Here is a 96,780-nt window from a genome sequence, read left to right as displayed (position 1 = left end):
CGAGGAAGCTCACCGTTCCCCCATAGGAAAGCGAGTTATTTCCCCACCAGCCCTTTTCCACATAAAGTAACGGACCCGTTTATCTCGAAACTGAGTCTTCAACAAACGGGAGCTTTACCATAATATTATCACGGAAGTTTAACTGAGCTTATTATTTAATCATCCCCGATACCTTATCGCCTTCCATCCTGCTATACTAGAAGGATCAATACCAATCCTGATAAGGGAGCTGATGAGCATGAAAGATGTCCTTATCCAGTATATGAAACGTTTTTCCGATCTCAACGAGTCTGAATTAAAAAAACTGACCGTAGATGTTCCGGTCGCTGCTTTTAAGAAAGGAACGATCCTTTTACATCAAGGTGAAATCCCGGACAAATGCTATTTTGTTTTACAAGGATGTGTGCGGCAGTATGCCGTTGATGAACATGGAAATGAGAATACGTACAACTTCTTTACAGAAGAACAGAGTGTGACGATTTTTAATCAGCATAAAACGGATAAATCTTCTCCATACTCTCTTAGCTGTTTGGAAGACTGTACGCTTGTGGTAGGGGATTTATCTACCGAACAGGAAAGTTACGACACGCATCCCGTATTAGAGACCATGACTCGCAAAATGATGGAAGAGGACATGGGTGCTATGAGGGATGAATTCTCCGCTTTTATCTCTTCGACCCCAGAAGAACGGTATCGTGCTCTACTGGAAAAAAGACCAGGTTTAGTGGACCGGGTTCCCCAGTACCAATTAGCCAGCTACTTAGGGATCAAGCCGGAATCGCTAAGCCGTATTAAGAAACGCTCAGAAGCGAATCACCTCAGGATTGTGGAGTGAATAGGATTCATCTATCGTTAACTTTGTTCCTCTCCACAATAACCATATACCAAAGCCCAATTCTCCAATGAACATAGGTGCCATAAGAATGAACTCCAGTGTCCCTGTAAAACGTTCCATTTGCGGTAGGAAACCATACATGAAATGAACAAGGAAGTAGCTGAAGCCAGCTAGAATGACTAGAATACTAATGAATTTTGGAATTTTACTGGTATCCAGTGCAATCAGGCCGACAGCGATTAGATGAAGCCCGAAAATAATTAGCCCAAATGACCAGATGGCTTCAAATGCTGTGATGGACGCCATAGCTTGCTGTGCTAAGTTATCTGATGGAGTACCGGACACTGGTTCTTGAACCATATGACTTGCTATAACCAGATGGGAAACCGCAATGGCCAGAACGGCTGTGTAAAGTAACCGGAGCCAGCCGGCTAGTAGTGCGAATCCTGAATGGAAAGGTTTCAGAAACATATAAAATCCCCAGGCAACGATTAAATCCATCATCACAATAATGAGCCATCCAAGGACCTCAAGACGAAACATGGATTGAGAAGCCTGGATGTTTTTTAATGTAGTGAGCGCATCTCCATCTATGACCAATGAACTGTGAACATACCCCTGCGCAAAAAATGCAGCCAAAGTCATGACGAGTAAGGCTGCACCTGATAAGAAAGCTGCCTTCTGCTGCATGTTCTGATTCGTTATTCTTGTTTTCACATAAAATCCTCCTCGAATTTGATTTCATACCTATTGTATTTGGTTTGAGGAAGACTTTCCTTGACTTAAATCAAGGACACGATGTTTTTTAAAAAATTGGAGCTTGATTCAGTTGTAGCAGGGGGAATAGACAGCTTTTCCTGAAAGGTAAAAACCCCGCTCTCGAAGAGGCCGGCACCTCCCGAGAGCGGGGCTTATTATATCTCTACTTGAATGTTGTATTCTTTCATCCATTCATTGATCTGAATCAGGTAATCAAATAACGACTTTGCCTGAGATGGATGAACGTCATCCACTTCTCCCAGAGCAATCTTGTACACCCGTTCTGTATTAATATAGGCTAGAAGCGGAGAGGAGGGATCATTTAATATGGAAATCATCCAATTTTTAACCGCTTCGAAATATTCCTTATCTTTCGTGCTTGGATAGGCACTCTTCTTCCGGTACAGCACGTCTTCTGGCAGATAATCCGATAAGGCCCGGCGCAGAATTCCTTTTTCAATTCCGTCTACATTTTTCATATCGATCGGCACATTCCATAAATATTCTACCAGTCGATAGTCGCAGAAGGGAACCCTTACTTCAAAACCTGTCATCATACTGGCACGGTCTTTCCGGTCGAGCATAAACGGCAGGAAGCGGGTGATGAACATGTAGGACATACGCCGTTGTTTCGCTTGCAGTTCATTTTCTCCTTCGAGAACCGGGACTTCTTTGCGTGCTTCTTCGTAGCGTGCTTTCTGATAAGCAGGAAGATTCAGCTTCTCCTTCATGGAATCGGATAGAATGGCTGAAATGCCCGTCATATTCAGAAGCCACGGAAAGGTTTCGGCATCCAGGAATTCCTGTTTATGAAACCAGGGATAGCCGGAAAATACTTCATCTGCGGATTCACCGGACAAAGCAACGGTCGCGTTCTTTTTCATTTCCGTGAACAACAGGTAAAGAGAGCTTTCAATCTCTCCGACGCCGGGAAGGTCTCTTGCCCTCATCGGCACGAGCAGGTGATCCACCAGCTGCTGAGCATTCAGAATAACCGATTCGTGCTCGGTGCCGGCATACTGGGATACTTTTTCAACCCAGGGCTCATCCCGGTCAACACGGAGGAAATCTTCTTCAAAACTATCATCACTGTTCTCAAAGTCCATAGAGTAAGTGTTCAGCGTTTCCCCTGAAGCCTCAAGCTGCTTCGAGGCAATAGCTGTAAGTCCGCTGGAGTCAAGTCCGCCGGATAGCATGGAGACGACGGGACGATCCGCAAAAAGCTGGCGGTTAACCGTGTCTTCTAAATACGAGCGGATCGTTGAAACTGTAGTATCGAGATCATCTGTATGCTGCTTGCTTTCAAGTGTCCAGTATTGTTCTGTTTTACGTTGGTTATGTTGAAAGAGCACATAATGCCCGGCACGCACTTCTTCTATATCCTTAAAGACTCCCTGGCCAGGCGTGCGGATCGGTCCGAGTCCGAAAATTTCAGCCAGCCCATCTGCATCGAGGACAGGTTTCACGGAAGGGTGCGCGAATAACGTCTTCAATTCTGAACCAAAAAGAATCTCTCCGTTCCGTTCGGCAAAATATAAAGGTTTCACGCCAAGATGATCGCGTCCAAGCATCAGCTGCTCCTTACCTTCGTCCCATACACTAAAGGCAAAAATACCATTTAAGTGATGAACGCAGTCTTCCTCCCATTCTAAATAGGCGTGAAGAAGCACTTCGGTATCAGAGGAACTCTGGAACGTATGTCCCTTCGCCTCAAGCTCTTCGCGTAATTCTTTAAAGTTGTAAATCTCGCCATTATACGTAAGAACGATCGAATGGTCTCCCTTTTGATAGACCATCGGCTGAAGCCCGCCCTCTGGATCAATGACGATCAACCGACGCTGACCGAATGCAGCCTGACCCTTGAGCCAGGTATTGCCTGTGTCCGGACCGCGGTGAGTGATTGAGCTGGTCATATTGTCTATAATGGGTTCCTGATGTTCCAAATGACGAGTCCACGAAACCCATCCTGTAATACCACACATACTGTAACCTTCTTTCTTCATGTTTGTAGCTTAGCGGGTCTTAAGCAGATGCCAAGCGGACCCAGACCTGGAGATAGGGTGGACCTGTTAATGAGCTTCCGCCTGGTCCACGTGGCGGATATGTTTCTGATTCAGCCATACATAAATGACCGAAATGAATACACAGAATCCGCCCACGTAGAAGGGTACGCTGGAATTAAAATGTTCGGCCAGCTGCCCGGCTAAAAATGGAGCAAGAGCTCCTCCTAAAAAGCGCAGGAAGCTGTAGGCAGCTGAAGCGGTGGAACGTTCGACCGGACTTGCATTCATCACCGCTGTTGTAATAAGAGTATTATTATTTCCAAGCAAGGCGCCGGCGACGATGACAGCAGCAATGACCACCCACTGCGTGGACGTCCAGATTCCCATGGCCAGCAGAACTAGAGCAAATAATAACAGCATGAGACACATGGATCCGACTGTGCCGAACAGCCGCTGCAGTTTTGGTGCCATAAAGACGGAAGTAATTGCAAGCAGCACGCCCCATCCAAGGAATACGAACCCAAGGCCATGCTCGTCCAGTCCTAACACAAATGGGGAATAGGCAAGCAGCGTAAAAAAGCCGAAATTATAAAGAGCTGCTGTTATACCAAGAACGAGCAGGGAGCGGTGTTTTAATGCACGAAAAGGATCAAGCAGTGAGCTTTTTTTCTTCACGACCTGAACGGAACTTGCTTTAGGCATGAGAGTAGTCAGTCCAATAAAAGCAATCACCATCAGCGTGGCGACTCCAAGAAAAGGTCCTCTCCAGGAGATCGCCCCAAGCCAGCCGCCGATCAGCGGACCAACCGAGATTCCTAACCCAATCGCTGCTTCATAAAGAATGATCGCTTTAGCATTGCCGCTGTTCGACAGGGTTACAATAGCGGTCAGGGCGGTGGCAACAAACAGGGCATTCCCAAGTCCCCAGCCTCCGCGCAGAGCAACCAGTTCCCAGATGCCGTTAGATAACCCGCCCAAAGCGGAAAATAAAGCTATAATGACAATCCCGGATAAAAGTGTCTTTTTCATTCCGATTCTGGAGGTAATCACCCCGGTTACAAGCATGGCAACGGCCATGACGGCATTGTAGCTGGTAAATAGAAGGGTCACTTGACTTGGAGAAGCATCAAGCTGTTTGGCAATGGCCGGTAAAATCGGATCCACAAGACCGAGACCCATAAATGCGATGATACAAGCAAAAAATACAGCCCATACGGATTTGGGCTGTTTTAAAATACCCGGCTCTTCAGCGACCGTCACGCTGGGCACGGGTTTTCTCTGTGTAGCCATAATTAAAAACTCCTTTCCTGTAGGGAGGAGGAAGTATAAACTTCATCCATCCATATAGTTGTATAATACAAATATATAGTTGTATATTACAATTAAATTGGAAGAAGTGTCAATATCGAGATTTGATGGTATCATCAAAAGATAATCTTTGGATTTGAGGTGTAAGGAATGAGTGACGAGTCTTTGGACTTAATCGAGCGCCAGGTCACGGATTTCATTCGTCGGATCGTCCTGACCGAGAAGACGTACAGCAATTTAGACCGCTCCGCTTATATTCTTCTGCGTCAGTTGTCGACCTACGGACCCGCGGGTGTGAAAACGCTGGCTCAGGATTTACATTTGGATATCTCAACGGTAAGCCGGCAGGCCTCCGTGCTTGTAAATAAGAAGTACGTGGAGAAGATTCCGAATCCGGATGATCGCAGAGCCTATTATTATCAAATTACGGATGTAGGATCTCATGAATTGGAAGAGAATAAACAGAAGCGGTTTGATCGGCTTTCCAGTATATTGGAGGACTGGTCGGACGAAGACAAAAAGAGATTCGGAGAGCTTTTGAAAAAATATAATGATACAGTTAATGAAAAGCTCAACCCTTAATTTGATGCGCACACGTTTTATAGAAAAGATGCTATTTCAGTTTGGGAAAGCTGGAGGTTTCCTGATGGTAAGCAAGCTAAAAGGGCTGGAGCATCTAAGTGGATAACAGGGTGCAGAGATGTTACATTTGAAGTCATCTTCGAAAGAGGGAGATAAAATACGCTTAAAGAGGTGTTCCTATGTTCAAGTGGATTTTATCCAAATTTACGAAAAAAAGTAATACCCCTATACAAAGTAGAACTACCATTCATTCTTTACCTCCGAAGAGTGGCAAGAATAGATCGGAACAGGAAGAAGGTTATGTGAAGGACTGTGATTTAGGCTGGTGCTAAACGGTTCTATTTGTTGCCTTCCGCTTCTTGAGCCGGGAATGATTAAACAATTATGATCCAACCTGCACACGATGGAATCGTGCAAAGATCATTTCATAGTATTTCTAAAGCAAAAGCACCTATCTTCTGTTATCATGATAGGTGCTTTTGGTATGGGAGAGATGAGTCCTGCGCATAGTAAAGTTTAAGCAAAATAATCCACAGTGCGATTTTGTATAAACAAACAGGCTGCTCTACCATATCGTCCGGAAAACAGAACAATAAAACGTAAAGCGCCTCTTCCACCTTTGTAGTTAAAGCTTCCTTAATGAATAAAAAGGTGTGATAAGGCGATCGTATTTGGAGGTTTTTATATGGATAATAACGATATCGTCATCCGATTAAGGTATGCTCTTGATATTAAAGATCAGGATATGGCAGAAATCTTTAAACTGGGCGGAGAGGATCTTACCATTGAAGAAGTGCGTAAGGTTCTTACCAAATCAGAGGATGCAGACGAGGAAGAAGAAAATGAAGATCACATTAAATGCACCAATAGTATGCTGGAGTCCTTCCTGAATGGCTTAATCACCTTTAAACGTGGCCCCCAGGAGCCAAAACCCGGTCAGTCGAATAAGCCGGATCGTTCGATTAAGAATCAGTCCAGTGTGAATAACGTCATGCTGAAAAAAGTGAAAATAGCACTGAAATTAACGGCCGAGGATATTATCGATATTCTCGATGAAGTGAATGTGAAGATTACGAAAGGGGAAGTCAGTGCGCTGCTTAGAAAAGAGGGGCATAAGAATTATCGTCAGTTCGGTGATCAGTATGCGCGGAATTTCCTGCAGGGATTGACGATTAGATATAGAGGTTAGTCTTAAGTGCGGCAATAGAGTATTTAATAATTAACTCATTAATATCGTTGAAGACACGGTTTCTAATTCAATGGAGACCGTGTTTTTTATATTTCAATTGGTTCATATCTTCCGCTCATTTCCAGAGAAATTAGTGGACTGATTCTCCGCACTTGGTCCGAATGTTTAAGTGACTTTCGTGCTATTTCCTTTTCATAACCAATAGAAACCCGCGTTCTCTTTTGAACACGCCGACATTCTACCGAATGCTTTGGTACTATCGAAAGAGTGAGGTGGAAGTTTACTGTCCACCTCAAGATGATTAGATGTTCCTGGTTTATCTATGAACAGAAAAAATTTAAAAGCACGGTGTATAGTGGAGGTTATGGGCGATCATGCTTTTCGAATTAATTGGCCTGGAAGGATCTATTCACATTGAAATGGATAGTCTATTCTAAACTTAAATATTCAGAATATTTAAACATTATATGCCAAAATGTGCTAGAATTTAATAAAAGGAGGTGAATAATACCAATCGAAGCTGAACCATTAGTAGATTTAATAAATAAGGAGGCATAAGAGATAATGGCTAATTTAAAGCAAGTAAAAAACTGGACTGCCGCCTCATTAAGAAGAAAAGATGCCGTAGATTTTGCAGGTTTTTTAACAGATGAAAATGAAGAGTCCATTTACGTGGCGGACAGGCAGGGAACTTGGATCATTCCAAAGACAGACGTGACCTTTATGTAAGAATGGAATAATCCACCGATGAATTTTACGAAGTTTGGGAAACCAGTTCATGTAGGTATTAAAGAAAACGCAACCATTTATGAACTGCGTCCCTGGACGATTAAAAAAGTGCCGGGTGGACTGGGAGGTTCTGAGGTTAAGCAGAATATGGATAAGATCTTCAGCCTTGGAGGAGCCCCTCTGCCTGTGAGTGAACAAACGTACATTGGCGAAAGTCAGGTGGCTGAACTGGAGCGAATGTTTTCGAGAAGGATAGGCTGGGTTCCGGAGGATTTAGCGGATGATCCCCGTCTTAATCCGGTCGGCCAAGTCATGCAGACGGTTTCGAAAACACTTGTGCTAAACGACGGCTTTTGTGATACGGATTAGGGGATTAATGGAATGAATCAAACCATTTTAATCGTTGCTGACAAAAGAGATTTTCATGCAGCAGCCGTATCCGAAGCTTTGAAAAAACGCGGAGAAAAAGTGGAGTGGGTTGATTTTACAGACCTCACGGAATCCTGTCACATGTCCATGTCCATTGAACAGCAGCCGAATGCCAAAATTATTTCTTCCTCCGGACACCCTGTTGAATTATCTGAAGTGAAAACGATTTGGTGGAGACGTCCGAAATCCCCGCAGGATAACAGTGAACTTGATGAAGACACAAGGAATTTTGTACACGGTGAATGGGAACATTTTCTCGATAGCTTTGAAGCATTCGTACCCGGAGTGAAATGGGTAAATCGACCATACGCTAATCGAATGGCTAATCGTAAAGGATTTCAACTCACTGCTGCAAGAGAAGCTGGCTTACGCATACCGAATACACTGATGACCAATGATCCTTCAGCCGTAAGGTCATTAGCTGAAAAAGGACACCCTCTTGTTTACAAAAGGATTGGCGGGGCCTCTCGTCCAATCACAGCCACTAAAGAATTATTACCTTCCGACCTTAACCGCCTTGATTCTCTTACTCAGTGTCCAGCTATTTTTCAAGAACGAATCGAAGCTTCCATGGATATTCGGGTGACAGCTATTGGTCATGACCTCTATGCTGCTGAAATCGATTCCCAATCGGGTTCGTCACAGCTGGACTGGCGATTTGACCATTCTGTTCCTTTTAGGCCTCACTTGCTTGATAAAGAAACAAGTCAGTCAATTCGAAAAGTTATGGAAAAACTTGGAATTCACTATGGCGCATTTGATTTTCGTCTTACTCCTGAAGGAGAGTATGTATTTCTGGAAGTCAATCCGAGCGGCCAGTTTCTCTTTATAGAGTTATTGACTGACATTCCCTTAACCGAACACATGGCTGCCTATTTATCCTTTTAAAAATGATCATTACGTGCCTAGTTAATTAAAAAACTAAATTCAAAGTTTCATATTTTTTCAGGAAGCTTATGCCTATTTGAGTATCAGACAGCAGTATATAAAACTACGGGTAAAATCATTAGTTGGTCCAAGAATTAAAAAGGCCCGTCCTTATTGTAGAGGACGGGCTTTGCAGTGCATACTTAGTTAGCTTTTCATTCCCTGTCAACAGGTATATATCCTTTTTGGTAATATATCTTTCAGCTCCTCATACCCATCCGAGTGGTTCGTGTGAAGAGCGACCTCCTCTAAATTTCTGACGATATAATAGCAATCTACCTCGTAAAGAGTAAACTGCTGATAGCCTTTTATCGTTTGCTCAGCAAATTTCCATATTTCATCGTGGACTTTGGAATCCATTGACTGGGCTAAGAGGCTCAGCATTTCAAATATGGTGATAATAACGGTGGAGTTCTTACCGGCATATTCCCGAATGTAACCAAAGCTCTTAAATAAAAAGTAGTCAAAGCCATCGTATTTTAATTTCAGTCTGACGTGGTTTTCATCATCCACGAGAAAAGGAGAAAAAGAAGTGGCATTTCCTATTTCTTTTAAAAGATCCGTTATTTGGTACAACGTATTATTAACGGTTAACGGATCATTATTCCCAATGGCTTTAACAGCGACTTCCACCAGTTTCTCAAGCCCGAACTCTAAATCCTGAATTTCTGTCTTTTTCGCATCCACACGCACAAGCTTATTATATTTGGATTCATCAACTGGACCACTGCCTTGCCAGTAATCAAATAGCGGGGTGTTATCGAGAATGAATTCACCTATGGAAGCTCTTAATTCAATAACAACATCGTCTGCCTTAGCCTGATCGATTATCTTTTTGAAATCAGCCGATTGTATATGTCCAGAGTCCTTTGACATAATCGTTGTGGCCTCACTATTATTAGTGATTCTATCTATGAATTGTTCATCACGGACTCGATAGGGTTCTGTTTCTTTCAGGAGGGATTCTCTTAACGTATTCTTGGTCGTATTTTTCATATTGGACGTTATATTATGCACCTGCAACCAGGTAGACGTATGGTTAACAAAGTAAATAAACGTCACTGCAGCGGCAAATGTAATGAATACGGATAGCACAGGAATAACGAAATAGGTTTCCTTGCTGCTGTTACTTAAAAACAAAATATTTAACAATACGTAAATGAAGCTTCCGTTAAATATTCCAAGAACGTGCTGCGTGGGGGGTTCACTGATGAAATTTAACACCATACGTGAGGAAAATTGGCCGCTTAACGTGGTAAGAGCGACCAGCAAGGAGTTAATTGTGAAGGCACTAAGAGTCAGCACTCCGCCAATTAACGTAGTGATCAGTAATCGGGCTGTGGTTCCTTCAAACGTGATTGAATCCGGTATATATGTATCAATCTCCAGGTAAAGATCCAGGAATGCGCTGATACATGATAGTACAATGGCTACACCGATGTAACGAATAGGCATCAGCCATAAGGTCTGGTTCAGCTCATTCCTCCGTTCTCTTTTTGTCATAGAAAAATATCTGCTGATGTCTGGTTTTTTCATTCATTTTCTCCTATCTTATAAAATACTTCGATGAGATCCAGGTGCTTTATCCTTAATACCCTGACTTTTGGTCATTTAATCTGTAGTATGTTTGGGGCCAAAGTGGAGGGGGTGTTCAAAGTTTATTATTTTAATCAGCCAGGGACGCTTTCTATTCGATAATGACTATTAATTTATTAGGCGAATTCTTCTTCCTGAAGTAAGATAGGAAAAAACCTCTTCGATCCGCAATGGACTCTATTAATTTTGTTTCATGGAACATGGCATTTGATAACTGACCGTCGAAGATATTGTAAAGTAGTGAGAAATACAATCCGACTAATTCAGTATTGTTCAGTTTTTCATAGGATGTGTGATTAGTCAGAAATAGTCCTCCTTAAATTAATAAAAAGTGTAATGGGCTTTTACCTGTGTATTAAATATTTAAACAATTATTTTTTGAATATTGGAATTTTGATTCTCAATGGAGATAAATGAGAAGAGTGGAGCCGTTCATATGACTTATTTAGATTGATAGAGTTGAAGTCGTGGAGAAAAGGAAGGAGAAGGGAGTTCTTAAGGGTGCGTCGAAAGATACCGCTTCCTGAAAGTAAACATTCTAACTAGTAGTATATCGAATATTACAAAATACTTCCACCTCAGGTCATCCAGATTATGGATGACCTGAGGTGGAAGTTTATTCCTTTATTCTTTATTTATAGAGGAGGTATTGCTCTCTGATCTTTTTGAAGCCTTTTAGTTCTTTCTCCCAAATCTTCTGCATGCTAGAAACCGATTGGCCATTTTCAATTCCTTCACGGACCCAGCCGTTACCGATCAAGTAATCGAAGAAAGAGATGCCGGAGCTGTTTTCTTCGCGGAACTGGAAGTCCGTCGGATACATATCATGAATGGTTTTCACGAGGTGAACGCCTGTTACAACAGGGTTGAACTCGTCACGGTCCAGCACATGCAGCTGAACTCCGTGGGTTAATTCACCAGCATGCTTCGAGAATGCCGGGGTGAACGAGGCTGCTCGGAACCTGACGCCAGGTAAGTCCAGTTTATTCATTGCAGCTGCCAGTTCTGTACTATTAATGTAAGGAGCGCCAATTAATTCAAATGGCCGCGTAGTGCCGCGTCCTTCTGAAACATTGGTTCCTTCAATTAAAGCAGCGCCTGGATAAACATAAGCTGTATCGACGGTCGGCATGTTAGGGGAGGGAGCGACAAACGACATATCGGTGTCGTTGTAGTCCATGCTGCGCTCATACCCGTCCATTTCCACGACCGTTAAATCTGCCCCAATGTCATATTCATTATTGAAAAGTTTAGCAAGCTCACCAACGGTCATCCCGTGGCGTAAGGGGATAGGATAATTCCCGACAAACGACTTGTAATCTGTATCCAATACCGGCCCTTGAACTTTATCGCCGCCAATTGGATTAGGACTGTCGAGGACGATAAATGGAATGTCGTTCTCCTCAGCGGCTTCCATAGCATAGGCCATCGTGTAAATATACGTATAGAAACGTGTTCCAACATCCTGAATGTCGAACATTAACACATCAATATCCTCAAGCATTTCAGGGGTCGGTTTACGGGTTTTGCCATACAAACTGTACACAGGCAGTCCCGTCTGCTCATCTGTATAGAAATCTACGTATTCACCCGCCTGTGCACTTCCCCGCACTCCGTGTTCCGGTCCGTATAGAGCTGTCAAGTCTACATCCTCATCATTATAAAGAATGTCGACAATGCTGTTCAGTTCCTGATCAACACCGGTCGGATTTGTAATTAAGCCCACCTTTTTGCCTTCAATCAGTGCTTTTTCTTCATCTAATAGTTCTTCCACGCCAAGCTGAAAAGAACCATCTTGTTCATCTTTATTCTCTTCCTCGTCTTCGTCATTGTGATCGCCATAGCTTAAGCCTGTACCATACGGGAATAATGTCCCGCCATCCTCACTTGGAATGGCAACGGGCAATTTACCGGTTGGATTGTTTGCACCAAAAATGGTTTCGGCTGTGGCCTCGAAGCTGGCAGCTCTGAAGCCATATTGAGCGATAAAGGCGTCCACTTCCGGATACGCCATAACGTCATATGGATTACGGATGCCGACACCGATTACGTCGCCATCAGTCGTATTCATCACTTCATGCATGAGCTGCATTTGCGGATGATCTTCCGAACGAGTGGATACATTGTAGGTGTAGGTACCAACAATGACTTGATCTGCGTTTTTCACCTGTTCTTTTTGCTCATCAGACAAGGCACTCGAACTGCTCTTAATGAGAGTGGTGTTTTCGTGGTGTTTCTTCACCTGCTCGGCCAATTCCTCACTGAATGAGTTTCCAACCACCACTACCTCTTCATCTTCGTCCAATTCAAGAGGGAGGACGTTGTCGTTTTGAACTAATGTGATGGACTGTTCAGCTGCTTTTTCTTCGACTTGTTTATGAGCTTCAGATCCAACCACCTGTTCGGCTGCTGCGATTTTTTCATCGATAGACGTTGGATTTTCTGATTTGATGATGCCGTGATTTAATTTTAACGTTAAAATTCGCTCCACAGATTTGTTGATGGTGTCCATCTCAATCTCTCCGGAATCAATCGCTTCATAAATGCCATTCGCCACTTTTTCCAAACCGACTGGCATAAGCACGATATCTGTACCTGCTTTAATGGATCGAATTACGGCATCAACAGGTCCGAAATGATCCTGGATGGCGTTCATGTTCAGTGCGTCTGTAATGACCACACCATCATAGCCCATTTCCTCTCTCATCAGCCCGGTCAGGACTTTCTTCGATAAGGTTGCCGGTAGGGCAATTTCCGTGCCGTCTTTTTTCGAGATTACTTTCGTGTCGTCAATCTTAGGGAAGGTAACATGTGCGGTCATAACAGCATCAATTCCTGCATCCATGGCTTTTTGGAAAGGATACAGTTCCACTTCTTTCAAACGTTCTTTATCATGTGGAACTTCCGGAAGCCCTAAGTGGGAGTCAACTGCAGTATCTCCGTGACCCGGGAAGTGTTTAGCGGTCGCGGCTACACCTGTTTCCTGCAGGCCTTTTGTATAAGCTACGCCCATTTGAGCAACAAGCTCAGGGTTTCCGCCGAAGGACCGCACGCCAATGACCGGATTATCCGGATTGTTATTCACGTCCATAACGGGTGCAAGGTTCATATTAATGCCTAGAGAAGAGAGCTCTTCTCCGATTGCTTGTCCAACATTTTGTGTGATTTCCTCAGAACGTGTAGCTCCCAAGGCCATGTTCCCAGGGAAATCCGTCCCTGATTGTAAACGCGTCACGATGCCGCCTTCCTGATCAATGGTCATCAGTAAACCATATTTTTCAGCGGCTGTTTGGTAATCGGACACGAGTTCTGCGGTCTGTTCGGTTGTCACGACATTTTCACGAAATAAAATGACGCCGCCGAGGTGATATTTCTTCACTTGCTCTTCAATCTCAGGCAGCATTTTCGTTACATTTTCGCCGTCCCATTTTCTAAAGTCCGGCATCAGCATCTGGCCGACTTTTTCTTCCATTGTCATGTTTTCCAGTGCATGAGCTACCAGGTCATAACGGTCGCCTTTTTCTTTAACCATGTTCTTACTAATATAAGTATCTCCACCATCACGCTTCGGTTTGACGTGTGCGGCGATCCGGTCTTTATGATCACCGTTCGTAACCGTGATCCACGCTCGGCCCGGCTTTCCGCTAAAAGTAACGGTCCCGTTCTGATCTACCTTTGCGACTCTTGGATTTTTCGAAGACCAATGCAGTCCTTCGTTCACCTTTTTGAAATAACCGTCCTCGTAGACATTTAACGCGCTGAGGTCAAAGCTGTCTCCTTCTACCGTTACATCCGACTGCGGAACATTCTGAAGGATGATCAGATCAGACTTGTTTCCCTCATCTGATGCTGTCGCCGTTGAATTTGAAAACATCGACGGAAGCAGCATACAAATGGTAAGCGTCACGATGAACATCCATTTTCCCATTTTTCTCATTCATCATTCCTCCTTAATTTTATCTATTTGAAAAAGGTGGACCAGCCTAGTGAATGATCCAGCTTTTGCAAAACATGAAAGACTATGTGCGAGATCATGGTGCGTTTTATAGCGGATAATAGGGAAGGGAGAGGAGTGTATTTATTGTAAGCGTTTTCATTTATTACCAAAAGCGTATCGTATATATGATATAGTCGTCTATACCACTTTTGGCCCTGTATGCCTCTTTTGGTCCATTTTTCCATATCTAAATTCCTGCGACATAAGAACCGTTTTGAAATATCATGTCGATTATTTATTAATTCAGTAAAATATTAAATTATAAATATCCAAATATTGTATGACCTGAGGTGGAATAATTTGGTTGTTTATTACCAAACGAAAGAGAAGCAGGGGGTTTTTCCTGCTTCTTTGAACCGTTTTGGTTTCGCTGCTTATACTTCTTTAAAGTTAATGGAATTGATTCGGTCCGTATTCGGATTATAGACAACCGACCCCTGGATAGTGGTTGTTTCCTGAGGAGACTGCATAACGAATTTATAGACTTCTCGAATTCCCCCGCCGTTCACCTGGTTTTGACTAACTTTACTATAATCGGTGACATTATAGTTCGGATAGGCAGCCTGGATGATCTCAAGCAGATATTTTCCCCACTTTTCCTCTTCCAGTTCGGGAGAGGCGATAATGTCGACGTTAATAACGCCTAAATCGATATTGGCGCCGAGAGCCTCAAAAGCTTTTCTATGAAGATTTATCTTGTTCGCCGGGTAATTTGACACTTTGTCGACGACCGTTACAATCACGACTCTTCCGTTCGTAACATTACGAACCTTGATGGCCTGACCGCACTGATATGGTGAATTGCTTCCTACAGCTGCCGTCATATATTGATTGTTCGACCATGGAATGCCGCATTGGGTTACGGCTCCGCCTTCCGTCCAAGTGGCCTGACCTCTTACAGGCTGCCTGAAGTCATAATAGCTTTGCCGATTTGCGAAGTAATGTGGATAAGAATAACGTGAATAAGATGGCTCTTGATAGGGGGCAGGTACATGCGGATAGCCATAGGGAACGTGATAATAGTGAGAATACATCCGTTTTCCTCCTGTTTTTTCATTTATATCCCCATTAGCCTATGCATATAGGAGGGAAGCGGTGAAAGAGGAGAGACTTCTTCGTTCTGGTTCCGTTAAACTGTTCAGGGTAAAAAATAGAAAAACACCTCCATGTAAGTGCATGCATGGAGGTGTTCAGTAGAGGCTATACATTTTGCAGTTCTGATTCGTCTAAAAGTACTTCCGATTTATCGGGATATGTGTTTTCAATGTGCTTTTCACCCCAGGCACAAAGCATATCCAAAGCTGGTTTCACAGACCAGCCGTAGTCCGTGAGCTTATATATAACTTTAGGAGGTACCTGGTTGAAAACCACTCGATCTACCACTCCGTCTTCTTCTAATTCCCTTAACTGCTGAGTGAGCATTTTCTGAGTTATTCCCGGCATTAACCGTTTAAGTTCGCTTGTTCTTAGTTCCTGTTTGATCAGATGGCATAATATAACCACCTTCCACTTTCCGCCTATTACTTCAAGAGCTGCTTCTACTGGGATATTATATTTTTTCATTATAATTCCTTCTTTCAATTTCCATAAAATGATTATTCATTATCGTTTAAAGTAACACAGGGATAAGTATTTATCCAAGCTTAATGCTGCGTATCGGTCCAATCTTTCAAATTGTTCACGACTTCCATTGAGAAGCCATTACATATTTGTACATAAATTCACCTGTGCTCAAGCCTATAACGATACAAATGTTACTTTTTAGTACCTACGTGACTTTAAAGTGCGTACTTCCATAAATCTTTCTACCTTCTATAATGGGGATTACTGAGAAAACGAAAGGCGCCTTCGTGAGTATCACTCAATTAATATGTATAGGAAAGAAGGAGGCTTTTTTAATGAGTTCTCAAACAGCAGCCGTAAATCACAATCAGTCTGAAACCAAAGGAGGCACTCCCGCTTTAATTGCCTTAGCGATTAGTGCCTTCGGAATTGGAACGACAGAGTTTGTGCCCGTTGGTTTATTGTCATCAATTGCTGACGATTTATCTATTTCCATTACTCTCGCGGGTTTATTGATATCAGGGTATGCAATCGGTGTTGCGATAGGGGCACCGGTTTTAACAGCCTTAACAAGTAAAATGAGTCGTAAGTCGTTGCTCATGTCTTTGATGGTTCTATTCATTGTAGGGAATTCGGTGGCCGCGTTATCCACCAGTTTTGGGTTATTGCTCGTGGCACGATTTATTACCGCTTTCTCGCACGGAATCTTTTTTTCCATAGGCTCAACCATTGCGGCAGACTTAGTACCCGCGCATAAGCGGGCAAGCGCCATAGCCTTTATGTTTACAGGATTAACCGTTGCGACGGTTACAGGGGTTCCGCTTGGTACATTCATCGGCCAGGCCTTTGGATGGAGAGCCACATTCTGGGGCGTTGCCTTATTAGGAGTCATTGGAATTATCGCAAGTGCGATCCTAGTTCCCAAAAATTTAAAAGAAGCTCCACCAGCGAAGTTTAGTGAGCAATTAAAGATTCTACGTAATAGCCGCTTAATTCTAGCCTTTGTCATTACCGCATTAGGGTACGGCGGTACCTTTGTTGCTTTCACATATCTGACTCCTTTATTACAGGAGGTTACAGGATTCAGTGCCAAATGGGTGAGTGCTATTCTGCTATTGTACGGAGCGGCTGTAGCAATTGGTAACGTAATTGGAGGTAAAGCTTCAGATAAAAACACCCTAAAAGCCTTATCAACTATGTTCCTGCTGCAGGCGGTGACTTTATTCCTGTTAGCGTTCGCAGCTCCATTTAAAGTCTTCGGCCTGATCATGATTTTCCTTATGGGCTTATTTGCATTTATGAATGTGCCGGGCTTACAGATTCTCGTGGTGAATCTAGCAGAGAAATATGTGCCTTCCGCGGTTAATGTAGCCTCTGCTCTTAACATTGCTGCTTTTAATGTAGGGATTGCTATTGGTTCGTTTGTCGGAGGTTTGATCGTGGATAACTTAGGTTTGATACACACCCCTTGGATTGGCGGTGTCATGGTAGTAGGAGCTGTGTTCTTAACGAGCTGGCTCCGTGGTATGGAACGGAACGCTGCTTAAACACGATATAGCGAGTGTTAATCCCCATAAAATGAATAGAAAAGATTGTCCACCAGGAGAGCAAATCTCACAAAAATAAACTTACAACCAATTAAGAATATTTGTAGTAGATTCATAATAAGATAAAAGAAATACCTATTGGGGCATAGATCCAACAGGTATTTTTTTATGACCATATCCAACCCTTACAATCGGAAAACTATGTAATTCTATATAAATTTAAATGAAATATTTAGAATAATTTGAATTATAATGTAAATTAATTTACAGTTGGTTGTATGAAAGGTTACATATTCGTTTTAATCAAAAAGGAGGGAGCATGATGAAAAAAAGACCAATAAGACAGGGGATTCTATCGGGAATCATGGTGAGTCTCCTGCTTGTTGCAGGGTGCAGTTCAGATGAAGCCGCTGGCGACAGTGATGAAGTTACGCTCGTTTATGCGAGAGGTGTCGACACAACAGAAGGAAATGCGAAGCTGATCGAGGCTTTTGAAGAAGAGCATCCGAACATTAACATCAAGTACCGGGAAATGCCGTCGGACAGTGGGCAGCAGCATGATCAGTATGTTACGACCCTGAGCGGCCGAAGTGCAGAAATAGATGTATTCGATGCGGATGTGGTGTGGCCGGCGGAATTCGCTCAAGCCGGTTACGTTATGGGATTGGACCGGTTTATCGAAGAGGATAACATCGATATGAACAAATATTTCGAAGGAACCGTTGATTCCGTAACCTTCAATGGACGGACGTGGGCGATGCCGAAGTTTACCGACGCCGGTTTATTATATTACCGAAGCGATATCGTAGACGAGCCGCCTGAGACCTGGGATGAACTGAGTGAAATGGCAGGGAATCTTAAAGGGGAAGCAGGGACCAATTTCGGCTATGTTATGCAGGCCAACCAGTATGAAGGGATTGTCGTTAACGCGATTGAATTCATACATGCTTATGGCGGAGAGGTTATTAACGATGTTGGAGAAGTGGTTGTTGATAACCCGGAAGCGATTGAAGGGATTCGTAAAATGACCGAAATCGCCCAGTCTGACTACGTTCCAAACAACATTTTAAATTTTACGGAGCTTGAAACTGAAACCGCTTTTATTCAAGGGAATACGGTCTTTGCCCGGAACTGGCCTTATATGCAAGCTTCTTCAGCGAATGAAGATAAGTCTCAGGTTGCAGGGGATGTCGGTTTCTCCTTGCTGCCTAAAGGTGATGAGCAGTCCGCATCTACGCTGGGTGGCTGGGTCACGATGATCAATAAGTACACGGAACATCCAGAAGCTGCCTGGGAGTTTGTTAAGTTTATGACAGGTAAAGAAGGGCAGAAGATCAGCGCTACCGTAGGAGGCACAGCTCCGACGATCAAATCACTTTATGACAATGAAGCGGTAAAAGAAGCTTCTCCAGTATTTGCGAACGAGGCGTTTGTGGAAACTTTACAGAATGCTGTGCCTCGTCCGGTTACACCGAATTATCCAAAGATTACGGATATTATTCAGATTGAGATCTCAAAAGCCCTGGCTGGAGATGTCTCGCCAGAACAAGCTGCGCAGAATATGCAGAGAGAAATTGAAAACGTTGTTAACGAATAAAAGCGAGAAGGAGGATGAAATATGAGTAAGCGTCGATTCTCGCTTAGCGAGAAGCAGCTAGGGTACGCGATGGTAGCGCCATCCTTAATCCTAATCGCGGTTATAGTATTGTGGCCGATTATGCTGTCGTTTTGGAACAGCTTATTTGATTACCGCCTTAATGATCCGTCTCTTTCCCAGCGTACACTTGGGAGTGAGATTAACATGGAGCGGTATGCGGACAACTATGATTTCGTGAATAAGACCATAGAGGAAATTCTTGCAGAGTCCAGTGCAGAAGAAGTGACGAACGAAGTAGAAACGATTCAGCAGGGAATTAACGAACGGCACAACACCTTCCTGTCTGAAGGAGATCACGAAGAGAAGTTCAATGAAGTATTGGAAACGGTTCGTTCTCACTATGCTGTAAAAGATCAATCACTGAAATACGTATCCATAGATGAGTCCTTTAAGAAAGATTATTCGACGTACTTAACCGAACAATCAGAATCGCTGGCTTCGCTTTCAAGCGAACAAGAGGGGGCGATGGCGACCAGGTTAAGCGACTTATCCGGTCAGATCAAACTAATGGATTCAAGCTTTATGAAGGAGAACTTCGTAGGCTTTGGGAATTATGCTCAGTATCTCCAGGAGTCGAGACTATGGCAGTCCATCGGGGTCACCACGCTGTTCACCGTCGTCTCCGTATTTTTTGAGCTGGTCTTAGGACTGGCCATCGCTCTTTTAATTAACCGGGCATTTTTTGGACGAGGAGCGGTGCGTGCGTCGGTTCTAGTACCGTGGGCAATCCCGACTGCGGTGTCTGCGATGATTTGGAAATTCCTGTATGATGGTCAATCAGGAGTAGTCGCTCACTATTTCGAGCAGCTCGGAATCATTCAGGATGCCGGTCAGCTTCTAACGACAAGTGCAGGAGCGATTTTCTCCATTATTTTCACAGATGTGTGGAAAACCACACCTTACATGGCGTTACTGTTACTGGCGGGTTTACAGACGATTCCGCATCAACTCTATGAATCTGCACAAGTGGACGGGGCGAATGCGTGGAACCGGTTTTACAAAATTACGCTACCTATGCTTCGGTCTACGATTCTGGTTGCGCTATTATTCCGAACGCTGGACGCGTTCCGGGTATTCGACTTGATCTACGTATTAACAGGAGGCGGGCCAGCCAACGCGACAGAGGCGGTTTCCGTTTACGCCTACAAAGTGTTATTCGCCCAGCAGAACTTCGGGGCAGGATCGGCTCTTTCCGTCATCGTCTTTATCTGCGTCGCGATTATCAGTACCCTGTTTATCCGGTTTATCGGTTCTGACCTTATGGCAGGAAAACAAAAAGGTTAAGATACTAAACTTACCCAGTTAGGAGGCGCATTATGCAGCGAAAAGCAGGACCGTGGTTTTACTTATTTTTAATCGTATTTGTCTTTCTTGTCATGTTTCCATTCCTATGGATATTCTTGACATCAATTAAGCCCCTCGGGGATATATTCGGGTCACCTTTTGCGTGGTTCGGCTCTGGGATTTCGTTTCAATCCTATGAATCAGCTTTAACGACGCGCCCGTTGCTTCGTTATATGCTGAACAGTTTTATCGTGTCGGGGGCAACGACGATTTTGGCTATAGGCTGTGCGGCCTTTACAGCTTATGCCGTGACTCGTCTGCCCATCCGGTTTAAGAGTGTGATTCTTGGGGTGGTGCTTGCATCATCTATGTTCCCGCCCATTGCGATTATTTCGCCAATCTACGACTTTGTGACGGATTTCGGGCTGCGGAACACGTACCCGGGGCTTGTGATTCCTTACATCACCATCAGTCTCCCGCTTGCGATCTGGATCCTGGCTACATTTTTCCAGAACATTCCTTATTCGCTTGAGGAATCAGCTAAGCTCGATGGAGCCACTCCATTTCAGACGTTTAGAAAAATCATTTTACCGTTAGCTGCTCCGGGCGTTTTTACAACAGCTATCCTTGTGTTTATTGCTGCCTGGAATGAGTATTTATTCGCTCTCACGATTAATACAAAAGATGCGATGAAAACTGTGCCTGTGGGTATCTCGCTATACCAAAGTCAATATTCCATTCCATGGGGAGATATTACAGCTGCAACGGTTCTCGTGACAATTCCGATTGTGATTATCGTTCTGATTTTCCAGAGAAGAATTGTAGCTGGACTCACGTCTGGTTCTGTTAAAGGATAGTTCAAGGCACAACAATCTAATTAAAAAATTACAGGAGGTCGATCTAATGGAAAGAAAATGGTGGAAAGAAGGCGTTGTTTATCAAGTCTATCCAAGAAGTTTTAATGATTCGAACGGGGACGGCATCGGAGATCTGCGCGGAATTACGCAGAAACTGGATTACTTAAAAGACTTAGGCGTAGATATCTTATGGCTGTCTCCAGTCTATCAATCTCCTAACGATGACAATGGCTACGACATCAGCAATTACCGGGCGATTATGGATGAGTTCGGAACGATGGAAGATTGGGAGAACATGCTGGAAGAGATCCATAAGCGGGACATGCGTCTAGTCATGGACTTAGTGGTCAACCATTCATCTGATGAGCATGCGTGGTTTCAAGAATCCCGTAAGTCGAAAGACAACCCTTGCCGTGATTACTATATTTGGCGTGATGGAAAAGATGGGGCCGAACCTAATAACTGGGTATCCTTCTTTAGCGGTTCAGCGTGGGACTATGATGAAGCGACCGGCCAGTATTACCTCCACCTTTTTACAGACAAGCAGCCGGATTTAAACTGGGAGAATGAACAGGTCAGGCAGGAAGTGTATGACATGATGAACTTCTGGATGGACAAAGGCATTGATGGATTCCGGATGGATGTAATCAATTTAATCTCGAAAACTCCTGGTCTTCCGGATGCGGAGGTTACCAATAAAGATAACAAGTATCAATGGGGAGGAGAGCACTTCGTCAATGGTCCTCGTTTTATGGAGTTCATGAACGAAATGAACGAAAAGGCTCTTAAGCATTATGATGTGATGACCGTAGGGGAAACCCCGATGGTGAAACCCAAGGATGGAGCTGAATTTACCGATAAAGATTCAGGCGTTCTGAGCATGGTTTTCCAATTTGATCACATGGAAATCGATGGTGATCCTGGGAGTCAGGAAGGAAAATGGTCCGTGAAACCGTGGAAGCTTTCCCGAATGAAAGAAATTATGACGGATTGGCAGACTACTTTGAACGGCAAGGGATGGAATAGTCTGTATCTGGAAAACCATGACCAGCCCCGCTCAGTTTCCAGGTTTGGTGATGCGGAGGAGTACCACCAGGAGTCAGCGAAGATGCTTGCGACCTTCTACCAGTTGATGCAGGGGACGCCTTATATTTACCAGGGCCAGGAAATCGGAATGACCAACGTCCAGTTTGATTCGATCGAAGACTATCGAGATGTCGAGATCCATAACTGGTATAACGAGCAGGTCACGGAGAAAGGGAAAGACAAGCAGGAAATTATGCATTCCATCTTTGTAAAAGGAAGAGACAACGCTCGAACACCTATGCAATGGAGCGGCGAGAAGTACGCCGGCTTTTCTGATGCAGAACCGTGGATCAAGGTAAACCCGAATTATACGTCAATCAACGTAGAGCAGCAGCAGGAAGACGAGCAATCTATCCTGAATTACTATAAAGAGCTCATTCAGGTGAGAAAAAATAACCATGTGCTTATTTATGGTTCGTACCAGCTTCTCGACCCAGAAGATGAGCAGGTGTATGCTTATACAAGAGAGCTCGACGGAGAAAAAGCGCTCGTCGTAGCGAACTTTACGAACGAAGCGATTGACTACTCGGTAAGCGAAACTTTTCCTGTAGAGCAGGCCGATTGGCTGATCGGCAATTATCCGGAGGAGAAAGAAGAAGGGGGAACGCTTCAGCTGAAGCCTTATGAGGCTCGGGTGTATCGCGTGCAAACGTCATAGAGAATAAATGTGAAAAACAAGCTGTCCAGGAAACGGGCAGCTTGTCTTTTTAAAGTTGAGTGTTGATAATTAAACAATATTCTCTATCTAGGAATATTTAAGGACCTTCCTAGACAACTCTAGATGTATCACCAATTTGAGAGGTATGTTTTCTTCTGGTCCAATTTACCAGAAAGATACCCACAAGAATAAAAAATCCACCTACAAGCGTAGTGAAATACAGTTCTTCCCCTAACAACAACCACCCGAAAAGTACACCGAAGAATGGTGCGAGGAATAAGAAAGCACTCGTCTTTCCGGGATCTCCTTTCTGAAGAAGGTAAAACCAAATAGTAAATTGAACGACGGAAGCCATAATGGCTAACCATAATGTAAGACTGACGGATTCTAGCGTAACAACTATCTCTTGTTTTTCAAATAGAAAGCTGAAAAGTAGCAAGAAGAGCCCGCCGAATAACATTTGATAGCCTGTTAGAACCCACACATCGAACCTTTTACCATGAACGTTAATAAGAAGAGTAGCAATTGCCCACGATATGGCTGCCAGTAAACTAAGTAGTGTTCCAATTTGGAAGTTTAGTTGGCCGCCTAACGTGATGAAGACGCCTGCGAAACCCAAACTTACGCCGAACCAATGCCTCCTGTTATATCTTGTTTTTAGAAAAATGGTACTAAAAACAATGACGAGAAGTGGATTAATAAACGTTAAGATAGAAGACTGGCTGGCAGGAATAGTGCGTAAACTAATAAAAATAAACCCCATAACACCCGTGGTTTGAAAGAGACCAATCAGTCCAATTATCAACCAGTTCTTCATTAAACGAGGCTGAGGTTTTTTTAAGTATATAACAACACTTACCATGATCATGCCTGCTATGATGAATCTAAGTGCGTTTAATAATAATGGAGAAATATAAGTAATAGCGATTTTCCCTAAAGCGAAGGAAGAGCCCATCAGTGCAGTGGTAATCACAACTAGAATGCCAAAAACGTATTTGTTCATTGGTTTGCTCCTTCTAGGATACATAAAAACAGAAAAAGGATACATAATTCCTTTTTCTGTTTTTATAATTTATTTTGAGCTTTTTAGATGCATTAAAACTTCTCTAGGTTCAGCTCGATACATATAATCAATATTTGCGCTCGACATTAAAATAGTTCCATCCTGGCCGATAACAACCGTTCCGGCTACAGGAAGTCTCCAAGGATTCTCTGAACTATTGTACTCATTCAAGTTGATATTAAAATCATTCTTATAAGTCTCCACGAGATAATCGGGCATTTCAAATAGCAAATTGTAATCCTTTATAACTTCTTGTGCAGGATCACTGACAACTTCATAAGAAAGGTTGTTTTTCTCACGAGTAGTCAAAGATTGATCTGGAGTTTGAGGAGAGATAGCAATCAATTGAGCTCCTTCAGCTTTGATATCATCTAGAATTGCTTCATAAGCCCTTAACTCAAGGTTGCAGTAAGGGCACCAACCTCCTCTATAGAAATTCAAAATAACAGGTCCTTTACTTAGTTCTTTAGATAAAGTTATAGAATCTCCTGTTGCATTTTCCAATGTGAAATCAGGAGCTTTATCTCCTTCTGCCAATCCAGTCGCTGTTCCTGAATCTATAAGCTGATTCGTTGCATGGGTGACATTGTTTGTCACACGTTCTGGAGCTTTTGAAAAAAACTTCTCCCGTACAGCTTTTAGTTCATCTTTTAACATGTTCTCACCTCATGGCTAATGATAATGTTTTTATTTCCAGACTAAAGTTATACGTCGAATACTTCTTTCAAGTGAGCACGAAGTTCTGTGAGATATTTATCAATATCAGGGTTTTTCATGACATCGTGAGCACCGAAGCTTTTCAGTGGCTCAAGACCCACGAATTTGTTCATGTTGTGTAAGTGATCAAGCGCACCTTCAAGGTCCTGACCTTTAAAGAATTTGTCTTGATCATTGAACGCGTATTCCGGAGCGTTCCATGTGGTGGAAAGCATATATTTTCTTCCGCTAATCATGCCGTTGTGACCATACTCAGCATCTCCCCCGAAGAAAACTCCAGGTTCATATACTGCATCGATATAAGATTTAAAAGCCCCCGGTAAGCTGAACCAATTAATAGGAGTTTGGAAGACGATTGTATCCGCCCACATGAATTTTTCCTGTTCTTCTTTCACATCGTATCCATCCTGAACAATGGTAGTTTTGATGTTGTAGGAACCCTCCAAACGGCTGACAATTTCTTCGAACATTGTTCTGTTCAACCTTCCTGGTGCAAATGACCAATACTCATGCCCGTTAATGACTAATATATTTTTCATGATAGATCCTCCTAATAGTTTTATAGTTCGAAAACCATCGAACTGAAGAAAATACTATCACCGTTTTATTTTGAATGCAATAATTAGGTTTACTTTTTTTATGATTAACTAAAAATGCCATAAAAAAAAGAGCCAATGACATGGCTCTTACAGGACTAAATATCCTCTTCGTTTATTTGCGTTACCGTTTGCAATAAACCAGGGAACTTCTTTTCGATTTCTTCTCTTCTGAGAGAGTAGATGTGCTCCTTTCCGTCAATTCTGGCCTGGATCAATCCGGCCTCTCGTAGTACTTTTATATGATGAGAAACCGTAGATTTCGGCAACATCAATTTCAGAGAATAAGCGGTACAATTATTTTCATAACTCTCGTCTAAGCACCGGATGATTTTCACTCTATTGGGTTCGCTTAATGCATGAAGGACTTTTGTGAAATGAATACTTTCTATTGGTGGATGATAAGGTAATTTCATACAGGTAATTTTAATATGTTATTATCCTAAAAGCAAGTTAATGGTATTGGGAATGGCTGTGATTATGGGCCTACCTACAAGGAAACTCCGTGGCCATTAAAAATAGGGTCTGTACCTGTTGAATGACTATCCTGGTATATGAATCAGCCCAACAGAGGAGCAGAAAAAGGATCACCTCTTTTCCACAATCCGCACTAAATGAGCGGCGAAAGATTCGGCAATTTGCTCACCGCTCTGTGGACCATCTTCGCGATACCACTGCATGATCCAGTTTAACGAACCTAAAATAATGAATCGAACGGTACGTATTTCGATGCTTGGATCGAACTCCCCTTTTTCAATCCCTTCGTTGATGATCACATCAAAATAGTTGGCATATTCTTTTCTTTGCTTTAGAGCGTGATCGAGGTGGTCGCCTGAGAAATTCTGGTTGGGTTTGTCCATCATCAAAAACATCGATTTTTCGCTGGTAGAGAGGGTCACATGCGCCTTCACCGCTTTTTTTAATTTCTCGGTGGGTGTTAATGAACTATGAACAGCTTCTTCAATTCTTTCAATGCTTATCTTCATAATCATTTGATGGCATTGATATAGAAGGTCATCTTTATTTTTGAAATAATAGTACATCGAACCCTTAGTCATCAGTAAATTTGAAGCTATATCTTCCATTGTTGTACGGTGAAATCCTTTGGCATCCAGCACAGAGGCTGCAGACCTTAAAATTTCTTCTTTTTTCTTCGCTGCTTTTTTTTCTCTAAATGACAACTTTTGTTCCTCCTTGAATCTGTCGGCTTTTCTATATGTATCTTTTTAAGAGTTGTTTAAATCGTAGAGGAAAAATTCTGATTAATCAAGGTGAAGTTAATTTTTGAATGTATGTTTAAAAATTAAATGTATTGTCAAATAATCTGAAAATTGTTAGTATTATTTTCGAAAGCAAGAACAAAATGTTTAGGACTGTTGAAAGGAGTTGTATCGATTGTCTTTGCCTCTTGAAGGAATTCGGGTCTTAGATCTGACAAGATTACTGCCAGGACCATATTGTTCGTTGCTGCTTGCTGATTTTGGTGCAGATGTGATCAAGGTGGAGCATCCTGAAGTTGGTGATTATGCCCGCTGGAGTTCTCCGAAAGTAGGCGACCAGAGCGCCCTGTTTCTCTCTCTGAATCGAAATAAACGCAGCATCACACTGAACCTTAAGGAAAAAGAAGACCAGGAAGTATTTTTGGAATTGGTTAAAACAGCAGATGTATTGTTAGAGTCCTTCCGCCCGGGGGTGATGGAACGTTTGGGGCTCGGATATGATGTCCTGAAAAAACAGAATCCAAAGCTGATTTATTGTGCGATAACAGGTTACGGTCAAACAGGCCCCATGGCAGATGAACCTGGACATGATTTGAATTTTCTCAGTTATTCTGGCCTTTTGCATCTGCAAGGACAGTCTGGTGAAAAACCAATGATTCCATCGGTTCAAATTGGAGATTTAGGCGGGGGAGGCTTAATGGCTGCTGTTGGTGTATTGGTCTCCATTATAGATGCTCAAAAATCCAGCAAAGGACAATTCGTGGATGTCTCGATGCTTGATGGAGTCATATCCTGGATGCAAACCATTCTTCCGGATCGTTGGGCAAGTGCTGAGCCTTTGCCTGATCGCGGGGAACTTTTATTGAATGGCGGAAAAGCCGCCTATGAAGTGTACAGAACCCGTGACGATCGTTTTCTCTCAATAGGTGCTCTTGAATTTAAATTTTGGAAGAACTTTTGTGAGAGGATAGGCAGAGAAGAATTCATCGATAAACTTGATGCCCCAATAGAAGAACAACGGCGTATGAAACTAGGGATTGAGCAATCCGTTCTTCAAAAAACATTAAAAGAATGGATGTCTCTTTTTGAAGGAGTTGACGCCTGTGTGGCTCCGGTTCTCACACCTGAAGAAATGGCGGAGAATGAGCAAGTGAAGCAACGAGAGATGGTAGAAGAAGTTACTCATCCCCAATTGGGATTGATGAAGACGATTAGCAATCCAATAAAATTGTCAGGTGAAAAGGGGAAAATTCGGCACCACCCTCCTCAACTTGGTGAGCATAATGAGGAAATCTTACAAGAAATTGGATATTCTAACCAAAAGGTATCGAAAGGAGAATGAAAGAATGAGAGTTCAAGATTCTATCGCAATTGTAACAGGGGGCGCATCAGGACTAGGCGAAGGGACTGTAAGACAAATCGTTGAAGGTGGTGGAAAAGCATCAATTTTAGATATGGCAGAAGAGAAGGGCCGTAGGTTAGTGGAAGAGTTAGGAGAGAATGTGATTTTTAGCAAGACAGACGTAACAAACGAAGAAGAAGTAAAGAAAGCCATGGATAGGACGGAAGAAAGTTTTGGTTCTTTTAATACAGTGATCAACTGTGCTGGGATCGGAATTGCAGAGAAAACGGTGAGCAGAGGGCGCGCTCATAGCTACGAGAGCTTTAAAAAAGTAGTGGAGATTAATCTAATGGGAACATTCAATGTCATTCGTCTTGTTGCTGAAAGACTTGTCGGTAATCCTGTAAATGAGAATGGGGAGCGCGGGGTCATCATCAATACAGCTTCTGTAGCCGCTTATGAAGGACAAATCGGCCAGGCGGCTTACAGTGCATCTAAAGGAGGAGTCGCCGGCATGACGCTTCCCATCGCGCGGGACTTAGCCAAAAGCGGAATTCGAGTAGTAACCATTGCTCCAGGGCTCATAGACACACCACTGTTCGGAGGGTTGTCTGATGAAATGAGAGCGTCTTTGGAAACACACATACCCTTTCCATCCAGGTTAGGTCACCCTACAGAATATGCCCAATTAGTTTCATCGATTATTGAAAACGCTTACTTAAATGGTGGAGTCATTCGCTTGGATGGTGCTTTGCGAATGCCACCTCAATAGAGATTGCAGATGTTTCACTTAACGAAAAAGCTGACTTTTTCATGATAACCAGAGAATTTAGATTTGCTTTAGAAGGTGAAAAATTTAAATAAGCACGAAGGGTAGAGATGATTTATTCGAGAGGTAGTGGTAGTAGAAGCAGTTCGTACTCCGGTCGGAAAAAAGAATGGAATGTTGAGCAACGTGCGTCCTGATGATATGGCGGCAGACCTATTGAAAGATTTAGTCGCACGAACGGGAGTATCAAAAGGTTCCATTCAAGATATTATATTGGGGTGTGTCTCCCAGGTAGAGGAACAAGGGGTGAATATCGCGCGAACGGCAGCCTTAATGGCAGGATTTCCCGTTCATGTGCCGGGAACAACGATTGACCGTCAGTGTGGTTCAGGACAGCAAGCCATCCATTTTGCCTCCCAGGCGATTCTCAGCGGGGATATGGACATAGTTATAGCCGGAGGCGTTGAAAGTATGACACGTGTGCCATTGGGAACTTCCCGGCAACATGCGGTTTGGAGTGAAGCATTAACCTCGAAATATGAAATGATTCATCAAGGTTTATCGGCGGAAAGAATCGCTGAAAGATGGAATTTCACGAGGCAAAGGCTGGATGAGTATGCTTTTGAAAGTCACCAGCGGTCCGTTCGAGCAAGAGAGGAAAATCGCTTTGGTCGAGAAATCCTGCCTTTAGAGGTTCATCTCGAAGATGGAACGACAAGCTTGGTTAAGCATGACGAAGGACCAAGGGATGATACCACCATTGGAAAATTGGCAGCGATTCCTCCTGCTTTTAAGAGGGATGGGGTTATTCATGCAGGAAATTCGAGTCAAATGAGTGATGGGGCAGCGGCTTTGTTGCTGATGTCGAGAGAAAAAGCAGAAGAATTAGACCTCAAGCCCAGGTTCAAAATTTTAGCTCGTTCTGTTGTAGGATCAGACCCTACATTGATGCTTACGGGTCCTGTGGAGGCTACCAAACAAGTTTTGGAAAAAGCGAACTTCTCTATCAAGGATATGGATACCTATGAAGTTAATGAAGCATTCGCACCTGTACCCTTATACTGGCTTCAGGAAATGCAGGCAGATCCACAAAAATTAAATCCTAATGGAGGTGCCATTGCATTGGGGCATCCACTGGGAGCGACAGGGGCAAGGTTAATGACTTCTATGATGTATGAATTGGAAAGAAGCGGTGGCCGCTATGGTTTACAAGCGATCTGTGAAGGAGGAGGAATGGCAAATGCAACCATCATTGAAAGAATCTAAGACGAAAAGGAACCACGGGAAACTTGAAGAATTGGACAGACCATTTATTACGGAGAGTCATGATATTTTCCGCAAATCCTTACGATCCTATTTGGATAAAGAGGTGCGCCCTCATTTCGAACAATGGGAAGAGCAGCGCCAGTTGCCGCACTCCTTTTGGATGCAGCTTGGAGAGTTAGGGTTCTTGTGTCCCTGGTTGGACGAGGAGTATGGAGGGATGAATGCTGATTTCGGATACTCCGTTGTTTTTGCGGAAGAAATGGAAAAAGTTGGGGCGGGGCTCAGTGGCCCCGGGTTACACAATGATATCGTGATGCCTTATATTTCTTCTTTTGGTACGGAGGATCAAAAGAAGAAATGGCTTCCGAAAAGTACGACTGGGGAACTCATCTCTTCGGTAGCTATGACTGAACCGGGGACAGGCTCAGATCTGGCTGCTATCAAAACCACTGCGGTAAAGGACGGAGATGAATTTATTCTCAATGGGGAGAAGACGTTTATCACAAACGGTGCTACGACCAATTTTGTAATTGTGGTTTGTAAAACAGATGTAGAAGCGGTACCTGCTCATAACGGCATTAGTCTCCTGGTCGTAGATGCCACCGAGGGAGTAGTTCCGGGTTTTAAAAAAGGGAAAAAATTGAATAAAGTGGGGCAGCATGCGAGTGATACTTCGGAATTAATATTCGAGGATTGTCGAGTCCCTGTCAGTCATCTGCTGGGAGAAGAGGGGAAGGGTTTTTATTATTTAATGGAAAAACTTCAACAGGAAAGGCTGACCGTTGCTATAAGTGCCCTGACATCTGCTGAAAGAATGCTGGAACTTACTATGGAATATGTAAAACAGCGGAAAGCATTTGGTAAACGGATTAGTGACTTTCAAAATACCCAGTTCAAAATGGCCGAAATGGCAACAGAAGTCAAAATCGGGAGGACTTTTGTCGATCAATTAATTGTAAATCATATCGGAGGGAAGAACATAGTAAATGAGGTATCCATGGCTAAATGGTGGACCACTGATCTGGCAAAAAAGGTAGCGATGGAATGTATGCAGCTTCATGGAGGTTACGGTTATATGGAAGAATACGAGATTGCCAGGAGGTATAGAGACATTCCAATCACATCCGTCTATGCCGGCACGAATGAAATTATGAAAGTCATTATCGCTAAAAACCTGGGCTTATAGAGTGACGGAAAGGGTAGCTAAAAGGGGGTTCATACTGGAGTTATCTCTTTAAAAAGCGAGAAAATCAGACAGGGAGTTTATAAGGGGAGATACTAATAAATCTTTCAATAATTCTACCTTTACTAGGTGTTTTATCCTTACTTTTAACTGGCTGTAATAGCAGCTTTAATGAAATCCAGACCATAGAGAATCCAACACCTGAAGATTTTTTGGATAATGAAAATGCAGACATAGTTCTTCTTGGTGGAGTTATTTATTCAAATGCCCAGGATGTGGAGTGGGTTCAAGAACTAGATTATAAAATAGATGAGCAAATAGGAGAAGTAACTAAGAAAACGGATAAGGGTAGTAATTTTACTAACGGTACAGCAAATAAATTGCCGGTTGGAGTTAAGTTATACGACACAAACACACAAGTAAACATAGCAATTGTGAATGACAAGCATATACCATATCTTAAAATGATTGAAGGCTAATCCGTTGGTGATCCAGTGAAGGGAAAAATTATAAGCAGTAATAAATGTCTCGAATTCAAGTCTTCGGTTAAAGGGGGCAATTGCTCAGTAAACCGATAAATTGCTTTGGGTAAAAATTGATAAGTGAGTTAATAAGCGAGTCCACCATATACAGGGGTAGGGCTCTTTTTATTGGAATAAATTAGGTTAAATTACCTTGCTTTACGATGTAAGTAGTTATACAATGTAATTACTACTATTTGGAGGTAATGCAATGGACAGAGAGCTGATGAAAGGGAGCATTGAAATCTTGTTGCTATCGATCCTGGCGCAAGCAGACTGCTATGGATATGAAATGACTAAAAAGCTCAGGTCAATGAGTGAAGATGCCTATCACATGAACGAGGGGACCCTGTACCCGGCTTTGAAGAGGCTTGAGAAAAAGGAATGTGTGACCTCATATTGGAGTACGGGATCTGCTGGTGGACGGAGGAAGTATTATTCCATTACCGAAACAGGACGTATGATATTGGCCGAAAAACTTAAGGATTGGAAACAGATCAATTCATTAATTGAAAATACAGCGGGGGAATTTTAATGAAGGAGATTGAGCAGTATGTAGATGAAATCACCAAGGAACTACCTGATGAGGAGAAGGAAGAGTTGAGAGAAGAGATGGTCGGACACCTCGAGGAACATTTGAAAGAGCTTCTCATCCAAGGGTATTCAGAAGAGGAAGCTGTGCGTCTGGTAATTGACTCATTTGGCGATGAGGTCAAGCTGAACCAGGAGTTCAAGAGGTCTTTTTTTCCAACCTATAAGCTGGTTCGTTTCGCGTGGTCTGTCGTGTGGACGGTTGCAGGTCTCGGTTTGCTCTCTTACTTTGCCATGGAGTACTATCATCCTGAGTTTGATAATGGATTTCCCTTGGATAGCCTTTGGATGGGAATGTTTTATATAGGCTCTCTCGCTGGGGCTGGTGAATTGATGCATCATTTGCTGCAAGAAGAAATCAAATGGAAGTGGATATTAAATCCTTGGGTGTTTTTTATGGTGCCGTCGTTGATGATTAGTGGGCTGCAAACATCGATGCTGTTTACCCAGCCTGAACAATATCAGGATGGGCTATGGTTAGATTTATATGCTGTTGCGATAGGGGCAATGGTGTATGTTTCGGCAAGGCAGCTATTTAATGGTCTTTTTCTAGGAGGTCACAAAGCGAAAAGAAATGTAGTCAAGTAAGGATCCGGTGGAATTTATTGAAAAAATGCGGTGGTCTGAGTGTTGCTGAATGCGTTGGCTGTGGTGATGGTTGCGGGTAGCTGATACTAAATGTTCTAGAACATCTAAAACGAAAACTGGAGAATTCTTCTGATCATAGAAATGATTGTTCTACTTTTGTCTTCTATATTGCGGGGCTTGGTTATGTACTGATGCTGTTTAACTTATATTAGATTTAGAGATACGTTAAAGGAGGATTTTTATGGATGCATTAATGTATTTATTTCTTGCGGCACTATTAATCCCATCGAATATATTCATAATAATATGGCAAAAAAGTGGGCAGTTTCCCCTCTGGTCTTCTGGTGTTCTTTTAGCAGTCCTGGGCATAGGGATCGGCTTTGTTGTTGGTGCAATCCTGATAGGTCCCGGTAATGCCGGACAAGGCGGAGCGATAATGTCAGCTTTTGTGGGGCTTGTTATCATAGCTAATGGATTAATATATGTTTTTATAGGTCTTGTATTGGTCATCGGAAAACTATTTACTAAAAAGAATACTCCAGGATAAGAGAAACCAGAGTCACGCAGATTTAACACGTGACTTGGTAGTTAATTTCGAATAAGAGTGAAGTGATGTCAGTCGCTTACAGCGCTAAAAGGTGCGTTTAGTTAATAATTCCTACAAAATATCTTGAAATCAAATCTTACTGTATTGGGAGCAATTGCTTAATAATAGTGATCGTCTTTTCTTAGCCATTTGGATAGTTTCTAAATCCCTTGTACCTTTATCATAAATTAGAGCGAGGAGTGACGTTTGTTGAAAAAATATTTAGCACCAATCTCTTTATTATTAATGACCACTTTTATAGTTATATATTTTTTTGTTCCACAAGCAATGGATGCATTATCTAGTCCTTATAACACGTTACTATTGCTAATTATCTTATTGGGTGCTTTTATTACTGCACTATTTAGTGAGAGAGGGCGTTTAAAAATAATTGCTTTATCTATCTCTTCTCTTGGAATGTTAGGTTTGGTGTGGGCATTGATTTATATTATTGGAATGATATTGTTCGGTAATTTTGGGACGTAAAACTTGTAAAAAACATCTTCATTAACGGGTACAATTGTTCAATAAGAACTCTCTCTTTTTTGCTAAGGGCATGGTTAGTTAAATACTTAAATTCTAGATAATTCATTCATACATATTAATTTTGAATCATAAAAAGAATCATAAATTTACCAATTTATGTTAATGTATCACCAAGGAGGTTAATGGTTAGAGTGAATTGAGAAATACCTCCTACTGTTTTGCGATAGAGGATTAATGTCTGATTTTAGTGTAAATATCACGGTATAATGTAAGCGTTTTCTGTGAAGGTGAGGTGGTAAATTGATTAAGAAAATGTGCATATATAAGTGGAAAAATCCCCTCTTACTTCTTACAGGTGTTGGCATTTCAAGGTTAGGTTACTTCATTTATCTTGTGGCTATTAATCTGTTAGTTTTGAAAATGACTGGTTCAGCCACAGCTATTGCTGGACTTTGGGCTATCAGTCCACTTGCAGTGATCCTTACACAGTTTTGGTCAGGGAGCATTGTCGATAGAAGTAATAAACGTCACCTAATGATCGGTATGGATATAATTCGTGCAGGAGCAGTTGGGGTCATTCCACTCCTGCCTAATGTTTGGATCATATACTTCATGTTATTCCTCATCGGTGTGGCGAAAGCATTCTTCAATCCTACTTCGATGACTTTTACAACCCAGCTTGTCCCAAAGTATCAGCGTAAACGGTTCAATTCCATTAATAGTCTGATTACTTCAGGGGCATTCATTGTAGGTCCTTCCATTGCAGGTATCTTAATCATGATAGGTTCTGTTGACTTTGCAATTTACATAAATGCATTTTCTTTTTTGGTTTCTGCTTTTTTTCTATACCTGCTACCTAATGTGGACAGTGAAGTTGAATTAAATAAGGGAAAGCTTTCAATAAAACAGATGCAAGAAGACTGGAAGGAAGTCATTGATTATGGCAAACAGGAAACGTTTATCATTTCAGTTTATGTATTATATCTTGTCACCACTGTTTGCACATTAGCCATGGATTCCCAGGAAGTCGTATTTACCCAGCAAGTAGTAGGTGTATCAGAGTTTCAATTCAGTCTATTAGTCACGATTACTGGTATCGGTTTTGTTTCAGGGTCATTATTGATTGCTGCTGTTTCTAAGTATATCTCTATAAAAAACTTGATTGGGATAGGGTTTCTTTTGGTGTCTGTAGGTTATGGAATATACGCATTCTCACATACATTCGTGATGTTGGTCATAGGCTTTATTATTCTCGGGTTCTTCAATGCATTTTCGAGTACTGGAATCCTTACGTTCTATCAAAATAATATCCCTGTTGAACGTATGGGGAGGATTACGAGTGTTTTAGGTGTGCTCCAAAGTATAGCTCAGATTGCTTTCATTTTATTCATTGGTTTACTCGGGGAATGGTCTTTGCGTTATACGATTATAGGGATGGCAGCCTTTTTGTTTATTACTTCCATAGTCATTGTTTTATTGGTGTATAAGCGATCCAAACAAAAGTATTTTTTGGAAGATGTTTCAGGTATTTGATTCTTCAATCCATATACTCACTGATATAACTTTTAATTTTCTTGATTCCATTGTTAGAAATCTTGAATCTAATTAACTAAAGAGAGTTAGTGGAATAACCCCCTAGAAATATCTTGATTTCAAGTCTTATAGTAAAGGCGGCTATTATTTAAAACAAGGGGGAGATGTATTGAAAAAGGCTTTAGGTTTAATGATTCTTGTTTTTATGTTTTTGTTTGCAGTTGGTTGCTCTTCAAATGAAGAAGTTGCTTATAGCGGGGAAAGTGAACATTGGGAAGTGGATCTAGGTATTAATGAAGATAGTCCAACTAAATACAAAGAGTTAGTGATCCACTATAAGGGAGACTTAAGGGATTTGAAAACGCTTGAAAAATTGGAGTATTCCTATAAAATAGGGTCTTCTGGGGGTACTGTTTCTCAAAGTTTCGAGGGAAGTTCTCCCGAAAAAAAGAGATTTTCTACTACAATTACTAATAATGACGATGAAATTGAATCAGTTCAAGATACAATTAATGTTACGGTTCAATGGTTAGGAAATAAAGAAACCATCCAATTGAAATAAGAATTCCTTGAAAGAGAGTCTTCCAGATATGGCGGCAATTCTTTAATAATAGGGCAGTGGCTGGAGTTCTTAGTATTTGCAAGTTGGCTGATTAGAAGGAAAACTATTATAACTTTATACACCTTCAACAATTGGGAGGGTAACAATGAAAAATAATAGATATAAGGAAAAAGTCCAACAGAAATACAGAACAGAAATTAAGAAAAAGAATAAAGATAAAAATGCCCATTATTCCCTTTTGGGAATCATTATTATTGTTCTAATCCTTACAATAATTGCGTTCTATTTAGGAATATTTGATGATGGTTCAGAATTCATCCCTTATCCAAAAAATTAGAAATTCATAAAAAGTCTGTTGATTACCTCGAATTCAAGTCTTTCTGTAAAGGGAGCATTTGCAAAATAAGCCCCTAGCTTATTTACATACATATTTAGGGTTTAGCCAGGATTACAGGATTACCATGTAGTTAAGAGGGGGAAGTTCGATGATAATCAGGAAACCTAAAGCTGATGAACTTGAAAAAGTTATTTCTTTATCTCCAAAAGCAATGTTCGATGGGACATTAGGTAAAGTAAAACCTACTACTGAAAAAGCTGCTCAACTTGTGGATTCTCTTCTAGAAAGGGGAAGTTATTACTTAATTGCGACAGATGGTCATGAATTGATGGGCTGGATACTTTTGGGGAGCAGTAAAGACCAATTCAAAGATAAAACAACCGGATTTATTTATGAGTTGTTTGTATTAGAATCATTTCGGGGTAGGGGAATTTCCAAAAAGCTAATGAGGTCTGGAATTGATTCTCTTAAAAATGAGGGGTATTCTGAAATCCGATTAAGTGTATTTTCTGGAAATAAAGCTATTGAACTATACGAGAAAATGGGCTTTAACAAACGAACTGTAACAATGAGTTTGGAGTTTTAGGGTCCTCATACGTATATATATCGAAGTCGAGTCTACACCTAAAGGGGCGATTATCTAATATAAGATAGTCGTCTTTTCTTTATTTTCGAGAATTAAAAAAGCTTGGTTTGGGAGAATCAAACGTTACTATAATCCTTTAATCTTACCTTGAGTATATCTAGGGGCTTTGAAATAATAAGCATTAGTCTATATATAATTTATTTGAAAGGAGGAACAAATGAATCAAAAGAAGATAGGTTTTATAAATGTAAAACTATGGCCAATCATACCTTTCGTATTAGTTTGGGAAATATCGTATGCGCTATTTTCAATTGGTTTTAATTCCAGTGAATTAACTTCTGATATAGCAGATATTGCATTATACATATTTATTTTTTTATGGATGTACCTAGAGCTATCCAAAAGAGGGATGAGGTTTTCAAAATTAAGCACTAAAAATGATGTCAAGATTCCTTTGATAAGAATGCTTTCCTTTGTTCCATTAGTAAAAATAACCGCAGCAGCCTTATTTATGACTCTTGGCGTTTCCATTCTTTTTGCATATCCTGACATAGGTGATGTCCCTTTAGCAGATCAAAGACTGCAGAACCAAGCTTTGCCTTCTAATATTCTGTTGAGAATTACTTTAGCTGGTGTGTTAGCTCCAGTTATAGAAGAGCTATTTTTTAGGGGAATGATGCTTAACAAGTTTGTTATAAAATACGGCCGTATCAAGGGGCTGGTATTCACTGCAATCTTATTTACTATTGGTCACCCCTTTAGTTTCTTTAGTGCTTTCTTAATGTCTATATTGTTCTCAATAGCTTATCTGAAAACCGGTAAAATATATGTTCCTATAATCTTACACTCTTTTGGGAATCTCTTAGCTTTAATGAATGAACTCTACCTTTCACCTATTTTAATGGGGAGTGAGGAAACCCAATCATTACCTACCCAAATGGATTTGATTGTAATTGGTATCATTGCTGCTACATTACTTTTTGCGACGGTGATTGGATTAATCAAACTTTATCCAAGGGAAAAAGGGATACCATCTTCAACTCAAGGAGAGTTTTTTCTAGATAACTGAATAAACATTTCTAAGTTCAAATAATCGTGAAACCGAGTCTTAAACAAACGGGGCGATAGGTGGAGGAATTAAAGAAGGGGAAAAAGCCTGGGAGGCTGCTCTTAGAGAAGTTAAAGAATAAACAGGAATTACAGATCTCTCGCTTTATAGCTCCGGATACATGGGGAGAAGTATCGACTACAGTACCCAATAATTATAATAGAAGATAAAACAACCGGACGTACGTTGTTCGGTTTTTTAAATTTTTTTGTAAGATATTTGAGTTTATCGCGTCTTATATGTAAGGAGGTGAGATGGTGACACAGCTTGAGGATATTTATCATACATACTTTAAAGATGTATTTTTATATGTGTATAGTTTATCTGGCGATAAGCATCTCTCTGAAGATATCACGTCGGAAACGTTTATGAAGGCATTAGCATCACTGGACAGTTTCAAAGGGGATAGTGATATTCGCGTTTGGTTATGCCAAATTGCCAAAAACAGTTATTACTCTTATTTGCGTAAGAAAAAAAGCTTTGTAGATTTTGATTCGGTACCAGAATCACCAAGTGGAGACAATGTAGAACAGGAAATAGCCACTTCAGAAGCGACTATGAAGGTAAATGAAATGATCCAGAATTTAAAAGAGCCATACAAAAAGGTCTTCACGCTCCGTGTATTTGGAGAACTGTCATTTAAGCAAATTGGCAAATTGTTTGCCAAAAGTGATAACTGGGCTTGTGTTACTTATCACCGTGCCAGGGAAAAGATTAAAGCGCGATTGGGGGATTATCGATGAAAATCAGCTGTAATGTGATTCGGGATATACTGCCGTTATATGTTGAGGATATGGCAAGTCAAGATACTAGAGATCTAGTTGAAGAACATATAGCTTCTTGTGAAAACTGCAAAAAACGACTTGAAGAAATGAGGACTTTTGAAGAACCGCCAGTAGATACCGATATAGCTCCCTTAAGAAACATACAAAATACATTGCGAAGAAAAAAGCTGCAAACGATTATCCTTTCAGTCATGGTAACATTGGTTTTTGCAGTGGTTACAATGGCTTATCTGACAACGCCTGAATACATTCCTTATAATGAAAATGCGGTTTCAATTATTGAAAAGGATGACGGAACAGTACTTTTGAATTTTAGTGAAGAAGTCTCTGGATTTAATGTAAATCAATCTCCTGCAGCCGACAATTCAGGTTATGTCTATGATATAACAACATGGGAAACGATTTGGGACCAGAAAATAAGCAAAAACCAACTGGAAAATACGGTCTTAAACCCGAATGGAGAAACGGTCTCTTCCATCTATTATTACAATACCGATGGAAGTGAAAATACGTTAATTTATGGAGATTCAATAACGAATGGTTCTGTCGTGACGTTACCCCGGCTAGTCTTAAGCTATTATGTGTTGTTTGCTATAGGATTTTCACTTATTTGTGGAATTGGATGGGCCCTATTCCGTAAGAACGAGATAATAAAAAATGGACTGGAAATAATTATTCTATTGCCGATCTCCTACATGTTGGCTCACTTACTTATAAAAGGTCTTCACTCTGCCACTTACCTTGCTGGACGAGACTTTTATGCAATATTACTAGTCACAATTCCTTTATATTTTGCATTGTTAGCTGGAAGGAACATATTAAAAAAATTATCAGTTAAGAAGCCGAAAAGCACTTTATAATAGTTGTCGCTTTCACTAGTTTGTAATAGCCCCACCAATCAGCGATTCTTTTCTTCATTTAAGTTCTATATTACTTAATTCCGAAGGGTCCCTGATGGATTTAGATTTCTAAAACATGTTCAAAAAGTATCTTTTGAATGGGGGGGCCCCAAAATTCTGCTGATCAGAGTCTATCTTCAACAAAAAGGGGGGTGGGGTCGAAACTCTAAAAATTGATTTGCTCTAGTTCTCTAATAAACTCAGAAAGGTTGATTGTATGAATAATGGTATGACACGGCTCGAAAAATATGCTGATATTACTGTAGAGATTGGTCTGAACCTTCAAAAGGGCCAGACGCTCATTATTGATGCCCCGATCCACGCCTCAGAGTTTGTACAGCAGGTTGTGAAAGTGGCTTATGACAGAGGGGCGAAGGTTGTGATGGTGGAGTATACTGATGAACAAGTTTTGCGGACCAAATATGAAAAAGCGCCAGAAGAGGGACTGAAATACTACCCTGAATGGAAAGCAAAGGGGTACGAGAAAATGGCGGAAGATGGTGCAGCCTTGCTGCAAGTTTTTTCTCCAAACCCAAATTTATTAAAAGACGTGGATCCTGAACGTGTATCTATGGCACAAAAAGCAATTGCAGAAGCATTGCGTCCATTCAAGTCTTATCAAATTTCAGGGAGAATGAACTGGTGTATTGCAGCGGTACCATCAAAAGAGTGGGCCAAGCAAGTATTCCCTGATCATTCCGAAGAAGAAAGTATGCAAATGCTTTGGGAACAAATTTTTGATGTGACACGAACAAATACAGAATATCCTGTGCAGACGTGGAAGGACCACGTTGAAACGATGAATAGGTCGGTACGCTTTCTGAACGATCACAACTTTAACAAGCTCCATTACAGATCGAAGAATGGAACTAGATTTTCTGTTGAATTACCACCTTTACATAAGTGGATGTGTGCGAATTTCACAAGTGAAACCGGGATTTCATATGTTCCAAACATACCGACGGAAGAAGTGTTTACGGTTCCTAAGAAAGGTAGTGTGAACGGTGTTATTCACAGCTCTATGCCTTTAAACTATAATGGATATTTTATCTCTGGATTCTCCTTAACATTTGAAGAGGGAAAAGTGGTAGATTATAGTGCCGAAAAAGGTTATGAGGTGCTTAAATCAATATTAGAAACGGATGAAGGTGCGAAATATTTAGGTGAAATAGCACTCGTTCCGCATAACTCACCGATTTCTAATTCAGAGCTTGTCTTCTATAATACGTTATATGATGAAAATGCGTCGTGCCATGTAGCGCTTGGTGAGGGTTTACCAATAGCATTAGAGGACGGACCAGAAATGAGTAGAGAGAAACTAGCAGAAATGGAATTGAATGAGAGCCTGATTCATGTCGACTTTATGATTGGAACCGCCGATCTCGATATCGATGGTGAAACAGCATCAGGTGAGGTCGTTCCGATTTTCCGAAACGGAAATTGGGCATTTTAAAATATTTTAAAGCTAAATAGTTCATAGCATTAAAATTCAATGTGCATTAATTTACCTTGAATTTGAGAGAGAAAGACTCCAGTAACAGCAACTTTTTTATCAAATTTTCAATATCCGAGAGGTTTTAGAATATCCTTCCTTTTTTCATATGCTATCATGATTCTATAAGTGGTACGTTTAAAAGGAGGGCCCTGGCGCATGTTTACATTAAAACAAGCGATAGCGATGCGTTTAGAAAATATACTAGAGGAAAAAAAGCATCTGCGGGAAATGATTGAGAAGCTTACGGACGAACAGCAGGATTTAATACGCCGCCTGGAACGTCTGGACGAAAGAAATGAGGATCCGGATACGTCCGTTATTTTAAAGACACTTGCCGAAACAGATGAAGATTTAAGGGGATATGGCGCGAATATACCTGCTGATCTTTTAATAGAGAAAACAACGAATCATTATAAGGAAGATCCACCAAAAGAAGCTTCCAAGCATGATTATATTCTGTCCACGAATTCTGAAGCCTTATCGAAAGATTCGGATAAGAGTATGAGTTATAAGGAATTGACCAGCATTTTAATTAAGTATGCAAAAGAACATCATAATCAAGTTGATCATGAGGCTTTTGAGCAATACTTGATTGACCACTACAAATTCGCCCCGGCAAACTTTTCTCAAATTATCTGGAGAGCAAGAAAGGTAGATCCGCGCTTGAGAAGTTTAATCAGCGGAAATCGTAAAATTACGATCCTGGATGATGGAACATCTTAGTAGATGATTAGGAAAAAGATTAAACAAACTTCTACATAGGATCCACAGAACCCCTCTTAACCGTATATGGCTGAGAGGGGTTTTTTAACTTCAGCCCAGGATATGTATAAATCTGGTATGTGTTTGGATGTGTCATCATGTGCATGAGGGTATGGATTACGGGTATCGTACTATGATTAGCTGTTTATGGCGAAGCGCACGGACAGGAGGATAGATGTGTGTGTTAATTGCCTTGAAAAGTACATTGACGTAAAGCTGGAATGATTTTTATAGGTAAACCATCAATCAGAGTTCATGATATAAATGAAGGAAAGGAGCGCTGTTTATGAGTTCCGTTATCGAAACCGATGTACTCATTATTGGAGCAGGCCCTTCAGGACTTATGGCAGCCAATGAGTTACAGAAAAGAGATGTGGATTTCATCTGTTTGGAGAAAAGAGCAGAACCCTCCGATTTGTCCAAAGCTCTGGGCATCCAGGCCAGAACTCTTGAAATGTTTGAGTTATTAGGGCTTCATAAATCTTTTTTGAAAAAGGGATATCCCGGGCCGGGGGCGAAACTTCATTTAGGGGGAGAGAAACCATCTCTGGTCGAACTTTATCACATAAAAAGCAGATACCCTTATCTGTTCATTATCCCTCAAAGTGAAACCGAAGCTATATTGGAAGATCATTTAGAATCCTCAGGCGGTAAGGTCGAGCGAGAACATGAAGTGGTAGAAGTGCTCCAGTCTGACCAAGGGGTTTATGTAAGTGCCATACATGAGGGTGAACTTAAAAACTATTTTGCCAAGTACTTAATTGCCTGTGACGGGGTTCATAGTAAAGTTCGCAAAGACCTGAGTGTCGATTTTATCGGTAAAGATGAAGGATTCACCTTTTTCCTTGGAGATGTAGATATTCCTGACCTTAACGAGATCTATATTGATATGACGCTTAACGACCACGGTGCCGTTGCTTTCTTTCCTTATGCAGATGGCAGCTACCGTGTGGTGGGGATGGACCGGGCCAAGCAGGGCCTTCCCCATAAGGATAAGCTCTCTCTGAAAGAACTGCAGGAGAGCATGGACACGATTCTTCCTGTTTCTTATAAGGTGGAGAATCCAAAGTGGCTGACCTATTTTGGAACCGCTCACAGACAGGTTCCTAATTATCGGACAGGCCGGGTATTCTTTGTAGGGGATGCAGCCCATATTCATAATCCTTTAGGCGGTCAGGGAATGAACCTTGGACTTCAGGACGCGTCGAATCTCGGGTGGAAACTTGATGCCGTGTTAAAAGGGTACGCGAATGATTCCTTTCTTAACAGCTACCACGAAGAGCGTTCGCCAATTGGGGAAGATATCCTGAAGGAAACCTCTACGATGCTGAAGGTTATTAATCTAGATGGAATTGAAGGCAGAATACGGAACTGGACAGGAAAAGCGGCTCTCACACAGAGCTGGATTGAAGGGATCGTAGCCAATCGCTTGTCCCATGTTTATAACGAGTACACGAAGACTTCCGGGAACAAAGCGCTGAGGAATTCTTCCCTCTCAAGAGGGGCCCTCCAAGCAGGGAAACGAATTCCGGATCACCTGTTATTCTTTGATGGAACGAATGATGAAAGACTTTACCCGCTTATTCAGGAACATGGCCTTCTCTGCTTTATTTATATTGACGCTCAGAACCAGGAGTTAATTGACTATGCTTATTCCTTTTATGAGAAGGTAAAAGAAAAATATCAGCATCTATTAAAAATCTTCCTCGTAGCGAAGGGTGGCACCGTCCGCACCGATGGGGACGAACTTCCAATTATTTACGATGTCCACCGGGATTTGAAAAAGAAACTAGGTATGGAAAAAGGCAATACGTTAGTTATCCGTCCCGACGGTCATGTTGCGTTTCATGAAACGTCGACTGATGCGGAAGCCATGATGGACAAACTTGCTCGATTCTTTAGTTAGACTCCTGCAAAAGCCGGCTCTGCCCATGTGCCGGCTTTTACATAAAGCTACGTTTTCAAGACAATAGAGGAGGTTAAAAATGGCCGGAAGGATCTACTTACTCCTAATTCTATCCTTACTATTTTCAGTGACTGGTTGTTCTAACGAAAAAGAAATAACTGCAAAAGAAGCCTCTTATTTTGAAACAGAAAATTATACCATGCTCGGTGTGGAAGAGAGTGCAGGATTTATAGTAGGTGAAGGGGAAAATTTAGTCGCGAATCAGAAAGATAAATATATGTGGCATTTATGGGACAATCATGATCTTGAAGGAAAAGCATTTAAAGTTACAGGAGTCAATCTTGAAACCAATGATAAAAAGACTTTAGTGGATGGTTCGTTGGCTGGCCCTCATAATGGGGCAGATGCCCATACTCCATCAAATATGGAATTTCCTTCAGAAGGCACCTGGGAGCTCAGTGTTTTGGTTGGGGGAGAATTATTTAAGAAGATGACAGTAGAGGTATCGTAATTCATAAAGAGTTTACTTTAAACGGATCTATCCCTTTTTTACATGCTGCAGTAGATTAAGTGAGTATAGGAGAGAGTTGGAATGGGTAAAGAGAGAAAACTAGAAGAACATTTGTATGATTTAGAAACCACTTTACTTAAAGGTGAAGTCCGCAAATCCAAAAAAACATTACATGAATTATTAGCAGATGACTTTGTAGAATACTCAAGCACAGGTGAAATTTACGATAAAGACAACATTTTGAAGCGTTTACCATCTGAAGACGATCCAGAGATCACCATGGATAATTTTAAGATGAAGCACCTTTCCTCAAAAGCTGTATTAACTACTTTTAAGATATTTATAGCTAGTAAACAGCAGCACTCTCTAAGAAGCTCCGTCTGGACATATCATGATGAAAAATGGCAAATGACATTTCACCAGGGAACGGTTACGGACTCTTAAAGAGTATCACGTGCTATTTTCACCTTTCTAGTCTGCTTTTAAATGGAATGTTTCCACTTTTCCATTCCAGCGAATCACTACGGGAATAATCGTATCTTCGTCAAAAGGCAGACATCCAGAACATTGAATAGAAGGTTCAATTGGTTGATCAAGTAGGGTCTTTTCTTCCTTCAGAATAGTTCCCCCTTCATTAATGTTTAACGTGAGGTTTTCTACTTCAGTCATTTCTCCACTAAGTAATCGAAATGAATAGGTGCCATTCATACTGGAGTCGTCTCTTGAAAGTTGAAGCTGTCCTTTCCAATTGTTGCTGTTCCCTTCATAAGTAATATAGGCATCACCGTTTCCTTCCGAGCAAGCGGTAATAAATAGAAAAGATAATACGACGAAAGCGATCTTTCTCAAAGCATCCACCCTCATTCTTGAATTAAATATTATATATAGGGTATCAAACGATTCCCTAACGAAAAACACCCATAATATAATGGGCATGAGTTCGGTATCATGACTTCTTCAACTTAGTTTCTTTAAAAGGAGAAGGTACTAGTCTTATGGAAGAAAAAAGTTAGACGTTTGAAAGAGGAGATACATATAATTATGATTTCCTTTAAAGTGTTGGAGGAGGCTTTTGTACGCTAAGTAAAACAACCGTAACCAGAATGACCGCCATGCTAAGCAGTTATATGAGGGTCAGATGATCCCCGATCAGCAGAAAGCCGAATAATGAAGCTGTCACCGGCTCGACCATAGCGACCATGGACACAGTAGTCGGAGCAGTCCACTGAATGCCAATTACATACAGGATAAACGAAATTCCAGCCCCCGGAATTTCAAGGAAAAGAAACCATCCAATGTCGTTGGATGTTGCTACGCTGAAGGCTTCATCCATGCTGCAATAAACAAAAGGGTGAGGCAAAACGAAAAGAACGCAATGGTTAAAGTAGTTTGCGGTTTTTTGATGGAAGAAGCGTTCTTAAATCGAATATAAATAAAGCATAGGATAGTCATCATTAAAAAGGGGTTGTACAATTGACGATAAAAAGGACGAATAAATTTTTAAAGATTCTATTATTTTTATTATTCGTAGGTGCGCTTACAGGGTGCAGTAATGAAACACCAGGAGAGGCTATTAACAATGGCTGGTCTGATGAAATAAAAGTAAATAATGTACTTTCTAAACAAAAACTAAATGAGGGAACAATAGCCCTTTTTACAGCAAAAGGTGCAGATCATAGCCAGTTCAACTACGTAGGGGTCTCACTATTAAAAGCTCAACATGATCATGACTGGGAATTCATTGATTCTGATATGACGGCGATCACTGAGGACTTCTTTAGTGCAACACACCGTGTATTTCATTTTGAAACTGAGGACGGGAATATAAAAGAGATGCCAATTGTTTTCGGAGTCTTGAAAAACGAGAATATAGCGACCGTTACGGCCGAAGTGAACGACGAGAAAAAAGAAATAGATATCATAACCACTCATACTGGTCGTTACTTCTATCAAGTTAATGCCTGGGGACCAATAGAATTTTTAAATAAGAATGGGGAAGTTATGGACCGCTACGGCATCTGAGCTTCTGTAGCAGATATGGTAGGTGAAGATAGAATCTGAAATGGTTATAGTTAATGATCCGGTGGCTTCATAAGTTTATCGTCCTTTATTGCAAATCAAGCTGTCCCATATGTAATAAAGATATAAATCCTTCTCATTCTTAATAGATAATTTTGTATAATAAAAGTGACAAAGTTAGAAGCTTCCAAAAAATGAGGTGGTTATTTGCTAAAGAAGATTCGAGTTATTCTGGCTATTATAGTTGTGATTCTATCCATGTATGCATTACTAACAGACCAAACTGCTTATCTGATATCGTATCTAATGGTGTTGTTAGCAGGTCTTTCGTTAGTCATGGGGCTTGAAGAATTTAAGAAAACTCGTAATTCTGTGTTGGGCTATGTGTTTATTGGTACTGCATTATTATGTCTTTCTAGTGTCGGAGATCTTTTTTTAATTATTATTCAGAAATAGTAATGGGGGCGTTTTCTATAATGGAAACGGAGATTTTATGAAAGTCTGGCTTTGCTTCCTTCTTCCTGTCTCCCGATAAAATAATCCTCTAGTTAGAAACTAGAGGATTAAAAAATGGTTAGCTGGATTTCTTCCAATAAGCTGCATCTTTATTAGAACGAGTTGGTGGGAAAGTATCTCCACTGCTCAGTTCGATATGTTTTTCATCTTCTGTTACGTCATTCTCGTTTCCTTCATTTACTAAGCCATCAAATTCATACGTGCCATTCTCTGGTGCTTTTTCTCCAGTCTTGAAACGATCTGCCATAATTGAAAACTCCTTTTTAATTTATTATTCTTACATAGCAAATGTACCCCTTATCAGGAAGTTAAAACCCATTTCATCCAATTTTTTCAAAATGAATGTGTTGTATAAGATTAATGAGTAATAACCTCTGCTTAGGACGCTTTTTCAAGAAGCTGGAAGTCTTGAAAACTGCACGCAATTTCACTTGAGATAATGCAGCAACTCTGCACGTTAAGGGGTCTATTACAGCAAATGAGAAATTTTGGGACCTATATAAAAAGGCAAGGTTATGGTTTGCTTTTATCTGTAAGAAAAAGTCTTTCATATGTTAGGATAATAATGAAGATTTTGTAAAAATAACGAGGGTCAGTGTGGTGGACAAGATGGGGCGAAAGATCAAAGTGGCAAGCGTGGTGAGCGGCGTATTCATATGCTTGGCAGCCATTGGAAAAGTTATGTATGATACGAATGTATTCAAACGGAAAGAGGTAAAGATTACTCATAAAAAAATACCAGAAGGCAGTCGGTTCAGAATATTGCAAATGAGTGACTTACATAATAAAGTATTTGGAAGAAGTAATAAGAAGCTTCTTCAGACGATTGAAGAAGCAGAAGCGGATGTGGTGGTGATCACCGGAGATCTGATAGACCGGAATACGAAACAATGGACTCAGGTCTTTTCTTTAATAGAGCGGATCGTCGGTGTGTACCCTCATGTTTTTTACGTGACCGGCAACCATGAGTGGGATCATCCTTTAACTCATCCATTTTTGGAGGGGCTTAAAGAAAGGCGTGTCACGGTTTTAAGAAATGAACACAGGGTTCTTCATTTAAATGATAGCCTTAGCATTAATGTTGTAGGAATTGATGATGTTAATTCCAATCGGGAGAAAGTGGAGCAAGCCTTCGAGGGGATGGATCCGCAATTTTATACGATCCTGCTCTCTCATTCTCCCGATTTTGTTAACGAATATAAAGATAAACCGGCGGACTTAATCCTGAGCGGTCACACTCACGGAGGGAAAGTGAGAATTCCGTTTGTCGGATCGCTTGTGGCACCGGGTCAGGGATTATTACCAGATTATGATCAAGGCATGTACCGGACTGGCTTTAACCAGTTGCTTTATGTGGATAGAGGACTCGGAACAAGCGTGGTGCACGTACGTTTTTTTAATCAAAGTCAGATAAGTTTAATGGAGGTTACTCATAAAGACTGAGATGTAGAGGTGTCTTTCACTATGAACAGTCCGTGAGGTTAGCTATTTATTGTAAGGAAGGAAGAGGGAAAAATGGTCAAAAATATCATCACAGGAGTCGTAGCTGCCTCCCTGGTCTCAACGTACAGTTATCACGTCAGCGGTACAGACATGTCTACGATCCTTGTCTTTTACGTAGCGGCTTTCTGGTTTATCGCCAGCGGGCTCGGTTTGAAAGCTTTACAGAAGCAATTGAAATGGAAGAAAACGTACGGCGTAAATCTCTCCGTTTATTCTCTCGCAGGGGGATTAATTATGATCGCTCTGCTGTTTGGTGTGCATGTGTTTGATCTGGCCTCAGGTGGAAGTTTGGATGCTTTATACTTTAGTGATATCAGCAGTATGTTTGGAACGGGAGTGGTGTGCGGCTTTATTTATTTTCACCTGCACCTGCTCGTGAGCGCAGCGGTAGCTAAAATCGGAAGTCAATACCGATACACAGAATCATAGATAGGGAGGGACCGGCAGAATCATAACATTCTGCCGGTCTTCTATGTTAAGGGATCTTAAAACTACTTCCCATTCAAAAAAGTTTATTAAGCTAAAGGTCCTTTTACGATTAGGTTAGAGTGAAGGTTCTGCGGGGGACGATTCCGCTTTCTAGCCCTGCACGACGCAGGGGAGTTCGACGTTGCCACAGGATGGGACGGTCTTAGTCGAACTTCCTATATGTGGTGATCTTCCTCAGGCTTCGCCTTCGATCATGTTCATCCCACAGGAAAGCGAGTTATTTCCCCACCAGCCCTCTTCCACATAAAGTAACGGACCCATTTATCTCGAAATCAAGTCTTCGAGTAATGGGAGCTTATCTTTCGTTTTGGTTTTGAGGTTGTACAGAGCCTTTTATTTAGAAAAATTCTGCCTGAACAGTCAATATATTGATAATCATGTCGAAAATAGTAGTAAAGGAAATAAAGGAGCAATGTATAAGTGTTGACGAACGTAGAATCATACTTGGAAGTTATAGACCAGACAGACCACCATGCCTGCCGTAGATGTTCAACCTTGATGAGCCCTAGAAGAATCATATTTATTAGTGAAGTAAAAATAGATATATTGCTAGAATGTGAGGGCTGCGGTACGGCCCTGCCTTTAACAATAGACAAGTTGCAGACACCTTAAATAGGTGCAGTCCCTTGAGAATACGTATGGAAGAAATTATCGGAGGTGCACACGTTGGGTTATATATCAGACGCCATACAGCATTTCATCCATTCAGAGGTGAATGAGCCGGCGGCTAAGTTAGCCGTTCTCTGTGTGTGTTTATTTTTAGCTGTCTTTATCGTAAATTTTTTACTCCGGTTTATCCCATTGTCGAGAAAAGGGAAGGAGGTTACTCTCATGTGTTCCGTACTGGGAGGAGCTTTTCTCTGGTATTCCGTTACGTTTACATGAAAGAATAAAATATTGGATTTAATTAGAGAAGGGGTCCGCGGGGCCGCTTCTTTTTTTAATCCTTGAATGTAAGGAGACTCCTTTTTTAACAGAATCGACTGAAGGGCATTGCGAATTTAAACCGAACATTTTTATTATATTCATAGAATTTATTCGTTAATTAACGAATAAAACCTTGAAATTACCCCGATTTTAAATTTAGAATGACTATAAACCCAAACATTCAGGAGGAGTAGCCATGTATGGAGCACCGAACCAACGCAATTCGAAAAAGATGATGATGCTGGGATCTGGAGAATTAGGAAAAGAAGTTGTGATTGAAGCACAGCGGATGGGTATCGAAACGATTGCTGTAGATCGATACGAAGGAGCGCCGGCTATGCAGGTGGCTCATCGATTTGAAGTGATTGATATGCTTGACGGAGACCAGCTGCGCGGCGTTGTGGAAAACGAACAGCCGGATTATATTGTTCCCGAAATCGAAGCGATTGCGACCGATACATTATTAAAGCTTGAGAAAGAAGGATATCATGTCATCCCGACAGCTTACGCAACTCAGTTAACAATGGACAGAGAAGGAATCAGAAGGCTCGCCAGTGAGAAATTAAATTTGCCGACAGCGAAGTATGAGTTTGCAAATTCGCTGGAAGAACTGAAAGAAGCGGTTCAAACCATTGGTCTTCCATGCGTGATTAAGCCCATCATGAGTTCTTCTGGAAAAGGACAGAGTCTCTGCAGAACAGAAAGTGAGATTGAGGATTCCTGGCAGGAGGCCCTTGGCAGTGGCCGTGGAAACAGCACGAGGGTGATTGTGGAAGAATTTATTCATTTTGACTCTGAAATCACTCTTTTAACTGTTAAGGCTTCTAATGGTACCTTTTTCTGCCCGCCGATCGGTCATAGACAGGAGGGCGGAGATTATATTCAGTCGTGGCAGCCTCATGCCATGAGTGAAGAACATGTCCAGCAGGCCGAAACTATTTCTCAGCAAATCACAGATGAAATCGGCGGATATGGTGTGTTTGGGGTTGAGCTTTTTATTACGTCCAATGGCGTCTATTTTAGTGAAGTTTCTCCGCGTCCTCATGATACGGGCATGGTGACGATGATGACCCAGGAACTCTCTGAATTTGCTCTTCATGTGCGGGCGATTCTCGGACTTCCGATTGAGGATATTCAACTTGTTTCACCAGGATCCAGTTATGCCGTAAAATCAACGGTGGAAAGTCATGATTACACGATTTCCGGCATGGAAAAAGCATTAGCTGTCCCTCATACGCAGGTGCGGATTTTTGGAAAACCATCCGCTACGATCGGTCGCCGTATGGCTGTTGTGCTCGGCACCGGTGAAACTGCGGAAACGGCCTGTAAACAAGCTGAAACAGCTGCCTCCTACTTGAATGTGGTGACGGATTACGATCCAGAATCCTAATTATGCCATAAACCATCCTGACTCAGGGTGGTTTTCTTTAATTGTTCAGCCAGTCATAATACAGGTTAGCGGGATCATCCATTACTTCTTTACGTACGGTCTGCTGGAAAGCCGCCAGTATGCCACCGTAAAAATAGGCAAGAAACGTTTTCTTAATAGAGCCATTCTGTTTAGCAAAAACTGCCTGTTTGAATGTCTGTGTAATGATGGATATATAGTGATCAACCGGGTAGCATAATTGAGTTTGCTGATAGGCGTAGTGAACCCTTTTCCAAGCCCCAAGAATATCTTTCACGTTCAGGAATGATTGAGAAAGCTGAATAAACGCTTTCGGTATGTAGGTGGGTAAATAGTCCGTATCGACCGCCGGCTTAGTGGGCGAAACTTGTTCCAAAGTTTGAGGAGCCTCGGTTTGTGCAGGTTTTTCAACTTTCTCTGCTTTGTCCTTACAAACGATTTCTCTTCTATCAGGAAGTGGATTTTCTTCAGCAGGATTAATAACAAGGATATTTACTCCGCGCTTCCCGTTTGGACGGATCGTTGGAATACGAGAAAGCAAACCCGCCTGCTCCAGCGTATTAATCGCCCTTACAATGGTTCTGCGGCTGCGTTTTGTGGCTTTTTCAATGGTTTCAATTTTGGCAAAAGAGACACCAGGATATTTGACCGAATGTCGCCAAATAAACGTTAATATCTCGAGGGAAGCAGGAGAGAGTGAGGCTTTATACTGATAGAGGAAAGAGCGGACACGTACATCTAATTCTTGTTTACTTGGAAAGGATTGAAGCTTGCTAATGTCATGGATATTCATTTTTCATCACCTATTCTTGTCTTGTTACTCTAATAATCGAAAGTTTTAAGAATTTGGTGTCAAAAAAATAAAATCTTTTTTTATATCGTTTTTAAAATTCTTTTTTTAAATTAATCTTAGTTTATTCTTTGTTTCGGCTGGCGAATTCGGTGGACGAGGCTTACACTGCCAATGGTTTAGCGGAGGTCAATGCCGTGTCATTTACCGTGTCAAATAAGGGTGACAAGTATCTCTGGTGGTAAAAGAATTTTGAACAGAGAATCTATTAAAGGCATGGGTTGAACGATACGTTGATAATCTCTTAAAGGTCGACTGCCAATATCCTTAAAGCCAAATGAAAAAGCCCTATGGTAGCGGATGGGAGCCATCTACAATAGGGCTTTTTAATTAAATAATTATGAAGAGAAAGAGCGTGTCGCTTAGACAGCTTTCTTTTTCCTTTTATCTGTACTTTTAATGGAGGATGGGGAAGGTTTCATACTAAGTACAATAACCGTAACCAGGATAATGGCTATTCCAAAAAGTTGAATAATGGTCAAATGATCCCCGATAAGCAAAAAGCCAAATAATGAAGCTGTTACCGGCTCAACCATAGCAACCATGGAGGCAGTTGTTGGGGCAGTCCACTGAATGCCCACTACATAGAATATAAACGAAACTCCAGCTCCAAGGACCCCCAATATAAGAAACAAGCCGATGTCGTTTGAGGTCATTACGTTAGCGGCTTCATCCATGTCCGCGATAAACAAAAGGATAAGACAAAATGAAAAGAAGGCAATCGTCAAAGTGATCTGCGGCTTCCCGATGGAAGAGGCGTTCTTAAACCCAAATATGAATAATGCATAAGATAGCCCTGCGGCAAGACCGGATGCCACACCTAGTAATCCCACGGATAGCGAATTGGTATTGTAAGCCCCTGTAAGCAAGATAACCCCTATGAGGACCCCCGATATGCATCCCCATTTAAACCACGTCGAACGCTCTATTCGTAATAAAAAAGAGATAACAAGGACAAACACCGGTGCTGTGTACATTAAAGTAGAAGCAACAGCTACGCTTGACGCCTGGATCGTGAAAAAATAAAAGGTGAAATTTCCAGCAACCCCTACACCAGCCAATGAAGACCAAATGTAAAAGCGAGAAGAGGAGCTCCAATTTTGTTGAAAGCGTAAAAGAAACCATACAAAAAAACATGCAAAGCCAACAGCCCCCCGGTAAAGAGAAATCACGATAGGGTCCCAGCCCTTGTTCATTAAAATATCTGCAATTCCTCCACTAACGCCCCAGCATATAGCGGCAAGGATAACTAAGCTTACACCTACTGATCTCATCGATTGTATGCCTCCTAAAAAAATAATAGAACTCTAAAGTGGACTTCATAACCATGAAAATTCAAAAGCAAAGCCATCATCTGTTCTTAATAAAAAGGTATGTTCTTTAGAAGGCATCTATCGTTTTTACTGGATCCTACGGTCTACTTAATTTTCTAGTGGAATACATAAAGCAGAGGAAAGAAACTTAAGAAACATTATATGGAAATAATTAGTAAATGTTTTTTAAGCTTAGCAGGGAGATATCTATTTATCAACTAAAAATTAGAAAATATGGTATTTATATGTTATTAGATTCGGAAGAGTAGATCGAAATGTTAAATGTCCTTAATCTGCACTGAATTATTGGGAGCGTAGTAGTAATAAAAATCGCTCTTTACCAACAGAGCAGAATGGCAAAATCGAAGAAATTGGTTTTAACTGGAGTAGAAATTTTGAGAGTATCGTGGAAAGGGTACAGTCTGTAATATAAGTTTCTACCAAAGGGTAAAGGGGATATGAAAATTTATACAATTGGACATTCTGACCATGACAAGCAAAAGTTCTTGCACATGCTTGAGGCCGCAGACATCGAATATGTGGCTGATATCCGTGCCTTCCCTGCAAGTCGTAAGTACCCGCAGTTTAACAAGGAAAGAATGGAGGAGTGGCTTAGCGAAGCGGAGGTAACGTACCGGCATTTTTCGTTGCTCGGTGGCAGGCGAAGTCGGTCAGGCGAAATTGGGGAGAGTCTAAATGCCGGGTGGGACAATCGTTCGTTCCATAACTATGCGGATTATACATTAACGACCGAGTTTCAAAAGGGGCTGGAGGATTTAAAAGCAGCGGCTGAAGGAAAGAATCTAGTCTATATGTGTTCCGAGAGGCATCCGGCGAAGTGTCACCGCCTGTTGATTAGTAACTGGCTGCAGGCGAACGGCTGGGAGGTTTTTCATTTGATTAACGACTCAAAAGGCAAAACAGAGGTGGTTAGTCATGAGCTTGGCCGCTGGGGTGCGATGCCTATAGTAGAAGAGAATGGAACAGTAGTGTATCCCATGCTTCGAGATTCATATTCTGAACCCCATAGGTAAGCATGAATAGCTGCTGAGAACAGCCTGGAATATGGAAAGGATCGACAGAACGAAAATTTTACTTTTTTGAGGAGGAATATCATGGGGCTCGTGTTTATCATCATTTTTGTAGTAGCAGCCATCGCTGCTTTAGCCTTACCAATTCTATTACCTTCAAGAAGAAATAGGGAAAATCCCGATAAATATCACGAATCACGCTGGATGTAGTTATACCAGAGGATGATGTGGGGAGATATAGAAGCATCCGTTCTAGAAGAGCTGACTTCCTACATAGAAATGAATAAACGTGGTTCAAAGAGGTGGTAACGTGAGGGAGTTTCTTCTGATTATCGTGTCGTTATTGATTACAGACTTCTTATCTTCGCAGGTTTATGCTTTGATCCATTTGGAGTACCGTTTATTCCACGATAAATTTGATCCAGGGCTGTTTTTACTCGACTTCGGGATATTTCTCCTGATCGCTATGATGGTCTATCCTATACTGAGAAAACTATTTTTTGCAGGACGCTCCGTTCACTCATAGAAACATTAATACAGAGCATGATAAGAGATTTAGGCTTACCGGCATGTTAAAATAGACTCATCTTATAAGAGTAGCGATAAGGGGAGAAACATGCCGAAATATAAATGGAAAACTAAATTTAAAAAAGCCGTTTCGGAAGCATTCGTGAAAATAATGCTGCCTATCGTTCTAGTAATTGGTGGTATTTATCTGCTTACAAGCAGTAATCTCGGAGACGGTTTAATGAGCAGTACAAATGAATCGGCAGGCTTGTCCGATCAGGTACTGCAATATGAAGACGAAGTTCGAAAGTATGCGAAGCAGGAAGATATTGAAGAACACGTGGATGTGCTGATGGCGTTAATGATGCAGGAATCAGGGGGAAGAGGAGATGATCCTATGCAGGCCTCCGAATCCTTGTGCGGTTCTGTCGGTTGTATTGAAGATCCCGAAAAGTCTATTGAACAGGGAGTCTCCTACTTTGCAAATGTGCTGGAGCGGGCCGATGGGGATATTAAATTAGCACTTCAATCCTACAATTTTGGTGCAGGTTTTATTGATTTCGTTAGGAGCAATGGCGGGAAATACAGCCAGGAGCTGGCGATAGAATTTTCCGCTAAAAAGTATGAGGAATTAGAACATACGGGCAAATACGACTGTATTCGTGAGGAAGCGGAGCAGTACGATGCCTGTTATGGGGATATCTATTATGTAAATGCGGTCCTTGATCATTATAACGGGGAAGAAATACAAGATTTGTAGCTAATCGGTATAAAAAAAGGGAACTTCTCTTATGGGAAGTTCCCTTTTTTATGGAGTAGATAGTCCTCTTTAATCTTCTGCAGCCATTGCGTCGGCTTTTGTATTGTGAACGGTACCGAACGGATGGTTAGGCGGAGCGTAGATTGAGTATAGTTTAAGTGGAGTATTGCCTGTGTTGGTTAAGTTATGCCATGTACCTGCAGGGATGAAAATAGCTGAATCATCCATCACGTATCTTGTGAAGTTTAAATCGTCTTTTTGTTTACCCATTTGTGTAAAACCCTGCCCTTGCTCAATGCGTAAAAATTGATCGACATCTGGATGTATTTCTAAGCCGATATCTTCCCCAGGTTGGATACTCATTAGTGTCAACTGCAAATGGTCTCCGGTCCATAAGGCTGTGCGAAAGGTATTATTCTGCGTCGTGGCTGTATTAATATTAACGACAAACGGATTGGATCCATAATCCTTTAACTCAATGTTTCTCTGATCGTGCGAAGGGGGCCAGGCCGCATAACCGTAGTTCTGAGGGTAGGACCAGTAGCCGTTCTGACTTCCATTACTGTACATAGGTCCACTGCCATAAGGGGCACGATATGGATACACATAAGGGTTATAGTACACTTTTATCCATCCTTTCTTACTTCCTAACGTTATCCTATGCATTAGCCTACTGAACGTACGTAAAAATTAGTACGGAAATGGTCAAACTGTTCTCTTCCTGCGGGTGGAAAGGAGGGGGATATTTGGAAGAAAGGAACCGAGGGAGAATGAGAACCCCCGTGCTGCCTTTTTACAGAGTCTTAGGAAAAGGATTGAGATTAAGGATTAGATTTGAAATAATGGGAGAGTTCTTAGAGCAAACCTAAAGTGACTCAATCAGGAGGTATCATCGTACATGAGCAAAATCCGCCAGTTGTTTAGCGGACCCATATTCTCCGAGAAAATCGATCGTTTTATTCTGATTCCGCTTGCCCTGATCGGCGTTCTTCTTGCCAGGTTTTTAAAATCAGCCGGGTGGGCCACAGGCGATGCGTTAGGCATGCTGGTGCTGGCTGCTATCCTGTTGACGATTGGCTTGCGGATCATAGGCGCACGCTGGAAAGATAAGAAAAATATAAATCAGTAAAACCGTCTTTTCCTAGAAAAGGCGGTTTTTTTGTAACTGAAGCTATACAGGATAAGGTCATAGGAAATACTTAGACGACTCTAATAAATATAATGTTTTTAATTTTTAGGTTCTGTTAAACTCCCGTGTTGTTATTAAAGTAAAGCTCCCGTTTGTTGAAGACACAGTTTCGAGATAAATTGGGTCCTTTACGTTAAATGGAGAAGGGCTGGTTGGGAAATAACTCGCTTTCCTATGGCCCTACACGACGTAGGGTCGATCGACGTTGCCACAGGATGTGGCGACCTTAGTCGATCCTCCTTTTACTAGGAGCTTCCTCGCTCGTTTCACTCCCTGTGGGATCTCACCTAGTCCCTTTTCCCATGGGAGTCTCGCCATTTCCCCACCACCCCAACTATAATGTTGCGAACGGTTACATCCAGAAGAGAAAGATACTCCTACGTAATCAGGATAAAATGCTTTCATGACGGGCTATGTGGATCGCTATATTCTGTAAGCAGGCACAAAGCTACATGGTCTAATACTTCATTATGCAGGGGAGGATTAAAGTGGTTTCGAGCTTCTCATTTGGCAAGGTCCGGAGGGGGATGATGAAGACTCCTGTGGGATGAACATGATCGGTAAGATCCCGGAAGGCGAAGCCTGAGGAAGCTTACCACATGCCCACGGAAAGCGAATCATCCCCCGCAGGACCTTAACTACAAACCGATATCTCGAAACTGAGTCTTACACAATCCGTCCCTTTTGCGTAATTAGCCTTTTATGAAAAGACAACAAAAAACTATATAAGAGCCAATTTTTAGGTGGAATTTCTGATCAGCCTAATCGATATTATTTACCCGTTTACAATGATTCCGCCGTTTACATGCAGCATCTGCCCGGTGACGAAGCTTGAATCCTCACTCGCAAGATAGACATAAGCCGGCGCGACTTCTCTTGGCTGGGCAGGGCGTTCCATAGGATTATCCGAACCGAATTCGGCAACCTGCTGCTCATCGAAGCTTGCAGGAATCAGCGGGGTCCAGACCGGGCCTGGAGCTACTCCATTCACACGAATTCTTTGCCCAACGAGGGATTTCGAAAGCGCCCGGGTGAAGGATGTGATCGCCCCTTTAGTTGCGGTATAATCAATCAGCTGTTCGTTTCCGGCATAGGCTGTTACGGAAGACGTGTTGATGATCGAGCTTCCTTTTTTCATATGAGGCACGACGGCTTTCGTCATGTAAAAATAGGAGAAGATATTGACCCGGAACGTATTCTCAAACTGTTCATTCGTTATATTAAGAAGATCTGTCTGCGGATATTGAACAGCTGCGTTATTGACCAGCACATCGATCGCACTGAATTTACGCTTGATCTGTTTTACGGCATCTGTACAGAAATCCGGATCGGCAATATCACCGCTGATCAGGAGACAGGTGCGTCCTTCCTGTTCAACCAGCTGTTTCGTATCTTCCGCGTCCTGTTGTTCATCTAAGTAAAGAACGGCTACATCAGCCCCTTCACGGGCAAAGTACAAGCTGACAGCCCTGCCTATACCGCTATCCCCGCCAGTAATAACAGCAATTTTTCCCTCAAGCTTTCCGCTTCCCTGATAGTTTGGATCCATGTATTCCGGAAGGGGCTTCATTTCATATTCATATCCCGGCTGCCGGTTTTGATGCTGCTTCGGTTGGATTTTCTTTTTTTGATTCGTCATCTTGTAAGACCTCCTGCTTTAAAAAATCTCTCCATAATTTGCCCAATACTTAAAAATCTAATCGATGGTGCGATCCAATAAAAAAATCCCCTCTTTAAATAAAGAGAGGATTGGTGTTTACGAGCAATTACAGTTTCCATCTGAATTATCAGAGCGTGAAGAAAAGGTTGGATTAACAGCTGCATTAATTGGAGCCGGACAAGGGTTCGTACACGTGATGATAGCAACGTAATTCGTATCTACACTGAATGGGACATTTAGTGTTCCTAGATCTATTTGGTCGCCTGTGGCAAGTTCTACATTTTCAAGCGTATTGTTAATGGTTGCGTTTTGGGTAGTAGAGGAAACAATACTTAATTGAATGTCTCTATGAGCAGAGCCGCCTTGAGGAATAGTTAAATTCATACATTCAATCACGATGGTACGTGGGCCTGTGATATTTTCGTTTAGCGGTACTTCTCCTCCCCCTTCGAACATCGCGTTACAACCGCCAATCGTCGAGAATTGAACGGTTAATCCTGCAGGAATAGTCAGTACATCCGTAAGATTGGCTCTTGTATCAGGGGAGTTAGGTGTATTTTCGAGCGTTATTCGATAGCTGATCTGATTTCCATTCACCGTACAACATTTATCTGCGCTTAACTGGACAACATCTAAATTCAGCGAACAAAAATCAGTTGCTTCTGACGTCATCGAGGTCACCGTAGCTGTATTGGTAATGAGATACTCTCCAGGTGCACTGACGTTAACAACAGGAAGGGAATACGTGATAAAACGTTCGTCCCCTGGGTTTAAAGTACCAAGATTTCCTGTAATTCGAATTCTTCCCGGCACCGTTCGATCTACCATGAGATTTGAATCACTGATGGTAATCGGACCCAGGTTGATCGCATTGCTGAATAGAAGGGTGTCAGTTAGCTGCACATTGTTTAAAGGACTTCCGCCAGAGTTGGTAACCTCTATACTGAAACTTAGAGTAGCCATACCATCCATGAAGATTTCTTCACAATTCTTATCAACAACCAGCTGACCAGGTGCTGGACATTCCGGTACAAGAAAGCACCCATCACAGGCAAACGTCAGGTTGTTGTTAGCAGCTTTTACACGAATTCCCTGGGTTCCTACAGGAAAGTTCCCTACGATTTCCAGGCGGTATTCCACACATACGCCTTTCTCAAATCTATTGTTCGTCTCAATTTTTAGCCAGTTGAATCCCATTGGGGCATTCCCAAAGTTAGGGTCTGAGCTGCTAATCGTAAAAGGTACCGGCGTAAATGAACCGCAGCCGTCAATTTTTTCGCTAACGATAATGTTAGCTGCTAAGATATTCTGACATATTGGAATAAGAAAGTTGCTGATCGCACGGGTGGATTGCGCATTGTCTGTTAGAAACTTGTAGGTCCAGTACGAACGGTTTTCCGGTGAAGGTCTAAAACAGGGGTTTCCCGAAATGCTTCCATCCGGAAGGGTTTGACAGGCGGGCTGAGTGACGGTGATCCCCATATTGGTGGGGCATTCACAAACATTTTCATAGGGTGAACAAGAACAGTTCTGGCAAATATCTGCCATAATAAATCTATCTCCTTTATTTATCATTCATCGGCAGAAGACTCCCTCTTCAAGCGCCGTGTCGAAGACCGGTGGTAAGGGGGAGATGAATGCCGTCGTCGTAAGGCGAATGCCTTTGAATATTCTCCCTTCCGTGATATTTTAAAGTAAGAACGTATGTTCCTGGTTAGGAGGTGGAAAGGTTGAGGCATAAAGCGTATAACTTTCGTATCTATCCAAATAAAACCCAAGAATCGCTCATCGCTAAGACAATCGGTTGCGCTCGTTTTGTCTTCAATCATTTCCTCTCCGAATGGAGGAATGCCTACAAGGAAACCGGAAAAGGTTTGAGTTACGCTACTTGTTCCAAACAACTACCCAACCTTAAAAGAGAATTCCTTTGGTTAAAGGAAGTGGATAGCACGGCCATCCAAACGTCGGTCAAACATCTTTCTGACGCTTATGAACGGTTTTTCAAAAAGCAAAACCAACCTCCGCGGTTCAAATCAAAGAAGAACAAAGTCCAGTCCTACACCACAAAATGCACAAACGGAAATATTGCCATCCAGGATCGCAAAATTAAGCTGCCTAAGCTGGGGCTTGTGAGATTTGCCAAGAGTCGTGAAGTGAAAGGTCGCATCTTGAGTGCGACGGTTCGCCGCAATCCGACCGGAAAATATTCTGTATCGATTCTTGTTCAAACAGATATTCGGGAACTTCCTAAATCCAACGCTTACGTTGGCCTTGATCTCGGATTGAAAGACTTCGCTGTTCTATCGAATGGCACCACCTATGAAAACCCACGATACCTACGCAAGACCGAAAAGAAACTAGCAAAAGCTCAACGTATCCTTTCCCGAAGGGAAAAGGGATCTTCGAATTGGCATAAGCAACGTATTAAAGTAGCTAGACTTCACGAGAAGATAGTGAACTCCCGCAAAGATTATCTGCATAAGATTTCTACCGAAATCATCAAAAACCACGATGTGATCGGGGTAGAAAATCTCCAAATTTCCAATATGCTCAAAAACCGAAAACTATCCAAGTCGATTAGTGATGTGAGCTGGTCGATGTTCATGTCTATGCTCGAATATAAAGCAACGTGGTACGGGAAGCAGTTGGTAACCGTATCGAAAGTTTTTGCGAGTTCACAGCTGTGTTCCAAGTGCGGATACCAAAACAGGGAGGTAAAGAATCTCGCTGTTCGAACGTGGGATTGCCCAGATTGCGGTTGCCACCACGACCGCGACCTAAATGCGAGCTTCAATATATTGAAGGAGATTCAAAGAATCCTTACAACCGTCGGTGCGACGGGGCTAGCCTAATCATTTGAACGAACCGTTAGGTTCGTGCTCTTAGGAATCCCCCAACTTCAAGAGTGTCAGCGAGTAAGTGGGGGTAGTTCAAAGAATCTCTTTATTCTATGAGAGAGATAGAGGGTTGGTATGGACAAACGCGTTATTTCTGCACCCATTCTTTAATGGAGGGCATTTTTAGTAAGGTAGAGTGCCGGCGTAATTTTCCTTATCCTGTACGGCTGACCGTCATATGTTCTAAACCATCTCAGCTACAATCATTCGGTCTGGACCGACCGGATGATTTGGCTGAGCTAGATCGCCTGAATATTCCAGTTTTAAGATAGAGCTTCTGTGGTATAATAAGAACAAACGTTCGTAAAGGGAGGCGGTTGCCCTTATGGAAGGCTTATTTTCGCGGTCACTGGAGGAAAAGGAAATACTGGATGTAATCTATGTGGACAGTCGTGGTGAAATGTCCCAGCGCTCCATACGCGTGATGGATATACGGGAATCCACTCTTTTAGTTTACTGTTATGTAAGGGGAAAGGTTAGAACCTTAAAGAAAGACAATATCTTATCCGTCTATCCCTACAGGCGGAGTAGAAACAGAAAGACCGTTGAGGTATAAGACTGTTCTATTACCTGTGGAAACTGGTTAGAGATTTTTGTACAACTTCATATTTACCATCATAGTCCTTCTCATTTACGCATATCCTACAACTAACGAAATGAAAGTAAGGAGAGGGATAGGATGGGCTTCACTTATGGTAAAAGGGAGTTATTGCAGGACTTACAAAAGGTGTTTGCCAAGCATAATGTCCAGTCCATTAAAGTCAATAAGCCAGGCACACTGTTTAAAATAGAGTCAGATGGATCGATGAAAGTGGAAGTAGGGGCAACGATCACGGCCTTTGATACCAGACCAGGGGAAAAACCGGTGAATAAATTCAGAGTCGTAAACGGCGGTAATCAGAAGAAGCAGTAAATCGAACAGCGCATTTGACCAGATTGCAGGTCAAATGCGCTGTTAGCTTTCCTATAGGAAGATAGACGTGCTAAAGATTCTTAGTAGTAAATAAACGCAATCACTCCAGCTAAAGCGATACGGTAAAAGGCGAAAGGTAATAGTTTAACTCTATTGATCAGCTTAAGAAAAAACCGAATCGTGATCAGGGCAAAAAGAAATGCACTTACAAACCCGACCGCAAAAAGGGGAAGCGCCTGCACCGTGAAATACTGCAGGTTATCCATTACAGAAACACTACTCGCGCCAAGCATAATGGGTACCGCCATAATAAATGTAAAGTCTGCCGCCGAGCGGTGATTCATCCCCACAAGAACACCAGCGGAGATAGTGGAACCTGATCGGGAAAAACCGGGCCACAAAGAAAAGCACTGAATCAGTCCAATGAGAAGCGCCTGAGGGTAAGTGATTTGATCCACACTTTTTAAAGAGGGGGTGCGGTTGCCGTAAAGGTCAGCGAAAATCATAAAAAAGCTTCCTGACAGGAGTCCTATGATGACAGTTTCCACTGTGAACAAGTGTTGATCAATATAGTCTTCAAAAAGAAATCCGAGCAGAGCTGCCGGAAGCAGCCCTGTCAGGATATGACTAATTTTAAGACGGCTTGAGTTATGGTGCGCACGCGATCCTGCACCCAGTAAATCCATAAAACGGTGTCTAAATGTAATAACTACCGCAAGAATTGAACCAAGCTGAATAACGATCTTAAAAGTATTGGCGGTGTAGTAGCCTAAAAACTCTCTGGAATGTAACCACATCTCATCCACGATAATCATATGGCCCGTAGATGAGACAGGTGCGAATTCAGTTAATCCTTCAAACATCCCGAGCAGCAGCACTTTGATAACTTGAATAACGTCCATTCTGAACTCCTTATGCGCTTTGAATTTTTTTATGGATCATGATGATAAGGAGGAGGGCGCCTCCTATGCCAAGACCTATATAGGCAATATTCGAATAAACCTCCAAAAGCCGGGAAATCTCATTCCATGATTCACCCATCAATGCCCCCACTAAAATAAGGATGGTGTTCCAAACCAGGGTTCCAAGGATGGTGAATAGCAGAAATAAGCTCAGCTTCATATTCGCCATTCCGGCGGGCAGAGAAATCAGGCTGCGGACGAGTGGAACCATACGCCCGAGAAGCACGGCCCATATCCCGTAGCGTTGAAACCATTCTTCAACTCTCCTAACGTCTTCACTTTTAATTCGCAGTTTATGACCATGACGTTCCACGAAGGATTCCAACTTTTCCATATTCAAACATGCTCCGATCCCATAAAGCACAACCGCACCTGCAAGAGAACCTGTAGTCGAAACTACAATCACCCCAGCTATCGATAGGCTGGCAGCCTGCGTCATAAAACCGCTGAATGGAAGGATAACCTCAGATGGAATAGGGGGGAAGATGTTCTCTACGGCCATCATGAGAAAGATGCCTGCATACCCATAGTGACTCATAAATTCAGTAATCCAATCGGCCATCGTGTACCTCCAAGTTTTTATAATAACCGGACTTAAGCAGGGGGTGACAGCTTAAAGCCCGTCCTCTCTATTTATAATCCTATGATTTGTTTCAGTTCTTTTATGTTAACCATGCTCCAGTGAAATTCGATCCAGTAGTCCTGCCAATGCACACCAGTAAGCAATCCTGCTGTCCAGATTCCACCAAACAGTAAAAATAAAATAACGAACGCGAGAACATAATAGGCCATCCATTCCATTACTTCTGTATGTTTCATTTTAATCTCCTTTAAAAAGTATTTAATTAAATGCACACGAAAAATAAGCTTTCCTATAGTGTGAAAAAGAAAAGCTGCAGCACCTTTTTGTGAAAAGGGAGACGACTAGATTTACAGATAATTGGAATGGAATTGTTCTAAGGTCAGAAATCCGGATGCCCCGTTACGCGGTTCCAAGTAGATGGCGGGCGCCATAAGAAACCCCTTTAGTTTCATTTTCATCCGGTTTGGAGTGATCAGGAAAGAAGGTAAGGACCGGGTGTCATTACCTTTAGGGAGAAGGACGGGAGACACATTCAGGGCTTCCTGCTTCACATCCGTGAAATGCGCCACGAGTGAATCCGTCTGTTCTATAGTCTCATACGCCTGTAAGGACGCGGCAGGGCTCAAACCTAAGAAATAGGCAGCCGTGAGCAGCGCAAATAGAATTTTAACGATATTCATCTCCTTCTCCCTCCTTTCCAGATATTAGATATACAATACCCTAAGGCGGTGGGGAAGGGAAGCTTTTTTTTACGTTACGAAAGAGGAGGCTGATTTATGCCGGCATGGGTTATGGAAGTGATTTTGATTCCTGCGATTGTAGCCATCATGACCCTTGTATTTAATTTGGTTCTTCACTGGGGTAAAACTAAATTTGAATTCCGCGTCGACACCACGAAATTCAGGCGTGAGCATGATTACCTGCAGTTGAGTGAATTGTACATGGAGCTGTACGCGGTAATTGCGCAATCCGAATTTCTTAGAGTCTTTCACCACTTGGAAGAATTAAGCTCGTTGCATGATCTTCCTTTTGTTGAAGTGGAGCACCGGTTAAAACGGTTTGCGGATGGTTTATTTCCAGGCGAGTTTAAGGTACACCAGGGCGTGATGGGGAATGCGGCCATCCACTCGTTTAATAAAATGCAGCTGGTCGAACTGATTCTGGAGAAGAAACCATACGCCTCCCAGGAACTGATCAAGCTTGCGGTCGGCTACCGGTACTGTCATGAATTTCTAAATAAAGATGGTCTCGTGGAATCTCAATATGAAAAATTTCTGGTCAGCGGTCTGGATTATATTTATAAAATGGTGACCACGGTTGTAAGGGAAACGAATGAGAAGCGGGAAAGCTGTCATTTGGAGTTTATTGAATCGGAGAAAGACGAAGGAATGATGGAGCTTGATATTTATAAGCTGAGGAATTGAAAGAGGAGGAGAGTGAACGCTCAGGCTGTAGTTAAACAGATAAGATTTATGTGAGATTTTGAAACGATATCCGTGCTCAGTTCGTAGATAAATGAAAACACCTTTTAGGAGTGTTCGTTATCTTAAATCTTGTAATATTTGGTATAGTTGCTGTTGGGGGAGGATTTGTTCTTTTATTAGGATTTTTGGTTATAGTAGGGAGACAATTCACTGAACCCAACAAAGAATTACAGCAAAAAGTCAACAGCCTTGAAAGAGAAGTGAAAAGACTGAAGGAAAAAAGGTAGATTCCTTTTTTGAAATCAACTCTTCCTAATAGAGATCTTGGCCACCATAAAAATGGTTGGCAACTGATCATGTTTGGTTAGACATTAGAAAATCGGTTTAGAAGCAATAGGAGTGAGTATAGTTGAGAAAGTTCTTATTGATTGGCACTGCTCTGTTATTCTCCGTCTTTATGACAGGATGCTCGGATTCAAATGCCCTAGCTATTACCGAGAAGAGTAAAGTCGTGCTTATTCCAGATGGAGATGGTGGGGAGGCCGTAACAATAGCCGCCTTTATAAAAAATAAATCTGACCAGCCTTCACAACCTTTTTATATAGAATTTGAAATTCTGAATAGCAGACTCCAATCTAATCTAGAAGAAACGAAGTTAATGGTGGGTGAAAATTTTTCAGATCCTCCTGGACAGGTTTATAAAGTAAAACCACATACTGCCTTACAGGCCGGCCGTACACTTCGGATTACAGGGGAAATAGAGGAAGCTGCATTGAAAAAGATCATAACCAGAAATAATGCGGTCAAAGTAAATCTTCTAAGCAAAGGCCATGACCTTATTCAATCAAGTTACATAAATGGTTTCGGAAAAGATTTAACGGCAGACGGAATAGATGATTCTAAGTAGGGAGTGCTGCTGTAATCTGGTCATGGAGTTAGTAGACAAGGACTAAAAAGCACTTCACTTTGATACAGATTTAGCTGTGTTATAAAAAAATGCGCTTCTACATATATAGAAGTTTTTCAAAAGATACAAAAAAGGTCAGCCTCTTTTTGTGGAGGCTGACCTTTTTCTTGAATTACGCGTTTTGGTAAGACAGATCAGAAGCGATCTGAGCGACTTTTTCAAGACCTTCCTGTACAAGTTCTTCTGCTTGGTCAGGATTAGCATTATGCCCCTCGATGACCACCTCGTTCTTAACATTCATACCGAACAATCCACCAAAAATGTTACGCATGTAGCTGAGCGACATTTCCATAGGTGCCATGGATGGATCCGAATAGTTTCCACCGCGGGCGTTCATTAAGATGACACGTTTGTCTGTCATAAGCGGCTTTGGACCACTCTCTGTATATCTGAAGGTAAAGCCAGCTTCTGCAATATAATCGACGAATGTTTGCAGTTTTGCCGGAATTGTGAAATTCCATAGCGGGAAGGCGACCACGATTACGTCAGCCTCTTGGATGGCGTCTTTTGCTTTCTGTTTGGCATCCATAAGTCGTTGCTCGAGGTCGTTCAGAGCAACACCTTCTTGCATTTTGCCAAGAGCACTGAACAAATCCTGACCCAGGTAAGGCATGTCCTCGTTGAAAAGGTCATACGTGCTCACATTGATCTCATCTGTTTCTTTCATATTTTCTAGAAATGTTTCATACATCTTGGTAGAAATACCGTCTGGACGGTTATTGGCTTTAATGACAAGTACGTTCATAGGTTGCATTCCTCCTGTTGTTCATTCCATTTTTAATACATTAGGATTATAATATCTCGAAGTGAAGATATCAACTACTGAGATTTAGTAAATGTAACCAACAATGAAGGAAACCTGCTTTATGGTTCGTACATGGAAAGGAGTAGAGGCATGACAGGCTCCTTTACGTTGAATAAATCGCTTCAACGATCCGCTCACAAATTTCATGTGTCCGCAACGAATCTTCGATGGAAGGATCAGGTGTATGATTGGTTTGCACACATTCGATAAAGTGATCGGTTATTTGATAAAAACCGCGCTTATATAACGTGGGGTCCCAGCCTCCATAATTCGTGACACGGACTTCTTTATCATGGTAGTGAGTCGTTTCGGTGAGATTATCCACGACATATTTGTCATGACCGGTCGTGTACTCAATCATCTCCTCCGTCACACCGCCGTTTCGATTCATGATGCCGATTGCGATACATCCTTGTGCGATCAATTGGATGACTAATTGATCCAGCATTTCACCATTTCTAATGGACTCGACTTTTACCTCCTCGACCTCTCTGTCCAGTAAAAACCTGAGTGTATCGACGACGTGAATGAAGTCCTCAACCACGAACTGCCTAACAGGCTGCGGGTCGGCAAATCGGTTCTTCTGCATCAAAATCATGCTGGGTTTGCCGTGATCCTTTAGTTCATTGACCATAGGAATGAATCTTCTATTAAAGCCGACCATGGCTATCGTTCCGTGCTCTCTAGCGAGCTTGACTACCCGTTCTGTTTCATGAAAGTTCATAGATACCGGTTTATCTATGTAAACGTTGATCCCATTTGTAATCAGTTTTTCTGCGAGTTCCACATGCGCTTCTGTAGCGGCGCTGATGATGGCTGCATCGACATCTTTTTTGATCAGTTCTTCTACTGTGTGCGCCTTTTCCTGAATTCTGAACTTGTTGGATAAACTCTCTAATACATCGCTATTCCTAGTGCAAAGCACCAGTTCAATATCTTCTTTCTCAGAAAGCACGGGTAAGTAAGCTTTTTTAGCTATATCTCCTAAGCCAACGATACCAATCTTCATATTCAACACCTCGCAAGTAGTATTATGGTAAGTTTGATCACTTTTAGAGTAACACGACCGTAAGATTTTAACTTGAAAGTTGGTTTGAATAGAATCCTGGACAACTTTTTTCGAATGACACCAAGGGCTGTGTCGAAGATCAGAGGTAAGGAAGAGAGCACTGCTTCGGCCGTGAATGTGTAGGGGCTTTCGACATTTTGAAAAGCTTAGAGGCTTATATCCTCTAAGCTTTTCATTCCATCTATGCATGGGTCATACGTTTTCTATTAAAAATCTGTACTTCTAGGAGTGGTCCTCTATCTTTAAGAAACCACTTTCTTCTGAAACGATGCTTCTTCCGCTTTTGGTTTGATATAAATAATGCTTCCAATAAATACGGCGAGCACATTAAGAAATAGGGTCAACCCTACTACACCAGCGGAGTGAAGGGATTCATAGAATACCCCGTTAACGACAAACAGCACGGCAATGCTAGCAAGCACAACGGCTCCTTTAACAGACCGGTTGTTGGCAATTTTCCAATTTCCGTAGTTAAAAGCAACGGTAAACAGGACCATCACGAGGATGTTGACGCTCATCCCTACCCAAACCGGGTGAATGTTCAAGAAGAAATCGGCCGGGTGCCAATTACTTAAGTGATACCAGGTCAATCCTGCGGCAAATCCGCCAAAAAGGGAGCCCAGGACAGCTCGCTTTGTGACAAGCGGCCAGAATAATGCGGCAACTACGGGTGCAAATGTGGCGGAGTTTCTCATCGTCCAGGCGAGTACGTTCCACCAGGCGGATTGTTCTGTACGAAGGAATCCGAAAATGATCATGAGTCCGGTCAGAAGGAGCAGCGACCATTTCGTATATTTAACAAGCTGTTCTGGAGAGGCACCAGGGAAAATCGCGCTTCCGACATCTTTTCCAAGACTGGTGGCACCTGAGAACTGACAAGGCGCTCCCCATCCAAGAGCACACGCCCAGATGCCTAAGAAGAACAGGCCGACGAAAGGAGCAGGCAGCACTTCCATTAAATATTGGGGAAGAGCAACGAGTCCGAGGCTTGCGTCAGGAACGACCGCAGCGGCCGATAAGCCAAATAGAATTCCCAACAGAATAAATGGAACACTCATCACTTCTGCGACGATTAAGCCTTTGCGTCCTTCTTCAGGTGTTTTGCAGGAGAGGGCCATCTGAAAAGCGGCCTGCGCTAAAATTACGTTTACGAGGAAGGTGGCAAACCATACGAGAATTACTTGAAGACCGGCGCCGCCCCAATCAAACATGCTCGGCTGTTCGGCAGCAAGCTGCTGTAAGCCGGAGATGCCCGGGTTGATGAAGAAGGCCACGGTTCCAATAGTAAACATAATGGCAAAAATAATCGTGTTCATGGTTTGTGTAAAGGCCACCGCCCACATACCGCCTGACTGCAAATAAACGAATAGTAAGATAGCCGTAAAAGCGACGGACAAGGATAAAGAAACGCCGGTGAACACGTGAAAGGCAGAAGCAAAAGCAATCGCTGTAGCAACGGACCACATTGGAAACGCAAATGCTGTAATTGCACCAGATAAAGCTTTAGCGCGTCTGCCGAATTGATCGCCAATTAACCCCGAGATGGTTACAACTAACTTTTCACGAAATGATTTGATTAATAATAAAGCAATCAGTAAGACTTGTAAGGTTTCGGCGACTCCGTACCAGATGGCTGATATTCCGGTCAGATAGGAAAGCTCGACAATCGATATGTACGTCGAACCTGAGAAGAGGCCGGTTATACAAAAGGCCACGGTCCACCATCTAAATGTCCGTCCCCCTACAAAATATTGCTCGCCGCGGTTGGCTTTTCGCTTCGCCACATTACCGACGATGATGAGGGCGAGCGTGTATAATAAAGCGAGTGAAATCATCCAAAAACCATATGAACTCATGTTTGTACCTCCTTGTTGATTTTCCAATTAATTTCTATTTTTACGTCTGCATCCTTAAACAAGTTGTAGTCCGGACAGCGTTTTTGAACGAGTTGAATAAACTCTTCTTCATCGATTTCTTGCTCTGCAAATGTAACGTCCACCTCAAGCGTCACCGTTTGAAAGTGTGGACTCGCATCGGCTGTGCCGAACAATCCTCTGTGATCGATACCACCACTTGAAGCGGCCTCCAGCTTTTCAATCGTTAACCCTTTTTCCTTCGCTACCATTTCGACCACAATCATAAAACAGCCGTTTAGCGATCCAGTCATGTATTCCATCGGAGTTAATGCTTCATTGGAACCTCCAAGTTTCTCGGGTTCATCAATTGTAAACGTAAAATCCCGAATAGAATGGACATTCTGAAACTGGCTGGTGCGCTTGCTCTGGGTGTTAATCGACCGTAATGCTGACTTCTTCTGTGTTTGCTGACCTGTCATTTCATCTCACCTCCCCTTTAAAACATAAAAAACCCTTCCACTTTTCTGTAAGAAAAATAGAAGGGTTGGTTTTAAATATCCCGACTCTTATCTTTCAGACAGAAAGTGTCTGCTGGACTGAGCACCTTGTTTATAAAACAGGTTGCCGCGGGATCAAAGGACCAGATTCCTCCACCGCTCTCGATAAGAAAATTATGAATTTAAAGAATATTCTACGTTTAAAGTTAATCATCTGTCAACAACTTTTTTGGAAGTCAGCTTCGGAAACAAGAAGACGCTGAGCGAAGAAAACGCTTATCACTGTATGGATTCAATATAAAAAGGAACCCGGTTTTTTACGGGAATGACAGCCCTGCCTAGCTCACCTTACGCCGTTGTTCCGCATGCATCAACTTACCGCCAAACTCATTTATAAAAATAGCTGCAAGGATCAAAAATACGCCGATCCACTGCAAAAAGGTGACCGTTTCGGAAAGAATCAGCATGGCTGAAATAATGGCGACAGGAAGTTCTACAGAACTCAGTACATTAGCGAGACGACCTGAAATAAGTGGAGCACCGCCCGCAAAGAACAGGGGAGGAATAACGGCTCCGACAAGCGCGATTCCAGTAGCAATCGCCCATAAGCGCATGTCCAGAACGGGGACGGTAGGAATGTCACGGATGAAAATAAGGATCACAAGTACCAGAGACCCTGTCACCATAAGGGAACTCCGCAGTACAGGATGGGAATCGACAGCCACCTGACCACTGAAAAAAATAAATCCGGCATAGGAAAACCCTGCCAACAGTCCGAGCAGAAGACCAATCGGGTGTAAATCGAGACCACGACCTGTAAGGCCTGAAGCTAACACCACTCCTGTAAGAGTGACCACCAGCGAAATCAAGTGAATGCGTTCAGGTGGCGTTTTCGTGAAAATCCATTCATACAGCATACCGATCCAGACAAATTGGAAAAGCAGAATAATCGCAATAGAAGCGGGGAGGTACTGCATTGCTCCGTAATAAAAGATACTCGTCAGTCCAACCGTACTGCCCGTAGCAGCAACTTTGACAAGGTCTGAAGTCCGAATTTCTCTTATTCGCAACCCTTTTAAAATAGACAATCCCCAAAGTAAAACAAAGGCGGCGAACATTTGGACAATATTTAGCTGACCCAGAGAGTACCCATATTGAAAACCCGTTTTGACAAAGATAGGGGTGAAACCGAAGCTTGCCGCACCCAGGAAGACTAGAACAATCCCTTTTCCCTTCATGTTTGATAACCTCCCAATCAAGACAATTCGTGCTTCTATTTTGCCGAACACACTGATTCTATTATTTCAAAGGCCCTTTAAAAACTCAATTTTATTGAAGGAACAACTTAAGGAATGTCGGATTTTGAGGTGAATTTTTGAGAATCATAGCGATAAATGTAAAACGATTTTTACAGGGATTTTCTCCCTTTTGTCGAACTGATTGAGTATAAGGGAAACACTATAAAAATTCAGAAAAAAAGGAGTGTTCGTGGGGATGTTCAAGAATAGTCTATTAAAGTTAATGCCGTATAAAGAGCAGGGTATGGTGGAAACGAATCTGGTCAATGTGATGAAGCGATTAAAAATTGAAGATTTTACGTTCAACTGGGACCGCAGCAGCTGTTATGTAGAATTCAGTTATAAAGAAGAGCCATATAAACTGGAACATTCGATAGAAAAAGCTAGGAAACAAGGGATCATCTTAAAAAATGGTATGGATTGTTTAATAGAGCTGACTCAGTCACTGGAAGATCTATGTGTGATTATTGACCGTGGCACCTATAACTTCGAGACGTGGATCTCCGGCATGAAGCAGCAGGAAGCGCTGAATGAAACCCCTATTTATCAGGAAGAGTTTCACATTAGTTACAAATCTACCGGGGAACAGGCTAAGCAGGAACTTTCCAAAGAAGAACCTTTCAAAGAGGAGTCGCTTAAAGAGGAACAGCCATCTGATCGAAACGAGCAGCTTTTCCCATTTGGACCTGACCTGTCACTTAAAGATTTCTACTTAAACCAGCTTACGCAGAGCGCGGAGAGGAAAATACAGTAGAATCAGACAGTGGATGACATAATAGAGATAATAAAGAAGAACTCCAGATTTAAGGAGTTCTTCTTTATTGATTCTGTAAACTTTTTGAGTGTGTACGTTGTAAATGGGCCGTGCTCCCCAGAAATTACTGCATTTTCCCAATCATTCCTGTGCCTACCCTTTATACAACTTAAAAAGCCAGCCCCTTAGTTTAAGGACCTGGCTCTCACACTTATTTAAATAGCCCAGAAGGCACGAACACGCCTCCCGGTATGAGGAGTGAACCATCTGAAAACGGGTATCAATGATTCACTACTGTATTCATTCTAGTAATAGAAAGAAGCACCAACAATAACTAATAGAATGAACAAAACAACGATCAAGACGAATGTACTACCTCCGTAGTATCCGCCGCCACCGCCGCCGTATCCACAGCCGCCATACCAGCCCATATCTTCACCACCTTTATTATCCTATACGATAGGCTATGAAAAAACAGGGGAGTTGGGAGGGCGGATGACCATGGTGGTTTTAAAAATAAATCAGGAGCCCTTCTGGATCTGCTCTTGTTCTTTCCGTTCGTTCCATTCACTTGGGCGGATCCAGCGGACGTTATCGGTGGTCTGCAAGTGGTCTTGAAGATTGGCTTTGATTTTCTGGATGTGATCCACCATCGTCATAGCGGTCATATCGAGCTCCATCATCGTCGTCTGCTGCTCCATAATTTTTTCGGAAGATCCTTCGGTGTTTGCGCTCAGCTGCTGAGTGAGCTGATGAATTTCTGCGAATTTCTCCTGTGTCTTTTTCTTTTCGGTGATCACGTCTGCCGAGTGAGTCTGAACTTGTTTGGACTGGTCGTGAAGTTCGGAGATATTCTCAATAACCTGATCGAAAATCTCTGTCATCTCCTTGGCTTTTTCTTTTCCTGCATTAAGGGCTTCTGTTTCCGTTTCATACGACTTTTTCTGGTCAGAGATACTGGAATTTACCTGGCTTATGACATTTTCAATTGTGTCCGCACTGTCTTTAACCTGGGCGGAGAGCTTACGGATTTCGTCTGCGACTACCCCGAATCCTTTCCCGTGCTCTCCTGCTCTTGCGGCTTCGATGGAAGCGTTTAAGGCCAGCAGGTTGGTCTGGTTGGAGATATATTCGATCGCTCCAAGCGCTTCTGTTACTTTTTTCATTTGTCTCAGAAGCTTTTCATTAAAACTTCCAAATTGTTCGGTAACCTGAATGATCTCTGTAAACACATGGTTGAATTCATCGACTTTTTCTTTTCCATCATTCGACAATGAACGGACACTTTCGGATGTTGATGCGGAGGTCTCAATGATCTCACCAAGAGACTGAATCATGCCGTTAATACTATCCATCTGGCTCTGAAATTGAGCTAAGTGTTCTCCTTCGATCTGGATATCCTCGACCATTTCCATCAACTGCGTACTGACCTGTTCAGCTGACTCGGTTACTTGTTTATTCATATTGTTCAAATGCTCACTATGTGCCTCCACGTGACGAAGTTCTTCCAGGGAATGCCGGATGGATTCATCTTGAGGTTCATTTGCATCCGTTTGTTCTGACTCATCTCGTAAGAACCTTCTTTTAGCGTTGAAAAACAAGAGGATAAGAAGGGATGCTGTTCCTACACCCAGTGCCGCTAAGATGGAAAGGCCGGCTGCAGGGGTGAAATAAAAGGATAAACTATAACTCACGGTGCCATAAATCATGACAGCCAGGCTGATGGACATAAGTGTAAACCATTGTTTTCTTTTCATAGTAGTACTCGCTTTCTCTTGGAATTTAGGATCCTGTCCAGACGGAAAGAGAAGGGGAGACCGATGCCATAGATCATCCCAATCTTCAACAAGTTAAAAGGTATGATGACATAAAGGACGGCAGTTCTAAAATCGGTGGCGAATGGATTAAATTGGGTGAATTGCTCGACATACTGTTTTTTTGTGACCCCGATCAGCTCCATGATCGATGGGAGAATAAAATAGTAATTTAATAGATACATTGTGGATAAGAAAACGGTAATCGTAATAGTGAAACTCCATAGATTCAGTTTCTTTTGATAATGATAGAACATCCCAATCAGTCCAACGATGAGCGCTCCCGAGAAGAAATTAGCCATTTGTCCGACAGGAAGTCCTGCATAGCTGCCATGAGTGATGTAGTCTATTAAATTCTTGAGAAACTGAATGAGTACGCCTGCCACAGGTCCAAGGGTAATGGCTCCAACCAGAGCGGGAATGTCGCTAGTATCCATAGTGAGAAAGGGCGGAAAGAAAGGAACCGGAAATTTAAAATAATAGAGGATCATGCTGCAGGCGGCTAGAATCCCAATGGTGGTTGTGCGTTGTAGTTTAGATAATTTCAATATTCTTCATCTCCTTAAGGAATAGAAGAGAAGAACACTCAGCCTCTTCTCTTCTAATGGGCTACGCATTTCCTTGTAATGAGCGGGTATGAGGAGCCAGCAGACTGGCTGCATGTTCGACAACTTTCGGACTGGAGGACTTCGCCCCTTTAAAGTTTCGGCTTTCTTCGATTTCATACACGCCAAAGCCATCCAGATCGTAAGCAACCATCATGGACTTAAAGGTGGGTGTTTCGATGACTAAAAACCATTCCCGGATCAGTTTGCTGTTAGGAGGAAGCGGAATGTAGTGGATGCCGTCGGAAGAATCCATCGTCACATCTTCCTCACCGAAAATATAAACATTGGAATATTCCGTCATGGCCTGGAAGCGGTCCAGCACGTTATGGGCACGGGAGAATTTCTGAAATCCAGCATAGACGTTTCCTTTTAATTTTTTCATAAGAACCATGTTTTCCATCATTAAACACATGTACTCAAGCTGTGGCACCTTGGATTCAAAATGTAAGGAACTGGACTGCAGTTGAGACAAATGTGCGTTATCCAAATTTTTTGTTTCTCCTTCGACAGAACCGAAGCATTCGTTAAATAGAGAGAGATGTTCAATATTCATCTACGTATTCCTCCTGTGAGAAGTCGCTGCGACTTCTGAGTATTTAGGCTGTTAATTGGAAATATAAACATATCATTAATGAATAAAATGATCCATTATAAAATACCTAATGAAATAAAGGGAACGACACTCTTTTATTTCATCGGATACTTGCCAGAAGAGTAAAGATAAATACAAAAATTAAGATAAAAAAGAAAAAAAGAAAGAGCGGTTGAACGCGCATAACACATGGCATACAAGCATGTAAGCGCTTAACTTTTTCGGTGAATAATCTAAGTGTTCAGAAAATTTACTTAAAACCTGTTGACCTTCTCGCGAAATCCGTTTAAAGTAGTCCTCAATCAACTTCACCGGTAATTCTCTGAAACGCCAACGAAGGTTGATCATGTGGAAGGACCCCCATGGGACCCTGAGCATAAAAATGAATGTCACGTTTGTGTCAGGGTCCACTATTTTTTTCCTTCATAAATCTATCGTTTCAAACATTAAATATAGAAAAGAAAGGAGTGCTAAGGATGAGCAGCCAATGGATTTATTTAAGCGGCGAATATGTAAATAAGAACGAGGCCGTCGTATCCGTTTACGACCACGGTTTCTTATATGGAGATGGGGTATTCGAAGGTATTCGTGTCTACGAAGGCAACATCTTCAAATTAGATGAACACTTAAACCGCCTCTATGATTCAGCAAAATCAATCATGCTTCAAATGCCTTATGAGAAGGAGGAGATGAAAGAGATTATTGCTGAAACCGTCCGCAAGAACGAGCTGGAAACAGCCTACATTCGAGTGGTTGTCTCCCGTGGAATGGGTAATCTCGGTTTAGACCCATCCAGTTGTTCAAATCCAAGAGTGGTTGTCATTGCTGAAGCACTTGCTTTGTTTCCGAAAGAACTTTATGAGCGCGGCGTAAGGCTCGCATCGGTTTCCAGCAGACGAAACCGTCCGGATGTACTCCCGCCTCAAGTGAAATCATTAAACTATTTAAATAATATTCTAGTGAAAATGGAAGCAAATCAGGCTGGAGTAGACGAAGCCCTGATGATGAACGATCAAGGTTACGTAACAGAAGGCTCAGCAGACAATATCTTTATCGTAAAAAACAGCACCATTTATACACCGCCTACTTATTTAGGGGCGCTGGAAGGCATTACAAGAAACGCCATCATTGATCTTGCTAAAGAAAAAGGCTACGAAATGAAAGAACAGCCTTTTACCCGCCATGATGTGTATGTAGCTGATGAAGTATTCCTAACAGGCACAGCAGCAGAAGTCATCGCAGTAGTAGAAGTGGACCAACGTCCTGTAGGGGATGGAAAGCCAGGCGTCATAACCAATCACCTGCTTTCTGAATTCCGTAAGATTACAACGACAGACGGTTACAAAGTCTACAACAAAGATAAAGTTCAAGTAAGCTAGACTTGAAAAGTTAATAGGGACTAATACGAAGACGGGAATAAAAGAGTAAGTTCTTGTATTCACAGAGAGCCGGGGTTGCTGGAAGCCCGGAAATACATCTTATTCTGACATCATCCCTGAGTGTTCACGCTGAACGGTTTACTAGTAGGCGGAACCAGGTGTTTTTATTCGCACCTGTTATCAAAAGGAGTTCTAAGAGAACTCCCTGAGGTGGAGCGTAAAAGCTTCACGAAAACGAGGGTGGTACCGTGAAAGTAATAGACCTTTTCACCCCTCTCTTTCCTTATACCGACGTGTATATGAGGAAGTGAGGATGAAAAGGTCTTTTTTATTTTAATAATAGTGAAACAGATTGGCCGCAATGATTTTCTAAATACTCTAAGGAGGGATTAAAAAATGAAGGCAGAGGCAAGTGTGAAAGAGCAGACCGCCACAAAGACAGGAGCAGATTTGCTGGTTGAATCCTTGATTGAACAAGGTGTCGATACTTTATTTGGTTACCCGGGAGGTGCCGTACTCCCAATTTATGACGCCATCTACCGGGCAGAAGGAAGCTTTGATCACGTTCTTCCCCGTCATGAACAGGGAGCGATTCACGCAGCAGAGGGATATGCTCGAGTAGCGAACCGTGCAGGTGTTGTCATCGGAACTTCCGGGCCGGGAGCTACCAATCTGGTAACCGGGATCGCTGATGCGATGATGGACTCCATCCCGCTGGTTGTTTTCACAGGCCAGGTGGCTAAAGGAGTCATTGGGACAGATGCTTTCCAGGAGTCAGACATAATGGGCATCACGACCCCAATTACGAAACACAACTACCAGGTTCAAAATATCGAGGAGCTTCCGCGTATTGTGAAAGAAGCCTTTCACATTGCCACTACCGGGCGTCCGGGACCAGTAGTCGTTGATATACCGAAAGACATTTCTTCAGAAGTGTATGCTAAGGATGTTATTCATCACTTTCATCTTCCGGGCTATCAGCCGACACTGAAACCGAATCCACTCCAGATCACGAAGCTTCACGAAGCACTGACGCAGGCGAAGAAACCCGTTATTCTAACTGGTTCAGGTATTATCCACGCAGGAGCTTCGGAAGAACTTAGAACCTTCGTGCGAAACTATGAAATTCCGGTTGTATCTACCTTGCTTGGTCTAGGCAGTTATCCAGGCAGCGATCGACTGTCGCTGGGCATGGGAGGCATGCACGGAACGTACGCCGCGAATATGGCTCTTTATGAATGTGATCTTCTGATTAACATTGGGGCCCGCTTTGATGATCGCCTGACAGGAAACTTGAAGCATTTTGCACCATCGGCGAAAGTGGCTCACGTTGATATCGACCCGGCAGAAATCGGGAAAAACGTTCCGACATCGATTCCGATCGTATCCGATGCCAAGGCTGCATTGAAGGCGTTAAATAATAAAGAAGTCACAAGCCTTGATCATAAGGAATGGCTGGATAAGAGCTGGGCGCGTAAAGCGGACTATCCACTGTGGTATCACCAGAAAGATGAAGATATTGTTCCTCAGTGGCTGGTCAAGAAAGTATATGACTATACCCGCGGTGAAGCTGTTGTAACCACTGATGTTGGACAGCACCAGATGTGGGCGGCTCAATATTACCATTTTGATGAGCCGAACCGCTGGGTAACCTCAGGTGGACTTGGAACCATGGGATATGGTTTTCCGGCAGCGATCGGCGCACAGCTTGCAGATATGGAATCCACCTGCGTTGCGATCGTAGGGGACGGCGGATTCCAGATGACGCTTCAAGAGCTGTCCGTTCTTCAGGAACGCGGCTTGCCAGTGAAAGTCATCATCGTGAACAATCAGGCTCTCGGCATGGTTCGTCAATGGCAGGAGAAGTTTTACGACGGTCGTTTCTCTTCCTCTATCATTGATACGCAGCCTGACTTTGTAAAACTTGCAGAAAGTTATCAGATTCCTGGTTACTTCATTGACTCACCGAAAACACTTGAAGAGGTACTTCCGGACATCCTTGCAGATGATAAGCCGGCCGTTGTCGATTGCCGAGTACTTCAAAGTGAAAATGTGTATCCAATGATCGCACCAGGTAAAGGACTTCACGAAATGATCGGGGTGAAACCATGAAAAGGATAGTTACTGCGATCGTTCATAATCGCAGCGGCGTATTAAACCGAGTAACAGGGCTGCTGGCTAAGCGGCAGTTCAACATTGAAAGTATATCTGTCGGCCGCACCGAGACAGAGGGCGTTTCCAAAATGACATTCGTGGTCGATGTGGAGGATAACCGCAAACTGGAACAGCTGACAAAACAGCTGAATAAACAGATTGATGTCCTGAAGGTTTCCGATATTACAGACAATGCGATTGTCGCCCGGGAACTTGCACTGGTCAAAGTCATCAGCAACCCGCAGATACGAAGCGAAATTCAGGGCATTATCGAACCGTTCCGCGCTACGATTATTGACGTAAGTAAAGAAAGCATCACGGTTCAGGTTACTGGTAAGTCCGATAAGGTCGATGCGCTGATTGAACTCTTACGACCTTATGGTGTTAAAGAGCTTGCAAGAACCGGCTTAACTGCCTTTAAACGGGGAAATCAGCCTCAACAAGCAGAAGTAAAATCTTATTCTCTACTAAACTAATTACTCTATTACAGAAAGGAAGATTTTAAATGGCACATGTTTACTACCACAATGATATCCAAGATGAGGTTCTACAAAATAAGAAGGTTGCTGTTGTCGGCTATGGCTCACAGGGCCACGCTCACGCACAGAACTTAAAGGAAAGCGGTCATAACGTTGTCGTTGGACTAAGAAAAGGGAAGTCCTGGGATAAAGCTGAACAGGATGGACTGGAAGTAAAAGAAGTAGCGGACGCTGTAGCAGACGCAGACGTAGTTATGGTTCTTTTACCAGATGAACACCAGCCGACTGTTTTCGAAGAATCCATTAAGCCGAACTTGAAAGAAAATGCAGCTCTTGCATTTGCGCACGGATTCAACGTTCACTTCAACCAGGTCGTGCCTCCATCTAACGTTGATGTATTCCTGGTAGCTCCAAAAGGCCCTGGACACCTTGTAAGAAGAACATTTGAAGAAGGCGCTGGTGTACCCGCTCTAATCGGAGTCGAGCAGGACGTATCCGGTGAAGCGAAAGAAATCGCGTTAGCTTATGCTAAAGGAATCGGCGGCGGCCGTGCCGGCGTACTGGAAACAAGCTTCCAGGAAGAAACGGAAACGGATCTATTCGGTGAACAGGCGGTATTATGCGGCGGACTTTCAAGCCTAGTTAAGGCAGGATTTGAAACTCTGACAGAAGCAGGCTACCAGCCGGAAGTAGCGTACTTCGAATGTATGCACGAACTGAAACTGATCGTTGACTTGATGTATGAAGGCGGTCTTGAAGGCATGCGTTATTCCATCTCCGATACAGCTCAGTGGGGTGACTTCGTATCTGGCCCGCGTGTCATCAACGAAGAAACAAAAGAGCGCATGAAAGATGTACTTCAGGACATTCAGACTGGTAAATTCGCAAAAGGCTGGATCTTAGAAAATAAAGTGAATCGCCCAGAGTTCGAAGCGATCAACAACTTGGAGAGCAATCATCCAATTGAAAAGGTGGGTAGAGAACTCCGAGAGTTAATGCCTTTTGTTAAGAAATCCCAATCTAAAGAAAAGGAAGTGGTCTCTCATGGCTCACGTTAACGTATTCGATACAACTCTTAGAGACGGAGAACAGTCAGCTGGCGTGAACTTGGACCGCCTGGAAAAATTAGAGATTGCGAAGCAGCTGGAACGCCTTGGGGTAGACATCATGGAAGCAGGATTTCCTGCTTCCTCCCAGGGAGAATTTGAATCCGTCCGTGAGATTGCGAACACGGTGAGAAACGTTTCAGTAACGGGGCTTGCGAGAGCTCACAAGAAAGATATCGATATTGCCTGGGAAGCATTGAAAGGTGGAGCAGAACCAAGACTTCACGTGTTCTTAGCTACTTCAGCCATTCATATGACGCATAAGCTTAAGAAAACACCAGATGAAGTGGTGGAAACAGCGGTAGAAGCTGTATCTTACGCAAAAGAGAAATTCCCTCACGTTCAGTGGTCTGCAGAAGATGCCAGCCGAACCGATATCGATTTCCTAGTTCATATTATTGAAAAAGTGATTGACGCCGGTGCCTCCGTTATTAATCTTCCTGATACGGTCGGATACTCAACACCGGATGAATACGGACGCATGTTCCGAGAAGTAAGAGAACGCGTTCCGAATATTGATCAGGCGATTCTTTCGGCTCACTGCCACGATGATCTAGGTATGGCTGTCAGCAACTCGATTGCGGCTATTGAAAATGGAGTCCGCCAGATCGAAGGCACCATTAACGGAATCGGCGAACGTGCTGGAAACGCGGCACTTGAGGAAATCGGAGTCGCTCTTGAAATCCGTAAAGACCGTTATGATTATCAGACAAACCTTGTCTTGAAAGAAATTAAGAGAACGAGTGATTTGGTCAGCCGTATGACCGGCATGATGGTTCCAGGTAACAAAGCCGTTGTCGGCCGTAACGCCTTTGCTCACGAATCCGGCATTCACCAGGATGGCATGCTGAAAGACTCGTCCACTTACGAAATCATCACACCAGCGATGGTGGGAATCGATTCCAATCGTATGGTAATGGGTAAACACTCCGGTCGTCACGCTTTCAAACAAAAAGCCGAATCAATGGGCTATGAGTTGACGGATGAGAAATTGAAGGAAGCGTTTGAATCCTTCAAGAACCTGACGGCGAAGAAGAAAGAAGTCACCGACGACGATTTGTTTGCGATCCTGACCGATACGCAGACCGAAGACAAAGATCAGCCGAAATACGAGCTGAAAGCCTTCCAGGTTCAATACGGAAGCATCAATCGTCCGACAGCCACAGTACTTCTTACCAAGCCGAATGGCGAAGAAGTCGAGAAAGCCAACACAGGAGACGGCAGTGTCGAAGCCATCTACAACACGCTGGATGATTTAATCGATGCCGATGTGCATTTGCAGGATTATCAGTTAAGCTCGATTGGAAGAGGACGAGATGCGCTGGCAGAAGTGCACGTACAGCTAACCGTAGATGATGTGAAAGCTTCCGGGCGCGGATCTGCGCAGGATGTTCTTGAAGCATCTGCACATGCCTTCTTAAACGCCGTAAACCGCACATTATATAGAAAGAACACGGAACCAGTTCAAAAGCAGGTTCACGTATAAAGGGGGAAATGTTATGAAAAAGCACATTGTACTTTTACCGGGAGACGGGATCGGTCCCGAAGTAGCAAAAGCTGCTAAGCGCGTGCTGGAAGCCATAGCTGAACAGCATCAGCACACATTCACTTTCGAAACGCACAATATCGGAGGAAGCGCCATTGATCAGGACGGCACCCCTTTACCGGAAGATACGATTGAAGCTTGTCATAAAGCGGATGCTGTATTCTTAGGAGCTGTAGGCGGTCCGAAATGGGATGACCTGCCTGGTCATATGCGACCTGAAAAAGGACTGCTTGGCATTCGTAAGCAGCTGGGACTTTTCGCTAATCTGCGGCCGGTTAAGGCGTTCCAGCAGCTCCTCCATGCGTCCCCCTTAAAAACGGAAGTTGTCACAGGAAGTGATCTGCTGATTGTCAGGGAATTAACAGGAGGACTCTATTTCGGAGAACCGAGTGAAAGGCGCAACAACGACGCTGAAGTCGTAGATACGCTGGCGTATTCGAGACATGAAATTGAGCGGATCGTTGAGCAGGCGTTCCAGAGTGCCAGACTAAGAAGAAACCATCTGACCTCTGTGGATAAAGCAAACGTATTAGAATCGAGCCGAATGTGGCGCGAGATCGTGGAAGAGAAGAAGCAGGAGTATCCAGAAGTAACGGTTGAGCATATGCTTGTCGATGCTGCCGCAATGAAGCTGGTAACGAATCCTTCTTACTTCGACGTCATCGTGACAGAGAACATGTTCGGAGACATTTTAAGTGACGAAGCGTCTGTATTAACCGGCTCACTCGGCATGCTTCCATCGGCAAGTATCCGAAAAGATGGGCTGGGCTTATACGAACCAGTTCACGGATCTGCACCGGACATCGCCGGTCAAAACAAAGCAAACCCGCTGGCATCCATCTTATCCGTTGCGATGATGCTGAAGCATTCCTTTAAAATGGAAGAAGAAGCCGAACAAGTCGAGAAAGCCGTACAGGACGTGTTAGCAGCGCGCTACCATACGGCCGACCTTAACATTAGCGGAGGCATTCCAGTCAGCGGAAGTGAACTCGCGAATAAAGTGATTGAACAATTAAGCACGAGTGACACGACTGAAAATATCATGAGGTGCTACGTGTAATAGTTGAAGAAGGGAGCGGTACACATTGAGTCAACCGAAAACAATTATTGAGAAAGTTTGGGATCAGCATGTCGTTCATGAAGAAGAAGGGAAGCCGAACCTCCTCTACATCGACTTGCATCTGATTCATGAGGTCACCTCTCCCCAGGCGTTTGAAGGTCTGCGCCTGAGCGGGAGGAAAGTCCGCCGGCCGGACCTGACGTACGCAACCATGGATCATAACGTGCCGACCATTCACAGAAACGTGATTAAAGACCAGATTTCCAAAAAGCAAATGGAGACACTTGAAGAAAACTGTGAAGAATTTGGCATCAGCCTGGCCGATATTAACCACCCGGATCAAGGGATTGTCCACGTGATCGGGCCGGAGCTTGGCTTAACCCAGCCGGGTAAAACCATTGTCTGCGGCGACAGCCACACCTCTACTCACGGAGCCTTTGGAGCGTTAGCTTTTGGAATCGGTACGAGTGAAGTGGAACACGTGCTTGCCACCCAGTCAATCTGGCAGGCGCCTCCGAAGACTCTTCAAGTTCATATCGATGGCAAGCTGGGTACTGGCGTAACCGCGAAAGACTTAATACTTGCGGTCATTGGCCGTTTCGGTGTTCGCTTTGGAACCGGTCACGTGATTGAATATACGGGCGAAGCAATCCGTAACTTGTCCATGGAAGAACGTATGACGATATGCAACATGTCCATTGAAGCAGGAGCAAGAGCGGGATTGATCAGCCCGGATGAGACAACAGTCGAGTACTTGAGAGGCAAACGTTACGTGCCGGAAGGGGAAGAATTCGATCAGGTGGCCCAGCAGTGGCTGAACCTGGCATCAGATCCAGGTGCACGATACGATATGGAACTTGAAATCCATGCCGATGAAATCGAGCCGCAGGTAACGTGGGGCACCAATCCTTCTCATTGTGTACCTGTCTCCGCACAAGTACCGGATCCACTCGATGCCGAAAGTGATGATGAAAAAGACAGCATTGAGCGTGCCCTGGAGTATATGGGACTGGAAGCGAATCAAACCATTCAGTCTATCCCGATAGAGCATGTCTTTATCGGTTCCTGCACCAATTCAAGGATCAGCGATTTGAGAAAAGCCGCTGATATTGTGAAAGGCGGCCGTGTCCACGAAGGGATCAGAGCGCTCGTCGTACCAGGTTCCCAATCTGTGAAGCAGGCAGCGGAAAAAGAAGGACTGGATCAAATATTTATAGACGCCGGTTTCGAATGGAGAGACGCAGGCTGCAGCATGTGTCTCGCGATGAATGACGATATCGTACCGCCTGGCGAACGCTGTGCCTCGACATCAAACCGGAACTTTGAAGGACGTCAGGGTAATGGAGCCAGAACCCATCTGGTCAGTCCTGAAATGGCAGCAGCTGCTGCACTGGAAGGCCGCTTCGTAGACGTCAGAAAACAGATGAGTACCGTTTAGGAGGGTGAGCAGATGGAACCTTTGAAAAAGCATCACGGAATCGTCTATCCACTGAATCGATCCAACGTGGACACCGATCAGATTATTCCTAAGCAATTTTTGAAGCGAATTGAACGAACCGGGTTTGGGCAGTTTCTTTTTTACAACTGGCGCTTTAACGATGATGGCTCATTGAAAGAGAATTTCTCATTGAATGATCCGAAGTATAATGACGCATCCATCCTGGTGGGAGGTGAAAACTTCGGCTGCGGCTCTTCAAGGGAGCACGCGCCCTGGGCCATTCAAGATTATGGTTTTAAAGTAGTGATTGCTCCGAGTTTTGCGGATATCTTCTATAATAACTGCTTTAAAAATGGAATTCTGCCGATCCAGCTGCCGAATGATGCAGTAGAGAAATTAATGGAAAAAGCAGAAGATGAAATTTATGGATTATCGGTTGATCTGGAAAAACAAGTCGTTTATGGTAGAGAAATGGAAGTTAATTTTGATATCCAGCCGTATCACAAAGAAATGTTACTCAATGGCTGGGATGAAATCGCGGTCACCTTGACCCACGAAGACAAAATTGACCAATACGAAAAAAATACAAAGGGAGTGAAGACGTTGGGGATTTCTTAACGCTAGCTAAAGTGATGGAGGCTCATGAAAAATTACAAGGAGTGGTGCACCGGACTCCTTTAGAGACCTCCTCTACATTTAATCAGCAAGCCGGTCAGCAAGTCTATCTGAAGATGGAAAATCAGCAGAAAACAGGAGCTTTTAAAGTAAGAGGAGCTTCCTATAAAGTAGCCTGCTTATCACAAGAGGAAGCTGAACGAGGGGTTATTGCCGCTTCTGCCGGCAACCATGCCCAGGGCGTCGCTGTAGCCGCCCGTAAACGAGGGATCAGCGCCCGCATATTCATGCCGGAAGCGACGCCGCGTGCGAAGGTTGAAGCAACCGAAGGGTATGGTGCCACGGTGGTATTGACCGGAGAATCGTTTCAGGAAGCTTATACCGCTGCTCTTCTTGAACAAAAAGAGAGTGGAGCAACCTTCCTTCATCCATTCGATGATTATGACGTGATGGCCGGACAAGCGACGATTGCGGTCGAAATGCTGCAGCAGCAGCCGGACATTGATACGCTGTTTGTGCCCATTGGGGGCGGCGGATTAATCAGCGGTGTGTCCTTTGCAGCTAAGCAGCTGAAACCGGATATTCAGGTGATCGGCGTACAGGCTGCCGAAGCCTCATGCGTCTATAATTCTTTTTACAAGAGTGGACCTGAAAAATTAACATCAGTCGCGACCATTGCTGATGGGATTGCCGTCAAGGAAAAAGGAACACTTACCTATCCTTGTATCCAGAAGTATGTGGATCAGGTAATCACCGTAGAAGAGCATGAAATCGCTCAAACAATGCTTCACTTACTGGAACGTGAAAAAACACTGGTGGAAGGTGCGGGAGCCTCTGCATTAGCTGGAGCCCTGTATCACCAACATCAATTTGAAAGTAAACAAGCGGGTGTGATTGTAAGTGGCGGAAATATGGACATCTCCAAACTTCCTTCCATTTATCAAGCAGCTCGCCCAAAGCAAGCCGCGCTAGTTTAAGAAGATAAGGTAGTGAAACAGATGCTCCGGACGGGGCATCTGTTTTTTGGTTGGCAGTCTTCTGTACGGTTTTATCGTTGGGATTCCATTCGGGGAAGGTTGGATTTCGAAACATATTTGTATAGGAACGTAAATCAGGCCAAACAAATATTCAAGGCTATTTAGGCTGGTGCTGTAATTGAGCCGTGCGCCACTGAAAATGTGCCGTGACCCCTGCAATTGACCATGCTTATCGCAAACCCCCTGCAAATAGGAAGTAATAACGAACAGGTCAGCTCGTGATTATGATTGACAGCCAGATAGGGGTTCGATATGATAGGTACTATCATGATAATGAGAATCTTTATCAATTACGGTCTGTTTATACATAAAAACCGGCTCAGGTTGGAAGATTTAATTAAAAGAGAGGATGAAAAGCATATGAAAAAGATAGGATGGCTTATCCTTGTTTTACTCTTCGTAACGTTAACCGCCTGCGGAAACGGAGAAGATGGGGGCGGAGAGGCTTCTGAAGGCTCAGGAGATCAGTCCAAAGAAGCGAAGGAAGAAGAAAAAGATGAACAGCGAACGATAAAGATTCAGGATGCAATGGGAGAGAAAACGATTGAAGGCACTCCTAAGAACATTGTAGTTCTCGAATGGACGTACGCCGAGGATCTGCAGGCGCTTGGCATGGAGCCTGCGGGTGTTGCTGATCTTGACGGCTATGGCAAGTGGGTCGATGCAGGTAAATCGTTAAGCGATTCCGTTGAAGATGTAGGAACCCGGCAGGAGCCGAATCTGGAAGCCATTTCCCGCTTGGATCCGGACTTAATCATCGGCGTCAAGTTCCGCCACGAGGCAATTGCGGATCAATTGGAGGATATTGCACCGACGGTTATGTTCGCCCCTTATTCTGAGGAAGCAGCGAGAGACCAGTACCAGCACATGCTGGACGAGTTCCATACAGTAGCTAAAATTACCAGTAAGGAAGATAAAGCTAAAAAAGTTGTCAAAAACATGGAGAAAACATTCCGTGATCAGCAGGCCCGCATCACAGAGGCCGGTAAAGAAGATTCGGAATATGTAATGACGCAGGCTTTTACTTCCCAGAACACACCAACGTTAAGACTTTTCACACCTAATTCTATCGTTTCAAAAGTGATGAAGAATATTGGTCTGCAAAACGCTCACCAGCCTGACAAGACCGAGGTTTACGGCTATACCTCTACTACTGTAGAGGCTCTCCAGAATTACCAGGATGCTCATTTCTTCTACATTGTGCAGGAAGAAGATAATATCTTCACGAATCAGCTGAAAGGCAATCCTGCCTGGGAGGACCTTAAATTTGTTCAGGAAAATCGCACATACAAGATGCCGGGAGATACGTGGACCTTTGGCGGGCCGCTATCCGCTGAAGTACTGGCGAAGCAAGTGACCGATGCAATGCTGAACGAAAACCAAAGCGAGTGAAGCTTATGAATCTGAACGTAAAACAATCGATAATCGCGGTTCTCACCTTTGGAGGTGGGACCGCATTATTATGTTTATTAACGTTTATACATATTAATCAGGGTAACGTGTCGATTCCACTCGGAACCGTCGTCGATGCGCTCCTTAATCCTCAGGATACAATTAAGCATCACACGGTCCGGATTTTAAGATTACCGAGAGCGGTTATGGGAATACTCGCTGGCGGAGCGCTTGCCGTTTCCGGTGTGATTCTTCAAACGGTGACGAAAAACCCGCTTTCTTCAGCAAGTACGCTCGGCATCCATTCGGGGACTTATTTTGCTGTAGTACTTACAACGATATTCTTTCCATTTGTTATGTTTGCGAATGGAATCGTAACGGCTTTTCTTGGCGGTATTCTAACGTTTGCGGCCGTTTATCTGTTGTCTGGAGCAGGGAATGCCACACCGGTCCGCATGGTGCTTGCGGGAATGATCGTGACCTTTCTCTTCTCCTCTTTGACGTCCGTTCTGCAGATCTTTTACGAAAATGAGACCCAGGGACTTTTTCTATGGGGCTCCGGGACCCTTATTCAAAATAACTGGGATGGCGTCCAGTTTTCTCTTCCTATCATAGCTGCAGGTATGGCAACGGCTTTCATTTTTTCAAAAAAAATGGACACGCTCACGCTCGGGGATGAGGTAGCGACTGCTCTTGGCCAGAACGTCCGCGTTGTGAAGCTGATTACGATTCTTGCGGCTGTCCTACTGACGAGTGTGACCGTCAGTGTCGTCGGACCCATCGGATTTGTCGGGTTAGTAGCACCGCACATTATTAAATTAATCGGTTACCGCTCACATATACCGCTCGTCATCGGCTCCTTCTTATGGGGAGGCAATGTGCTGCTGCTTGCCGATATTCTCGCAAGAATTATTGATCCATCGTTCTCTGAACTTCCTGTCGGAGCGATTACCGCACTGATTGGTTCTCCGTGGCTCATCTGGCTCGTCATGCGCATGAAGCAAAGCCAGGGCAGCGGAGATACGGGTACGATTATGGCAGGAAGCGGAGCGGTTAACCTTTCACTTGGGAAGCTTCTGCCAATGCTTGGAGCGGTTATTGTCCTCACGATCCTTATCAGTATGTCATCCGGTAACTATGGGTTTGAACCGCTGGTGGCCTGGGAGGCATTCTTTGGATCTTCCAATGAATTCATTCGTAATTTTATTCTTAACTTGAGACTTCCCCGTGCCCTTGTCGCTCTATTCAGCGGGGCTATTCTCGCGGTCAGCGGTCTGATTTTTCAGGGAGTACTGCGCAACCCGCTTGCCGATCCATCGGTTATTGGGATTACTTCCGGTGCAGGGGTCGGGGCCCTGATGACCATGTACGTATTCAGTGTCTCTGCTGTATGGATTCCTGTCGGAGCGATGATCGGCGCGTTCGTCTTTTTCCTAATCGTCATGGGGCTCGGCGCGAAAGCGGAATTCCAGCCTGCGATCCTCGCCCTGCTGGGAATAGGGGTGTCCGCTTTTGGATCGGCCATTATTCAGATTCTGGTAGTGCAGGCCGATCTGGGTGTCGCCTCAGCTTTAACCTGGCTGTCCGGCACCACTTATGCAAAAGGCTGGTCTCAGCTGCTGCAGTACCTTCTTTGGCCCGTCATCTTGTTTATACCGCTGCTCGTCTTTTATATTAAGACACTTGATGTGCTCTCTTTAGGGGACGATACGGCAAAAGGGCTGGGGCTTCGCGTGAGATCCGTCCGGTTCCAGATGGCGATGATCGCGACGCTGCTTGCAGCATGCAGTGTCGCAGCAGTCGGATCGATCGGGTTCGTGGGCTTAATTGCACCGCACGTAGCCCGTCTGTTGGTCGGAAGCGCCAACCAGAAGCTATTGCCTGTAACTATGCTGCTTGGAGGATTGCTCCTGCTCGTCGCGGATTTATTCAGCCGGACGCTGCTTGCGCCGAATGAAATTCCATCCGGGATACTAGTTGCTCTTATTGGCGCCCCGTACTTCTTATGGCTGATGAAGAAGCGTGCTGCCTGACATTAAAAGCCGTGCCGTGATGGTTTCATTTCCATCACGGCACGGCTTTTTTAAGTCTATTATTGTTACTGATGATACTAAGGGGGGGCGTTCTTAGTTGAACATCCCTGGTGGTAAGCTTCCTCAGGCTACACATTACGGGATCTTACCGATCATCTTTATCACCCTGGAGTCTGATAGTTAAATTACATTAGAGCCCTTTACAGGGAATGGCCGAAGTAATTCACTAAAGCTTTCGTCAGCTGATCCGTTTCCGTAATTGATGTGTGAAGCAGCACATAAGCGTCAGGCCGGATGATCATCATATCCCCCGGCGTTACATGCAGCCGTTGATTGGACTCTTCATTCAGATCCATATACAATTCAGAATTCATGTACGTGGTTTCCCTCGGATCATCTACTTCATCAAATGTAATGAAAAGCGGCTTCAGCATGTCTCCCACACGAGTGTTAAACGCCTCCACTGCATTCCTGACAGATTCCTGATACTGGGGAGCATCTCCTCTCCCTGCCATAATTAAATAGAGAAATGGCTCTTCCCGGAGCATAGAGTATAGTGTTTTGTCTTCTTTGGCCGGCGTTAGAAAAGAAACATCAGGCACACGTTTGCCGGATTCGACCTTCTTCACATTGGTGAACTTCCTGAAGCTTTTCGCGAATTTGGTAAAAGAATAATCCACATCCAGCTGAGCCATGTTTTCTGTAATTTTTGTCTGGACTTTTTTATTGGGAAGCAGCCACTTCATGCCTTTATTGCGAGCTTTGATTCCGTACTGACTCTTAATCGTCATCCCTTTCATAAGGTAACTGGTTTTCTTAATAACTTCCTCCGCAACGGGAGCTCTTTCGGCATGATAAGAATTCAGCAGTGTTTCATTTAAGTGATGCTGCACGGTATAGGCAAGCTTCCATCCCAGGTTCATCGCATCCTGTATGCCTACGTTCATACCCTGTCCTCCGATGGGGTTGTGAATATGGGCTGCGTCTCCCGCGAGAAATACATTTCCTTCGCGATAAGAGGTCGCCTGCCTGTGAGATGCGGAGAAGCTTGAGATCCAGAAAGGGTCGTGCATGGAGAGAGTTTCCGGATAAATTTCCCCCAGTGAATCTTCTATATCAGCAAGCGTTACTTCTTCTGGGAAATCGTCGCCCTGCTTTTTGTAATCAATGACGATGACCCGGGTGTAATCGCCTTGAAAGGGAGCTATAAATACGAGACCACGGTCGCTGCTTGTGAGCGAGATCTCCTCTTTGGGTGACGCAAGCTTCACGTCAGCAAGCATGACGTTCACTTCCTCTGATTCTCCTGTAAAAGGAATTTGCAGCAGATCCCGGGTGGTGCTGTGGGCACCGTCACATCCCACTGCATAACGTGCGGTTATCGTTTCTTCACCGTCTGGTTTTTGTACCGACGCATGCACGATTCCTTCCTTTTGCTCCAGTCCTGTGAGCGTCATTTCTCTTTCCACGCGGGAGGCAGCTAATCCACTCTCCAGAATTTCCTCTGTCCTGCTTTGAGGAATGACGTTCACAAATGGGAAATCAGCCGATACGCTGATATTGGAGAAATCCAGAACAGCAAGCAGATCTTCATGATAATGAAAGTTAATCTCTTTGTACGGGGTCCCGGCCTGCAGAAATGATTCGGAAAGGCCGAGTAAATCCATCATTTCAAGCGTACGTGGATGCATAACGAGGGCTTTGGAGTAGCGGGATCTTTCTTTGTTCTGATCAATAATCCGGTACCGGATACCGTAGCGTTCCAGCTGATTAGCAAGCGCCAGTCCACTTGGTCCTGCGCCGATAATTAATATATCTGTATTGGTTTCCTGCATGTAAAACCTCTCCTTACAAGTTGTATTCAATTCATGATTGCCTCTTCCTGGATCTTTTTCCAGAAAGATCGGTTTCCTAACTTATTTCTCTAAACCAGCGTGTTTCAAACCGTCATCTCTTTCGTTTACATTTTTCAGGTAAAACGATACAATTATTTACCTGGGTAAATAAAAAGGGAGATGTAATAGATGATCGATACACATGACTTATTTCACCTGCTTCATCAGCGGGTTCGTTTCGTAACGAAAGACTTCAATCAGCAGCTGAGCGCTCACGGTTTATATCATTCCCAATGGGCGATTATGTATTGCCTGGAGCGCTTTGGACCTATGACGCAAACCGCCATTTGGAAATACTTAAATGTAGAAGCACCGACAGTTACACGTACGATTACCCGCATGGAAAAAAATGATTGGGTGATCCGCAGACAGGGCGGGGACAAGCGTGAACGTGTAGTTGAATTAACAGACAGAGCCAAGAAAAAATATGAGCAGGTCAACCAGGCCGTCTACCAACATGAACAAGATACGATCAGCCGGCTGACCCAGGAGGAAGTCCATCAATTCTACAACATTCTTCAGAAGCTGGGACCGGAAGGGGGAGAAGGATGAACTCCTCACGTCGCTCAATCTGGTCAAAAAGCTTTATGAGTGTGTCGTTTACACAGTTTTCGGTTTTTCTTGTGTTTTATGCCCTGTTGACTACGCTGCCCATTTTAGTGATTGAAGAGATGAACGGGACACAGTCCGAAGGCGGGATCACGGTAACGGCCATGCTGCTTGCGGCCATCCTGATCCGTCCTTTTTCCGGAAAAATAATGGAGCGGCTGGGTAAGAAAAAGACCCTTACGGCGAGTATTATGATATTTACCGCTACTACTTTCTTCTATTTAAGTGTGGATCACTTTACAGCCTTACTGGCACTACGGTTTTTCCACGGGCTGTCATTTGGTCTGTTTACCACGGCTAGCGGCGCGATCGCTGCCGACGTTATTCCACCCGAAAGAAGGGGAGAAGGGCTTGGTTATTTTGCGATGTCCATGAATCTTGCGGTCGTCGCCGGCCCGTTTCTTGGCTTGACTCTTTTACAGTATGCACCATTTTCGATCCTTTTCATCGTACTTAGTCTATTGATCGCAGGTGGATCGCTGTCTGCTTTTCTTGTACAGGTACCGACGGAAGCAGAAGCGTCTCGAGCCTCGTCAAAAGTAAAACTTTCCTTACAGGATCTTATTGAAATAAAAGCGCTGCCGATCGCTGTTATCAGCAGCTTTATCGCTCTTGCTTATTCCAGTATCATTTCCTTTTTATCCGTGTATGCCAATGCTATCGGATTATCAGGGGCATCCAGTTACTTCTTTCTCGTGTTCGCACTAGCAATGCTGTTATCACGTCCGTATTTAGGAAGAGCCTATGATGCCAAAGGACCGAAGTTTGTCATCCTTCCGTGCCTGTTATTGTTTTCATCAGGATTGCTATTAATCAGCATCACCAGTACGGCGTGGATGCTGTTGCTCTCCGCGGCTATCATTGGTCTCGGTTACGGTACACTGCTTCCAAGTTTCCAAACGATGGCCATTCAGTCCGCGCCTATTACGAGAAGCGGCCATTCTACGGCTACCTTCTTCATGCTCTATGATATAGGAATAGCTGCCGGTTCATTCCTATGGGGACTGGTCGCTGCCGGGGCTGGATATCAAACCCTGTATACCATGAGCGCCATCGTTGTCCTTGCGGTTGTGGTGCTTTTCAGCGTGCAGCAGGCTAGACAGCCGGCGCGTGTTGCGAGTGATCAGGCTTCCTGAGAATCTTTTATGGAATCTGTAAAATATAAGGTCCCTAACTAGTGTTCAGGGTCCTTGCGCCTATTCTATCATTCATTTAAATGATCATCATCAGCTTGACCAAAGGTTGGTAACTTGATATATTTCTAGTAGTATAAAAGGGGAGTAGCTTTAACAGTATTGTCGTCATTACAGAGTGAATGCCTTCACTCTCGGCACTACTGGCGACTGTATAGTTGCTAGCAAGACCTTTGCCACCGGGTGAAGGTCTTTATTTTTTGAGGTCTTTACCATGAAAAAGTGGTAAAGACCTCTGTTTTTTGAAAGAGAAGGGAGAATATCAATTGGATTCAATTTGGTTGGAATATGGTTGGACGTTATTAATTCTGATTGGTCTCGAGGGACTGTTATCGGCAGATAATGCGCTTGTTTTAGCGGTGATCGCCAAGCACTTGCCTGAAGATGAGAAGAAGCGGGCCATTAATTACGGAATTATAGGAGCCTTTATTTTTAGATTTGGCGCGTTATTCGCGATTTCGTTTATTGCGAATGTTTGGCAGGTGCAGGCCATTGGAGCAATATATCTCATTTACTTAGGTGTGAAAAGTCTAATTGGCAGTTCACACGACGAAGAAGAATCCAGCGATGATAAACCCGCAAAAGGAAAAGGCTTCTGGCCCACGGTTGCCAAAATTGGCCTGGCCGATCTTGTGTTTGCGATCGATTCCATTCTCGCGGCTGTCGCTCTTGCATTAGCTCTTCCAAACTCACCGCTTCCGAATTTCGGCGGAATGGACGGCGGTAAATTCATCGTTGTCATCGTGGCAGGAATTGCAGGACTGATTCTGATTAAGTATGCAGCGACGTGGTTTGTTCAACTTCTCAGAGTCCGTCCAAGTTTAGAAACAACGGCCTATTTAATCGTAGCCTGGGTAGGTATCAAATTAGCGGTTATTACCTTGTCTCACAAAGACGTAGGTGTACTGGATGAACACTTCGCTCACAGTGTGGGCTGGACGGTTACCTTCTGGGCCGTGCTGCTTTCTGTTGCTATCGGCGGCTGGTTCTGGTCTGGCAGACATTTGCGTAAAGATGAAAATAAGGAATTGTACAGAAATTCCGGCTCATAATGATCGGTAAGCCCTCCATTTGATGGAGGGCTTTTTTAAAAGGGTGATAAGATAAAAGTATGTTGGAAGAAAGTGGCTTGGAGCGGCCTGCATGTTCAGTTGAATAAGATTAGTAAGAAGGAGAATGAAAACATGAGCGCAGAGTATTTTATAGGAATTGTACCGCCTGAAGCCTATATGGAGCGGGTTGAACATTTTAGAGAGCAGTGGATGGACTATTCGATTGTGGAACCTCACATTACTTTAAAAGCACAGGGAGGATTATCCCCGGACCTGAAATGGATAGAAAGAATCAGGAAAGTCTGTGAGAATGTTCGTCCCTTTTCGATTCAAATAGCTGAACCTGCTTATTTTGGAGAACAGGTTTTATACTTAAGCGTTCATTCTGAAGCCCTAGTTCACCTCCACGAATACATCGTCCGTGAAATTTCCCCGACTGATGAACAGGTGAAGAAGTATTTTGAGCTGGATGATTTTGTGCCTCATCTAACCTTGGCTAAAGAAGCATTCGGTCTTTCGAAGCAGAACCTGGTAGAGATGGAAAAAGCGGCTTTGATAAAGCTATCACCTTTTCCTCAGTTTAAAGTCGAATTTATAAGAATCTATGAACGCAAGACTCATGCGGATCGCTATGAGACTTTTGAAGACATATATTTGAATGCAGGAGCTTGAGAACCCGAATCGAGAGTTAGTACTGATTCTTTGGATAATTTTTATTAATTCTGAGAGCATACATTTAAAAAAATAGTATAGTTTCACAAATATTAACTTTCAATCGAAGGATAATAGATTTTCTATACTAATTTACTATTAAATTTCCAATTATTGAAACGGATGACAGGTTGCAACCGTACAAGTTGTAAAGAAGTATAATTGGAGGTTGTTGATGATTAAAAAACTACTATTTATGGCTTTAACGCTTTTGATCGCCGCCGGATGCACATCTACCCATTCTTCTGGCGAGAATACGAAAGAGCAAAGTAAGGTACAGGAGGATGTAGAAAAGGTACTCGAGCACATTTTCACAGGACCGGATCAAGAGTTAAGTCAGTTTTATGAAGAGCATAATCAGGAAGAGATTTCTAATTACTACAAGGACCAATTCGAACCTTACTTCACGGAAAAGTATATGGACGAGGCGATGAAGACCAATCTGGTTAGCAGCTTTCATCAGAAGGCGTATGGAAATGAGGTTAAGATGGATATTAACAGCATGAGTGTTGAGCAGAGCGAGGACAAAGACACTGCTTATGATTTTGATACCCAAATTGATGTAAGTAATGGTCAATCCGCGAAGGTTAGGGGGAGAGTGAACACGAACGAACAGGGTAAAATCACTCGAATCCATTATGTGGATCCTCAACCATTACTGCATGCTTTCGATATGGCAGTTGAAACAGAAGATGGACTGTTCGAATACGATCGTTCCAGACTGGCAAGTCGTACTGAAGATGAAGCTTATCAGCCTAAGTTTCCGACTGTCATGCCTTTTGAAGTGGACGGGGTTGAAATTGAAGCTGGACCTATGAATCAAAAGGACACTTTATTAACCTTTACCTTCTTTTCTGAAACGGGCGAAATGCTCGAATTGATGACGGTTAAGGAAGGCGGTATTTCTTATCAGGATTTGGAGACGGAAGAGGTTTCAATTGGAGAACAAACGGGACAATATGCCGGAAAAAAAGGGGATCCTCAACGATTAATGTGGAAAGACGGTTCGATCACATATGAATTAAAAGGGAAGGTAAAAGACTTATCAAAAGAGGACTTGATTACAGTAGCAGAGTCTTTTCAATAATTGGAGAGAGGAAAGATCCTTAATAAACCGTAGTGCGTTCTGCAGCAGCGAGGAGGATTACAATGGATATTTCCACTTTACTTACTTCCATTTTCTTTTTAGTTTCACTTGTGTGTCTGCTGTTTATAGGCACCGTCAAAGTCTATCTGGATAAAAGAGATAATCAGCAAAAGTAATACTTTGGGAGATCACCAGTTTGAAGGGGGAAGGGGGTAAGACCCCATCCCCACTCTTGACCTCCTGAATGGCTGGGGGTCTTGCGTGAATATGTATTAATTCTTATTACTTAAAGAAGTTAAAAGAAATTGCACTATAAATCGAACGATCAGCCCAACCAGAAGAGCTATGGCCCAGACGATTAAGAA

General features: G+C 43.0%; 98 protein-coding genes, 2 pseudogenes and 1 riboswitch (1 of these 101 only partly in view). Of the genes and pseudogenes, 64 read left to right on the top strand and 36 right to left on the bottom strand.

What is annotated here, in order from left to right:
• The first annotated feature begins 238 nt into the window (after window positions 1-238).
• Window positions 239-835 carry a Crp/Fnr family transcriptional regulator gene (locus LCM11_RS13385; protein ID WP_224894789.1) on the top strand — a complete coding sequence of 199 codons (597 nt, stop codon included), beginning with the start codon at window positions 239-241 and terminating at the stop codon, window positions 833-835.
• Here the strand turns inward: LCM11_RS13385 and LCM11_RS13380 are convergent.
• The 3 genes from LCM11_RS13380 to LCM11_RS13370 form a co-directional block, all read right to left on the bottom strand.
• The gene (locus LCM11_RS13380; RefSeq protein ID WP_224894788.1) at window positions 803-1,552 is read right to left on the bottom strand and encodes a DUF4386 domain-containing protein; all 750 of its coding nucleotides are present in this window, start codon (window positions 1,550-1,552) and stop codon (window positions 803-805) included. The genes LCM11_RS13385 and LCM11_RS13380 overlap by 33 nt on opposite strands.
• A 197-nt stretch (window positions 1,553-1,749) precedes the next feature.
• Window positions 1,750-3,576 (bottom strand): asparagine synthase (glutamine-hydrolyzing), encoded by a 1,827-nt coding sequence (asnB, locus tag LCM11_RS13375; protein ID WP_224894787.1) that lies wholly within the window; start codon window positions 3,574-3,576, stop codon window positions 1,750-1,752.
• Window positions 3,577-3,663: 87 nt separating this feature from the next.
• Window positions 3,664-4,887, bottom strand: a complete 1,224-nt coding sequence (locus tag LCM11_RS13370; RefSeq protein ID WP_224894786.1) for an MFS transporter — start codon at window positions 4,885-4,887, stop codon at window positions 3,664-3,666.
• A 168-nt stretch (window positions 4,888-5,055) separates the two neighbouring features.
• On the opposite strand from LCM11_RS13370, the gene LCM11_RS13365 reads away from it, so the two are divergent.
• The 5 genes from LCM11_RS13365 (at window position 5,056) to LCM11_RS13345 (ending at window position 8,722) form a co-directional block, all read left to right on the top strand.
• Window positions 5,056-5,487 (top strand): MarR family winged helix-turn-helix transcriptional regulator, encoded by a 432-nt coding sequence (locus LCM11_RS13365; protein WP_224894785.1) that lies wholly within the window; start codon window positions 5,056-5,058, stop codon window positions 5,485-5,487.
• A 685-nt stretch (window positions 5,488-6,172) separates the two neighbouring features.
• Complete coding sequence (locus tag LCM11_RS13360; protein WP_224894784.1) at window positions 6,173-6,676, top strand: DUF1456 family protein; 504 nt, start codon at window positions 6,173-6,175, stop codon at window positions 6,674-6,676.
• Between the two features lie 564 nt (window positions 6,677-7,240).
• Window positions 7,241-7,405, top strand: a complete 165-nt coding sequence (locus LCM11_RS13355) for a hypothetical protein (RefSeq protein ID WP_224894783.1) — start codon at window positions 7,241-7,243, stop codon at window positions 7,403-7,405.
• An 18-nt stretch (window positions 7,406-7,423) separates the two neighbouring features.
• Window positions 7,424-7,774 carry a hypothetical protein gene (locus tag LCM11_RS13350; RefSeq protein WP_224894782.1) on the top strand — a complete coding sequence of 117 codons (351 nt, stop codon included), beginning with the start codon at window positions 7,424-7,426 and terminating at the stop codon, window positions 7,772-7,774.
• Window positions 7,775-7,786: 12 nt separating this feature from the next.
• Window positions 7,787-8,722 (top strand): MvdC/MvdD family ATP grasp protein, encoded by a 936-nt coding sequence (locus tag LCM11_RS13345; RefSeq protein WP_224894781.1) that lies wholly within the window; start codon window positions 7,787-7,789, stop codon window positions 8,720-8,722.
• A 204-nt stretch (window positions 8,723-8,926) separates the two neighbouring features.
• Here the strand turns inward: LCM11_RS13345 and LCM11_RS13340 are convergent, their stop codons facing one another.
• The 5 genes and pseudogenes from LCM11_RS13340 to LCM11_RS13320 all read right to left on the bottom strand — a co-directional run bounded on the left by LCM11_RS13340 (window position 8,927) and on the right by LCM11_RS13320 (window position 15,917).
• The gene (locus tag LCM11_RS13340) at window positions 8,927-10,297 is read right to left on the bottom strand and encodes a DUF2254 domain-containing protein (RefSeq protein ID WP_224894780.1); all 1,371 of its coding nucleotides are present in this window, start codon (window positions 10,295-10,297) and stop codon (window positions 8,927-8,929) included.
• Between the two features lie 691 nt (window positions 10,298-10,988).
• Window positions 10,989-12,143: pseudogene (locus tag LCM11_RS13335) on the bottom strand (exo-beta-N-acetylmuramidase NamZ domain-containing protein); the annotation flags it as partial.
• A 54-nt stretch (window positions 12,144-12,197) separates the two neighbouring features.
• Window positions 12,198-14,246 (bottom strand): annotated as a pseudogene (locus tag LCM11_RS13330) (glycoside hydrolase family 3 N-terminal domain-containing protein); the annotation flags it as partial.
• 482 nt (window positions 14,247-14,728) lie between these two features.
• Window positions 14,729-15,388, bottom strand: a complete 660-nt coding sequence (locus LCM11_RS13325) for a DUF3889 domain-containing protein (protein WP_224894779.1) — start codon at window positions 15,386-15,388, stop codon at window positions 14,729-14,731.
• 166 nt (window positions 15,389-15,554) lie between these two features.
• Entirely contained in the window at window positions 15,555-15,917 is a 363-nt protein-coding gene (locus LCM11_RS13320; RefSeq protein WP_224894778.1) for a winged helix-turn-helix transcriptional regulator, read from the bottom strand.
• 335 nt (window positions 15,918-16,252) lie between these two features.
• Between LCM11_RS13320 and LCM11_RS13315 the strand changes: the two genes are divergently transcribed.
• From LCM11_RS13315 to LCM11_RS13295, 5 genes are all read left to right on the top strand, one after another.
• A complete protein-coding gene (locus tag LCM11_RS13315; protein ID WP_224894777.1) occupies window positions 16,253-17,464 on the top strand; it encodes an MFS transporter in 1,212 nt (403 codons plus the stop codon).
• Window positions 17,465-17,783: 319 nt separating this feature from the next.
• Window positions 17,784-19,061, top strand: coding sequence for an ABC transporter substrate-binding protein (locus LCM11_RS13310; protein ID WP_224894776.1), 1,278 nt, complete (start codon window positions 17,784-17,786; stop codon window positions 19,059-19,061).
• A 21-nt stretch (window positions 19,062-19,082) separates the two neighbouring features.
• On the top strand, window positions 19,083-20,405 hold the full coding sequence (locus LCM11_RS13305; RefSeq protein ID WP_224894775.1) for a carbohydrate ABC transporter permease: 1,323 nt from the start codon (window positions 19,083-19,085) through the stop codon (window positions 20,403-20,405).
• A gap of 32 nt (window positions 20,406-20,437) precedes the next feature.
• Window positions 20,438-21,262, top strand: coding sequence for a carbohydrate ABC transporter permease (locus LCM11_RS13300; RefSeq protein WP_224894774.1), 825 nt, complete (start codon window positions 20,438-20,440; stop codon window positions 21,260-21,262).
• Between the two features lie 46 nt (window positions 21,263-21,308).
• Window positions 21,309-23,006, top strand: a complete 1,698-nt coding sequence (locus LCM11_RS13295) for a glycoside hydrolase family 13 protein (RefSeq protein ID WP_224894773.1) — start codon at window positions 21,309-21,311, stop codon at window positions 23,004-23,006.
• 109 nt (window positions 23,007-23,115) lie between these two features.
• On the opposite strand, the gene LCM11_RS13290 is transcribed toward LCM11_RS13295, so the two are convergent.
• From LCM11_RS13290 to LCM11_RS13270, 5 genes are all read right to left on the bottom strand, one after another.
• A complete protein-coding gene (locus tag LCM11_RS13290; RefSeq protein ID WP_224894772.1) occupies window positions 23,116-24,009 on the bottom strand; it encodes a DMT family transporter in 894 nt (297 codons plus the stop codon).
• Window positions 24,010-24,078: 69 nt separating this feature from the next.
• Window positions 24,079-24,726: a peroxiredoxin-like family protein gene (locus LCM11_RS13285; RefSeq protein ID WP_224894771.1), complete on the bottom strand. Its 648-nt coding sequence runs from the start codon at window positions 24,724-24,726 to the stop codon at window positions 24,079-24,081.
• Window positions 24,727-24,773: 47 nt separating this feature from the next.
• On the bottom strand, window positions 24,774-25,325 hold the full coding sequence (locus LCM11_RS13280) for an NAD(P)H-dependent oxidoreductase (protein WP_224894770.1): 552 nt from the start codon (window positions 25,323-25,325) through the stop codon (window positions 24,774-24,776).
• A gap of 155 nt (window positions 25,326-25,480) precedes the next feature.
• Window positions 25,481-25,798 carry an ArsR/SmtB family transcription factor gene (locus tag LCM11_RS13275; protein WP_206946184.1) on the bottom strand — a complete coding sequence of 106 codons (318 nt, stop codon included), beginning with the start codon at window positions 25,796-25,798 and terminating at the stop codon, window positions 25,481-25,483.
• A gap of 171 nt (window positions 25,799-25,969) precedes the next feature.
• Window positions 25,970-26,563, bottom strand: coding sequence for a TetR/AcrR family transcriptional regulator (locus LCM11_RS13270; protein WP_224894769.1), 594 nt, complete (start codon window positions 26,561-26,563; stop codon window positions 25,970-25,972).
• A gap of 214 nt (window positions 26,564-26,777) precedes the next feature.
• Here LCM11_RS13270 and LCM11_RS13265 point away from each other — a divergent pair, with 214 nt between their 5' ends.
• The 22 genes from LCM11_RS13265 (at window position 26,778) to LCM11_RS13160 (ending at window position 44,862) form a co-directional block, all read left to right on the top strand.
• Entirely contained in the window at window positions 26,778-27,944 is a 1,167-nt protein-coding gene (locus LCM11_RS13265) for a CaiB/BaiF CoA transferase family protein (RefSeq protein WP_224894768.1), read from the top strand.
• A gap of 4 nt (window positions 27,945-27,948) precedes the next feature.
• Window positions 27,949-28,716 carry a 3-hydroxyacyl-CoA dehydrogenase gene (locus tag LCM11_RS13260; RefSeq protein ID WP_224894767.1) on the top strand — a complete coding sequence of 256 codons (768 nt, stop codon included), beginning with the start codon at window positions 27,949-27,951 and terminating at the stop codon, window positions 28,714-28,716.
• A gap of 114 nt (window positions 28,717-28,830) precedes the next feature.
• Complete coding sequence (locus tag LCM11_RS13255; protein WP_224894795.1) at window positions 28,831-29,979, top strand: thiolase family protein; 1,149 nt, start codon at window positions 28,831-28,833, stop codon at window positions 29,977-29,979.
• A gap of 31 nt (window positions 29,980-30,010) precedes the next feature.
• Entirely contained in the window at window positions 30,011-31,165 is a 1,155-nt protein-coding gene (locus LCM11_RS13250; protein ID WP_224894794.1) for an acyl-CoA dehydrogenase family protein, read from the top strand.
• Window positions 31,166-31,374: 209 nt separating this feature from the next.
• Window positions 31,375-31,641 (top strand): hypothetical protein, encoded by a 267-nt coding sequence (locus tag LCM11_RS13245; RefSeq protein WP_224894766.1) that lies wholly within the window; start codon window positions 31,375-31,377, stop codon window positions 31,639-31,641.
• 253 nt (window positions 31,642-31,894) lie between these two features.
• Window positions 31,895-32,218, top strand: a complete 324-nt coding sequence (locus tag LCM11_RS13240) for a PadR family transcriptional regulator (protein ID WP_224894765.1) — start codon at window positions 31,895-31,897, stop codon at window positions 32,216-32,218.
• Window positions 32,218-32,862 (top strand): permease prefix domain 1-containing protein, encoded by a 645-nt coding sequence (locus LCM11_RS13235; protein WP_224894764.1) that lies wholly within the window; start codon window positions 32,218-32,220, stop codon window positions 32,860-32,862. Before LCM11_RS13240 ends, LCM11_RS13235 begins: the two co-directional genes overlap by 1 nt.
• Window positions 32,863-33,103: 241 nt before the next feature.
• Window positions 33,104-33,409, top strand: a complete 306-nt coding sequence (locus tag LCM11_RS13230; protein ID WP_224894763.1) for an inner-membrane translocator — start codon at window positions 33,104-33,106, stop codon at window positions 33,407-33,409.
• A 249-nt stretch (window positions 33,410-33,658) separates the two neighbouring features.
• On the top strand, window positions 33,659-33,934 hold the full coding sequence (locus LCM11_RS13225; RefSeq protein WP_224894762.1) for a histidine kinase: 276 nt from the start codon (window positions 33,659-33,661) through the stop codon (window positions 33,932-33,934).
• A 300-nt stretch (window positions 33,935-34,234) separates the two neighbouring features.
• Window positions 34,235-35,467 carry an MFS transporter gene (locus LCM11_RS13220; RefSeq protein ID WP_224894761.1) on the top strand — a complete coding sequence of 411 codons (1,233 nt, stop codon included), beginning with the start codon at window positions 34,235-34,237 and terminating at the stop codon, window positions 35,465-35,467.
• Window positions 35,468-35,636: 169 nt separating this feature from the next.
• On the top strand, window positions 35,637-36,029 hold the full coding sequence (locus tag LCM11_RS13215; protein ID WP_224894760.1) for a hypothetical protein: 393 nt from the start codon (window positions 35,637-35,639) through the stop codon (window positions 36,027-36,029).
• Between the two features lie 145 nt (window positions 36,030-36,174).
• Window positions 36,175-36,366, top strand: coding sequence for a hypothetical protein (locus tag LCM11_RS13210; protein ID WP_224894759.1), 192 nt, complete (start codon window positions 36,175-36,177; stop codon window positions 36,364-36,366).
• Between the two features lie 148 nt (window positions 36,367-36,514).
• Window positions 36,515-36,952, top strand: a complete 438-nt coding sequence (locus LCM11_RS13205; RefSeq protein ID WP_224894758.1) for a GNAT family N-acetyltransferase — start codon at window positions 36,515-36,517, stop codon at window positions 36,950-36,952.
• Between the two features lie 217 nt (window positions 36,953-37,169).
• Entirely contained in the window at window positions 37,170-38,021 is an 852-nt protein-coding gene (locus LCM11_RS13200; protein WP_224894757.1) for a CPBP family intramembrane glutamic endopeptidase, read from the top strand.
• Between the two features lie 55 nt (window positions 38,022-38,076).
• A complete protein-coding gene (locus LCM11_RS20520; protein ID WP_224894793.1) occupies window positions 38,077-38,142 on the top strand; it encodes an NUDIX domain-containing protein in 66 nt (21 codons plus the stop codon).
• Window positions 38,143-38,314: 172 nt separating this feature from the next.
• The gene (locus LCM11_RS13190) at window positions 38,315-38,803 is read left to right on the top strand and encodes an RNA polymerase sigma factor (RefSeq protein ID WP_224894756.1); all 489 of its coding nucleotides are present in this window, start codon (window positions 38,315-38,317) and stop codon (window positions 38,801-38,803) included.
• Window positions 38,800-39,705, top strand: a complete 906-nt coding sequence (locus tag LCM11_RS13185) for a zf-HC2 domain-containing protein (protein ID WP_224894755.1) — start codon at window positions 38,800-38,802, stop codon at window positions 39,703-39,705. The genes LCM11_RS13190 and LCM11_RS13185 overlap by 4 nt, the downstream gene beginning before the upstream one ends.
• A 256-nt stretch (window positions 39,706-39,961) precedes the next feature.
• A complete protein-coding gene (locus tag LCM11_RS13180) occupies window positions 39,962-41,197 on the top strand; it encodes an aminopeptidase (RefSeq protein ID WP_224894754.1) in 1,236 nt (411 codons plus the stop codon).
• Window positions 41,198-41,395: 198 nt separating this feature from the next.
• Window positions 41,396-41,962 carry a hypothetical protein gene (locus tag LCM11_RS13175; protein WP_224894753.1) on the top strand — a complete coding sequence of 189 codons (567 nt, stop codon included), beginning with the start codon at window positions 41,396-41,398 and terminating at the stop codon, window positions 41,960-41,962.
• A gap of 325 nt (window positions 41,963-42,287) precedes the next feature.
• Window positions 42,288-43,907, top strand: a complete 1,620-nt coding sequence (locus LCM11_RS13170) for an FAD-dependent monooxygenase (RefSeq protein WP_224894752.1) — start codon at window positions 42,288-42,290, stop codon at window positions 43,905-43,907.
• A 79-nt stretch (window positions 43,908-43,986) separates the two neighbouring features.
• The gene (locus LCM11_RS13165) at window positions 43,987-44,418 is read left to right on the top strand and encodes a DUF4871 domain-containing protein (protein WP_224894751.1); all 432 of its coding nucleotides are present in this window, start codon (window positions 43,987-43,989) and stop codon (window positions 44,416-44,418) included.
• A gap of 81 nt (window positions 44,419-44,499) precedes the next feature.
• Window positions 44,500-44,862, top strand: coding sequence for a DUF4440 domain-containing protein (locus LCM11_RS13160; protein WP_224894750.1), 363 nt, complete (start codon window positions 44,500-44,502; stop codon window positions 44,860-44,862).
• Window positions 44,863-44,889: 27 nt separating this feature from the next.
• Here the strand turns inward: LCM11_RS13160 and LCM11_RS13155 are convergent, their stop codons facing one another.
• Both LCM11_RS13155 and LCM11_RS13150 read right to left on the bottom strand, forming a co-directional pair.
• Window positions 44,890-45,267 (bottom strand): hypothetical protein, encoded by a 378-nt coding sequence (locus LCM11_RS13155; protein ID WP_224894749.1) that lies wholly within the window; start codon window positions 45,265-45,267, stop codon window positions 44,890-44,892.
• Window positions 45,268-45,541: 274 nt separating this feature from the next.
• Window positions 45,542-45,751 (bottom strand): EamA family transporter, encoded by a 210-nt coding sequence (locus LCM11_RS13150; RefSeq protein ID WP_224894748.1) that lies wholly within the window; start codon window positions 45,749-45,751, stop codon window positions 45,542-45,544.
• A 140-nt stretch (window positions 45,752-45,891) separates the two neighbouring features.
• Between LCM11_RS13150 and LCM11_RS13145 the strand changes: the two genes are divergently transcribed.
• Entirely contained in the window at window positions 45,892-46,440 is a 549-nt protein-coding gene (locus LCM11_RS13145) for a hypothetical protein (RefSeq protein WP_224894747.1), read from the top strand.
• 255 nt (window positions 46,441-46,695) lie between these two features.
• Window positions 46,696-46,893 carry a DUF3953 domain-containing protein gene (locus LCM11_RS20560; RefSeq protein ID WP_224894792.1) on the top strand — a complete coding sequence of 66 codons (198 nt, stop codon included), beginning with the start codon at window positions 46,696-46,698 and terminating at the stop codon, window positions 46,891-46,893.
• A gap of 118 nt (window positions 46,894-47,011) precedes the next feature.
• On the opposite strand, the gene LCM11_RS13135 is transcribed toward LCM11_RS20560, so the two are convergent.
• Window positions 47,012-47,200 (bottom strand): YjzC family protein, encoded by a 189-nt coding sequence (locus LCM11_RS13135; RefSeq protein WP_224894746.1) that lies wholly within the window; start codon window positions 47,198-47,200, stop codon window positions 47,012-47,014.
• 362 nt (window positions 47,201-47,562) lie between these two features.
• Here LCM11_RS13135 and LCM11_RS13130 point away from each other — a divergent pair, with 362 nt between their 5' ends.
• From LCM11_RS13130 to purT, 3 genes are all read left to right on the top strand, one after another.
• Window positions 47,563-48,396 carry a metallophosphoesterase gene (locus LCM11_RS13130; RefSeq protein WP_224894745.1) on the top strand — a complete coding sequence of 278 codons (834 nt, stop codon included), beginning with the start codon at window positions 47,563-47,565 and terminating at the stop codon, window positions 48,394-48,396.
• A 72-nt stretch (window positions 48,397-48,468) separates the two neighbouring features.
• Window positions 48,469-48,885 carry a hypothetical protein gene (locus LCM11_RS13125; RefSeq protein WP_224894744.1) on the top strand — a complete coding sequence of 139 codons (417 nt, stop codon included), beginning with the start codon at window positions 48,469-48,471 and terminating at the stop codon, window positions 48,883-48,885.
• A 1,183-nt stretch (window positions 48,886-50,068) separates the two neighbouring features.
• Window positions 50,069-51,262, top strand: coding sequence for a formate-dependent phosphoribosylglycinamide formyltransferase (purT, locus tag LCM11_RS13120; protein ID WP_224894743.1), 1,194 nt, complete (start codon window positions 50,069-50,071; stop codon window positions 51,260-51,262).
• 37 nt (window positions 51,263-51,299) lie between these two features.
• Here the strand turns inward: purT and LCM11_RS13115 are convergent, their stop codons facing one another.
• The gene (locus LCM11_RS13115; protein ID WP_224894742.1) at window positions 51,300-52,073 is read right to left on the bottom strand and encodes a helix-turn-helix domain-containing protein; all 774 of its coding nucleotides are present in this window, start codon (window positions 52,071-52,073) and stop codon (window positions 51,300-51,302) included.
• Between the two features lie 419 nt (window positions 52,074-52,492).
• Window positions 52,493-53,404 carry a DMT family transporter gene (locus LCM11_RS13110; RefSeq protein ID WP_224894741.1) on the bottom strand — a complete coding sequence of 304 codons (912 nt, stop codon included), beginning with the start codon at window positions 53,402-53,404 and terminating at the stop codon, window positions 52,493-52,495.
• 497 nt (window positions 53,405-53,901) lie between these two features.
• Between LCM11_RS13110 and LCM11_RS13105 the strand changes: the two genes are divergently transcribed.
• The 4 genes from LCM11_RS13105 (at window position 53,902) to LCM11_RS13095 (ending at window position 55,741) form a co-directional block, all read left to right on the top strand.
• The gene (locus tag LCM11_RS13105) at window positions 53,902-54,477 is read left to right on the top strand and encodes a DUF488 family protein (RefSeq protein ID WP_224894740.1); all 576 of its coding nucleotides are present in this window, start codon (window positions 53,902-53,904) and stop codon (window positions 54,475-54,477) included.
• An 81-nt stretch (window positions 54,478-54,558) separates the two neighbouring features.
• Window positions 54,559-54,684, top strand: a complete 126-nt coding sequence (locus tag LCM11_RS20420) for a hypothetical protein (protein ID WP_263622552.1) — start codon at window positions 54,559-54,561, stop codon at window positions 54,682-54,684.
• A gap of 100 nt (window positions 54,685-54,784) precedes the next feature.
• Window positions 54,785-55,000 (top strand): hypothetical protein, encoded by a 216-nt coding sequence (locus tag LCM11_RS13100; protein ID WP_224894739.1) that lies wholly within the window; start codon window positions 54,785-54,787, stop codon window positions 54,998-55,000.
• Between the two features lie 90 nt (window positions 55,001-55,090).
• On the top strand, window positions 55,091-55,741 hold the full coding sequence (locus LCM11_RS13095; RefSeq protein ID WP_224894738.1) for a lysozyme family protein: 651 nt from the start codon (window positions 55,091-55,093) through the stop codon (window positions 55,739-55,741).
• Between the two features lie 69 nt (window positions 55,742-55,810).
• On the opposite strand, the gene LCM11_RS13090 is transcribed toward LCM11_RS13095, so the two are convergent.
• Window positions 55,811-56,365: a cupin domain-containing protein gene (locus LCM11_RS13090; RefSeq protein WP_224894737.1), complete on the bottom strand. Its 555-nt coding sequence runs from the start codon at window positions 56,363-56,365 to the stop codon at window positions 55,811-55,813.
• Between the two features lie 274 nt (window positions 56,366-56,639).
• On the opposite strand from LCM11_RS13090, the gene LCM11_RS13085 reads away from it, so the two are divergent.
• Complete coding sequence (locus LCM11_RS13085) at window positions 56,640-56,870, top strand: hypothetical protein (RefSeq protein WP_224894736.1); 231 nt, start codon at window positions 56,640-56,642, stop codon at window positions 56,868-56,870.
• Between the two features lie 835 nt (window positions 56,871-57,705).
• On the opposite strand, the gene LCM11_RS13080 is transcribed toward LCM11_RS13085, so the two are convergent.
• Window positions 57,706-58,569, bottom strand: coding sequence for an SDR family oxidoreductase (locus LCM11_RS13080; protein ID WP_224894735.1), 864 nt, complete (start codon window positions 58,567-58,569; stop codon window positions 57,706-57,708).
• Window positions 58,570-58,686: 117 nt separating this feature from the next.
• On the bottom strand, window positions 58,687-60,138 hold the full coding sequence (locus tag LCM11_RS13075; RefSeq protein ID WP_224894734.1) for a DUF11 domain-containing protein: 1,452 nt from the start codon (window positions 60,136-60,138) through the stop codon (window positions 58,687-58,689).
• A gap of 173 nt (window positions 60,139-60,311) precedes the next feature.
• On the opposite strand from LCM11_RS13075, the gene tnpB reads away from it, so the two are divergent.
• Both tnpB and LCM11_RS13065 read left to right on the top strand, forming a co-directional pair.
• The gene (tnpB, locus tag LCM11_RS13070; protein WP_224894733.1) at window positions 60,312-61,442 is read left to right on the top strand and encodes an IS200/IS605 family element RNA-guided endonuclease TnpB; all 1,131 of its coding nucleotides are present in this window, start codon (window positions 60,312-60,314) and stop codon (window positions 61,440-61,442) included.
• A gap of 724 nt (window positions 61,443-62,166) precedes the next feature.
• Window positions 62,167-62,400 (top strand): hypothetical protein, encoded by a 234-nt coding sequence (locus LCM11_RS13065; protein WP_224894732.1) that lies wholly within the window; start codon window positions 62,167-62,169, stop codon window positions 62,398-62,400.
• An 80-nt stretch (window positions 62,401-62,480) separates the two neighbouring features.
• On the opposite strand, the gene LCM11_RS13060 is transcribed toward LCM11_RS13065, so the two are convergent.
• The 4 genes from LCM11_RS13060 to LCM11_RS13045 form a co-directional block, all read right to left on the bottom strand.
• The gene (locus tag LCM11_RS13060; RefSeq protein WP_224894731.1) at window positions 62,481-63,302 is read right to left on the bottom strand and encodes an undecaprenyl-diphosphate phosphatase; all 822 of its coding nucleotides are present in this window, start codon (window positions 63,300-63,302) and stop codon (window positions 62,481-62,483) included.
• A gap of 10 nt (window positions 63,303-63,312) precedes the next feature.
• Complete coding sequence (locus tag LCM11_RS13055; RefSeq protein ID WP_224894730.1) at window positions 63,313-63,924, bottom strand: DedA family protein; 612 nt, start codon at window positions 63,922-63,924, stop codon at window positions 63,313-63,315.
• A 71-nt stretch (window positions 63,925-63,995) separates the two neighbouring features.
• Window positions 63,996-64,181 carry a hypothetical protein gene (locus LCM11_RS13050; protein ID WP_224894729.1) on the bottom strand — a complete coding sequence of 62 codons (186 nt, stop codon included), beginning with the start codon at window positions 64,179-64,181 and terminating at the stop codon, window positions 63,996-63,998.
• 111 nt (window positions 64,182-64,292) lie between these two features.
• Window positions 64,293-64,625, bottom strand: coding sequence for a hypothetical protein (locus LCM11_RS13045; protein ID WP_224894728.1), 333 nt, complete (start codon window positions 64,623-64,625; stop codon window positions 64,293-64,295).
• Between the two features lie 96 nt (window positions 64,626-64,721).
• Here LCM11_RS13045 and LCM11_RS13040 point away from each other — a divergent pair, with 96 nt between their 5' ends.
• Both LCM11_RS13040 and LCM11_RS13035 read left to right on the top strand, forming a co-directional pair.
• Window positions 64,722-65,369 (top strand): ERF family protein, encoded by a 648-nt coding sequence (locus LCM11_RS13040; RefSeq protein ID WP_224894727.1) that lies wholly within the window; start codon window positions 64,722-64,724, stop codon window positions 65,367-65,369.
• A 409-nt stretch (window positions 65,370-65,778) separates the two neighbouring features.
• Window positions 65,779-66,276, top strand: coding sequence for a hypothetical protein (locus LCM11_RS13035; RefSeq protein WP_224894726.1), 498 nt, complete (start codon window positions 65,779-65,781; stop codon window positions 66,274-66,276).
• A 172-nt stretch (window positions 66,277-66,448) separates the two neighbouring features.
• On the opposite strand, the gene LCM11_RS13030 is transcribed toward LCM11_RS13035, so the two are convergent.
• The 5 genes from LCM11_RS13030 to LCM11_RS13010 all read right to left on the bottom strand — a co-directional run bounded on the left by LCM11_RS13030 (window position 66,449) and on the right by LCM11_RS13010 (window position 71,801).
• Window positions 66,449-67,081, bottom strand: coding sequence for an FMN-dependent NADH-azoreductase (locus tag LCM11_RS13030; protein WP_224894725.1), 633 nt, complete (start codon window positions 67,079-67,081; stop codon window positions 66,449-66,451).
• Window positions 67,082-67,244: 163 nt separating this feature from the next.
• Window positions 67,245-68,150 carry a Gfo/Idh/MocA family protein gene (locus tag LCM11_RS13025; protein ID WP_224894724.1) on the bottom strand — a complete coding sequence of 302 codons (906 nt, stop codon included), beginning with the start codon at window positions 68,148-68,150 and terminating at the stop codon, window positions 67,245-67,247.
• Window positions 68,151-68,452: 302 nt separating this feature from the next.
• Window positions 68,453-70,066, bottom strand: coding sequence for a sodium:solute symporter family protein (locus LCM11_RS13020; protein WP_224894723.1), 1,614 nt, complete (start codon window positions 70,064-70,066; stop codon window positions 68,453-68,455).
• Window positions 70,063-70,545, bottom strand: a complete 483-nt coding sequence (locus LCM11_RS13015) for an OsmC family protein (RefSeq protein WP_224894722.1) — start codon at window positions 70,543-70,545, stop codon at window positions 70,063-70,065. The genes LCM11_RS13020 and LCM11_RS13015 overlap by 4 nt, the downstream gene beginning before the upstream one ends.
• A gap of 84 nt (window positions 70,546-70,629) precedes the next feature.
• Window positions 70,630-70,735: riboswitch (SAM riboswitch) on the bottom strand.
• A 166-nt stretch (window positions 70,736-70,901) separates the two neighbouring features.
• On the bottom strand, window positions 70,902-71,801 hold the full coding sequence (locus LCM11_RS13010; protein ID WP_224894721.1) for an EamA family transporter: 900 nt from the start codon (window positions 71,799-71,801) through the stop codon (window positions 70,902-70,904).
• A 256-nt stretch (window positions 71,802-72,057) separates the two neighbouring features.
• On the opposite strand from LCM11_RS13010, the gene LCM11_RS13005 reads away from it, so the two are divergent.
• Window positions 72,058-72,615, top strand: coding sequence for a hypothetical protein (locus LCM11_RS13005; RefSeq protein WP_224894720.1), 558 nt, complete (start codon window positions 72,058-72,060; stop codon window positions 72,613-72,615).
• Between the two features lie 305 nt (window positions 72,616-72,920).
• On the opposite strand, the gene LCM11_RS13000 is transcribed toward LCM11_RS13005, so the two are convergent.
• From LCM11_RS13000 to LCM11_RS12985, 4 genes are all read right to left on the bottom strand, one after another.
• The gene (locus tag LCM11_RS13000; protein ID WP_224894719.1) at window positions 72,921-73,046 is read right to left on the bottom strand and encodes a YjcZ family sporulation protein; all 126 of its coding nucleotides are present in this window, start codon (window positions 73,044-73,046) and stop codon (window positions 72,921-72,923) included.
• A 90-nt stretch (window positions 73,047-73,136) separates the two neighbouring features.
• Window positions 73,137-74,372 (bottom strand): methyl-accepting chemotaxis protein, encoded by a 1,236-nt coding sequence (locus LCM11_RS12995; RefSeq protein WP_224894718.1) that lies wholly within the window; start codon window positions 74,370-74,372, stop codon window positions 73,137-73,139.
• Window positions 74,369-74,977, bottom strand: coding sequence for an ECF transporter S component (locus LCM11_RS12990; RefSeq protein ID WP_224894717.1), 609 nt, complete (start codon window positions 74,975-74,977; stop codon window positions 74,369-74,371). Before LCM11_RS12990 ends, LCM11_RS12995 begins: the two co-directional genes overlap by 4 nt.
• Window positions 74,978-75,038: 61 nt before the next feature.
• Window positions 75,039-75,590, bottom strand: a complete 552-nt coding sequence (locus LCM11_RS12985) for a DICT sensory domain-containing protein (protein ID WP_224894716.1) — start codon at window positions 75,588-75,590, stop codon at window positions 75,039-75,041.
• Window positions 75,591-76,105: 515 nt separating this feature from the next.
• Between LCM11_RS12985 and ilvE the strand changes: the two genes are divergently transcribed.
• The 11 genes from ilvE to LCM11_RS12930 all read left to right on the top strand — a co-directional run bounded on the left by ilvE (window position 76,106) and on the right by LCM11_RS12930 (window position 89,868).
• The gene (gene ilvE, locus LCM11_RS12980) at window positions 76,106-77,008 is read left to right on the top strand and encodes a branched-chain-amino-acid transaminase (RefSeq protein ID WP_224894715.1); all 903 of its coding nucleotides are present in this window, start codon (window positions 76,106-76,108) and stop codon (window positions 77,006-77,008) included.
• Between the two features lie 396 nt (window positions 77,009-77,404).
• On the top strand, window positions 77,405-79,120 hold the full coding sequence (ilvB, locus tag LCM11_RS12975; protein WP_224894714.1) for a biosynthetic-type acetolactate synthase large subunit: 1,716 nt from the start codon (window positions 77,405-77,407) through the stop codon (window positions 79,118-79,120).
• Complete coding sequence (ilvN, locus tag LCM11_RS12970; RefSeq protein WP_224894713.1) at window positions 79,117-79,638, top strand: acetolactate synthase small subunit; 522 nt, start codon at window positions 79,117-79,119, stop codon at window positions 79,636-79,638. Before ilvB ends, ilvN begins: the two co-directional genes overlap by 4 nt.
• Window positions 79,639-79,667: 29 nt before the next feature.
• On the top strand, window positions 79,668-80,699 hold the full coding sequence (gene ilvC, locus LCM11_RS12965) for a ketol-acid reductoisomerase (RefSeq protein ID WP_224894712.1): 1,032 nt from the start codon (window positions 79,668-79,670) through the stop codon (window positions 80,697-80,699).
• A complete protein-coding gene (locus LCM11_RS12960) occupies window positions 80,686-82,233 on the top strand; it encodes a 2-isopropylmalate synthase (RefSeq protein WP_224894711.1) in 1,548 nt (515 codons plus the stop codon). The genes ilvC and LCM11_RS12960 overlap by 14 nt, the downstream gene beginning before the upstream one ends.
• A gap of 13 nt (window positions 82,234-82,246) precedes the next feature.
• Complete coding sequence (gene leuB / locus LCM11_RS12955) at window positions 82,247-83,353, top strand: 3-isopropylmalate dehydrogenase (protein ID WP_224894710.1); 1,107 nt, start codon at window positions 82,247-82,249, stop codon at window positions 83,351-83,353.
• Between the two features lie 25 nt (window positions 83,354-83,378).
• Window positions 83,379-84,791, top strand: coding sequence for a 3-isopropylmalate dehydratase large subunit (leuC, locus tag LCM11_RS12950; protein WP_224894709.1), 1,413 nt, complete (start codon window positions 83,379-83,381; stop codon window positions 84,789-84,791).
• A 12-nt stretch (window positions 84,792-84,803) separates the two neighbouring features.
• Entirely contained in the window at window positions 84,804-85,409 is a 606-nt protein-coding gene (gene leuD, locus LCM11_RS12945) for a 3-isopropylmalate dehydratase small subunit (RefSeq protein ID WP_224894708.1), read from the top strand.
• Between the two features lie 14 nt (window positions 85,410-85,423).
• Window positions 85,424-86,383, top strand: coding sequence for a threonine ammonia-lyase (gene ilvA, locus LCM11_RS12940; protein WP_224894707.1), 960 nt, complete (start codon window positions 85,424-85,426; stop codon window positions 86,381-86,383).
• A 420-nt stretch (window positions 86,384-86,803) separates the two neighbouring features.
• Window positions 86,804-87,835: an ABC transporter substrate-binding protein gene (locus LCM11_RS12935; protein WP_224894706.1), complete on the top strand. Its 1,032-nt coding sequence runs from the start codon at window positions 86,804-86,806 to the stop codon at window positions 87,833-87,835.
• Between the two features lie 5 nt (window positions 87,836-87,840).
• Window positions 87,841-89,868 carry an iron ABC transporter permease gene (locus LCM11_RS12930; protein ID WP_224894705.1) on the top strand — a complete coding sequence of 676 codons (2,028 nt, stop codon included), beginning with the start codon at window positions 87,841-87,843 and terminating at the stop codon, window positions 89,866-89,868.
• Between the two features lie 200 nt (window positions 89,869-90,068).
• Here LCM11_RS12930 and LCM11_RS12925 read toward each other — a convergent pair whose 3' ends face one another.
• The gene (locus LCM11_RS12925) at window positions 90,069-91,703 is read right to left on the bottom strand and encodes an FAD-dependent monooxygenase (protein ID WP_224894704.1); all 1,635 of its coding nucleotides are present in this window, start codon (window positions 91,701-91,703) and stop codon (window positions 90,069-90,071) included.
• A gap of 189 nt (window positions 91,704-91,892) precedes the next feature.
• Between LCM11_RS12925 and LCM11_RS12920 the strand changes: the two genes are divergently transcribed.
• The 5 genes from LCM11_RS12920 (at window position 91,893) to LCM11_RS12900 (ending at window position 96,415) form a co-directional block, all read left to right on the top strand.
• Entirely contained in the window at window positions 91,893-92,315 is a 423-nt protein-coding gene (locus tag LCM11_RS12920; protein ID WP_224894703.1) for a MarR family winged helix-turn-helix transcriptional regulator, read from the top strand.
• Entirely contained in the window at window positions 92,312-93,508 is a 1,197-nt protein-coding gene (locus LCM11_RS12915; protein WP_224894702.1) for an MFS transporter, read from the top strand. Before LCM11_RS12920 ends, LCM11_RS12915 begins: the two co-directional genes overlap by 4 nt.
• 323 nt (window positions 93,509-93,831) lie before the next feature.
• Window positions 93,832-94,617 carry a TerC family protein gene (locus LCM11_RS12910; RefSeq protein ID WP_224894701.1) on the top strand — a complete coding sequence of 262 codons (786 nt, stop codon included), beginning with the start codon at window positions 93,832-93,834 and terminating at the stop codon, window positions 94,615-94,617.
• 132 nt (window positions 94,618-94,749) lie between these two features.
• On the top strand, window positions 94,750-95,289 hold the full coding sequence (locus tag LCM11_RS12905; protein ID WP_224894700.1) for a 2'-5' RNA ligase family protein: 540 nt from the start codon (window positions 94,750-94,752) through the stop codon (window positions 95,287-95,289).
• Window positions 95,290-95,503: 214 nt separating this feature from the next.
• Window positions 95,504-96,415 (top strand): DUF4367 domain-containing protein, encoded by a 912-nt coding sequence (locus tag LCM11_RS12900; protein WP_224894699.1) that lies wholly within the window; start codon window positions 95,504-95,506, stop codon window positions 96,413-96,415.
• Window positions 96,416-96,687: 272 nt separating this feature from the next.
• Here the strand turns inward: LCM11_RS12900 and LCM11_RS12895 are convergent, their stop codons facing one another.
• On the bottom strand, window positions 96,688-96,780 hold the 3' portion of the coding sequence (locus tag LCM11_RS12895; RefSeq protein ID WP_224894698.1) for a hypothetical protein. It continues 90 nt past the right edge of the window; only the last 93 of its 183 coding nucleotides appear in the window; its start codon lies beyond the right edge, outside the window; its stop codon occupies window positions 96,688-96,690.

The organism is Halobacillus halophilus (assembly GCF_020171985.1).
GTDB lineage: Bacteria > Bacillota > Bacilli > Bacillales > Halobacillaceae > Halobacillus > Halobacillus halophilus_A.
This window is presented reverse-complemented; position numbering and strand designations above follow the sequence as displayed.

What these genes read in the sequence shown, in the direction of transcription:
- LCM11_RS13165 (WP_224894751.1), top strand. Translation starts at nt 43,987, where the DNA reads ATGGCCGGAAGGATCTACTTACTCCTAATTCTATCCTTACTATTTTCA.
- LCM11_RS13315 (WP_224894777.1), top strand. Translation starts at nt 16,253, where the DNA reads ATGAGTTCTCAAACAGCAGCCGTAAATCACAATCAGTCTGAAACCAAA.
- LCM11_RS12915 (WP_224894702.1), top strand. Translation starts at nt 92,312, where the DNA reads ATGAACTCCTCACGTCGCTCAATCTGGTCAAAAAGCTTTATGAGTGTG.
- LCM11_RS13010 (WP_224894721.1), bottom strand. Translation starts at nt 71,801, where the DNA reads ATGAAGGGAAAAGGGATTGTTCTAGTCTTCCTGGGTGCGGCAAGCTTC.
- LCM11_RS13115 (WP_224894742.1), bottom strand. Translation starts at nt 52,073, where the DNA reads ATGAATATCCATGACATTAGCAAGCTTCAATCCTTTCCAAGTAAACAA.
- LCM11_RS13345 (WP_224894781.1), top strand. Translation starts at nt 7,787, where the DNA reads ATGAATCAAACCATTTTAATCGTTGCTGACAAAAGAGATTTTCATGCA.
- LCM11_RS13340 (WP_224894780.1), bottom strand. Translation starts at nt 10,297, where the DNA reads ATGAAAAAACCAGACATCAGCAGATATTTTTCTATGACAAAAAGAGAA.
- LCM11_RS13080 (WP_224894735.1), bottom strand. Translation starts at nt 58,569, where the DNA reads ATGACGAATCAAAAAAAGAAAATCCAACCGAAGCAGCATCAAAACCGG.
- LCM11_RS13175 (WP_224894753.1), top strand. Translation starts at nt 41,396, where the DNA reads ATGTTTACATTAAAACAAGCGATAGCGATGCGTTTAGAAAATATACTA.
- LCM11_RS13210 (WP_224894759.1), top strand. Translation starts at nt 36,175, where the DNA reads ATGAAAAATAATAGATATAAGGAAAAAGTCCAACAGAAATACAGAACA.
- LCM11_RS13305 (WP_224894775.1), top strand. Translation starts at nt 19,083, where the DNA reads ATGAGTAAGCGTCGATTCTCGCTTAGCGAGAAGCAGCTAGGGTACGCG.
- LCM11_RS12920 (WP_224894703.1), top strand. Translation starts at nt 91,893, where the DNA reads ATGATCGATACACATGACTTATTTCACCTGCTTCATCAGCGGGTTCGT.
- LCM11_RS13365 (WP_224894785.1), top strand. Translation starts at nt 5,056, where the DNA reads ATGAGTGACGAGTCTTTGGACTTAATCGAGCGCCAGGTCACGGATTTC.
- LCM11_RS13125 (WP_224894744.1), top strand. Translation starts at nt 48,469, where the DNA reads ATGGTCAAAAATATCATCACAGGAGTCGTAGCTGCCTCCCTGGTCTCA.
- ilvE (WP_224894715.1), top strand. Translation starts at nt 76,106, where the DNA reads ATGAGCAGCCAATGGATTTATTTAAGCGGCGAATATGTAAATAAGAAC.
- LCM11_RS13350 (WP_224894782.1), top strand. Translation starts at nt 7,424, where the DNA reads ATGAATTTTACGAAGTTTGGGAAACCAGTTCATGTAGGTATTAAAGAA.
- LCM11_RS13015 (WP_224894722.1), bottom strand. Translation starts at nt 70,545, where the DNA reads ATGACAGGTCAGCAAACACAGAAGAAGTCAGCATTACGGTCGATTAAC.
- purT (WP_224894743.1), top strand. Translation starts at nt 50,069, where the DNA reads ATGTATGGAGCACCGAACCAACGCAATTCGAAAAAGATGATGATGCTG.
- LCM11_RS13360 (WP_224894784.1), top strand. Translation starts at nt 6,173, where the DNA reads ATGGATAATAACGATATCGTCATCCGATTAAGGTATGCTCTTGATATT.
- LCM11_RS13160 (WP_224894750.1), top strand. Translation starts at nt 44,500, where the DNA reads ATGGGTAAAGAGAGAAAACTAGAAGAACATTTGTATGATTTAGAAACC.
- leuD (WP_224894708.1), top strand. Translation starts at nt 84,804, where the DNA reads ATGGAACCTTTGAAAAAGCATCACGGAATCGTCTATCCACTGAATCGA.
- LCM11_RS13105 (WP_224894740.1), top strand. Translation starts at nt 53,902, where the DNA reads ATGAAAATTTATACAATTGGACATTCTGACCATGACAAGCAAAAGTTC.
- LCM11_RS13025 (WP_224894724.1), bottom strand. Translation starts at nt 68,150, where the DNA reads ATGAAGATTGGTATCGTTGGCTTAGGAGATATAGCTAAAAAAGCTTAC.
- LCM11_RS13275 (WP_206946184.1), bottom strand. Translation starts at nt 25,798, where the DNA reads ATGAAATTACCTTATCATCCACCAATAGAAAGTATTCATTTCACAAAA.
- asnB (WP_224894787.1), bottom strand. Translation starts at nt 3,576, where the DNA reads ATGTGTGGTATTACAGGATGGGTTTCGTGGACTCGTCATTTGGAACAT.
- LCM11_RS13085 (WP_224894736.1), top strand. Translation starts at nt 56,640, where the DNA reads ATGAGCAAAATCCGCCAGTTGTTTAGCGGACCCATATTCTCCGAGAAA.
- LCM11_RS13320 (WP_224894778.1), bottom strand. Translation starts at nt 15,917, where the DNA reads ATGAAAAAATATAATATCCCAGTAGAAGCAGCTCTTGAAGTAATAGGC.
- LCM11_RS12925 (WP_224894704.1), bottom strand. Translation starts at nt 91,703, where the DNA reads ATGCAGGAAACCAATACAGATATATTAATTATCGGCGCAGGACCAAGT.
- LCM11_RS13190 (WP_224894756.1), top strand. Translation starts at nt 38,315, where the DNA reads ATGGTGACACAGCTTGAGGATATTTATCATACATACTTTAAAGATGTA.
- LCM11_RS13355 (WP_224894783.1), top strand. Translation starts at nt 7,241, where the DNA reads ATGGCTAATTTAAAGCAAGTAAAAAACTGGACTGCCGCCTCATTAAGA.
- LCM11_RS12905 (WP_224894700.1), top strand. Translation starts at nt 94,750, where the DNA reads ATGAGCGCAGAGTATTTTATAGGAATTGTACCGCCTGAAGCCTATATG.
- LCM11_RS13135 (WP_224894746.1), bottom strand. Translation starts at nt 47,200, where the DNA reads ATGGCAGATCGTTTCAAGACTGGAGAAAAAGCACCAGAGAATGGCACG.
- LCM11_RS13030 (WP_224894725.1), bottom strand. Translation starts at nt 67,081, where the DNA reads ATGAACGTACTTGTCATTAAAGCCAATAACCGTCCAGACGGTATTTCT.
- LCM11_RS12930 (WP_224894705.1), top strand. Translation starts at nt 87,841, where the DNA reads ATGAATCTGAACGTAAAACAATCGATAATCGCGGTTCTCACCTTTGGA.
- LCM11_RS13000 (WP_224894719.1), bottom strand. Translation starts at nt 73,046, where the DNA reads ATGGGCTGGTATGGCGGCTGTGGATACGGCGGCGGTGGCGGCGGATAC.
- LCM11_RS13280 (WP_224894770.1), bottom strand. Translation starts at nt 25,325, where the DNA reads ATGAAAAATATATTAGTCATTAACGGGCATGAGTATTGGTCATTTGCA.
- LCM11_RS13185 (WP_224894755.1), top strand. Translation starts at nt 38,800, where the DNA reads ATGAAAATCAGCTGTAATGTGATTCGGGATATACTGCCGTTATATGTT.
- LCM11_RS13230 (WP_224894763.1), top strand. Translation starts at nt 33,104, where the DNA reads ATGGATGCATTAATGTATTTATTTCTTGCGGCACTATTAATCCCATCG.
- LCM11_RS13040 (WP_224894727.1), top strand. Translation starts at nt 64,722, where the DNA reads ATGCCGGCATGGGTTATGGAAGTGATTTTGATTCCTGCGATTGTAGCC.
- LCM11_RS13110 (WP_224894741.1), bottom strand. Translation starts at nt 53,404, where the DNA reads ATGAGATCAGTAGGTGTAAGCTTAGTTATCCTTGCCGCTATATGCTGG.
- LCM11_RS13150 (WP_224894748.1), bottom strand. Translation starts at nt 45,751, where the DNA reads ATGGATGAAGCCTTCAGCGTAGCAACATCCAACGACATTGGATGGTTT.
- LCM11_RS20560 (WP_224894792.1), top strand. Translation starts at nt 46,696, where the DNA reads ATGTATGCATTACTAACAGACCAAACTGCTTATCTGATATCGTATCTA.
- ilvC (WP_224894712.1), top strand. Translation starts at nt 79,668, where the DNA reads ATGGCACATGTTTACTACCACAATGATATCCAAGATGAGGTTCTACAA.
- LCM11_RS13095 (WP_224894738.1), top strand. Translation starts at nt 55,091, where the DNA reads ATGCCGAAATATAAATGGAAAACTAAATTTAAAAAAGCCGTTTCGGAA.
- LCM11_RS13130 (WP_224894745.1), top strand. Translation starts at nt 47,563, where the DNA reads ATGGGGCGAAAGATCAAAGTGGCAAGCGTGGTGAGCGGCGTATTCATA.
- LCM11_RS13055 (WP_224894730.1), bottom strand. Translation starts at nt 63,924, where the DNA reads ATGGCCGATTGGATTACTGAATTTATGAGTCACTATGGGTATGCAGGC.
- leuB (WP_224894710.1), top strand. Translation starts at nt 82,247, where the DNA reads ATGAAAAAGCACATTGTACTTTTACCGGGAGACGGGATCGGTCCCGAA.
- LCM11_RS13240 (WP_224894765.1), top strand. Translation starts at nt 31,895, where the DNA reads ATGGACAGAGAGCTGATGAAAGGGAGCATTGAAATCTTGTTGCTATCG.
- LCM11_RS12960 (WP_224894711.1), top strand. Translation starts at nt 80,686, where the DNA reads ATGGCTCACGTTAACGTATTCGATACAACTCTTAGAGACGGAGAACAG.
- LCM11_RS13285 (WP_224894771.1), bottom strand. Translation starts at nt 24,726, where the DNA reads ATGTTAAAAGATGAACTAAAAGCTGTACGGGAGAAGTTTTTTTCAAAA.
- LCM11_RS12900 (WP_224894699.1), top strand. Translation starts at nt 95,504, where the DNA reads ATGATTAAAAAACTACTATTTATGGCTTTAACGCTTTTGATCGCCGCC.
- ilvN (WP_224894713.1), top strand. Translation starts at nt 79,117, where the DNA reads ATGAAAAGGATAGTTACTGCGATCGTTCATAATCGCAGCGGCGTATTA.
- LCM11_RS13005 (WP_224894720.1), top strand. Translation starts at nt 72,058, where the DNA reads ATGTTCAAGAATAGTCTATTAAAGTTAATGCCGTATAAAGAGCAGGGT.
- LCM11_RS13385 (WP_224894789.1), top strand. Translation starts at nt 239, where the DNA reads ATGAAAGATGTCCTTATCCAGTATATGAAACGTTTTTCCGATCTCAAC.
- LCM11_RS13235 (WP_224894764.1), top strand. Translation starts at nt 32,218, where the DNA reads ATGAAGGAGATTGAGCAGTATGTAGATGAAATCACCAAGGAACTACCT.
- LCM11_RS13325 (WP_224894779.1), bottom strand. Translation starts at nt 15,388, where the DNA reads ATGTATTCTCACTATTATCACGTTCCCTATGGCTATCCGCATGTACCT.
- LCM11_RS20420 (WP_263622552.1), top strand. Translation starts at nt 54,559, where the DNA reads ATGGGGCTCGTGTTTATCATCATTTTTGTAGTAGCAGCCATCGCTGCT.
- LCM11_RS13060 (WP_224894731.1), bottom strand. Translation starts at nt 63,302, where the DNA reads ATGGACGTTATTCAAGTTATCAAAGTGCTGCTGCTCGGGATGTTTGAA.
- LCM11_RS13295 (WP_224894773.1), top strand. Translation starts at nt 21,309, where the DNA reads ATGGAAAGAAAATGGTGGAAAGAAGGCGTTGTTTATCAAGTCTATCCA.
- LCM11_RS13300 (WP_224894774.1), top strand. Translation starts at nt 20,438, where the DNA reads ATGCAGCGAAAAGCAGGACCGTGGTTTTACTTATTTTTAATCGTATTT.
- LCM11_RS13310 (WP_224894776.1), top strand. Translation starts at nt 17,784, where the DNA reads ATGATGAAAAAAAGACCAATAAGACAGGGGATTCTATCGGGAATCATG.
- LCM11_RS13065 (WP_224894732.1), top strand. Translation starts at nt 62,167, where the DNA reads ATGGGCTTCACTTATGGTAAAAGGGAGTTATTGCAGGACTTACAAAAG.
- LCM11_RS12995 (WP_224894718.1), bottom strand. Translation starts at nt 74,372, where the DNA reads ATGAAAAGAAAACAATGGTTTACACTTATGTCCATCAGCCTGGCTGTC.
- LCM11_RS13050 (WP_224894729.1), bottom strand. Translation starts at nt 64,181, where the DNA reads ATGAAACATACAGAAGTAATGGAATGGATGGCCTATTATGTTCTCGCG.
- LCM11_RS13075 (WP_224894734.1), bottom strand. Translation starts at nt 60,138, where the DNA reads ATGGCAGATATTTGCCAGAACTGTTCTTGTTCACCCTATGAAAATGTT.
- LCM11_RS13180 (WP_224894754.1), top strand. Translation starts at nt 39,962, where the DNA reads ATGAATAATGGTATGACACGGCTCGAAAAATATGCTGATATTACTGTA.
- LCM11_RS12985 (WP_224894716.1), bottom strand. Translation starts at nt 75,590, where the DNA reads ATGAATATTGAACATCTCTCTCTATTTAACGAATGCTTCGGTTCTGTC.
- LCM11_RS13045 (WP_224894728.1), bottom strand. Translation starts at nt 64,625, where the DNA reads ATGAATATCGTTAAAATTCTATTTGCGCTGCTCACGGCTGCCTATTTC.
- LCM11_RS13370 (WP_224894786.1), bottom strand. Translation starts at nt 4,887, where the DNA reads ATGGCTACACAGAGAAAACCCGTGCCCAGCGTGACGGTCGCTGAAGAG.
- LCM11_RS12935 (WP_224894706.1), top strand. Translation starts at nt 86,804, where the DNA reads ATGAAAAAGATAGGATGGCTTATCCTTGTTTTACTCTTCGTAACGTTA.
- LCM11_RS13205 (WP_224894758.1), top strand. Translation starts at nt 36,515, where the DNA reads ATGATAATCAGGAAACCTAAAGCTGATGAACTTGAAAAAGTTATTTCT.
- LCM11_RS13020 (WP_224894723.1), bottom strand. Translation starts at nt 70,066, where the DNA reads ATGAGTTCATATGGTTTTTGGATGATTTCACTCGCTTTATTATACACG.
- LCM11_RS13260 (WP_224894767.1), top strand. Translation starts at nt 27,949, where the DNA reads ATGAGAGTTCAAGATTCTATCGCAATTGTAACAGGGGGCGCATCAGGA.
- ilvB (WP_224894714.1), top strand. Translation starts at nt 77,405, where the DNA reads ATGAAGGCAGAGGCAAGTGTGAAAGAGCAGACCGCCACAAAGACAGGA.
- LCM11_RS13290 (WP_224894772.1), bottom strand. Translation starts at nt 24,009, where the DNA reads ATGAACAAATACGTTTTTGGCATTCTAGTTGTGATTACCACTGCACTG.
- LCM11_RS13170 (WP_224894752.1), top strand. Translation starts at nt 42,288, where the DNA reads ATGAGTTCCGTTATCGAAACCGATGTACTCATTATTGGAGCAGGCCCT.
- LCM11_RS13200 (WP_224894757.1), top strand. Translation starts at nt 37,170, where the DNA reads ATGAATCAAAAGAAGATAGGTTTTATAAATGTAAAACTATGGCCAATC.
- ilvA (WP_224894707.1), top strand. Translation starts at nt 85,424, where the DNA reads ATGGAGGCTCATGAAAAATTACAAGGAGTGGTGCACCGGACTCCTTTA.